General features: G+C 51.4%; 103 protein-coding genes, 2 pseudogenes and 1 riboswitch (2 of these 106 running past the window's edge). Of the genes and pseudogenes, 49 read left to right on the top strand and 56 right to left on the bottom strand.

Translation table 11 applies throughout. The features are described from left to right. The 4 genes in view from lepB to traN are tightly spaced (at most 52 nt apart) and all read left to right on the top strand, a layout consistent with a single transcriptional unit that may run on beyond the window. On the top strand, positions 1-296 hold the 3' portion of the coding sequence (gene lepB / locus ACR64Q_RS08930) for a signal peptidase I (protein WP_313734353.1). It extends 268 nt beyond the left edge of the window; 296 of the gene's 564 nt are visible here — the last part of the coding sequence; its start codon lies beyond the left edge, outside the window; it ends in the stop codon at positions 294-296. Between the two features lie 52 nt (positions 297-348). After that, positions 349-1,479, top strand: a complete 1,131-nt coding sequence (locus ACR64Q_RS08925; protein WP_483823310.1) for a TrbC family F-type conjugative pilus assembly protein — start codon at positions 349-351, stop codon at positions 1,477-1,479. Continuing rightward, on the top strand, positions 1,476-2,507 hold the full coding sequence (locus ACR64Q_RS08920; protein ID WP_313734351.1) for a TraU family protein: 1,032 nt from the start codon (positions 1,476-1,478) through the stop codon (positions 2,505-2,507). The genes ACR64Q_RS08925 and ACR64Q_RS08920 overlap by 4 nt, the downstream gene beginning before the upstream one ends. 4 nt (positions 2,508-2,511) lie before the next feature. Then, positions 2,512-5,289, top strand: coding sequence for a conjugal transfer mating pair stabilization protein TraN (traN, locus tag ACR64Q_RS08915; protein WP_313734350.1), 2,778 nt, complete (start codon positions 2,512-2,514; stop codon positions 5,287-5,289). A gap of 12 nt (positions 5,290-5,301) precedes the next feature. On the opposite strand, the gene ACR64Q_RS08910 is transcribed toward traN, so the two are convergent. Then, positions 5,302-5,574, bottom strand: coding sequence for an HU family DNA-binding protein (locus ACR64Q_RS08910; protein WP_313734349.1), 273 nt, complete (start codon positions 5,572-5,574; stop codon positions 5,302-5,304). 210 nt (positions 5,575-5,784) lie between these two features. On the opposite strand from ACR64Q_RS08910, the gene hsdR reads away from it, so the two are divergent. The 4 genes from hsdR (at position 5,785) to ACR64Q_RS08890 (ending at position 12,441) form a co-directional block, all read left to right on the top strand. After that, the gene (hsdR, locus tag ACR64Q_RS08905) at positions 5,785-8,199 is read left to right on the top strand and encodes an EcoAI/FtnUII family type I restriction enzme subunit R (RefSeq protein ID WP_313734348.1); all 2,415 of its coding nucleotides are present in this window, start codon (positions 5,785-5,787) and stop codon (positions 8,197-8,199) included. A gap of 15 nt (positions 8,200-8,214) precedes the next feature. Continuing rightward, complete coding sequence (locus tag ACR64Q_RS08900; protein ID WP_313734347.1) at positions 8,215-9,996, top strand: class I SAM-dependent DNA methyltransferase; 1,782 nt, start codon at positions 8,215-8,217, stop codon at positions 9,994-9,996. A gap of 118 nt (positions 9,997-10,114) precedes the next feature. Continuing rightward, positions 10,115-11,287, top strand: coding sequence for a PDDEXK nuclease domain-containing protein (locus tag ACR64Q_RS08895; RefSeq protein ID WP_313734346.1), 1,173 nt, complete (start codon positions 10,115-10,117; stop codon positions 11,285-11,287). Continuing rightward, positions 11,284-12,441 carry a restriction endonuclease subunit S gene (locus ACR64Q_RS08890; RefSeq protein ID WP_313734345.1) on the top strand — a complete coding sequence of 386 codons (1,158 nt, stop codon included), beginning with the start codon at positions 11,284-11,286 and terminating at the stop codon, positions 12,439-12,441. The genes ACR64Q_RS08895 and ACR64Q_RS08890 overlap by 4 nt, the downstream gene beginning before the upstream one ends. On the opposite strand, the gene ACR64Q_RS08885 is transcribed toward ACR64Q_RS08890, so the two are convergent. The 6 genes from ACR64Q_RS08885 to ACR64Q_RS08860 all read right to left on the bottom strand — a co-directional run bounded on the left by ACR64Q_RS08885 (position 12,430) and on the right by ACR64Q_RS08860 (position 18,221). Then, positions 12,430-12,894, bottom strand: coding sequence for a Mov34/MPN/PAD-1 family protein (locus tag ACR64Q_RS08885; protein ID WP_313734344.1), 465 nt, complete (start codon positions 12,892-12,894; stop codon positions 12,430-12,432). The two genes, ACR64Q_RS08890 and ACR64Q_RS08885, sit on opposite strands and share 12 nt — an antisense overlap. Next, positions 12,894-14,594 (bottom strand): ThiF family adenylyltransferase, encoded by a 1,701-nt coding sequence (locus tag ACR64Q_RS08880; RefSeq protein WP_313734343.1) that lies wholly within the window; start codon positions 14,592-14,594, stop codon positions 12,894-12,896. The genes ACR64Q_RS08885 and ACR64Q_RS08880 overlap by 1 nt, the downstream gene beginning before the upstream one ends. A gap of 3 nt (positions 14,595-14,597) precedes the next feature. Next, positions 14,598-15,788: a CBASS cGAMP synthase gene (locus tag ACR64Q_RS08875; RefSeq protein WP_313734342.1), complete on the bottom strand. Its 1,191-nt coding sequence runs from the start codon at positions 15,786-15,788 to the stop codon at positions 14,598-14,600. 3 nt (positions 15,789-15,791) lie between these two features. Next, positions 15,792-16,811, bottom strand: a complete 1,020-nt coding sequence (locus ACR64Q_RS08870) for a CBASS cGAMP-activated phospholipase (RefSeq protein WP_483823309.1) — start codon at positions 16,809-16,811, stop codon at positions 15,792-15,794. Between the two features lie 241 nt (positions 16,812-17,052). Then, positions 17,053-17,484, bottom strand: coding sequence for an IS200/IS605 family transposase (gene tnpA, locus ACR64Q_RS08865; protein ID WP_313734340.1), 432 nt, complete (start codon positions 17,482-17,484; stop codon positions 17,053-17,055). 107 nt (positions 17,485-17,591) lie between these two features. Beyond that, entirely contained in the window at positions 17,592-18,221 is a 630-nt protein-coding gene (locus ACR64Q_RS08860; protein WP_313734339.1) for a hypothetical protein, read from the bottom strand. Positions 18,222-18,500: 279 nt separating this feature from the next. On the opposite strand from ACR64Q_RS08860, the gene ssb reads away from it, so the two are divergent. The 11 genes from ssb to ACR64Q_RS08805 all read left to right on the top strand — a co-directional run bounded on the left by ssb (position 18,501) and on the right by ACR64Q_RS08805 (position 28,742). After that, on the top strand, positions 18,501-19,064 hold the full coding sequence (gene ssb / locus ACR64Q_RS08855) for a single-stranded DNA-binding protein (RefSeq protein ID WP_409521165.1): 564 nt from the start codon (positions 18,501-18,503) through the stop codon (positions 19,062-19,064). 143 nt (positions 19,065-19,207) lie between these two features. Next, positions 19,208-20,257, top strand: a complete 1,050-nt coding sequence (bet, locus tag ACR64Q_RS08850) for a phage recombination protein Bet (RefSeq protein ID WP_313734338.1) — start codon at positions 19,208-19,210, stop codon at positions 20,255-20,257. Positions 20,258-20,354: 97 nt separating this feature from the next. Next, positions 20,355-20,690, top strand: coding sequence for a hypothetical protein (locus tag ACR64Q_RS08845; RefSeq protein ID WP_020481810.1), 336 nt, complete (start codon positions 20,355-20,357; stop codon positions 20,688-20,690). Further along, on the top strand, positions 20,687-21,688 hold the full coding sequence (locus tag ACR64Q_RS08840) for a YqaJ viral recombinase family nuclease (protein ID WP_313734337.1): 1,002 nt from the start codon (positions 20,687-20,689) through the stop codon (positions 21,686-21,688). Before ACR64Q_RS08845 ends, ACR64Q_RS08840 begins: the two co-directional genes overlap by 4 nt. 313 nt (positions 21,689-22,001) lie before the next feature. Then, positions 22,002-22,214 carry a hypothetical protein gene (locus tag ACR64Q_RS08835; protein WP_020481812.1) on the top strand — a complete coding sequence of 71 codons (213 nt, stop codon included), beginning with the start codon at positions 22,002-22,004 and terminating at the stop codon, positions 22,212-22,214. Positions 22,215-22,367: 153 nt separating this feature from the next. Beyond that, a complete protein-coding gene (gene tnpA / locus ACR64Q_RS08830) occupies positions 22,368-22,799 on the top strand; it encodes an IS200/IS605 family transposase (protein ID WP_313734340.1) in 432 nt (143 codons plus the stop codon). 182 nt (positions 22,800-22,981) lie between these two features. Then, entirely contained in the window at positions 22,982-23,923 is a 942-nt protein-coding gene (locus tag ACR64Q_RS08825; RefSeq protein WP_313734336.1) for an AAA family ATPase, read from the top strand. A 2-nt stretch (positions 23,924-23,925) separates the two neighbouring features. Further along, positions 23,926-24,693, top strand: a complete 768-nt coding sequence (locus ACR64Q_RS08820) for a hypothetical protein (RefSeq protein WP_313734335.1) — start codon at positions 23,926-23,928, stop codon at positions 24,691-24,693. 83 nt (positions 24,694-24,776) lie between these two features. Beyond that, the gene (locus tag ACR64Q_RS08815) at positions 24,777-25,943 is read left to right on the top strand and encodes a DUF3150 domain-containing protein (RefSeq protein ID WP_313734334.1); all 1,167 of its coding nucleotides are present in this window, start codon (positions 24,777-24,779) and stop codon (positions 25,941-25,943) included. Positions 25,944-26,032: 89 nt separating this feature from the next. After that, positions 26,033-27,853, top strand: coding sequence for a VWA domain-containing protein (locus ACR64Q_RS08810; RefSeq protein WP_313734333.1), 1,821 nt, complete (start codon positions 26,033-26,035; stop codon positions 27,851-27,853). Between the two features lie 355 nt (positions 27,854-28,208). Next, complete coding sequence (locus ACR64Q_RS08805; protein ID WP_313734332.1) at positions 28,209-28,742, top strand: hypothetical protein; 534 nt, start codon at positions 28,209-28,211, stop codon at positions 28,740-28,742. On the opposite strand, the gene ACR64Q_RS08800 is transcribed toward ACR64Q_RS08805, so the two are convergent. Beyond that, positions 28,720-29,097 (bottom strand): hypothetical protein, encoded by a 378-nt coding sequence (locus ACR64Q_RS08800; RefSeq protein WP_483823308.1) that lies wholly within the window; start codon positions 29,095-29,097, stop codon positions 28,720-28,722. The genes ACR64Q_RS08805 and ACR64Q_RS08800 overlap by 23 nt on opposite strands. Before the next feature lie 166 nt (positions 29,098-29,263). Here ACR64Q_RS08800 and ACR64Q_RS08795 point away from each other — a divergent pair, with 166 nt between their 5' ends. From ACR64Q_RS08795 to ACR64Q_RS08770, 6 genes are all read left to right on the top strand, one after another. Further along, entirely contained in the window at positions 29,264-29,926 is a 663-nt protein-coding gene (locus ACR64Q_RS08795; RefSeq protein ID WP_313734330.1) for a hypothetical protein, read from the top strand. 153 nt (positions 29,927-30,079) lie between these two features. Next, complete coding sequence (locus tag ACR64Q_RS08790) at positions 30,080-30,577, top strand: hypothetical protein (protein WP_020481820.1); 498 nt, start codon at positions 30,080-30,082, stop codon at positions 30,575-30,577. A 114-nt stretch (positions 30,578-30,691) separates the two neighbouring features. Continuing rightward, a complete protein-coding gene (locus tag ACR64Q_RS08785; protein ID WP_313734329.1) occupies positions 30,692-32,455 on the top strand; it encodes a DUF4942 domain-containing protein in 1,764 nt (587 codons plus the stop codon). A 142-nt stretch (positions 32,456-32,597) separates the two neighbouring features. Further along, the gene (locus ACR64Q_RS08780) at positions 32,598-33,047 is read left to right on the top strand and encodes an ATP-binding protein (RefSeq protein WP_064029396.1); all 450 of its coding nucleotides are present in this window, start codon (positions 32,598-32,600) and stop codon (positions 33,045-33,047) included. Beyond that, positions 33,044-34,252: a hypothetical protein gene (locus ACR64Q_RS08775; RefSeq protein ID WP_020481824.1), complete on the top strand. Its 1,209-nt coding sequence runs from the start codon at positions 33,044-33,046 to the stop codon at positions 34,250-34,252. Before ACR64Q_RS08780 ends, ACR64Q_RS08775 begins: the two co-directional genes overlap by 4 nt. 247 nt (positions 34,253-34,499) lie before the next feature. Then, positions 34,500-35,669: an IS4 family transposase gene (locus tag ACR64Q_RS08770; protein ID WP_020481825.1), complete on the top strand. Its 1,170-nt coding sequence runs from the start codon at positions 34,500-34,502 to the stop codon at positions 35,667-35,669. 217 nt (positions 35,670-35,886) lie between these two features. Here the strand turns inward: ACR64Q_RS08770 and cysG are convergent, their stop codons facing one another. The 15 genes from cysG to ACR64Q_RS08695 form a co-directional block, all read right to left on the bottom strand. Then, positions 35,887-37,275 carry a siroheme synthase CysG gene (gene cysG / locus ACR64Q_RS08765; protein WP_313734328.1) on the bottom strand — a complete coding sequence of 463 codons (1,389 nt, stop codon included), beginning with the start codon at positions 37,273-37,275 and terminating at the stop codon, positions 35,887-35,889. 17 nt (positions 37,276-37,292) lie between these two features. Then, positions 37,293-37,652, bottom strand: a complete 360-nt coding sequence (locus ACR64Q_RS08760; RefSeq protein WP_020481827.1) for a (2Fe-2S) ferredoxin domain-containing protein — start codon at positions 37,650-37,652, stop codon at positions 37,293-37,295. Further along, positions 37,645-39,006 carry a precorrin-3B C(17)-methyltransferase gene (gene cobJ, locus ACR64Q_RS08755; protein WP_313734326.1) on the bottom strand — a complete coding sequence of 454 codons (1,362 nt, stop codon included), beginning with the start codon at positions 39,004-39,006 and terminating at the stop codon, positions 37,645-37,647. The genes ACR64Q_RS08760 and cobJ overlap by 8 nt, the downstream gene beginning before the upstream one ends. After that, complete coding sequence (locus ACR64Q_RS08750; protein WP_020481829.1) at positions 39,003-39,395, bottom strand: cobalamin biosynthesis protein; 393 nt, start codon at positions 39,393-39,395, stop codon at positions 39,003-39,005. Before ACR64Q_RS08750 ends, cobJ begins: the two co-directional genes overlap by 4 nt. Positions 39,396-39,399: 4 nt before the next feature. Then, complete coding sequence (locus tag ACR64Q_RS08745) at positions 39,400-40,137, bottom strand: cobalamin biosynthesis central domain-containing protein (protein ID WP_020481830.1); 738 nt, start codon at positions 40,135-40,137, stop codon at positions 39,400-39,402. Then, on the bottom strand, positions 40,130-40,906 hold the full coding sequence (cobI, locus tag ACR64Q_RS08740) for a precorrin-2 C(20)-methyltransferase (RefSeq protein ID WP_026146827.1): 777 nt from the start codon (positions 40,904-40,906) through the stop codon (positions 40,130-40,132). The genes ACR64Q_RS08745 and cobI overlap by 8 nt, the downstream gene beginning before the upstream one ends. Continuing rightward, positions 40,896-42,203 carry a bifunctional cobalt-precorrin-7 (C(5))-methyltransferase/cobalt-precorrin-6B (C(15))-methyltransferase gene (locus ACR64Q_RS08735; protein WP_020481832.1) on the bottom strand — a complete coding sequence of 436 codons (1,308 nt, stop codon included), beginning with the start codon at positions 42,201-42,203 and terminating at the stop codon, positions 40,896-40,898. The genes cobI and ACR64Q_RS08735 overlap by 11 nt, the downstream gene beginning before the upstream one ends. A gap of 2 nt (positions 42,204-42,205) precedes the next feature. Continuing rightward, the gene (locus ACR64Q_RS08730) at positions 42,206-43,309 is read right to left on the bottom strand and encodes a cobalt-precorrin-5B (C(1))-methyltransferase (protein WP_101052988.1); all 1,104 of its coding nucleotides are present in this window, start codon (positions 43,307-43,309) and stop codon (positions 42,206-42,208) included. A gap of 4 nt (positions 43,310-43,313) precedes the next feature. Further along, positions 43,314-43,982: a precorrin-8X methylmutase gene (locus tag ACR64Q_RS08725; RefSeq protein WP_313734324.1), complete on the bottom strand. Its 669-nt coding sequence runs from the start codon at positions 43,980-43,982 to the stop codon at positions 43,314-43,316. 6 nt (positions 43,983-43,988) lie between these two features. Further along, entirely contained in the window at positions 43,989-44,810 is an 822-nt protein-coding gene (locus ACR64Q_RS08720) for a sirohydrochlorin chelatase (protein WP_020481835.1), read from the bottom strand. Between the two features lie 2 nt (positions 44,811-44,812). Next, the gene (gene cobM / locus ACR64Q_RS08715) at positions 44,813-45,613 is read right to left on the bottom strand and encodes a precorrin-4 C(11)-methyltransferase (RefSeq protein WP_020481836.1); all 801 of its coding nucleotides are present in this window, start codon (positions 45,611-45,613) and stop codon (positions 44,813-44,815) included. Beyond that, positions 45,610-46,908: a cobyrinic acid a,c-diamide synthase CobB gene (locus tag ACR64Q_RS08710; RefSeq protein WP_020481837.1), complete on the bottom strand. Its 1,299-nt coding sequence runs from the start codon at positions 46,906-46,908 to the stop codon at positions 45,610-45,612. The genes cobM and ACR64Q_RS08710 overlap by 4 nt, the downstream gene beginning before the upstream one ends. Before the next feature lie 2 nt (positions 46,909-46,910). After that, the gene (locus ACR64Q_RS08705; protein ID WP_020481838.1) at positions 46,911-47,558 is read right to left on the bottom strand and encodes a CbtA family protein; all 648 of its coding nucleotides are present in this window, start codon (positions 47,556-47,558) and stop codon (positions 46,911-46,913) included. Between the two features lies 1 nt (position 47,559). After that, on the bottom strand, positions 47,560-47,736 hold the full coding sequence (locus tag ACR64Q_RS08700) for a CbtB domain-containing protein (RefSeq protein WP_081607879.1): 177 nt from the start codon (positions 47,734-47,736) through the stop codon (positions 47,560-47,562). A gap of 88 nt (positions 47,737-47,824) precedes the next feature. Then, positions 47,825-47,954: riboswitch (cobalamin riboswitch) on the bottom strand. An 80-nt stretch (positions 47,955-48,034) separates the two neighbouring features. Then, complete coding sequence (locus ACR64Q_RS08695) at positions 48,035-49,018, bottom strand: hypothetical protein (RefSeq protein WP_020481839.1); 984 nt, start codon at positions 49,016-49,018, stop codon at positions 48,035-48,037. A 101-nt stretch (positions 49,019-49,119) separates the two neighbouring features. On the opposite strand from ACR64Q_RS08695, the gene ACR64Q_RS08690 reads away from it, so the two are divergent. The 5 genes from ACR64Q_RS08690 to ACR64Q_RS08670 are packed head-to-tail and all read left to right on the top strand — an operon-like array spanning position 49,120 to position 51,878. Beyond that, entirely contained in the window at positions 49,120-49,749 is a 630-nt protein-coding gene (locus tag ACR64Q_RS08690; protein ID WP_020481840.1) for a flagellar transcriptional regulator FlhD, read from the top strand. After that, positions 49,730-50,347: a FlhC family transcriptional regulator gene (locus ACR64Q_RS08685; protein WP_483823307.1), complete on the top strand. Its 618-nt coding sequence runs from the start codon at positions 49,730-49,732 to the stop codon at positions 50,345-50,347. The genes ACR64Q_RS08690 and ACR64Q_RS08685 overlap by 20 nt, the downstream gene beginning before the upstream one ends. Before the next feature lie 32 nt (positions 50,348-50,379). Next, positions 50,380-50,973: an STAS-like domain-containing protein gene (locus ACR64Q_RS08680; protein ID WP_020481842.1), complete on the top strand. Its 594-nt coding sequence runs from the start codon at positions 50,380-50,382 to the stop codon at positions 50,971-50,973. A 12-nt stretch (positions 50,974-50,985) separates the two neighbouring features. Further along, entirely contained in the window at positions 50,986-51,453 is a 468-nt protein-coding gene (locus tag ACR64Q_RS08675; protein WP_026600434.1) for a FlhC family transcriptional regulator, read from the top strand. A 59-nt stretch (positions 51,454-51,512) separates the two neighbouring features. After that, positions 51,513-51,878, top strand: a complete 366-nt coding sequence (locus ACR64Q_RS08670; RefSeq protein WP_020481844.1) for a helix-turn-helix transcriptional regulator — start codon at positions 51,513-51,515, stop codon at positions 51,876-51,878. On the opposite strand, the gene ACR64Q_RS08665 is transcribed toward ACR64Q_RS08670, so the two are convergent. Beyond that, positions 51,838-53,127 (bottom strand): tyrosine-type recombinase/integrase, encoded by a 1,290-nt coding sequence (locus tag ACR64Q_RS08665; protein WP_313734321.1) that lies wholly within the window; start codon positions 53,125-53,127, stop codon positions 51,838-51,840. The genes ACR64Q_RS08670 and ACR64Q_RS08665 overlap by 41 nt on opposite strands. A 166-nt stretch (positions 53,128-53,293) precedes the next feature. Between ACR64Q_RS08665 and mutS the strand changes: the two genes are divergently transcribed. From mutS to ACR64Q_RS08645, 4 genes are all read left to right on the top strand, one after another. Further along, complete coding sequence (gene mutS / locus ACR64Q_RS08660) at positions 53,294-55,894, top strand: DNA mismatch repair protein MutS (protein WP_026600432.1); 2,601 nt, start codon at positions 53,294-53,296, stop codon at positions 55,892-55,894. A 152-nt stretch (positions 55,895-56,046) separates the two neighbouring features. Then, positions 56,047-58,308, top strand: coding sequence for a CHASE2 domain-containing protein (locus ACR64Q_RS08655; RefSeq protein ID WP_313734320.1), 2,262 nt, complete (start codon positions 56,047-56,049; stop codon positions 58,306-58,308). A gap of 284 nt (positions 58,309-58,592) precedes the next feature. Then, positions 58,593-59,039: a FecR family protein gene (locus ACR64Q_RS08650; protein ID WP_231499565.1), complete on the top strand. Its 447-nt coding sequence runs from the start codon at positions 58,593-58,595 to the stop codon at positions 59,037-59,039. A gap of 14 nt (positions 59,040-59,053) precedes the next feature. Further along, positions 59,054-59,644: an OmpA family protein gene (locus ACR64Q_RS08645; RefSeq protein ID WP_026600429.1), complete on the top strand. Its 591-nt coding sequence runs from the start codon at positions 59,054-59,056 to the stop codon at positions 59,642-59,644. Between the two features lie 55 nt (positions 59,645-59,699). On the opposite strand, the gene ACR64Q_RS08640 is transcribed toward ACR64Q_RS08645, so the two are convergent. The 9 genes from ACR64Q_RS08640 to rpsB form a co-directional block, all read right to left on the bottom strand. Further along, the gene (locus tag ACR64Q_RS08640) at positions 59,700-60,410 is read right to left on the bottom strand and encodes a DsbC family protein (RefSeq protein ID WP_026600428.1); all 711 of its coding nucleotides are present in this window, start codon (positions 60,408-60,410) and stop codon (positions 59,700-59,702) included. Between the two features lie 63 nt (positions 60,411-60,473). Further along, the gene (gene rseP / locus ACR64Q_RS08635) at positions 60,474-61,838 is read right to left on the bottom strand and encodes an RIP metalloprotease RseP (protein WP_026600427.1); all 1,365 of its coding nucleotides are present in this window, start codon (positions 61,836-61,838) and stop codon (positions 60,474-60,476) included. 3 nt (positions 61,839-61,841) lie between these two features. Further along, a complete protein-coding gene (ispC, locus tag ACR64Q_RS08630; RefSeq protein ID WP_026600426.1) occupies positions 61,842-63,026 on the bottom strand; it encodes a 1-deoxy-D-xylulose-5-phosphate reductoisomerase in 1,185 nt (394 codons plus the stop codon). Continuing rightward, positions 63,023-63,946 (bottom strand): phosphatidate cytidylyltransferase, encoded by a 924-nt coding sequence (locus ACR64Q_RS08625; protein WP_026600425.1) that lies wholly within the window; start codon positions 63,944-63,946, stop codon positions 63,023-63,025. The genes ispC and ACR64Q_RS08625 overlap by 4 nt, the downstream gene beginning before the upstream one ends. 38 nt (positions 63,947-63,984) lie before the next feature. Beyond that, a complete protein-coding gene (locus ACR64Q_RS08620) occupies positions 63,985-64,749 on the bottom strand; it encodes an undecaprenyl pyrophosphate synthase (RefSeq protein WP_020481854.1) in 765 nt (254 codons plus the stop codon). Positions 64,750-64,761: 12 nt separating this feature from the next. Next, positions 64,762-65,319, bottom strand: coding sequence for a ribosome recycling factor (gene frr / locus ACR64Q_RS08615; protein WP_020481855.1), 558 nt, complete (start codon positions 65,317-65,319; stop codon positions 64,762-64,764). A gap of 4 nt (positions 65,320-65,323) precedes the next feature. Next, complete coding sequence (gene pyrH / locus ACR64Q_RS08610; RefSeq protein WP_020481856.1) at positions 65,324-66,043, bottom strand: UMP kinase; 720 nt, start codon at positions 66,041-66,043, stop codon at positions 65,324-65,326. 83 nt (positions 66,044-66,126) lie between these two features. After that, entirely contained in the window at positions 66,127-67,005 is an 879-nt protein-coding gene (gene tsf / locus ACR64Q_RS08605) for a translation elongation factor Ts (RefSeq protein WP_020481857.1), read from the bottom strand. A gap of 122 nt (positions 67,006-67,127) precedes the next feature. Beyond that, positions 67,128-67,871, bottom strand: a complete 744-nt coding sequence (gene rpsB / locus ACR64Q_RS08600) for a 30S ribosomal protein S2 (RefSeq protein WP_020481858.1) — start codon at positions 67,869-67,871, stop codon at positions 67,128-67,130. 281 nt (positions 67,872-68,152) lie between these two features. On the opposite strand from rpsB, the gene map reads away from it, so the two are divergent. Both map and glnD read left to right on the top strand, forming a co-directional pair. Further along, complete coding sequence (map, locus tag ACR64Q_RS08595) at positions 68,153-68,917, top strand: type I methionyl aminopeptidase (protein WP_313734319.1); 765 nt, start codon at positions 68,153-68,155, stop codon at positions 68,915-68,917. Beyond that, complete coding sequence (gene glnD / locus ACR64Q_RS08590; protein WP_313734318.1) at positions 68,914-71,559, top strand: [protein-PII] uridylyltransferase; 2,646 nt, start codon at positions 68,914-68,916, stop codon at positions 71,557-71,559. The genes map and glnD overlap by 4 nt, the downstream gene beginning before the upstream one ends. Before the next feature lie 4 nt (positions 71,560-71,563). Here glnD and ACR64Q_RS08585 read toward each other — a convergent pair whose 3' ends face one another. Then, positions 71,564-72,784 carry an FAD-dependent monooxygenase gene (locus ACR64Q_RS08585; RefSeq protein WP_026600422.1) on the bottom strand — a complete coding sequence of 407 codons (1,221 nt, stop codon included), beginning with the start codon at positions 72,782-72,784 and terminating at the stop codon, positions 71,564-71,566. Positions 72,785-73,036: 252 nt separating this feature from the next. On the opposite strand from ACR64Q_RS08585, the gene ACR64Q_RS08580 reads away from it, so the two are divergent. The 3 genes from ACR64Q_RS08580 to ACR64Q_RS08570 all read left to right on the top strand — a co-directional run bounded on the left by ACR64Q_RS08580 (position 73,037) and on the right by ACR64Q_RS08570 (position 80,918). After that, the gene (locus ACR64Q_RS08580) at positions 73,037-78,520 is read left to right on the top strand and encodes a glutamate synthase-related protein (protein WP_313734317.1); all 5,484 of its coding nucleotides are present in this window, start codon (positions 73,037-73,039) and stop codon (positions 78,518-78,520) included. A gap of 100 nt (positions 78,521-78,620) precedes the next feature. After that, a complete protein-coding gene (locus tag ACR64Q_RS08575; RefSeq protein ID WP_313734316.1) occupies positions 78,621-80,360 on the top strand; it encodes a sulfite reductase subunit alpha in 1,740 nt (579 codons plus the stop codon). 75 nt (positions 80,361-80,435) lie between these two features. Beyond that, the gene (locus ACR64Q_RS08570) at positions 80,436-80,918 is read left to right on the top strand and encodes a metal-dependent hydrolase (protein WP_313734314.1); all 483 of its coding nucleotides are present in this window, start codon (positions 80,436-80,438) and stop codon (positions 80,916-80,918) included. Here the strand turns inward: ACR64Q_RS08570 and ACR64Q_RS08565 are convergent. From ACR64Q_RS08565 to ACR64Q_RS08535, 7 genes and pseudogenes are all read right to left on the bottom strand, one after another. Beyond that, positions 80,908-81,393 (bottom strand): IS5 family transposase, encoded by a 486-nt coding sequence (locus ACR64Q_RS08565; protein WP_409521164.1) that lies wholly within the window; start codon positions 81,391-81,393, stop codon positions 80,908-80,910. The genes ACR64Q_RS08570 and ACR64Q_RS08565 overlap by 11 nt on opposite strands. Positions 81,394-81,416: 23 nt before the next feature. Then, positions 81,417-81,674, bottom strand: a pseudogene (locus ACR64Q_RS08560) (transposase); the annotation flags it as partial. A gap of 207 nt (positions 81,675-81,881) precedes the next feature. Continuing rightward, entirely contained in the window at positions 81,882-82,310 is a 429-nt protein-coding gene (locus tag ACR64Q_RS08555; RefSeq protein WP_313734311.1) for an Hsp20/alpha crystallin family protein, read from the bottom strand. Between the two features lie 123 nt (positions 82,311-82,433). Continuing rightward, complete coding sequence (locus tag ACR64Q_RS08550) at positions 82,434-82,934, bottom strand: TPM domain-containing protein (RefSeq protein WP_313734310.1); 501 nt, start codon at positions 82,932-82,934, stop codon at positions 82,434-82,436. A gap of 3 nt (positions 82,935-82,937) precedes the next feature. After that, on the bottom strand, positions 82,938-83,792 hold the full coding sequence (locus ACR64Q_RS08545; protein ID WP_313734309.1) for a TPM domain-containing protein: 855 nt from the start codon (positions 83,790-83,792) through the stop codon (positions 82,938-82,940). A 7-nt stretch (positions 83,793-83,799) separates the two neighbouring features. After that, positions 83,800-84,348: pseudogene (locus ACR64Q_RS08540) on the bottom strand (LemA family protein). Between the two features lie 131 nt (positions 84,349-84,479). Continuing rightward, positions 84,480-85,082 carry a DUF938 domain-containing protein gene (locus tag ACR64Q_RS08535; protein ID WP_313734308.1) on the bottom strand — a complete coding sequence of 201 codons (603 nt, stop codon included), beginning with the start codon at positions 85,080-85,082 and terminating at the stop codon, positions 84,480-84,482. A gap of 50 nt (positions 85,083-85,132) precedes the next feature. Here ACR64Q_RS08535 and ACR64Q_RS08530 point away from each other — a divergent pair, with 50 nt between their 5' ends. Continuing rightward, positions 85,133-86,269, top strand: a complete 1,137-nt coding sequence (locus ACR64Q_RS08530; protein WP_313734307.1) for a GNAT family N-acetyltransferase — start codon at positions 85,133-85,135, stop codon at positions 86,267-86,269. 13 nt (positions 86,270-86,282) lie between these two features. On the opposite strand, the gene ACR64Q_RS08525 is transcribed toward ACR64Q_RS08530, so the two are convergent. The 4 genes from ACR64Q_RS08525 to ACR64Q_RS08510 form a co-directional block, all read right to left on the bottom strand. Continuing rightward, positions 86,283-86,495: a TraR/DksA C4-type zinc finger protein gene (locus tag ACR64Q_RS08525; protein ID WP_036274010.1), complete on the bottom strand. Its 213-nt coding sequence runs from the start codon at positions 86,493-86,495 to the stop codon at positions 86,283-86,285. Between the two features lie 33 nt (positions 86,496-86,528). After that, positions 86,529-88,148, bottom strand: a complete 1,620-nt coding sequence (locus tag ACR64Q_RS08520; RefSeq protein ID WP_313734306.1) for a putative bifunctional diguanylate cyclase/phosphodiesterase — start codon at positions 88,146-88,148, stop codon at positions 86,529-86,531. Positions 88,149-88,281: 133 nt separating this feature from the next. Further along, positions 88,282-90,378: an excinuclease ABC subunit UvrB gene (gene uvrB, locus ACR64Q_RS08515; protein WP_313734305.1), complete on the bottom strand. Its 2,097-nt coding sequence runs from the start codon at positions 90,376-90,378 to the stop codon at positions 88,282-88,284. Between the two features lie 35 nt (positions 90,379-90,413). Further along, complete coding sequence (locus ACR64Q_RS08510) at positions 90,414-91,637, bottom strand: ABC transporter substrate-binding protein (RefSeq protein ID WP_313734304.1); 1,224 nt, start codon at positions 91,635-91,637, stop codon at positions 90,414-90,416. 138 nt (positions 91,638-91,775) lie between these two features. On the opposite strand from ACR64Q_RS08510, the gene ACR64Q_RS08505 reads away from it, so the two are divergent. The 4 genes from ACR64Q_RS08505 to ACR64Q_RS08490 all read left to right on the top strand — a co-directional run bounded on the left by ACR64Q_RS08505 (position 91,776) and on the right by ACR64Q_RS08490 (position 95,300). Beyond that, positions 91,776-92,165: a PilZ domain-containing protein gene (locus tag ACR64Q_RS08505; RefSeq protein WP_020481875.1), complete on the top strand. Its 390-nt coding sequence runs from the start codon at positions 91,776-91,778 to the stop codon at positions 92,163-92,165. 12 nt (positions 92,166-92,177) lie between these two features. Continuing rightward, positions 92,178-93,005 (top strand): MOSC domain-containing protein, encoded by an 828-nt coding sequence (locus tag ACR64Q_RS08500; RefSeq protein WP_313734303.1) that lies wholly within the window; start codon positions 92,178-92,180, stop codon positions 93,003-93,005. A gap of 759 nt (positions 93,006-93,764) precedes the next feature. Further along, positions 93,765-94,610, top strand: a complete 846-nt coding sequence (locus tag ACR64Q_RS08495; protein WP_483823306.1) for a PEP-CTERM sorting domain-containing protein — start codon at positions 93,765-93,767, stop codon at positions 94,608-94,610. A 27-nt stretch (positions 94,611-94,637) separates the two neighbouring features. Next, positions 94,638-95,300, top strand: coding sequence for a phage tail protein (locus ACR64Q_RS08490; protein ID WP_313734301.1), 663 nt, complete (start codon positions 94,638-94,640; stop codon positions 95,298-95,300). Between the two features lie 234 nt (positions 95,301-95,534). Here the strand turns inward: ACR64Q_RS08490 and ACR64Q_RS08485 are convergent, their stop codons facing one another. From ACR64Q_RS08485 to ACR64Q_RS08455, 7 genes are all read right to left on the bottom strand, one after another. Next, positions 95,535-95,879, bottom strand: coding sequence for an FUN14 domain-containing protein (locus ACR64Q_RS08485; RefSeq protein ID WP_313734300.1), 345 nt, complete (start codon positions 95,877-95,879; stop codon positions 95,535-95,537). Positions 95,880-95,997: 118 nt separating this feature from the next. Next, positions 95,998-96,360, bottom strand: coding sequence for a hypothetical protein (locus tag ACR64Q_RS08480; RefSeq protein WP_313734299.1), 363 nt, complete (start codon positions 96,358-96,360; stop codon positions 95,998-96,000). A 200-nt stretch (positions 96,361-96,560) separates the two neighbouring features. Further along, on the bottom strand, positions 96,561-98,684 hold the full coding sequence (locus ACR64Q_RS08475; protein WP_313734298.1) for a peptidase domain-containing ABC transporter: 2,124 nt from the start codon (positions 98,682-98,684) through the stop codon (positions 96,561-96,563). A 2-nt stretch (positions 98,685-98,686) separates the two neighbouring features. After that, entirely contained in the window at positions 98,687-99,934 is a 1,248-nt protein-coding gene (locus ACR64Q_RS08470; RefSeq protein WP_313734297.1) for an HlyD family secretion protein, read from the bottom strand. A gap of 44 nt (positions 99,935-99,978) precedes the next feature. After that, complete coding sequence (locus ACR64Q_RS08465) at positions 99,979-100,413, bottom strand: nitrogen fixation protein (protein ID WP_313734296.1); 435 nt, start codon at positions 100,411-100,413, stop codon at positions 99,979-99,981. A gap of 7 nt (positions 100,414-100,420) precedes the next feature. Then, positions 100,421-100,711 carry a hypothetical protein gene (locus tag ACR64Q_RS08460; RefSeq protein ID WP_313734294.1) on the bottom strand — a complete coding sequence of 97 codons (291 nt, stop codon included), beginning with the start codon at positions 100,709-100,711 and terminating at the stop codon, positions 100,421-100,423. A 30-nt stretch (positions 100,712-100,741) separates the two neighbouring features. Further along, complete coding sequence (locus ACR64Q_RS08455) at positions 100,742-100,927, bottom strand: hypothetical protein (RefSeq protein WP_313734292.1); 186 nt, start codon at positions 100,925-100,927, stop codon at positions 100,742-100,744. A gap of 698 nt (positions 100,928-101,625) precedes the next feature. Here ACR64Q_RS08455 and ACR64Q_RS08450 point away from each other — a divergent pair. The 5 genes from ACR64Q_RS08450 to ACR64Q_RS08430 all read left to right on the top strand — a co-directional run bounded on the left by ACR64Q_RS08450 (position 101,626) and on the right by ACR64Q_RS08430 (position 112,234). Next, positions 101,626-104,943 carry a bifunctional diguanylate cyclase/phosphodiesterase gene (locus ACR64Q_RS08450; RefSeq protein ID WP_313734291.1) on the top strand — a complete coding sequence of 1,106 codons (3,318 nt, stop codon included), beginning with the start codon at positions 101,626-101,628 and terminating at the stop codon, positions 104,941-104,943. A 224-nt stretch (positions 104,944-105,167) separates the two neighbouring features. Further along, complete coding sequence (locus tag ACR64Q_RS08445) at positions 105,168-105,833, top strand: Crp/Fnr family transcriptional regulator (protein ID WP_205454193.1); 666 nt, start codon at positions 105,168-105,170, stop codon at positions 105,831-105,833. 153 nt (positions 105,834-105,986) lie between these two features. Continuing rightward, positions 105,987-109,403: a TonB-dependent receptor domain-containing protein gene (locus ACR64Q_RS08440; protein ID WP_313734290.1), complete on the top strand. Its 3,417-nt coding sequence runs from the start codon at positions 105,987-105,989 to the stop codon at positions 109,401-109,403. Between the two features lie 48 nt (positions 109,404-109,451). Further along, the gene (locus ACR64Q_RS08435) at positions 109,452-109,973 is read left to right on the top strand and encodes a hypothetical protein (protein ID WP_205454191.1); all 522 of its coding nucleotides are present in this window, start codon (positions 109,452-109,454) and stop codon (positions 109,971-109,973) included. 107 nt (positions 109,974-110,080) lie between these two features. Continuing rightward, complete coding sequence (locus ACR64Q_RS08430) at positions 110,081-112,234, top strand: CHASE2 domain-containing protein (protein WP_313734289.1); 2,154 nt, start codon at positions 110,081-110,083, stop codon at positions 112,232-112,234. Positions 112,235-112,311: 77 nt separating this feature from the next. On the opposite strand, the gene ACR64Q_RS08425 is transcribed toward ACR64Q_RS08430, so the two are convergent. The 4 genes in view from ACR64Q_RS08425 to ACR64Q_RS08410 are tightly spaced (at most 32 nt apart) and all read right to left on the bottom strand, a layout consistent with a single transcriptional unit that may run on beyond the window. After that, positions 112,312-112,902, bottom strand: coding sequence for a PqiC family protein (locus tag ACR64Q_RS08425; protein WP_313734288.1), 591 nt, complete (start codon positions 112,900-112,902; stop codon positions 112,312-112,314). A 32-nt stretch (positions 112,903-112,934) separates the two neighbouring features. Beyond that, positions 112,935-113,927, bottom strand: a complete 993-nt coding sequence (locus ACR64Q_RS08420; protein ID WP_020481891.1) for an MlaD family protein — start codon at positions 113,925-113,927, stop codon at positions 112,935-112,937. After that, entirely contained in the window at positions 113,924-114,715 is a 792-nt protein-coding gene (locus tag ACR64Q_RS08415) for an ABC transporter ATP-binding protein (RefSeq protein WP_313734286.1), read from the bottom strand. The genes ACR64Q_RS08420 and ACR64Q_RS08415 overlap by 4 nt, the downstream gene beginning before the upstream one ends. A 2-nt stretch (positions 114,716-114,717) precedes the next feature. Further along, positions 114,718-115,343: the 3' portion of an MlaE family ABC transporter permease gene (locus ACR64Q_RS08410; RefSeq protein ID WP_313734285.1), read on the bottom strand. It continues 538 nt past the right edge of the window; only the last 626 of its 1,164 coding nucleotides appear in the window; its start codon lies off the right edge, out of view; it ends in the stop codon at positions 114,718-114,720.

Raw genomic sequence — 115,343 nt, 5'->3', positions numbered from 1 at the left:
AACGCATGACACCTTTCTTCAAGGATGGGCAAATCATCGTCAAGATTGCCGCCGGTGTGACCGGTGATCGGATTCAGGTCGACAGTCATCAAACCACCGTCAACGGTACATTGATTATCGAAGGCTTGCCGTTAGCGGAAAAGCTCAAAAAGCCGGCCGCCAGCTTTAAGCACAATGAAACTATCCCGCCGGCAGCCTACTGGATGACCGGGCAAACGCCGAAGAGTTTTGACTCGCGCTATTGGGGCTATGTCTACGACCACCAGGTGATTGGGCGGGCTTATGCGTTGTTTTGATCCACTACATCTTTGGCTTCAATCGGCGCTTTGTTTTCTCTGCTGCTTCAGTGTGCAGACAGTTCAGGCAGAGGAAGCCTGGCTGCAACGTTCTCAGGCCATATTGCACGCCTTGGAAGACCAGGCTCGACCTGAATGGCTGAACGGTCAGACTGAACCGTTGGAGCTGAAGCGCCAGGCGATGCAGGTCTTTGAAACCGCGCAATCGATTAAAAAACCTGCGATATCGACCGGAACTGAAAGAAGCCTTTCGACAAACCAATCGAACAAACCACTCACCATATTATTTGTCTCTTTTTCACTCGGTGATGCGGCGCTAAAAGGCATTTTTGAAGAGGCTTCAGGGCGAGATGATGTGTTACTGGTGTTTCGTGGCTCTAAGCCTGGTCAAAAACTACCGGCGTTGATGACAGACCTCAAGCGTTTACTCAAAGGCATTGATCCTCTGCCGAACATCGTCATTGATCCCACCCGCTTTCAACGCTGGTCGGTAACCTCAGCACCTGACATCGTTGTCGAACAAGACGGTCAATCTCGCTTACATGTTCGAGGTGTCAGTAGTCTGTCCTGGCTGGACCAGCAACTCAAAGCCAGCAAACTGGGCGATTTAGGCACCTTGGGCGATGTCAGCGAGATTGCTGAAATTGATTTACTGGAAGAGATCAAACGCCGGATGGTCGCCATCGACTGGAAACAAAAGCAGCAACAAGCCATCGCTCGATTCTGGGCACAGCAGAAATTCGAAGTGCTGCCTGTGGCTCGGGAAGATCGTGATCGGACTTTGGATCTAACCATCACAGCCCCGCGCGATCTAGCAGCGCCCAACGGTCAGCTGATCATCCGAGCCGGACAAACCGTCAACCCATTGGACAAAATGCCGTTTGGCTTATGTCTGATGGTATTCGATGCCACGGTACCGGCTCAGGTCGAACTGATTCAACGTCAATCCTGCCAGGACAAAAAAGCTCGTGTGCTGTATTTGGCCACCTCCCTACCGCGGCAGGACGGCTGGGATCAATTGAAGAAACTGGAAACTAGGCTTCAGGCCCCGGTGTATTTACTGACGCCGGATGTGCGCAGTCGTTTTCAATTACAGCAGGTACCGGCCATGGTCGAACAAGCCGGCAACCACTTGGTGGTTCATGAACGCAAAGTACCGTCTTTACAGGGAGCGCCATCATGAAGCGATGCGTTTTCCATTGGGTTTTTGGTTTGCTGCTGACATTAACAGCCCCGCTTTATGCCGATACCACAACTACTGCCACTGATCCGTTGTGTGCCGATGCTCAGCTGTGGTCGGGCAAACTCATCACCGATATTTGCTGGAGCTGTCTGTTTCCTATTCGCGCCGCTGGTGCTTCATTGGGGGGTGGCAATGTGCCGAGCATCGCTACCGACCAGAAGTTTTGTTTCTGTACCGATCCCATGGGCATACCGGAATTGGGGATGACCATGGGTTTATGGAATCCAGCCCGTTTGATTGAAATCGTCCGCAATCCCTGGTGCTCGCCGGCATTGGGCGGACATAAGTTCAGTGCCTCGAATGTGCGCTTGATCGCCACCACCGGCAAAGCCGACTTCGATGCCAGTGAAATGTCGTTTTTCAATTACCACTACTTTGCCTTTCCGCTGACCATCATGCTGGATCTGTTCTGGGATGGCCGTTGCAATAGCGACGGCTATCGGGATTTCGATTTGCTGTATGTCTCGGAACTCGACCCGACCTGGAACAGCGATTTGTTGGCATTTTTTACCAGTCCGGAAACGGCGTTGTTTGCCAATCCGGTGGCCATCTCCGCGTGCGTCGCGGATGCTGCGGCGGCCGCCACCGGCAATCCTCTCGATGCCTTGTTCTGGTGTGCCGGCGCCTGGGGGCATATGTATCCCTTATCCGGGATTTCGCCGACCAGTTACGGGACCGATCCCAGGATTACCAGCTTGTTGGCAACGCGCGCCACGGCCTCCTTGCATAGACGCGGGCTGGCCTGGAAAACCTCCGGCAACGATGCTTTGTGCGGCGGCCATATCTACCCCTTTATCCCCAAATCGCAATATCGGCTATCGATGTTTTATCCGGTCGCGGAAACTGAGTCCAATCACGCCATCGGCGAAACTACCTTCAAGTGGGGTGCGGGCCGCACCTATCCAGGGCCGGGTGAAGATCATCTATACATCCTATTTAGGTGGCAAGATTGCTGCGTTGGTTTATGAGGCGATGAGACAATTCTTTGATCCCCAAACATTTGTTACGCAAATCCTGTCAGCGGTGCTGTGCGTCACGCTGGCCTGGACACCGTTTGGTGTGTCCTGGGCCGATGCGATTCAGGCGGCCGGGCGTGATGGCCAACAACTCGGTCAGCAAGTCCTCGATGGTTTTGCGTTTCCGCTCGATACCGGCAACGGCACGCTAACCTTGAATCCGGGGACCGCTCAGGAAAGTGCCATATCGATTGGCACCTTGTTTCCGGATACTAACAGCGCTACGACCACGGCCCAGGAGTTTGCCGATCTCTATGGCAACAACCCCGGCACACTGGCGGCGGGCTTAAACTCGCAGACCGCCTTGAACGGCGAATCCAGCTTCACCGGCGAAGCCTATCGCACTTTGATCGATAATGCCCACCAGTCGCATCCGGATTTACACAACGATGCACTCTGGACTGCCGGCGATCAGGTGTTTGCCAATTTCACGCCCTGGGCGCAGTCGTTTTCGGACTGTACCACCATGACCACGCAAACCGAGACCAGCCATTCGGTCCGTATCCCCGACTATCAGTTGTGTCTGCGCCAACCGACGGTACCGCAAAGTTGTACCGCGACGCATCAAGTCAATGTTGAGACCCTACTCAGCTTTGTCGCCGGTAACGGAGGCATGTCCAGCTGTGGTTCTGGCTGCATGGATTTGTACGTGGGCCGCGTTGGCGATAACTATTGGTCAGCCGGCTGCGGCATATTCAACTGGGAAGTCACATACAACGTCCTGCACCCGGAAGCCATCATCAGTGCCACGCTGGAAGATGTCGAGTTCGATGACCATGCCCGCGTCTATTACGGCGGGAATCTGATCTATACCGGTTCCACCGGCTGGGGTGGCTCATGTGAACTCAGCAATAGCTGGGTCGACCATCCCAATCGCGACGTCACCTATGCCTTCAACAGTACCGGCAACAAAGTCTTCAAACAGGAAACCATGGTTGGTGGTAATGGTGAAGGTTATTCCAGGATTCGACTACGCTACGATTTGTCGAAACTGATCACCCAGGACCAATGGAGCTGGAGTGGTCCGAATTGCCAAAACTTAGCCAATGCGATTACTGACGGCATTTGTCAGGCCGGCAGCCAATTGAGTTGTACGAATGACCCCGCCAATGCTTCAGGCTGTTACGTCGACCCAACTTCGCAGGTGATGGTTTGCGGCACGGATTTGGCCCAAGCCACGGTGGCCAGTTCGACCGGGATTCGCAATAGTTGCATGAACATTCAAGCCTCAGGGCATTGCGATTTGAATCAGTATGGGCAATGTTGGACCGACACCGCCGGCACTCATTGCTTGGAGCCGCCGGCGAACGGGATACCCAACAAGACCTGTGCGTCGTTGGAAACGCAAGGCTGCTCGTTCATCAAAAGCCAATGTACCAGTGTGTTGGCCTCCGGCACCTGCTGGGACAGCGTCGATACTTATGACTGCGGGCAAACGGTGGGCATTCCCGGCATTCAAAGCAACACCCAACAGCAATGTGCCGGGCCGATTCGTTGCATGGGGGAGGACTGCATCAGCGTGAATCGCACCCAGAGCCAGGATTTCAGCAAGGCAGTAGCCTTACTCAACAGCGCTCAGCAAATGGCGATGGACTTGCATTGCGACTACGCCAATGCCGATCTACAGCAAAAGGATCCGACTACCTGTCAGGTATTTCAGGGAAAACCCGCCAGTTGCAAAATGGTCGGCGGCGCCCTCAGTCTGGTCGATTGCTGCGAAACGCCCTCTGGCGCGATGGGGCTAGGCCGTTACATTGATCTGCTGATCGCCACCAGTCAGATGGACAGCGCCGTCATGGCCATGGACAGCACTTCGGCGATTCGAGGTGCCTGGGAAACCATGCGGACACCGTTTACGTTGGCCGGCGATGCCTGGAATAGTTTTCAGGCGGATTTTGCCTCGACCGTGAATGACTTGGTCGGCACCGACATGCTCAGTACCAGCGATATTGCCTCGCAAGGTTTACTGGATTCACTCAAAGGTGAATTAATGAAGTCCGTGGCGGAATGGATCGGCCAGACCTTTGGCGAAGCGGCCGGCAATGCCTTGTTCAGCGCTGGCGGTCAGGCGGCCTTTGATTCGGCGGGCAATTTGACCCCGGCAGCGGAATCGGGTGGCGTCGAGTTGGGCGGCGGCGCGGCCGTGGCTGGCGAACTGCTCAGTACGCTGATGACGGCCTACACCGTGGTGATGATCATCATCATGATTATCCAGATCGTCTATTCCTGTGAGGAACCGGAGTACGAACTGGCCGCCAAGAAACAACTGAAAGTCTGCACGGACCTCGGCACCTATTGCGAGAGCAAGGTGGCTGGCGTGTGTTGGGTGCGCAAGGAAAGTTACTGCTGCTACAACTCGCCGCTAGCGCGCATCCTCAATGAACAAATCAAACCGCAGTTGGGCATGGATTTCGGCACGCCAGAAAGTCCTAGTTGTACCGGCATCAAAGTCGCTGACCTGGACCGCGTGGATTGGACCCAAGTCAATCTGGACGAATGGTTGGCGATTCTGGCGCAGACGGGGCATTTGCCGACCGCCGCCAATGCGGCGTCCATGCTGAATCTGGATCAACTCACCGGTACCGGCAGCCGGCTGAATCCGCAAAAATACGGCGCAGCTTCCAGCGACCGCCAAGACACCTTGACCCGCAACCAAGGCCGCATGACCGATCTGGATGTCCCTACTGTCAAACGGCAGTCGGAACTGGAAGGCTGGGGCATGGGGCCGCAATGAGCGGTCTAAAACTTACTGAACTGCGTCTTTCAGGCCTTTGCCGGCTTTGAAGGATGGCAATTTGGCGGCAGCAATCGTAATAGCAGCACCGGTTTGTGGATTACGGCCAGTACGTTCGGCGCGTTCTTTCACTTCAAAGGTACCAAAGCCTACCAAAGCCACGGAATCACCGGATTTCAACGCGGCTTGAATGGATTGAGTAATGCCATCCAATGCGCGACCGGCGTCGGCTTTAGTTAGATTGGCGTGGCTGGCGATGGCGTCGATGAGGTCGGATTTGTTCATATAGTTATTGCCTTTTTTATGAAGATGGTTGATTTGAAATTTTGTCAGCAATCAAGACTCAATGTTACACAGAGCAATTGTAGCCAGAAAGCTAAATTGCGACTTTCCAGGATAGCGAATACTTATGAATTGAGCCGCTTAGCTGCTAACATTCCACCATTTATTGATACTGCATAATAACCGTTAGGCTTTGGATCAGGATAGAACTGGATGGATAGGGATAACAAACGCGATACGATCATGACCGAGGCCGATACCAGTCGCGAATTTGTTACTCCAAAACTGGTAAATGCCGGCTGGTCAATCTCGCCCCATTCAATCGGCGAACAACGCACATTCACCAATGGCCGAATTTTTGTCACCGGCGGCAAAGTTCGTCGCGGCCAACAGAAACGTGCCGATTATCTGTTGTATTACCGGCGCGATTTTCCGCTGGCGGTCGTTGAGGTTAAAAGCATTGCCTTCCCCGCCGAAACCGGCGTACAACAAGCGCGCGAGTATGCCGAAATTCTTGGACTTAAATTCGCTTATGCCACCAATGGCCGGCACATTATCGAAATCGATTACGCGACAGGTACTGAACGTGTGATTGATCAATACCCAAGTCCTGATGACCTCTGGCACCGCCTAACCGCCTTCTCTTTGCTGTCTGAAACAGCCAGTAACCAATTGCTGGAACCGTTTAATTTGGTGTCGGGCAAGATTCCCCGTTACTACCAGGTCATTGCCATCAACCGTATCATCGAAGCGATTTTACTCGGACAAAAACGCATCCTGACTACCATGGCCACCGGTACCGGCAAAACCTGCGTGGCGTTTCAACTGTGTTGGAAGCTTTGGAATAGCCGCTGGAATAGAACCGGCGAATACCGCCGCCCCAAAATTCTGTTTCTCGCCGACCGCAACATCCTGGTCGATGATCCAATGGCCAAGATGTTTGCCCCGTTCGGCGATGCCCGCTTCAAAATTTCCGGCAACGATGTCAGCCAGGGCCGGGAAATGTATTTCGGCATCTATCAGGCACTGACTAATCCTTATAGCGATGTGTTTCGTCAGTACCGGCCAGATTTTTTCGATTTGATCATCATCGACGAATGTCATCGTGGCTCTAGTCGCAACGACAGTAGCTGGCGAGCGGTGCTGGATTATTTCCAACCGGCAGTCCAAGTCGGTATGACTGCGACTCCGCTCCGGGAAGATTCTCGCGATAGCTACGAGTATTTCGGCAACCCGGTCTACACCTACAGTTTGCGTCAAGGCATCGAAGACGGTTTTCTGGCGCCATATCGGATACATCGCGTGATTACCACCGTCGATGCCGCGGGTTGGCGACCCTCGAAAGACGAACTGGATCGTTTCGGTCGCCCAGTACCGGATGATGAATATCAGACCAAGGATTTTGAACGGGTGATTGCCTTACGCGCAAGAACTCGCGCCATGGCCAAGCATCTCACCGATTTTTTGAAAGGCACTGACCGCTTTGCCAAAACCTTGGTGTTTTGCGTCGATCAGGAACACGCCTCGGAAATGCGCCAGGAACTGCTCAATCTCAATAGCGATTTGGTCAAGCAATACCCTGATTACGTCTGCCGCGTCACCGCCGACGAAGGCGCTATCGGCCTGACCCATCTGGCCCATTTCCAGGATATCGACAAACCCACGCCCGCCATCCTGACCACCTCGCAACTCCTCACCACCGGCGTCGATGCCGAAATGGTCAAGAACGTGGTGTTGGCTCGCGTGGTAGGCTCTCGCTCCGAATTCAAGCAAATCGTCGGCCGTGGCACGCGCCTGAAGGTCGATTACGGCAAGGAATATTTCAACATCATCGATTTCACCGGCACGGCGACGCGGCATTTTGCCGATCCGGACTTTGACGGCGATCCTGCACGTATCGAAGAAGTCACCATCGATGAAGAAGGCGAAATTATCGATACCACGGTCGAGATCATCGACAACGAAGTCCAGGAAACACCGGGTGAATACCAACCTGACGAAGACAATGCCGTAGACGGCGAAGGTGAAATCATCACCGATCCGCCGCCCGAACCGCGTAAATTCTATGTCGATGGTGGCACAGTCGAAGTCATCGGCCATCTAGTCTACGATCTGGATACCGACGGCAAGAAGCTACAAGTCGTGCGTTACACCGAATATTCCGGCCGCGCGGTGCGTTCGATGTATCCCGGCAGCCATGAATTTCAGCGCGACTGGGCCAACCCGGATACCCGTAGCGACTTGCTACGCGAACTCACCGAACGTGGCATCAGCTTCGAAGAACTCGCCGCATCGTCCGACTTGCCGGATGCCGATCCCTTCGATTTGCTTTGCAATCTGGCTTGGAATTCGCCTTTGTTGACCCGCCGGCAATGTGCCGAGCAAGCCCGCAAATCGGCCCAGAATCTATTCAGCCAGCACAGCGAAACGGCCCGCGAAATCCTCGCGCTGATGCTGGATAAATACATCGAGCGCGGCATTAGCCAATTCAACGCCTTATCCGAATTGATGAAAGTTCAGCCGTTCGAACAATACGGCACCCCCACGGAAATCGCCAACCGCCATTTCGGCGGCATTCAGGGCCTGAAAGCGGCTGTGTCGCAATTACAGTCCGCCATCTACCAATAATTATTCATTCTTTGCATGGTCAAACCTAAAAAAACCGTAAATACTCAGCTAACCACCGCACAACAACTGTCCGCATTGATCAAATCGGCGCGCGACATCCTGCGTAAAGACAAAGGCTTAAACGGCGACGTCGACCGCTTGCCGCTGCTCACCTGGGTCATGTTTCTGAAATTCCTCGACGACCTGGAGCTCCTGCATGAACAGGAAGCCGAGCTGGATGGCAAACGCTATCAAGGCATCGTCGAATCGCCTTATCGCTGGCGGGATTGGGCGGCACGGGAAGACGGCGTGACTGGCGAAGAATTATTGTCTTTCATCAACCAGGACGAAACCATCCGCCCCGACGGTCAACGCGGCAAAGGCTTGTTCGCTTATCTGCGCGGCTTGGCCGGCGAAGGCGAAAAAGGCAGTCAGCGCGAAGTCATCGCCAACGTGTTCAAAGGCGTGCAAAACCGCATGGTCAGTGGCTTTTTATTGCGTGACATCATCAACAAGATCAACGGCATTCATTTCAATAGCAGCGAAGAAATTCACACGCTGTCGCATCTGTACGAATCGATGCTGCGGGAAATGCGCGACGCGGCTGGCGATTCCGGCGAATTTTATACCCCGCGCCCGGTAGTTCGTTTCATGGTGCAAGTCACCGACCCCAAACTCGGCGAAACTGTACTCGACCCGGCGAGCGGTACCGGCGGATTTCTGGTGGAGTCCTATGACCATTTGCTAAAACAAGTCATCACACCGGAGGATCGAAGAAAACTCCAGAGGGAAACCTTGTTCGGCCAGGAAGCCAAACCGCTGCCGTATATGCTGGTACAGATGAACTTGCTGCTACACGGACTGGAAGCCCCGCAAATTGCTTACGGCAATACCTTGGAGCGCCGCGTCACTGAAATCGGCCATAGTGAACGCGTCGATGTCATCCTGACCAACCCGCCATTCGGCGGCGAGGAAGAAGCCGGCATCAAAGCCAATTTCCCGGCCAACATGCAGACCGCCGAAACCGCCCTGCTCTTTTTGCAATTTATCATGCGCAAATTGCGTTATGCGGGCTTCGGCGCGGAACGCGGCGGTCGCGCCGCCGTGGTCGTGCCCAACGGCACTTTATTTGGGGATGGCGTTTGCGCCACTATCAAGGAAGAGCTGCTGAAAGAATTCAACCTACACACCATCGTGCGCGTGCCTCAAGGTGTGTTCGCACCCTATACTGACATTCCAGCCAACCTGCTGTTTTTCGAGCGCGGCGGCCCCACCGAAACCATCTGGTATTACGAACAGCCGCTACCGGAAGGTCGCAAGAAATACAGTAAAACCGCACCCTTGCAATTCGAAGAACTGGAACCAGCCTTAAACTGGTGGCACAACCGCGAGGAAACCCCGCAAGCTTGGAAAATCAATTTCGCCGGCAAACGCGCCGATGCCCTTGCCGCCGCCGAACCCCACTGGCAACGTGCCGAAAGCGAACGCACCACCGCACTGGCCCTGGGCAAACAGATTCGCGAACAGGAACAAGCCATCTCCGCCGCCGGCAATGGCGACAAAGCCGCGTTGCAAACCCATCTGCGCGACCTGAAAGCCAAACAACAAGCCCACGATGCCGCCGCCAAAGCCTCGCAAAGCGAAGGCGATGCGCTGTACTGGCCGATTTATAATCTCGATCAAAAGAATCCCCACGCCAAGGCCGGCCTCGAACACGCCGATCCTAAAGATCTGATCGCCAGCATGCGCAGCCACGAATCCGAAGTGATGCGTTTATTGGGCGAGATCGAAACCTTGGTACATGAGGTGGAGCTATGAACATTTCCGAAACACTGTCTCGGAAATCTCAATTCCATGGTTCCCACGTTCCGCGTGGTAACCCAGTCACAGACGCTCCAGCGTCCCGAGTCGAGACTTTAAAACATGAGGTGGAGCTATGAGCGAAACCAACGATTTGCCCATTGCCTACGGCGATATTCATACCGACATCGTCCAACTGCTGGAAAATGCTCGCCGCGCCGCCGCCCGTAGCGTCAATGCCTTAATGACGGCCAGTTATTGGGAGATTGGCCGCCGCATCGTCGAATTCGAACAAGGTGGTGAAGATCGCGCCGCGTATGGCGAAGCGTTGATTCAGCGGTTGGCATTGGATTTAAGCAATCGTTTTGGCCGGGGATTTAGCCGCCAAAACCTCCAGCAAATGCGGGCGTTCTATCTGACCTGGCCGATGGATAAGATTCGCCAGACAGTGTCTGGCATTTCTTCCCAAATTACGCAGACACTGTCTGCACAATCTTCCCCAACACCAATTGTCCAGACAACGTCTGGACAATTACTCACTCTCGCAACCTTGGCCGAAGCCTTCCCGCTGCCCTGGTCGGCTTACGTGCGCTTGCTTTCGGTCAAAAAACCGGAAGCGCGCGGCTTCTACGAAACCGAAGCTCTGCGTTGCGGCTGGACGGTGCGGCAACTGGATCGGCAGATCAACAGCCAATTTTACGAGCGCACGGCATTATCGATAAACAAAGTGGCTATGCTGGAACAAGCTGAACACGCCGAACCGGATGACGCCATCACGCCGGAACAAGCCATCAAGGACCCGTTCGTGCTGGAATTTCTCAACCTGAAAGACCAATACTCGGAATCCGATCTCGAAGACGCGCTGATCCAGCATTTGGCCGATTTTCTGCTGGAACTGGGCGACGACTTTGCCTTTGTCGGTCGCCAGCGCCGTTTGCGGCTCGACGATACCTGGTTTCGCATCGACTTGCTGTTTTTCCATCGTCGCCTGAAATGTCTGGTGGTGATCGACCTCAAGGTCGGCAAGTTCAGCTATGCCGACGCCGGCCAAATGCACCTGTACCTGAATTATGCCCGCGAACATTGGATGAAGCCCGGCGAAAACCCGCCGGTAGGCCTGATACTCTGCGCCGCCAAAGGCGCAGCGGAAGCGCATTACGCCCTGGATAACCTGCCGAACAAGGTACTGGCTGCTGAATATCAAACCGTGTTGCCGAATGAAAAACTGTTGGCGGAGGAATTGGAGCGGTCGCGGATCGAATTGGAGGCGCGGCGGTTGGTCGGCTCGAAAAATGAAGGTGAAGCATGAGTCGGTGGCCAACAGTCGAACTTGGCGAGGTATTACATACCCAAATTGATGCTGTTGAGAGTGCTGAACTGGAAACGGTCAATCTTGCCGGCGTTTACGGCTTCGCAAGAGGCCTATTCAGGCGAGAACCGATTTCCCCACTGGACACAACCTATAAACGCTTTCACCGCTTGAATGCAGGGGATTTTGTTATCAGTTCGCCCAAGGCCTGGGAAGGCGCCATTGCTCGAATTCCAGAGGAGTTTGACGGTTGGTTTTTATCGCCGGTCTTTCCGACTTTTACAGCAAATCCGGATCGCTTGGATACTCGTTATCTCGATTGGTATTGCAAAAGGGAAGCAGTTTGGACACAGCTACAAGGGAAAGCCAAAGGCATGGGCGCGCGACGTGAATCGGTATCGCCAGCCCAATTTTTAAGCCTAAATGTTCCACTGCCTTCAATTGACGAACAACGAACCATCGTTGCCCGCCTGGATCAATTGGCGGAAAAAGTTCGGCAAATCGATCTACATCTGGATGCCATCGACGCAGTTGCCGAGGCACTATTAATCAGCCTACATCATAAATTCGCGGCAGAGCGCATGGTTCGCTTGGGCGACATCATCGAATTATCCGAGGAATCCGAACCCATCAAACCCGATGGCCGATACCCTCAAGTCGGTGTGCGCGGCTTCGGCGGCGGACTGTTCGCCAAGCCAGCATTGGCGGGAACGGAAACGTCATACAGAGCCTTCAATCGCCTCTATGCCGATGCCATCGTTCTGAGCCAGGTCAAAGGCTGGGAAGGCGCGCTGGCCGTCTGTCCACCCGAATTAGCCGGCATGTTCGTCTCGCCGGAGTATCGAACTTTCCGTTGCAAACCCGATCTGGCAAGCCCTGCCTATCTGGGAGAACTGATCAGAACGCCATGGTTTTGGTCATTGCTACAAGCCGCAACCCGAGGCGTTGGTGCCCGCCGAGAACGCACCCGCCCGGAACAGTTTTTGAACATCGAACTGCCCATGCCGGAATTAAATGAACAGCTAAAAATCGTTGAAATTCTGTCCCGTCAAAATGAACTGAAACAACGGCACGCCAAAATCCGAGAAGCCAATCAGGCGCTAATCCCGGCCACGCTGGAGAGGCTGTTTTCTAATGAATTTTTAAAAATCTAAAATATTAGAGGCTTGGAGCAAATTATCTCCTTTGCCAACCCCAAGCCAAATATCTCGATGAGTGCCCACTATTAGAAAGATCATCGGGTTTACTTGCGACTGTATTATTTTTCGCCATTCAGTTTTATCCAATATCGAGGGTGATGGATATTGTTCCGGATGAGTGTGCCATTCACCCAAATAATCCACTGTTTCCCCACTATTTAACCAGCGCTTAGTGGCATATTTCTGATGCAATTGATCTTTACGAAAAAATTGAAACAATGACCTTCTATCATGTAATTGGGGCGCTGTCGCATCGACAATATGTATATGATAATTTCGTCTATACCCTAAAAGGATACCACCAGACTCCGGCTTTTCCGGTGAATTCTGTCGATAACGGTCAAAAATATTAAGAACATTTTCCTCAATCAGAATTTTGGAATCTGGATTAAAAGGATGTTTCCACATTAAGCATTTCGACATGCGACACAACCATCCAGTGGAGAGATATTTTGATTTTTCACTTGGCGGATATTTGCATTTTCAACGGCTCTAGTCCTAAACCGTGGACTCGGATCACCTTTAATCCAATCAATAATACTATCTGTAGCTAATGCGGCTGCACTTATTGAGGCAGATACCGCATAAGGCGTAAAAGCTTGGCACCCGATAAAGCCGCGCTCAGGTTCTGCTTTCAGTATTTTATAGCGCTCTTCTCTATAGTTCTGAGTGTTGGGTAATCTCAAACAATGGAAACACCCATACTTTTCTGAATCAACCCAAAGTGACTGTGTTGCTTCACCATTTCCAACGATCCAGATATGCAGGATTGGAGGAGCTTTAGGTCGCTTAGCTATCTGACTGGCATTTAACATTTCACTAATGGCTTCCTCGCCTGTAGCATCTATCAATAAATCCGAGGCAAAAAGTTTAGAATACTTCGTTATATTTATAGGTTCTGCAAAAATTCGAGATAGCGGAAACTGCTTCAATAGTTCATCACGAAGTGCTACAGCTTTTAACTTAAACAAAGACGAATAACCCAAAACATGACGTCCTAAATTATCTGGCGCGAGCGTATCGGGATCGATCAGTATCAACTTTCCACGACAACCAGTTCCTGCGCCTAAACGAACAAGGGATTGAGCAAGAAAACCACCTATCGCACCACAACCAATTAATACAATACGTTTATCTTTCAAATCAGAAAATGATAGATTCCTATTGTGAACAAAATCAGCGCTTATGTCGGCAATATGAACTCTAAAGATATTTCCGCCGCTACCTCTTCCATGCAGAAACTGTTTGTATAATTTAGGACCACGTTTTCCAGCGGTTTTTTTTGCAGCAAGAAGAGTTATTGTATCTAAATCAAATCCAAAACCAACCCATCCAACTGGGCTGCTTATTGCAAAAGTAATAAGGCTGTATTGTAAATATTCTTGTTCTTTTTCTAGGGTATTTTGAAATCTAACGTATAAATTGTTGTCCCAACTTTTTAACCATTCAAAAAGTTCTTTGACTGTATTTGGCAGTGTATTGTCAGGAATAGTTGGAAATTTCTCAGTGTGCAATATCCAACATTTGCATTTGCTAATTTTAGGCTTAGAAAACCCAAGTGAGCCCGCAATAATTTCAACTTCATTGGCATCATCAGATATGATCGCCTTGCGATTATCATCATCCCCAAGAATGAAGTAATTAGTGGATACTTTCGTTGTATCGATTGTACCTTTTAAGACCAACCAAGGAATACGGCCCTGATCTAAAAGCCAATGAGACAAAAATTCGTTCTGAATATCATGAATACGGTAATCAGAATCTTCAAGTATTTTATTTAATACATCTGTGGCTTGGACCAAACATTGATCAATTGCAGTTGCTGGGTTATAGCGATCTAAAACGATAGAACCCGGCGCGAAATAGCATAAATTTCCCTCTGAACTCAAATGGGGCAGAAGAGCCGGCAAGTGACTTGGATACTCAAGAACCTTAATTATTGGATAAACCAAAAAATCCCAATCACTTATTTCTAAACTTATAGATATTGGCAGCGATGAACAATTAAGAATACCTCTAAAAGTTCGACGTCCATGTCGATGTCCAGTGGAAACAAATCCCTTAGAAGTTAGTAGTCTAAATGCAGCACCAAGCTGGTCATTCGCCATCTCTTAACCAGCTTTTGTTCTGCGAACAACAGGCTGAGATACTCGTTGCGGGGGAGTTGTTCTGACTTCATCGGCACCATTATCGACTTCGACCCAATCATGCTTATAAGGAATACGTTCACCTAATTTATTTTGGAGTTCAGTAATAGCTTGATGTTTCATGTGCCATTCATAGGAACGAGCCATTCGAATTGCTTGAACAAATTGTTTTGCTCGCTGTGCTGCTAGTGTTTTTTCAACATTTGATAATCGATTATTAAAATCTTCTGCACCTTCATCAATACCAAACTCACGAATTTCGCCAAGAATCACATTCGAAAGATGTTCTGCGGAATATTCTAAAACAAGGTCGTCGCGACCTCTATTAGGTTTAAAGGCTTGAGCTATTGCAATCATAATTGAAACTGATGTAGGTCCGCCTCCATCCTTCCAATGATAATCCCTCCAAGCTTTAAGATAGCAGCAAACCCTTCGTAATTGTTCTCCATGCTCTTCTACCCTGTCATTGAACCATCTTGAAACAGCTTCTGGGTCCGAGGCCTTCCACTCCCCAGAACGCGTCGCCATCATAATGTCATCCAAGTCCTCCCAAACTTGCTCCGGAATTTCTCCAAATTCTGCACTTTCGGATAGATAAGCTGAGTCATGAACCATGCTTCGTCCTCTGTTATCTATAGACAGTAGTGCTAAAGATTTCTCCACAATTTCATTAAATTTGTATTCGGGAGCCGCGTATAGCGGAATATCAATATGGGCCCAGTTTGCTACTTGGATACGAATACAAGTCGATTTCCCTGTCTGTAACTCCCAACCTTTAGACTTACAGAGATCGTAAAGCAATCGCTCTACAAGATCGAAATAAAGCTTTGCCATGGCATGCGGAGGTCCATTTTGCTCCCACACCGCCACAGGAAGATAAACACCATAATCCCAATCCATTTCCTGATGAGGAGAATATGCGGGCTGGATACAAGTTTTATAAGACCATGAACCTTGCGTACGAAAGCGAGGTTCTATAGACTTATCCATATTCAATATCTTTCTGGTTGCCTCTTTAATTCTGGGGCGGAGATGGTCACGAATATCATTTTTACAAGAAACCAAGTAATCACGTTGTTCTTTAGATGGTCGAATAACCTCATTGAATACATCTTTCTCATCGGCATAGAAAAACAGCTTATTTAATTTCAGCATGAATTATCCTTTTTCAGAATTGGAATGTTCACCGTAATAAAATACGGGTGTCTTGGGCTTATGCTCCATAAAGCTATTAAATTTAGAGTTGCCAAGACAGATCTTTGCACTTTCGACTGCCGAACCTTGTAATACTTCTTGAGCAGCAATATCAACCTTGTCTAAGGAAACAGCATTCGCACGTTGATCTGTTAAATCTTCATCAATATGCATGTAATGTTCGGGTTTAAGGCGATGCTTCAACATGTAGTCGGTTAAAGACTCCTGAACTGATATTGACAACCCAAACAATTTCTTCGGAGTGTTGGCTGGATTCAACCCACCCCAATCAATTGTGCCGCCATCACGATTTTTTCGTGGATCAACTGTGAACTTTGACGACATTGTCCCTACGGATAAAAGGTGTATATTGTCTAAATCGTATTCAAAAAAATTCTCCGCTTCATGCAACGCTAATATTCCGGGTGCGTTTGCAAATAACCCACCGTCCACATATTGGTTATTATCAAATACATGTCGCGGAAAATACGCGGGAGCAGCACTAGTAGCTAATGCAATATCAGTGATCTTATGTTGGTGGTCAGTTTTGAAGTTTTTATGATGCGGAGTTTTAAATATAACTGGCTTACCGGTCGTGTAGTTGATTGCAGGAATTATTACAGGATGTTTTAATGAGCCTAACATGCTCTCACCAAATAATTTTTCATCGGAAAGCAGGTTTTTTAAAGAATTATTAGAATAAAGTGCTTTAAAAATACCAAAAAACGACCAGCGTTGTGGCTTAAAAATTTTATCTCCGTGCTTGACGAATAAATCCACAATGTCTTTAGCAGGTATTTCCAGTGCGAGTGCGAGTGCCAGAATTCCGCCTACAGAAGTACCAGCAATTAAGTCAAACTTTGTTGCTATTGGCGCTTTTATATCTTCCTCAATATTTGCTATTACCTTTGCCGTATAAAGACCCCGGTACCCTCCACCGGATAACGCAAGTATCTGAAACCGATCTACTATTGACTCGCCCACATCATCCTCCAATGAAAATAATTCAATTGGCAAAGATGGGGATAGGCGACTAAGTTTTCAAGTTCGAGTATTAATTTTGGCTGCTATTTTTTGCTATGTTGTTTTTGCTCACTACTTCGATATCGGTATCACCAGTAAATATCCCCCGGCAAAGCCGGGGGCTTTATGTTGTGAACCGCTCAAAGCGGTAAATAGGGTCGCTAACGCGGCCCTTTAACTTTAGCCGCCAATAGGCGGCGACTCATTGCCAAAGGTTCATTTGTTCGATTCGTTGGTCTTCCTGTTCTTGATGACGGATATACTCCCGTATCATCGTTTCGTCCCGGCCCACTGTCGAAACAAAATACCCCCGCGCCCAAAAATGTTGACCGACAAAATTCCGCTTCTTTTCACCATAAACACGGGCCAAGTGAATCGCACTCTTCCCTTTGATGTAGCCAATCACCTGCGACACCGCATATTTCGGCGGGATCGATATCAGCATATGCACATGATCCGGCATCAAATGGCCTTCCAATATTCGACTTTCTCTCTGACTAGCTAAGCGCCGAAACACTTCACCTAAATGCTTTCGCAACGCCTTATACAAGGTTCGACGGCGGCATTTCGGTATAAACACTACATGATATTTGCACTCCCATTTCGAGTGACTTAAGCTCTCGTTCTCGTCCATCAGGTTCTCCTCTTGCGTTTGCTTGGCGGCTCACGCTCCCGAGTTTCCTGATGGACTCCTCTAAATGTCAAACTCCTGCTGTCTCCCCGGCAGAGCCGGGGGATTTCTCATTTTTGGTTAAGAGCACCCATATCTTCAGGCTCAACCAGCAACCCAGACTCTTCCCGAGCCAACCTAACTTCATCTCCATGCCCCTGTTCATACGCCGCCTGATGCGCATGTCTTTCCATCGTCACAATTTTATTGGCTAGTCGCTGCAACCGCTGCTGCCACTCGAGGCGTGCGGCAATGCAATGTTTGTTGGAGATGACCTGGCATAGCCACAAGGTGTCCATTGCGATCATCAATTGGTCCAGTAAACGAATCAACTCGACGAATTGCGCAATCTGCGGCGAAGCGATTTTCGCCACAAATTCCCTGGGGTGCGTGTACGTGGGCGTTTCGGTGATGCCGTTGTCGGCCTTGAGTTTTTCCAGCCGTAGTTTTTCCTGCTGCAGTTGCTCCGCGCATTCGGCAATCATCTGACTGACAAGGCTTTCGATTTCATCGACGGTTTCTTCCCGGCCGATGATGCGCAGGATCACGTCGATTGCGTACAAGGACACCATCAACCGGTGATAGCTGTTCCGGATGACGCGAATGGCTTGTTCGCTGTTGATCTTAAACGTACGCTCGAAAATCGGCCGACTGATAGCGCGGCTCGGGACTGGTTTAGGCTGTGGAGCTGTTTCGGACATGACTGTTTCCTGATGTGGACGAATGGGCAGTGATCGTAAGCCAGATTTTTTTTAACCTGTCCGCAGCTGATGGCGAATTCGGCGTCAGCTGCAAAAGCTCTTCAAAATAATTCTGCTTCAATACCCTCCAACTGAAATGGTTGGCCATCAGCCTGCCGCTTCACCCCAGACTTTCTCGGCTGGTCTTTCATGGCCGCCTTGATCCGACTTTGGTCGGCGTTCCGTTTTTAAGCGGCGACGGTGGTTTTCCATCGGCGTGTCAGGTGCGTCAAGCCTGATGTGAGTATTAATTGTTTAACCCTGCCGGGCGTATCGATTCCCCCAGGGATTCGAAGCGCCGGCATGCCCATCGCCGCGCCGCTGGGTATTGTTATCGTTGAGTCGGGCGCGGCCGACAGGAGGAATGTCATCATGGCCAATCGCGGCGTGAACAAAGTCATCTTGCTGGGCCGGCTCGGCGCCGATCCGGACGTTCGCTTTATGCCCAATAACGGCGGCAAAGTCGTCGCCATCCGTTTGGCAACCAGCGAAATCTGGAACGATCCCAAAAACGGTAAACAGGAGCGGACCGAGTGGCATCGGGTGGTGTTTTTCAAAAAACTCGCCGATACCGCCGAACAGTATTTGCATAGAGGCAGCCAGATCTACATCGAAGGCCGTTTGCGTACCCAGCAATGGGGCCAAGCGAATGACAAGCGATACCGTACCGAAATCGCCGCCTTTGAATTGCAGATGCTGGATCGCCCTAACGCATCGGCAGCCGCCAACGGTTCGTCATCATCGCCAACGACACCCGAGGATGCCGACTGGGATGATGACTACAGCGATATGCCCATCCATTAAATCCCAGCGCGCCGATTTCTGGCGTTCGTTGGTTTGACGGTTACACCGCCGACCCTTTTCAGGTTTCGGTATTTCAACCCCCTGGGGAACTCCATTCCCCGGCGGGCAATGGCGTTCCCTTTTTTTATTGAAGGATACCCACCATGAGCCAAAACAACCGCAACAATTTACCCAAAACCCGTGACTTGCCGATGCCAGCTGTTGTTCAGCAAAGCTACGGCCTCTCGGAACAGTCCTGGAAAGTACTAACCGAAGTTACCTTCCCGACCGCCAAAACCCCGGAAGCCATTCTGATGGCGCTGGATTATTGCAAGGCCCGCAAGCTCGACATCTTTAAAAAGCCGGTGCATATCGTGCCGATGTGGAGTGCTGCTTTAGGCCGAAATGTCGAAACCGTCTGGCCGTCCATCATGGAAATCCAGACGACCGCGTCTCGGACCGGTGTTTGGGCCGGTATGGATAGGCCCGTCTGGGGTCCCGATGTCACCAAAACCTTTACCGGTCGCTACAAGGACGACAACGAACAATGGCAGGAATCCAGTGTCACCGTGACCTTTCCCGAATGGGTGGCGGTCACCGTGTATCGGATCGTCGGCGGCAAACGTTGCGCTTTTACCGAGGAAGTGTATTGGCTCGAAGCCTATAGCACGGCCGGCGGTAAAAACTCGCAAGTGCCGACCGCCATGTGGATCAAACGTCCCAAGGGGCAATTATCCAAATGCGGCAAAGCAGCGTCACTCAGGGCAGCCTTTCCGGAGGAATGCGGTTATGCGGCCGAGGAAATGGATGGCAAAACGCTCGACGATATCGTCGACGGTAACGTGATCGATGGCGAGGCGACGCATTGGGAAACCGATGATGGTTCTACTGATGATCGGTTTACCGACGCATCCGAGCCTATACCGCACGTGATCGACCTGTCGCAAATCCATCCCAAGGTGCAAAAGGCCGTAGCGGAATTGGTACGTCGTACCAAGGCGGCAGGTGCCTGGAAAGCAGCCTACGACTATGCCCACCAGAAGTTCAAAGGCATCGACCTGACCTTTGCGTTGGCCGAGTTGGACAAGGTATCGCAAGTTGAACCCAAGGCAACACAAGCCCTGGAACAAACCGAAAACACTGGCATGCCACCCTTGTCCGCGAAAGACATGGCGATGAATCAGGCCCGTCAAACCCTGGGTCACGCGGCTTAGAAGCGCTGCAATTCCAATTTCTTTAACCACCCACGAGGGCGTCATGATTCGCCCACCGGGTAGGAGATGACGCTCTTGTTTTTTGTAAGGAGAGGTCATGAAAACAAACGATCAATCATTAAACCGCGTGCCCTGTCATACCGACTGGCAACGTTACGATTCACCCACGGTGTTACGCCGTCACGGCCGTGGTTTTCTGGAACGTCTGTGGCGACCCCAGGCCAACGAACCCAATCCGCAACCCTTGAGCCGACCTGAATTGACGACACTGGCCGAGAGTTTTGGCGGTGTGTGTCTGCCGGCGCAAGACGAACTGCTGTTGCTGTTCGGCGATGGCCATTGGGCCCGGCGTTGCCAGACCCAGTTGCACAAGCTCGGCATCGAGACGGTGCGCTTCGGCTGCCAGGTACAGTTGACCGGATTTTCGCGATGAAGGTCGTCGACGTATCGCAACGTTCCGACGTATGGCGGCATTGGCGATTACAAGGCGTCAGTGCCAGCGAAGCGGCCGTCATCATGAATCGTTCGCCGTACAAAACCCCGTGGCGGCTCTGGGCCGAGAAAATCGGCCTGGTACTGGAAGCCAACTTGGACAACAACCCGTTGATCCGCGCCGGCATCCAGCAAGAGCCCGAGGCTTTACAGCGTTTCGAGGATAAACACGATCTGATGTTGTTGCCGCTGTGCGGCGAGTCGGAAAAGTATCCTTTGATGCGGGCCTCGTTTGACGGCTTGTCCGAAGCGAATGAACCCGTCGAAATCAAATGCCCGCACGAGACCACGTTTTTGGATGTGGTGTTGAATCGGGAAGCATCTGATGCCTATCAACTTTACTGGTGCCAAGTCCAGCAACAATTGCTGGTTTCCGAAGCACAGCGCGGCTTTTTGTTTTTCTACCACCAAGGCCAGGATGTGGAATTCGAGATTCAGCGCGATGAGACTTTTCTCACCCGGCTGGTCGATACCGCGATGGATTTCTGGTCGGCGGTCAAATCGAAAAAGGAACCGAGTAAGGATCCCGAACGCGATTTGTATTTACCCAAGGGTGATGCGGAACAGCAATGGCAACAGCTGGCGGCGAGTTATCGGCAACGGGCGTTGACCATTTTGGACCTCAAAAGCCAACTCAACCAGTTGGATGAGGAGCAGTCGCGCATTGAAGACAGCTTGGTGGCGTTGATGGGCGATTACGTGGCTGCCGAGCATTCCGGGTTGCGTATCAGCCGTTTTCAAAGCCAGGGTGCCATCGATTTCAAGGCGGCACTCCAAGCCTTGCAACCGGATGTTCAGGCTTCGAAGCTCGATGTCTATCGAAAACCGTCGGCCACGCGAGTACGTGTGACCTGCCGGGACGACGACGGTAAACACGCCGAAGTCCCGTTCGATGCACAAGCCTTGAAAGACCTGGCTGGCGTGGACTTTTGGTTTTGATGGTTCGTTTCAAGACATCCTGTAACCCTGGCGGTTGCAGGGTGTCGCTTGATGGACAGGAACATACATTCGGTGCCGGCGTGTCGGTTTTAGGCTGGATTTCAAAAAAGTCCAACCCAAAACCCGCATCGTTCAGGCATTCCCTTCGTGGAATCCCGAATCCGGTTTCGACCGGCGTTCCGTTGTTAAGCGGCATGAGCGTTTGTCTCGTGTGCCAGGTGCGTCAAGCCTGGTGTGTTTATAGTTTGTCCCGTTGGGGTTCATCACCCTCACGGGACTCGGTGACCCCTTTTAATCATTGAAGGAGGTCATTATGAATCACGACTTTTGGAAAACCTTGCACGGCTGGTTGAACGTTGCGCATAGCGACGACATCCAGGCCAAAAAGCGGTTGCTGCTGGAGATGCACCGTCAAATCTCGGACCCCGGTTTGAGAAGCGACATTCACCGCATCCTGCGCTTGATGGATCGGGAGCTGTTGGCCCGTGCCGAATGGGCGATGTACTGCGTCATGCAGTTGCGTTAGCCATTTTCTATCCACCCTGGTTTGCCAGGGTTTTAACCAAAAATGAGAAATCCCCCGGCTCTGCCGGGGAGACAGCAGGAGTTTGACATTTAGAGGAGTCCATCAGGAAACTCGGGAGCGTGAGCCGCCAAGCAAACGCAAGAGGAGAACCTGATGGACGAGAACGAGAGCTTAAGTCACTCGAAATGGGAGTGCAAATATCATGTAGTGTTTATACCGAAATGCCGCCGTCGAACCTTGTATAAGGCGTTGCGAAAGCATTTAGGTGAAGTGTTTCGGCGCTTAGCTAGTCAGAGAGAAAGTCGAATATTGGAAGGCCATTTGATGCCGGATCATGTGCATATGCTGATATCGATCCCGCCGAAATATGCGGTGTCGCAGGTGATTGGCTACATCAAAGGGAAGAGTGCGATTCACTTGGCCCGTGTTTATGGTGAAAAGAAGCGGAATTTTGTCGGTCAACATTTTTGGGCGCGGGGGTATTTTGTTTCGACAGTGGGCCGGGACGAAACGATGATACGGGAGTATATCCGTCATCAAGAACAGGAAGACCAACGAATCGAACAAATGAACCTTTGGCAATGAGTCGCCGCCTATTGGCGGCTAAAGTTAAAGGGCCGCGTTAGCGACCCTATTTACCGCTTTGAGCGGTTCACAACATAAAGCCCCCGGCTTTGCCGGGGGATATTTACTCACCCGTTGGGGCTCATCACCCCTCGGGGCGGTGCGCCCCTTGTTTTCTGAGGCTAGTCCTCGAGGAGCTCACCATGTATCAATCTTATTCCATTGCCGATACCTTCGGCATTCCGGCCCCGGCCTCTATGAAAGTGGAAGGCTTTACACCCGGACAAAACGCCTATGTGCCGACGCAAAAGCCCTATGTGTTTCGTAAGGATCACCTGCGCGATGTGTTGGCGTTTTTAGGTGCCCACAACGGCGACGGCTTATACCTGACGGGGCCCACCGGTTCCGGTAAAACCTCGTTGTTGGAGCAAGTCGCGGCGCGTCTTAATTGGGGCGTGCATTCGGTCACCGGTCACGGCCGACTGGAACTCAACGATCTGCTGGGTCAGTACATGCTGGTCGACGGCGGTGCGATGAAGTGGATTGATGGCCCGTTGACCTTGGCTGTTCGCTTAGGGCATGTGCTGTTGATCAACGAAATCGATGCCATCGACCCGGCAGAGCTAATTGGCTTGAATGAAATTGTTGAAGGGAAACCTCTAACAATTCCGCAGACCGGCGATGTGATCACTCCGCATCCCAAGTTTCGGTTAGTGGCTACTGGCAATAGTGCCGGTAGCGGCGATCAGTCGGGCTTGTACCAAGGCGTGTTACGTCAAAACCTGGCATTTCTGGATAGGTTTCGATTGATGGAAGTCGGTTACCCGGAGCCGGAAGACGAAATGAAACTGTTGGCTGATGTGGTGCCGAGCATGCCGGAAACGGTACGTGAAAGCATGATCAAGGTCGCCAATCAGATCCGCAAGGTATTCATCGGCGGAGCAGATGGCGGCGGCATGTTATCGGTGACCTTATCGACGCGCGGATTAGTGCGTTGGGCATCATTGGTGGCCACCTTCAAAAGTGCACCCAATGCCTTGGCCTATTCGCTGGATCGGGCCTTGACCTTCCGAGCCGAACCCGCCGAACGCGAAGCGATTCATCGCATCGCCAAGGATGTGTTTGGCGATGACTGGCAGGTCTAGTCATGGTAGCCTGGAATCTCTATCGTCATCGTAACAGTGACGGCAGTTCCAAAGACTGGGCAGTCAGGAGTAATCCGGATGGATCGATCACTACGCGTTGGGGCAAAACGGCATCCTGTTTACCAGGCGTCAGCAACCGTAGCGGTGTTCGGCAATTCGACATCGAACGGCAAAAACAGTCCAAGGGCTATGTGTTGGTCGGCGAGGTGAATATTGATGTGAACGGCAATGTGGTGTTTCCGGGTACGACTCCGGCAACTCCATCTCAAATGCCTAAACCTGATGCAAATACCGTGTCTGTGCCAGCACCGCTAGTCGAGTCCCTGTATTGGAACATTGATTGCCATGCAAAGCAGGCGGTTCGAGTGGAGCTGGGTATCGAGGTCAGGCGACTGATCGGCGTTATTCAATCCGTATCGGATCAGCAATCTAAGCCTGAACAGGACTGGGATGGCTGGCAACAGTTAATTGATGCCACCATCAATGCTGATACTTTTGAACTAAGCGGCCAGATTAAATCGGCCCATGGCGTTTTGCCTTGGCTGTTTTTACTGGCGCTCAAAGCAAAAGGCTTCAAAGGCGTGGACATCGATATTGCCACCGAAACCGCCCGAGACCTCTCGGTCGATCTGAAAGCTGAACAAGACGTGCTGGCATTTTTCGGCACCGACCTGGACAGCATTCGTGAAGCCGCTGAAGCCTTGGGACTGCTCAAACCCCGGCTAAATCTGGCATCGGCTATGTCCGACACGGACGACTGCTGGTTTTAACCGGTTTGTTATTTTCATTTAACCCGAAAGGGGCACATCGGCCCCAGCGGGATGGGTGTGCCTCTTATTTTTAGGAGGTTCCCATGTCGCATGAAACGCAAGTGATATTAGATCGCGTGGTATTGGTGAAGGTCGAAGCCAATATCTACGGCGCCCGCAAGAAACTGAAAAAAGAAGACCTGGTGCTGGCCGATGGTAGCAAATTGCCGCCGGAGGATTTAGCCAGCCTAGGGTCCAAACGTTTGCTCGATCCGGATAAGCTGACGGTGTTCAACCGCCTGAAGAAGGAGGCCGAACGCATTTGCTTGCGCGTCGGCACCCGCTTTCTGGGTGGCTTTGCCGTGCCGGTTGAATCGGCCGCCAGTATTACCGCGGAACTTGAGCGTATCGGGCTGGATTTTGCTGCGGCTAAAACCGAGTTTATTGCCGGTTACGATGCGGCGGTGACTGACTGGGTGGTTCGCCATCCGGAATTTGCCGGCATCATCGAGCAAGCGGTGGATTCGGTGGAGTTTGTCTCGACGCGGTTGTCGTTTGATTTTCTGGTGGTCAGCGTCGGGTTACCCGAGAGCTTGCCGCCGGCGGACGTCGCGCGTCTGGACAGCAAAATCGGCTCACTCAGTGAGCAGATGTTCTATGAAATCTCCGTGGAAGCCAATCAACTCATCGAGCAATCGTTGCTGGGCAAGGAGCAAGTGACGCGAAATGCGTTACGGCCGATTCGCCGCATGCGGGATAAACTCGATGGTCTGGGCTTTTTGGATCATCGGGTCGCGCCGGTCGTCAGCACCATTGACGACCTACTGGCGAGAATTCCCAACAAAGGTGCCATTGAAGGCAGCATTTTGCAGGAAATTCTGGCCACGGCGATGCTGTTGTCCGATCCGGATAAAACCCGGCGGCACGGTGAAGGATTGTTAACGGCTCAACCGCCCGTTGTTGATGATGAAGTCATCGAACACGCGGAGACAGAGCCACCAACAGTAGCAACAACTGTCATCGCTGAAACCGTTTCAGACAGCCACGATTTTTCCGATCTGTTTGACGGCATCTTTGACGATGAAATAGAACCTGAATCTGTATCGGAGGACTGGGCGCTTGAGGTCTTGCTGGATAAAAGCCAGACCGACGTTGCTATGGAGGCTGATGAATCCATCCAACCGGATGTTCAATCCGATCGGGTGGCGGTCACCGCGGAAGGCGATGATGACGAGGAAGCGGAGCATTCTGACCAGGACTACTGGTTCTGAATGAGCTAACGCCATTTAACTATTCACCCACTGGGGCAAATTCATGTCCCTCTGGGGCAGTGGTTTGCCCCCAACTTTTGGAGCACACCATGAAAAATAGAACCTTACACAACGCGTTCCCCATCGTCGCAGCCGCCATAGGTAACCGCTTTGGCATTAAAGTCAGCGTCGGTGGCGATCAAGCCTATACCGACGGGAAGTCAATTCAACTGCCGGCCTATGAGGGCGACGATCCGGATTATCAGGATGTCGCCTGGGGCGTGTTGGCGCATGAAGCGGCGCATATTCGTTATTCGGATTTCAGTTTGCGTTATGGCAACTCAGTCTTACGTCGGCGCTTATGCGGCGCGATTGAAGATGTCCGCATCGAACACGAACTGGCCAAGGACTTTCCGGGTACGCGGCTGACGATACGCACGGTGATTGAAAAGATGATTGTCAAAGGCGACTTTGTGGCCAGCAGTATCGATGATCATCCGGCCAATATTCTCTACAGCTTCGTGTTGAAAAGTTTGCGTGCCAGAGTGTTGGGTCAAACGGCCTTATTGCCTTTGGTTGAACAAACTGAAACGGCATTGAAAGCGAAATATCCGAAAGGTGCCGTCACGCGGCTGAAAGGCTTGTTGTCGGAAGTACCGGAAGGTTTGCAATCGGAGTCCGATTGCCTGCACTTGACTGACCGTATCCTGACCATGATTGAGCAGGAGTTCGAGCAACAACGGCAGCGTAATCAGGAACAGTCATCGGCAGATGAGGACACGCCGCCTGAACCGGATGATACAGATCAGACAGCTGTATCAGCAGATTCGGACGGTTCGAACGGCTCGGATTCCGAGGATGATATAGAACACGATCAACGTCTACCTGCCGATAATGACGACGAACAGTTTTCAGAATTCGATGGTAATGATGAATCGAATCCGGAAAATCCTGGCGATGAACCGATAACGCCATCCGACAGTGCTTCATCCAACCTGCAAGATGCTGACGCAGATAACACGGAACTGACCGACCCAATGGGCATCTTGCAAACCTTGTTGTCCGCAGGTGACAGTGACATCGACCAGGACCTGTTCGAATCCCTGAAATCGGCCTTGTCGTTGGCGGCGGAAAACGTGTCGGAACTGCTGATGCCGAGCGGCAACGAGCCACCCATGGACGATCCAGCCGGTGCGTTTTTGCTGCGTAAGGTGCAAGGCGAATCGGGAAAAATCCGCGCCGCTTTGCAAGGCTTGGTGCAATCGCAAACTCTCAACCGCTCGCAACACGCCTGTCGTGGTCGGCGGATGGATGGCAAGCGCTTACACCGCCTGCTGCTCGGTGAAACCAAGGTGTTTCAGCGTAAGCAGGTCAAAGCAGCACCTAATACAGCGATTCATCTGTTACTGGATAAATCCGAAAGCATGGGTTATCAGGTGACTGATAGCCAAGGGCAACCGATTGGATCGCGAATGCCGATTGCGTTGGAAGCCACTTTGGCGCTGGCGTTGGCCTTTGAAGGTATTCCGGGGGTTAATCCTGGCGTCACTGCGTTTCCCGGGCATCAGGATGATTCGGTGTTCCAGTTGCTGGAGCATGGTCAACGGGTGAATGTCCGCGCCGGTGTCTTCTCGCTGGCAGCCACCGGCAGTACGCCGATGACCGAAGCGATTTGGTTTGGTGCTGCGTCGCTATTGCGTTGTCGAGAACCGCGCAAGGTGCTGATGGTCATGACCGATGGTCAACCCAACGATACGCTGAGCACGCTGGATATTTTGCAGCGCTGCCGGGATAGCGGTATCGAAGCGGTGGGCATTGGTTTGGGACTGGATGTCAGTCATCTATTCCCGATTGCCATCACCATTAACGATCTATCAGAGCTGAGAGCACAATTGTTCGAACTCTCGAAAGCGGTGTTGTTGGCGGCTTAAATCTCGGCCAGTCAATTATCCGTAGCCCAATCCTTAGGTCATAACCTAAGCGATTGTGGCTATGGGTAGCTGATTGCAAACGCAGTTTGTCGAATGCACTCACTTCCTGGAGCCCATTCGACAAACAGACATTTCATGCGTTCTTTTCAAAGAATGCTGAATCCGACTTCGGTCGGCGTTCCGTCTTTAGACGGCGAGCACGTTAAGCCGTGATCGTGTCGGGTGCGTTAAGCCCGATGTTAATCGCAGTTTGCCCTGGCAAATTGTCTGCAATTCATCCCACTTCGGGCGACCATCGCCCGACTGGGCTCTGTTCATTCGAAGTGTTTTCTTAAATTTTCAAAGGAGAACTTCAATGAACTTTATTTTCGGCATCATCCTACTGGCTATGTTTATCCTCGCCTTGCGGGTGATTTGGGCAACAGCATTGCAACTGCTGGGCGCATTGAAACATGCGTCTCAAACGTTTCACTGCTATCGTGCAAAGCGCCTAGCTCGAAACCGATTACCGGTGATCTTGCCCCAAATCCGTCATGAAGTGGATTGGTTGGCGATGTCAGATTCGGTGCGTCAGGAAATTCATAGTCGCAATCGTGAAACGAATCGCGAGCTGGATAGCTTGGAACTCCAATATCAAGCCAAACAGAAAACGATCAAACTCTACGAAGCGGATATTGAAATCGCCAAACTAGAGCGGGATTTATTGAAAATCAAACCGACTATCGTCTCGGCGGAAACCGAGGCTAAACCCCGTCGGCGGTCTAAAAAAGTGGGCGATTCAGCCCTGGTGGACGACAAGTCCGCTAAGACTGCCCAACAGGTATTTCAATTGAGGGAAGCGCTGAAAGGTAATGCCAACGCACCGGCTAATCAGCAAGCCCGCCATTGAATACACGTAGCGTGATTCCGGTTCCAGTATTGATGCTGCGAACCGGAATCTCGCGTTGGTTGGATTCATCAGCAAACACCCAGTTACCTTCGGGCAATAACGACAACAGGTCGTTCTGGGTTTCCCGACGTATTTGGCGAATTTTGTTTAGAAACGGCCAGGCTTGTTCAGGATCGTCAACCCGATTGAGCACGTCGGCTTCCAAAGCATCCAATTTTTGGAAAATTTGTTGGCAATGTCGAACGACTTTTAGTGGTTCGTCGACAGGAATAGCCATCGGTTTTTTCGTTGGAATCAGCTCCTCTGTCCGCTTCGGACTGAGAAAATCAAAAATCCGCAAAATATCGTCAATCATGGCTATTTCTCTGCATTTTAATGAGTTTTAGCCACAATATACCGATTTTTACGCGAATTCAACCCCGCTGTATGAGCCAATTTTCAGCTTTGATCAGCGTTTTTAACCCTGCGGGAACCTCATCCTGCCGGGTGGTCGTTCCTGCGATTTTTTGGAGGCAATGACCATGTCATCAACATTAGATAATGGCGTTAGCCATTCGCATTCTGAAATTGAAGGTGTTCGGTATTTGAATCAGTACCGCTGCCCTTACTGCAAAACCGAATGGGCGGATGTATGGGATAGCGGCTGTAACGATCGCTGCCCGGACTGTAACAAGGAGATCGAGCCTTATGAAAGCGCATTGATCGAGGGTGAATCGGTGGAAACCGAATTGCCAGACGAACAACCCGCATTAGCCAATGTCACGGCGGCGACTGTGAATCGGTTCTTCGTAGTCTCCTACGAAATCGACTATGTGCACCGCGTGTCGGTGGGTATCACTGCGGATAGTCCCGATGCGGCACAACAGATTGCCGAACAGGCATTCAATGACGCCACCATTTGGGATGACACCGCCGCCATACCGTTATTGTCGGATGAATACCTTGAGTCGGGCGATGAAAGCTTGGTATGGGAATGCGTGGCCGTTGAACAGCTGCCGGAACCGGATCATTCGGTACGGCAATTGAAGAAAGAACAAGCGGCCATGCGGGTTTGCCGGGGATTGGTTGAAGCCTATCAACAAGGTGAAGCCGGCGGCGGCAGTATCGATTGGGACGATTTGGATCAGTTAATCCCTCTGGCATTGCAAGCCTTGGGAAAAACAGCGCTCGAAATCAAATCCTAAACAAATAGCGCGCGTTGTTCAGACGCGTAATTCGTAAAAGCCTGAGTTAGCCAAGTCATTCGATGCGGCGCTCATTTTTTTCCACCAAAACGGGAATGTCCTATTCCCGCTGGGGATTCGTGATGTTTCCGTTTTTTCATTGAGGACAACATCATGACACAAATCTTTGAACACACATTCGGCACCGGGCATTGCATCCAATATCAGCGTTTGGCCTCCGGCACCTGTTATCACGCCGACACACCGGAATCGGTGGTCGAGCTGTTGGAACAGCTTCGGCATAGCCGGCGCAAAATTCGGCTGTATTACGGCGATCCAACAACCGGTCAGTCCTGGCTCGATGAACATGATGTCATCGGCTGGATTGGCCGCTCGACCGGCACGATCAAAGTGCCGTTGTTGATCGAACCCGGTGATATCGGCGGTCCGGCATTACTGGATCACTGCATAGTCCGTGTCGACAGTCCCCGCCAGGTGCTTTACCAACACGACGACTTTCGGGTTGGCACGGTGGAACTGGTCAGAGGTGAGCTTAACCGCTTGCCCTGGGAAATCTGGATCGACGGCAGCGTGCATGCCCGGTTCAAAGTAAAAACTGAAGCCCGTCAGTACCAGGACTTCATTCAAGGTAAGCGGTTCGCGTTGATCTGACGCGCCGTTTTCATTTTTGACACTCGGTTAAGCCGAGATTTTCACTCTACCCCTGCGGGATGATTCTATCCCAAAGGGGTTGAATCGGTCGCCAGGGGCTCTTTGGAGAATACCATGACAGACCCCTATCAATATTACCCAACGCCAGAAGCACTGAGCCGTAAAGCTTGGGCGTTGTTCAAGAACCAGCAATTCGCGCGGGTATTAGAGCCTTCAGCAGGCGAAGGACACTTGCTTCGTCCAGGGCCATACCAGTACGGTAAACGTTTGCCGATCGATTGCATTGAAATCGATATCCGCAAACACGCGGTTCTGCGCGATGAAGGCTATCCGGTGGTGGGGATGGATTTTCTGCAGTTTCAAAGCGGCAGTGTCTATTCGCACATCATCATGAATCCGCCGTTTTCCGAAGGCGCCAAACACGTGTTGAAGGCTTGGGAGATCTTGTTTGACGGTGAAATCGTCGCCATTCTCAATGCCGAAACTGTGCGCAATCCGTTTTCGAAAGAACGCCAGTTGTTATTACGGTTGATCGAGCAGCACGGCGAGGTCGAGTTTCTGCAAGAAATGTTCGCCGGCGAGGATGCCGAACGCAAAACGCCAGTCGACGTGGCCCTGGTCTGGTTGAAAAAAACTTCGACGTTCGAACAGGACATCCTCGGCAATATTCTGGACGATTTGCGCCAGGATAGGCGGGAGGCCGACGATTTAGTGGGCGAGTTTCAACTGCCACATGAGTTGGCCTTGCCGAATGCCTTCATCGATAACGCGGTGTTGATGTTCAATGCAGCGGTCGAAGCAGCGCGACAGGGCGTGGTCAGTGAAGCCCGTGCCAGCCGCTATCGGTCCATGCTGGGTAAAACGCTCGGCGAACTAAGCGGTGGAGGTATCGGCAGTGAAGACGACTCGTCATCGGATGCGGTGAAGCGGATGCTGTTCAAACGCTATCACGATCTGAAGAATCGGGCCTGGGCCAGCATTTTACGCTCTACGCAGGTGACGTCGCGCTTGTCAACGACGGCGCAGAAACGCTTGGAGTCGGATTTTGAAACGGTCAAGTCCTTGGAATTTACCGTGCCGAATATCTACGGCTTTTTGCAGGGCATCATCGATCAGCAAGGTGAAATTCAACTGAGCATGGTGTGCGATGTGTTTGATTTGATCACCCGCTATTACAGCGATAACGCGGTGTTTTACATGGGCTGGAAATCCAATGATAAACATCGCACGCTGGGCATGCGGATCAAAACCACGCGCTTCATTCTGCCGGGCCATGGCTCGAGTTCTTACCAGAACGGTCTGAATTGGGAGTCGGAACGGCTATTAGCGGATTTCGACAAGGTGTTTGCCTTGCTCGATGGCAAGACCGAAGCGGAAGTGAGTTTGGTGTCGGTGTTTCGGCAGCATTTTCGAGAGCTTCGGAACGGAGAACGGATCGGTGGAAGTTATTTTGACGTTCGCTATTATCCGGGCGTTGGCACCATCCACTTTTTTCCGAAAAGCAAAATCTTGATCGATCGGATGAACCGTTGGGTCGGTCGCCAGCGCCGCTGGTTGCCGCCTGTGGATACGCAAGCCGGACAAGGTTTCTGGCAGCAGTTCGAACAAGCGGAACGCTTCGATAAGGCGTTTCATGCCGAAGTGAAAAAGCAATCCAAACTGGAGGGTCGGAATTACCGTTTCAATCCCTATTGGGCCATCAACCACGGCGGCGCGTCGGAACGGGAACAAGGCCAGCGTCTGTTAACCCAGGCGATGAGCAGCGTGTTGGCCAGCCGAGGCATCGATCCCGACAGCTTGTTGGATAACGATCAAGGCTGTGTCCGACAATTGGACTGGGATGGTCTGCCTGACAGTAATTTGGCCTTAGCTTCATAGCCAGGGCACAAAACCTCAAGCAATACGCTTACATAATCACTGGTCAACCCAGTATCACCCGCCTTGGGGAGATGAACAGTTCTCCCCAAGGGGGTAGTCTGTTTCATGTTCTCGGGGCTTTTTTTATACCCGGATATAACACATGAAAACACAAACTAACGAAGTCGCGATGAAAGTGAACCAAGCCAACTTGGTCAAAAGTCTACGCTTCAGTTTCACCAACAAAACCACGGTGCTCGGCGAGCTCATCCAAAATGCTCGCCGGGCCCATGCCGCCATGGTGGTGATTAACTATTGTTCTGAAACCAAAACGCTACAGGTTTTGGATGATGGCTGCGGCATCGACTCGATTGCAACACTACTGACAGTCGCCGAATCCGGTTGGGATGCAGACGTGGTTGCCCATGACCATCCGTTTGGAATCGGATTTTTATCGGCACTGTTTGCCTGTCGGAAAATCAGCGTCATTAGTAAAAGTGGCTCGATTGACGTCGAAACCGACCACATTTTGGCATTTAAGCCGGTGACGATCACACCAGTCCAAGATTGGAACGGCATCACACTACCTTGCAGGATGTGGATATGGACATGAGGCAAATTACCACGACTCTAAAGCGTTTGGTACTCGGTTTCCCCATTCCAGTGCTGTTCAACGATCAATTACTTGAACGCTCATGCGCGCTGGATTGCGGATTGACCTTTGTGGAAACCGAGATTGGCGCAATCTATCTGCATGGTATGGACCAACCCAATGGGGCGCAATATGAGTTCGATATTTATCTGCAAGGTTTGCCCATTTATTCTTCGCATAGCTACACATCGCATCGCCATATTATTCATCTGGACTCTTCTCGTTTTCACGCCCGCTTGCCGGATCGTGACAAATTGGTGGATGAAGCAGATGTCATCAAACTGGTTAAAGCCGTTCTGGCGCAAACCATCGAACAGCGGCTTATCCAGATGAAAGCCACTCAGTCTGCGGAAGATTTCGTAGGTTTTTATGAAATACTGCGGCATTGGGAGCTGTTGAAGCTACTCAACGATGTGCCAGTAGTACCGCCAGAAGCCTTGCGCGAAATCATTGCTTATCCAGTTTGCGATACCGAAGTTTTTGGTAGCTTTGAGCAGCGACCGGAAAAAGCCATGACTCGTGCAGACATAGCGGCTCGCGGCATCGTCTCGATTGATGATGACATCAAGCAAGACGGCGCAGGGCGTTATTTGTTTGCCTGGGGCCGGGATTATTTGCTTTACCACGGTACGTTGGATAACGGGCATTGGATTCATACATTAATTCGGCATCTCAATGATGAAGAGCTGGTGATTGAAACGGTCAATGAAACCCATCAGGCTCAATTCCAAGGTGATTGGTGTTGGATCGACGTGCGGTTTTGCGAGGCTTACCAAATCCGGCTTGGGCGGGATGTTGTTGAAATCAGGGATCATGCCTGCTACCAAGGGCAGGAAAACGCCGATGACATCATCGTACCCAAAGGCGATTGCTCGGCTCAGGTGTTGCAACAAATGGCCAGCTTCAGAAGCGAATACGAGGAATTTCAGGAATCGACCTTTGAAAGCGATTCTGATGCTTTCGTTGCTTTTGTGGTGGCCAATACCGCCAGCGATCCAGCTAATGCTATGCAACGCTTGTTACCGGATTTTTGCGGCTGTCCTGCGCTGTACGGCAAAACCTTCGTGGTAGAGTTGGATCAGCAAGGCAAACCGGCTTCGGTGATGGCATATCCAGCGGCTAAATCCGTTCAAGCGCAAACACTTGTAGCTGATATAGGTAGCTAAGTCTCTTTTATATACGAGCGCATTATCCAGCCGGATAATGCGCTCGTTTTCATCACCGCAAATGAAATCACGCTAAAGTTCCATTCATGAATAGTGATAAGAAACCACTAGCGTCCGGTTAAAAGAGCCTCTAAAATGCGGTTAGCCTTATGTAGCAAGGGTTTCAAAGGACTAAAAGCTGTCTCCAACTTGAAGGAAAAACCAATCTTCATGCAGTCTGCTGGTTTTTTAACCGGTGGAGAGCGCGATGTACATTGGCAAAACTTTGTTCGCCCAAATCATGGACGTTTTGCCATGGAAAACCTTTCATCGCATCGTGACCCGTTACGATGGCGATTACCGAATCCGAACACTCAGTGGCGCCGAGCAGTTTCGGATTCTGGCTTTCGCGCAACTGACCTATCGGGAAAGTCTGCGTGACATCGAAGCCTGGTTGTCGGCTCAATCCAATAAGCTTTATCACATGGGCATCCGCACTACGGTTTCTCGCTCGACACTGGCCGACGCCAATGCCAACCGTGATTGGCGCATCTATGCCGAATTTGCTCAGCGTTTGATCGCGCAAGCGCGGAAACTCTACGCCAGCGAGGACTTAGGGCTAGACTTGAGCAATACCGTTTATGCACTGGATTCGACCACGATTGATCTGTGTCTGTCCGTGTTTCCCAGGGCCCAGTTTCGCATCACCAAGGCGGCGGTCAAATTGCATACCTTGCTGGATTTGCGCGGCAGTATTCCAAGCTTTATCCCTATCTCGGACGGCAAAATGCATGACGTCAAGGCGCTCGACTTGCTGATACCCGAACCGGGAGCTATTTATGTGATGGATCGCGGCTATGTCGATTTCGCAAGATTGTATGTCTTGCATTTGGCCGGTGCGTTCTTCGTGACGCGAGCCAAATCCAATCTGGATGCCCATCGCATTTATTCAACCCCAACCGACCGTCACCTCGGTATCATCTGCGACCAAACTATCGCACTCGATGGCTTCTATACCCAAAAAGACTATCCACAACACTTGCGCCGTATTCGATTTAAAGACCCGGAAACCGGCAAGACGCGGGTCTTTCTAACCAACAACTTTACCTTACCATCGCTAACGATTTGCACGCTCTATAAAAGCCGATGGCAGGTCGAATTATTCTTCAAATGGATCAAACAACATCTTCGTATAAAGTGTTTCTATGGCACCTCGGAAAATGCCGTCAAATCCCAAATCTGGATCGCCGTCTCGGTTTATGTCCTGATCGCCATCATCAAAAAACAACTCAATCTGGATGCTTCTCTCTACACTTTGTTACAGATTTTTTCGATCACTTTGTTCGGGAAAATCCCCATTCAACAGGCTTTACAGGGCATCGAATACATATCCGATCAAAATGCCCATGCTAAACAATTGAATCTATTCGATTCTTAGCCGGACACTAGTGATGTCTTGGTGGTGATGACGCATTCTATCCTTATCCGAGGGTTGACATCCGAGGCTGAATTTCATCAGTTCTTGAACATAAACTCGCTATCGTCTGTTGATTGGCTCGTTTTTAAGAATCTCATATTGTGCCACAGAACTAATCCTAATGAGACCGTTTACCAAAAAGCCTCAGTTTCGGGTAATGCTAACCTCCGCTTGTGAATTAGTCCGAACGCTGAAACCAGTCCAATTGTTGATGGAGTGTAACTACCGAACCGACAATAATCAGCGTCGGCGGCGTCATCTCGGCCTGTTCCACACGACTGGGCATATCCGCTAGTGTTCCGGTTAAAACCCGCTGGTTTCGGGTTGTGCCTTCCTGAATGACGGCAATGGGGTGATTGGCCGGACAACCGTACTCGATCAGCGATCGGCAGATGATTCCCAATCCAGCCAGTCCCATATAAATCACAATGGTTTGATGGGGACGAGATAATTGCTGCCAGTCGAGATTGATACTGCCGTCATTTAAGTGGCCGGTGACAAATGTGCAGGATTGAGCATGATCGCGATGGGTCAGCGGAATGCCCGCATAGCTGGCACAGCCTGCCGCTGCAGTAATGCCAGGCACAACCTGAAAGCTGATCCCTAGTTGTATAAAGGACTCGATTTCTTCACCCCCACGACCAAAGATAAAAGGATCGCCGCCCTTTAACCGAGCTACCCGTTTGCCGGCCAAAGCTAAATCAATTAACAGTTGATTAATCGACTCCTGCGGTAGGCTATGGTTATCCCTCTGTTTGCCGACATAGATTTTCTCGGCGTCTCGTCGGGCCATATCGAGCACTTCTATAGAAACCAGCCGGTCATAAACAATAACGTCTGCCTGCTGCAGCAGACGCAAGGCTTTAAACGTTAATAAATCGGGGTCGCCAGGACCGGCACCTATTAGATACACTTCACCCTGATTTGCTGTAGGGTCAGCCTGCTGCAGCTGCGACCGCAGCAGTTCTTCCGCTTCGCTCTGCTTGCCTACAAAAACTAATTCAGCCACAGGCCCTTGTAAAATCTTTTGCCAGAAAACTCTACGCAGACTCGGTTGCGGAATGCGTTGTTTGACCAATAATTTGAATTTTTCAGCCAATTGCACCAACAGGCCAAACGATGCCGGAATGGAACTTTCCACCCTGGCGCGCAAAAGTCGCGTTAATACGGGCGATACACCACTTGAGGATATGGCAATAAGTAGGGGCGAACGATCAATAATGGCCGGGAATATAAAGGAGCATAACGCCGGATCATCAACCACATTTACGGGGATTTTTCGCTGATTCGCCAGCTTGGAGACCTCTATATTCGTGGAGCGGCAATTGGTAGCGGAAACCACGAGTCCCATGCCGTCGATATCCTCATGCGTAAACACTTTTTGGCGGATAACGATTTGATTTGACTGTTGCATAGCAGCTACCGCGTTACCAATATCCAAAGCAACGACGACGATGTTCGCTCCAGCTCGGACCAGTAATTCAATTTTTCGCGCCGCAATTTCGCCAGCGCCTACCACCAAACACGTTTGGCCTTTAACTTTTAAGAAAAGAGGAAAATAATCCATAACGCTTTGTTTTACTGCTATGGAACCGAGCAAGTACTTTGATGATAAATCAGCGCTTCGACAGGTCGACCGCCCACCAAATGCTCATCAATGATGCGCTGTAAATTGGTTTCATTGACGTTGTAATACCAGACGCCATCGGGCTGTACACACATGATGGGACCGGATTTGCAGGTGGCAAAACAGTGGGTGCGGGTGCGCTTAACCCTGAGTTCGCCTTTGTCGATGCCGGCCGCTTTGAACTTCTCGCCCAGGGTTTCGAATAAGGCCTGCGCTTCGCCATTTTCGGTGCAGCGGGGGCCGGTACACACCAGCAAGTGGCGTTTGTAGTCACCCATTTTGGGTTTTTCCGGCATGGGGATGGTGTTATCAGTCATGGTGGGTTGGTTCCAGAACAGTTGGGACGCTAAATTGCGCTCGGTCATTGCGGTAGTGTTGTAGGGCTGTGCTGTCGAATCCTGCTTCGTCAGCGACTAACCATAAGTTGAATAAGGCGTCGCCGTGTTGATCGAGTACCTGAATGCCATAGGTTTGATCATCACGGCTGACAAACCAAATCTGCTGCGTTTTGCGCCAGTCGATGTGCAAATGAAAGGCGTCGTTGACGATACTCACCCAGCCGTTTTTGCTTTGCAAATCAGCGGCGTTGATCAACAATTCCGCCACGACACCCGCTTCGCTGCGCACCACGGCGCGTAATTTGCCCCAGCCCTGGAGTGACACAAGTAAACGTTCATGACTGTCTGGGGTTGCACGTTGCGCGCAGAATAAACCGGCTTGATCGCCCGGCGTGGACTGGCTGACGGCGTCGAGAATGTCCGCCAGCGGTTGCGCGAAGTATGCTGCCGCCTGTTGCAATGTCACCTTGGGCGTGTCGCGCAAATATTGCCGCACACAAGCTTTCCAGCCTTCCAATCCCATGCTCAGCGAACGCCCCGCCTGTTCGCCTGCGCGGGTTTCGCCGGTCATGGCGTCATATTTATTGGCATAGCCGCGCGGCGTCACCATCAACCCTGCACGGACGAAGGTGCTGCTGTTGCCAACCAAGACCGTTGTCAACATACCAATATCGCAATCGGCCATCTCCGCCAAGCGAACCATCTGAATGTGTTGCCGAGCACGATAACCGGATTTAACGATGGCAACCGGCGTGTCCGGGCTACGATGACGCAGCAATATAGTTTGCGCTTCGACGATATGCTGCGTGCGGCGACCACTTTTCGGGTTATACAAGGCCACCACGAAATCCCCGCGCGCCGCGCTTTCCAGGCGGCGGGCGATCACCGGCCAAGGCGTCAACAAGTCGGACAGCGAGATCGAACAAAAATCATGGGTCAGCGGCGCCCCGACCAGGGATGCGCAACTCGACAACGCGGTACTACCGGGCACCACTTCCACCTGAATCGGATCATCCGGCGTCCAACCACTGTCCAGCAGCAGTTCATAAGTGGGTCCGGCCATGCCGTAAACGCCGATGTCGCCGGACGACACCATAGCGACGATTTTGCCCTGCTTGGCATGTTCATACGCTTCGATACTACGATCGAGTTCTTCGGTCATGCCTTTTTTGATGACTTCCTTGCCATCGAGCAAGTCTTGCACCAGTTTGATGTAGGTGCTGTAACCAATCACCACGTCGGCTTCCGCAATCGCTTGGCGAGCGCGAGCAGTCATGTGCTCATGCGCGCCGGGGCCGATGCCCACCAGTAAAATTTTGCCTGCTTTTGTCATTTAATTCTCGCTATCGAAACGGTGGCGTTCTTGCCGTCCACACCGCAATATTTATGTTTCTCGACCAGTAAATCCGTCAGCTCGGCATTGGCCGCTTTCAGTGCCGCCGCTTCCGCCACCGCCGGTGTACCCATGTATTTCATGACCACCTCGGATGGATTCGGTACCGGGATGGTGGCCAGAGCCTCAGCCGGATAAAAATACAGCGGCCAATCGTATATCTGGGCTAGTTGTAACAAGGCTGCTTCATCATTTTTTTTGTCGATGCTGGCCAAACCGGCTACCGTAGATACATCGAGCCCGCAACGCCACAAGGCCTGGGCCAAGGCTTGCCGCAAGGTATCCAGGCTGGCATTGCGGTCGCAACCCATGCCAATCATGACTTTCATACGCTTACGCTTGATCCCTGGGCGGCCTATACACCACCAGTCGCTCAGCCAGTTGTTGCCAAACAGTCGGATCGATGGCCCGGTGTGTAACCCATAAAACCGACCGGTATTGTTCGGTATCAACGTCCTCGAAACGCTGGAACAGATGAATATTGGCCGGTAACGGCGATGGCCGCGTCCACCAATTTGAGCTGCCGGCTTCCTGCACGAAGGCAATCGGCAGTTGATTGACCACGTCCGCCGACACACGCGTGATGTTGACCTTAGGGGCTTCCACTTGCCAGCCCAGTTCACGGCCCAAGATATCCACCGGAATGGTTTTGCCCACGTCCGATGCGGTGGTCAGTACCGGCGTGGCATTTAGCAACGCGGCGACTTTTTCGGCATAAGCATTGGCACCGCCGACATGGCCGGATAGCACCGGGATCACGAATTCGGCGGCATCGTCGATCACCAGCACACCGGGATCTACATCCTTGGATTTAAGATGCGGCGCAATCAGCCGTACCACCGCACCCAGCGACACCAGAAAAATAATTTGGTCGTAGGATGCGAACAACTCGCCGAGTTGCGCGCTCAACGCCCCCTGATACACGCAACGCGGATTGGCAAAATCACCCAAATGTTCGGATTGCTTCTCCGACACCACCACCTCCGCTTCGGGGAGTTGTGGTGCCAGGCGAGTGGCAATCCCGGCGCCGTGTTTGGTAATCGCCACCAGGGCGACACGCACTTCATTCATCGATTGAGTCCTTTTTCTTGCGGCAACCGCGCTGCATTTCGCTGCGCTGACGGCCTGGGTTTTTGATGATAAGTAACGACAGATAATTGACCTTTTGCCCCTCGAGGCTGGCGATGTCGTGCACCATGCGTTCTTCCGGCGCCCCGGCTTTTTCCACGAACCAGCCATGAGCCAGCAAATCGCGACGGCGCAGCAAATCGATAATATCGTCCAGCAGCGGTTTGACCTTGAGCAACACCAAGGTATCGAAGTCGCTCAGCATGCGCTCGATCTGCGCGATACCATATCCCGCCGGTACTATGGCGATGGTGTCATCGACATCCGCCAACGGTTCGCCACTGCGCGCCGCAGCGGCATGAAATGACGACACCCCCGGCACTACTTCGACTGTCACTTCCGGCTGTAAGGCACGAACACTGCGTTGCAAATGGCCGAAAGTGGAATAGGTTGATGCATCGCCCTCCACCAGAAACAACACATCCTCGCCGCGTTGTAATATTGCCAACACGGTTTGTGCTGCATCCAGCCAGTAACGGGCCAGAATCTCGGCATCGTGAGTCATCGGAAAATGCAGCTCGCTATGTTCGGCAGGCAGTTCCAGGCCGGCGCGCAAGGCTATGTCCAAGGCATAACTGTCGCTGTTTTTCTTGCGCACCGGATAAGTCCAATGGCCCGGACCGGTCAGTAAATCCCAGGCTCGCCGGGTCATCAGGCCAGGATCGCCTGGGCCAAGGGAAACGCCGTAGAGGGTGCCGAGTTTAGTGTTCATCTTGACCGCAGGTTTTAGGCTGTAAAGGATGGGTGGCCGATACGATCCACACTGGATTTTCGGCCTGCATGCGATGCATGGACAGAATCGGGCTACTACGGGAAGCTTGAATCTGACAAACGTCCCAGCCTGCGCCTAGCTGTTTCAGGGTCTCGACGGCGGTGGACAGGTTTTCCAGCGTGACGAAATTCATCACTAGCCAACCCGCCGGGCGCAAACGCCCTAAACACAAGGCAATCAATTCCGCCAATTCGCCGCCGGAACCGCCGACGAATACCGCATCCGGATCGGGCCAAGTGTCGAGAAATTGCGGAGCCTTGCCATGCACGAAGCTGTAATTGCTGATGCCCCAGGCGGCTTGATTCTGTTCGACATTGGCGATGTCGTCGGCGTTTTTTTCGATGGCAAATACATGCCCGTCCGGACACAAGCGCGCGGCCTCCAGCCCTACCGAGCCGGAGCCGGCACCGATGTCCCAGACAATACTGCTTCTTGTCAGCTGCATGCGGGCTAGCGATACAGCCCTCACTTCGCGTTTAGTGATCAGGCCTTTTTCCGGCTTGCGCTGCTGAAAGCTGTCGTCGCTGACACCAAATAGCACCGGTGCGGGCACAGACGCTTTGCGTTTCAGAATGACGACGTTGGGATCTCGATAGCTGTTTTGGGCCACCTCAGCGATGGTCAGCCAGGCGCTAACGCGCTGTTCCGCTTGCTTTAGGGCTTCGGCAATCGCCATTTCGAACACATCGGCCAAGCCTTCGATTTGCAATAAGCGGGCGATACGCGCCGGGGTGTTGTCCGGGCTGGTCAATATCGCCAGCAAATCGTGTTGGCGGCAGCGCTGAGCCAATTCGTACAAGCCATGCTCCGGCGTGGCCCCGCGCAGCCATTCACCGGCATCCTTACTGTGGATCGAAACGATAGTGGCGGCTTGCCAAGATAATTTCAACTCGGCAAAGGCCAATTGCAGGGTGCTCAGATTGGGCAGGATACTCACACGGCTGGATTCCAGTTTGCCGGCCAGAAACCCGGCGATGCCGTGACACAAGGGGTCACCAGTAGCCAGTACCGCGACCGCTTCATTTTGTGCCAACGCGGCATTGATCCAGTCCGGCACTTGTTTGATTTGCCCGGTTAAGTCGTAGTGTCTGGCTTCAATGATGTCATCAGCCAGCGTTGCCAGCAGACGGCTACCGGCAATGACATGTTTGGCTTCGCGTAATACCTGCAAGGCCTCCTGGCTCAGGCTGGCGACGCCGTTGTCGAGTACGCCGATAAAACTGCACATCGCTTGCATGATCAATTCCTTCCGGCTTCGGCCAGTTTGTTGCCATCGAAATCACACACCAGAACACTGATGTGAAAACGGCCGGGATAACGGTTTTCCAAGGTGGCGATGACTCGGTTAGCCAGTTCGACATGAAATTCGTATTCCAACCCCAACTCGGCCATGCATTCGGAGGCGTAGCGAGCGGTTTCTTGAGCAGCGATGGCGTCGCACACATCGTCCGGCGCACCGATGCTACGGGCAATATCAGCGACCAGTTCAACGTCGACCGGTGCACGACCGGCATGAGTAATGGTCTCGCCCTGGGCCATTTTGGTCAGCTTGCCGACCATGCCGCCGATGATGATGTTTTGAATGCCGCAACGAGCGGCGGCGTCCAGTGCGGGTGTTAGAAAGTCGCCCATTTGCACGAAACAGCTTTCATCCAGCTCGGGCAATTCGCGCATCACGAATTTCTCGGTGCGGCCGCCGGTGGTCAGCACCACGCTAGCCTGCCCCTGATTGGCCGCAACTTCCACGCCTTGCACCACGCTAGCCCGAAACGCCGCCGTGGAATACGGATGCACGATCCCGGTCGTACCTAGAATCGAAATACCGCCGATAATGCCCAAACGATAATTCAGGGTTTTTTTCGCCATCTCTTCGCCGCCCGGCACCGAGATCGTTACCTGTAGACCTCGGGTTTTTAGCGCTTCGGCGGCGATCAGACGGATGTTATCCTCGATATTTTTACGCGGAACCGGATTGATGGCCGGACCGCCGACCGCCAGCCCCAAACCGGGCCGAGTGATCAGGCCTATGCCTGCGCCGCCTTGCAATACGACAGTGTCCGGTTGTTCTATCCACATCACATCCGCCGTCAGCCGAGCGCGATGGGTGCAGTCCGGATCGTCGCCGGCGTCTTTTTCGATGACAGCATGTGCTCGGTCGTTCTGTACGAAGCTTTCTTCGACTTTGAATGCCACGTCTTGCCCATTGGGCAGCACGCAGTCGATAGTGTCCGGCACGCGCCCATTCAGCAAACCCTGCACTGCCGCCCGTGCCGCTGCCGCCGAACAGGCGCCGGTGGTGTAACCCTTGCGGGTACCTTTGGGTTTGCGTTCCGGCATTGCCATGCTATCAGCCGTTTTTCTGCCGGGTTTCCGCCAAGCTCAACAAGGCATGAATCGCCGCGACGACCAAGGTCGAGCCGCCCTTACGTCCACGGGTGATGATCCATGGCACATCGGCTAATTCGGCGAGTAAATCCTTGGATTCCGCTGCAGAGACAAAACCGACTGGCATCCCGACGATCAGTGCCGGCTTGACGCCTTCTTCTTTGATCATCCGCAACACTTCCAACAGCGCGGTCGGTGCGTTGCCAACTGAGACGATACCGCCGGCGATTAAACCCAGGCGCTGCGCTTTACGCATGGCTTGTACCGCGCGGGTACTGTTGACCTGTTTGGCGGCGGCTATGACATCCGCATCGGCGATGAACTGGCGGGCGCTGATGCCAAAATGCGCCAGGCGCGGCTTCGATAAGCCGACGCAAATCATTTCCACGTCGGCAACGATAGGCGCACCATTTAAAATGGCTTGAATACCATCTTCGATTGCATGCGCGGAAAACTCGGTCAGGCCATTGAATTCAAAATCCGCAGTGGCGTGGATCATGCGACGCACCACTTGCCATTGCCCATCGGAATAATGGTGCTCGCCGACTTCGCGGTCGACGATGGCAAAGGAATCGTGTTCGATTTGTTGCCCAGCCTGAGTCAGTTGTTCGGTTTGAATGTTGTGGCTCATGGCTAATCAATGATGGTGGTGATGTTCGGCTTGCTCGCGATACTGACAGCCGTCGCATTCCAGCATTTTCGGCGCGAGCGGGTCCCAGGCTTCGGTAACCCGTTGATCCAGCAATTTAAAAATGGCCGGATCAAAACCAAAATACGTACCGGCACCGAAGACAATCTGCGGATATTGGCTTTGCAAGCGTTCGATTTGTTTGCCGATGCGCTCGATCAGCAAGCCGGTAAACAGGTAATAGGGCAAAATCGCAATCTGCGTCATGCCCAGTCGTACTTGACGTTGCACAGCGGTTTCCAAACGCGGATGGGTAATACCGGTGAAGGCAATGTCGACGAGTTCATGCTCGGTAGCTTCAAACAGCCAACGCCCCAGTTTTGCTAGTTCGCCGTTGGCGACTTTGTCGGAGGAGCCGCGGCCTAAAATGATCACGCCGGTAGTTTTCGGGTCGGGCATGGCCAAAGATTTGAGTGCCGTTTTGAGCTGTTTTTGCAGAATGGCCAGCAAGGTTTCATTGCTTCCTAGATGTGGCGCGTAGATGAATTCGACCGCCGGAAAATTTTCGCGGGCCTCCTCGATATGCTCGGGAATTTCCATCTTCACATGCCCGGCGGCGCTGATGATCAGCGGCACGACTATCACGCGGCTAGATCCTTGCGCGGCGCGGCTCAATCCTTCTTCCAACAGCACCTCGGCGAGTTCGATATAGCACAACTCAATGCGCCAGTCAGGGTGTTGCGCCTGCCATTGTTGTTGAAATTCGCGAATTTCATCATTGCCGGCCTGATTGCGCGAACCGTGGCCGACCAAGAGAACTGTGGTTGTCATGCTTATTCCTTAGGCTGAGGCCGCTCGGCGCGGCGAAAACGATGGGTAAAACCGGCATCATAAAGTTTGGATTTTTTTAACGATGGCCAGTGCCGCGCGCCCAAGGTGGGGCTGATGACGATCATGGCCTGACTGTTGATTTTGGCGGCTCGGCAGCGTTCGCGAATATCAGCCAGGGTGCCGCGAATAATCTGTTGTTCGCTCGGCCAGCTGGCCTTATGAACCACCAATACCGGGGAATCATCAGCCCAGTTGGCGGCTTTTAATTCGCGTTCGATCAAGGGCAACAAGGTGATCGATAAAAACAGGCACAGCGTGGTGTGATGGCTGGCCAGTTCTTGCAAGGATTCACCGTCCGGCATCGGCGTGCGGCCTTCAACACGGGTAAGAATCACGGTCTGCGTGACTTCGGGTAAGGTCAGGCTTTCGACTGCGCAAGCCATCGCAGCAAACGCCGACGAGACGCCCGGCACTACTTCGACGGCAATGTTGGCCGCATCCAGTGGTTGCACCATTTCAATCAATGCACCGTACAAGCCAGGGTCGCCGGTTTGCAGGCGAATGACGGTTTTGCCCGGACCGGCTTGTTCGGTCAGCCAGTTGGTAATCTGCTCCAAAGTCATGTCTTTGGAATCTTTGATCACGCAAGTGCTTGGGGCCCATTGCGTCGCTGCGGCCTGTACCAGAGAGCCTGCGAACAAAATGGCATCCGCTTTGGCAATTAAGTCGCGACCTTTGACAGTGATTAAATCAGGATCACCGGGACCTGCGCCGACAAACCACACTTTAGGTTGAATGCTCATAGAAAAAATCCAGCCGCGACCTGGGGGTTGAACGGAAAGTAGGTGTGCAGATAAGACGCTTGCAACGAACCCAGCTGATAAAAGTTTTCGTTACGGCGACGATTGCGTTGGGGCTTCGATTCGGTGAACGGCTGCAGTGTGGTTTCCAGTTGCGAGTGATGAAAGCTATGCCCGCGAATTTCACCTTGTTCCAACTGCACGCTGTGCATGCCAAGATTGACCAGCCGTTTTTGCATCTGCGCGCTAGCGGGTAGTAATCCTGCCATCGCTGCCGCATTGCCGTCTTTATCGGCCAAACGTTCCAGCAAATATAAAAAACCGCCACATTCGGCGTAAATCGGTTTACCGGCTTGATGATGTTGCTGCAAGGCTTGTTTCATGGCGACATTGTCGGCCAATGTTTGGAGATGTAGTTCCGGGTAACCGCCGGGCAAATAAACACTGTCTGCCTCGGGTAATACGTGGTCTGCGAGCGGCGAGAAAAACGTCAGTTCAGCGCCCATGGCTTGCAAACAATCCAGATTTGCTTGATAGATAAACGAAAATGCGGCATCGCGAGCTACCGCGATACGCTTACCAGTCAGCAATTTCGGCGGCGGATCGGTAGTAATCGGCGCGAAGGTGACCGGCTCCGGCAATCGGCACGGCGCAAGACTGCCGAGCAATTCGGCGGCTCGCGCCAGGCGAAGATCGAGATCGCCGATTTCGTCGGCCTGCAACAAACCCAGATGTCGCGAAGGTAAGCCGACCGCGTCGTCTTTCGCCATCGCCACCAGCAAAGGCATGTTATTCGGCAACGCTTCTTCTAGCAGTTTGGCATGACTAGGACTGCCGACTTTGTTGGCGATGACCCCGGCAAACGGTAAGTTGGCACGGTAATGGGCTAAGCCATAAGCTACTGCGGCAAAAGTTTGTGCCATGCCGCCCGCATCGATGACAACGGCCACAGGCACGTCTAGTGTTTGTGCCAAATCGGCGCTGCTGCTATCGCCGTCGAACAAGCCCATGGCACCTTCAATCAAGATAACGTCAGCGTCGGCGGCGGCGTTATAAAGCATCTCACGGCAATGCGCTTCGCCCATCATCCATAAATCCAGCTGATAAACCGGTTGTCCGCAAGCAAAGCTCAAGATTTGCGGATCGATAAAATCCGGGCCGGTTTTGAACACGCGTACCTTTCGGTTTTGCTGGCGATGGTAATAGGCCAAAGCTGCAGTTATGGTGGTTTTGCCTTGCCCGGAGGCAGGGGCGCTGATCAATATCGCCGGGCAATGGCGTGTTGCGGTAGCATTCATCACTAAAACGTTACTTTACGCAACAATCGGCCCGATATTGCGCCTAAGGTCAGCCAGAAAATAGCGTTGTTGATGGATGTCAACACCACAAAATGCTGTTGTAAGGCTTCGGGCGCTAAAGCCTGAGCAACCTCCGGATGCGGTGCGCCGATCAGATGCGGTAAGGCCAGTAAGCCAGCGCCGCCGATTTGCAGCCAGCGCTGTTTGGTCAAAAACAGACCAAACAAGCCAATCGCGGTAGCGGCGGCCGTAAAAAGCCACCACGCTTGGCGACTATGCAATTCGGCGCTGTCAGTACCCGGCAACTCCGGCGGCAAGCCCAATGATGGCGCGACAAAAAATACCAAATAACCGGCCAAACCCCAGCCGAGTCCGTACAGGTAACCGTGTTGATCCCGCCAGTACAGGGCGACACTGATAAACAAGGCAAAGCCGAAGCCGGTCAGGCCATTGAACAGCAAAGTAAAGCCATTGCGTTGCCAGCCGTCCGTCGGTTGCCAGTCATGCGCATGCTCGGCCGATGGTGTTTCGAATTGCTCGGCGGCCAAAATCAAGGGCAAGGTTTGATAGTGTTGGAGCACGCTGAGTAACAAGCCGCCCAATAGTCCAGCCAGTAGCGACGCCGCAACCAACTTACGAAAATCCGCCATGTTAATGGCAAGGAAAAGCAGCGCTGTGACGTCCGTCGTGGGCGGCGTTATGTAGGTAGTTGTTGGCGTCCTGCAAGAAACCCAAACCTAAAACGACGGTCAGACCCAAAACAATAGCACTCAGGCCAGGCAGGATTTTTGAGGAAGAAAGGGTGGTAGATGCTGCAAGTGTTTTCATGGTTGTCTGTTCCGAATAAGGTGGACGGAATAACAGAGGGAAAGACAAACCAAAAAAAACCGATTTGACAGATCGCCCTCCGCAATACTGTTGACTACAGTTTTAGGCCTGTCTCCGGGCTCGTGACGAATCACCTACCGTTGCGGGGGCAGCGTCGGCATTTAACCGACTTCCAGTTTCACCCGCCAAGAGCGGGAACCTTAAAACCAGCGGCGATTGTATGCCGCAGCTAGTCGTAGGGCAAATGAAATGTATTGAAATAAGAATAAACTGTGCGGCAGCAGTTCCTCTCGACAAGTTATCGATCAACCAGTAATCGCCCGCAACGCGTGATTCGATCGAAACTGAACACATGCTCTCTTGGGCTTTCATAACACCGCCCCACCAACCTGCGCCGATAATCCGGCTCGCCTTTTTCGAGATAAATAGTGGCGCCACAAATGGGACATGCCGCCGAATACCGAACTAACCGAATTACTCTTAAATCTCCGTCTCGAAGCAGTTCGAACTGCGCAGACTGTTCATAAAAATTTGTGAATAGTTCATGGGCTACGACAATTCGATCATCCAACAATAATATCCAAGGCTTGATGATAGTTACCCAGGAACCATAGGGAATCGCGAAAATACTGACCAGTAATGTCAAATCTTGCGTTGTCACGGATCTGGGTAAGGATAACGATAGCCATCCAGCATAAGCAATTAACACCGACAACCCAGCTATGATTGCTAGCCAACCCACTATAACCCAGACATGCCATTGTCTTAATTCAATTTGTCCATGCCGAAATAACCGACTCGCGATCCAACTGGGTTTGACTTCACCTAGTTCAGTCATTTGATAGCTGGCTTGCAAATCGGCTGCATTGTTCCTGCCAAGGACGCCGTCAATCGCTTGGTCTTCTTCCGTTATTTCCGGTATCGGTTCTGCCTTGATATAGAACGTCGTGAGTTGTCCCGGACCGCCCTTTGTGCTTTTACGGTCAGGTTTTGCATAACAAGACAACCCACGTTTACGAGCAAACTCTAAGATTTGCGGCTCTCGGGTTTCGCAATATTTCTTCAACGAACCCGGCCAATCGATCCACTTTTTAGGATCGGAAATTCCTATAGATTCACCGACTGCGGCGACGATTTCATCAGCCGTGAACCGGCGCTTCGACTCTTCGAATTCTGACTTCTTCAACGATTCCTGGGCTAACGCGCGCAATATGCGGTGCCCTTTTTCATCGCTTGGCTCGCTATCCAACCAATCGATCAAGCATTGAATTACCTCGCGCATAAACCACCCCAAACCAGGTAACCAGCAGTAGTTGTCTGGTTAGCGAATAGCCGATTCATAACAATTTCCTCCATAACAAATTCAAGATAAGCAATATAAAAATGATTTTGGAATGCAATTATTCAGGTCAAACACCAATTAAGGCTCTACTTCTTGTAGGCAAAGTCCCTGGTAAGCAGAACGAGATTAGAAGAATTTCAGGATCATTCAATTCATTGGACCCTGCAATTAGCCTGGCGTTATCAAATTGGCCGTCCGTTATTTGCCGAAAAAAGCGTCGCCAGCGCAATAGGACAATTATTTTCAACAAAGCCAAATCATATCTATCGGGGGTTCCGGAGGTTTGTGACCCAAATCAGGTCACTTTGCGACCGGGACATTTCCGCGTTGCCTGCCTAGCATATCGACAACAGTCGTTAATCAACTCAGAGGCGTTTATGTCAACACTGGATGAAGATCTTGCCCGGTTAAATTTCGAATATCTCATGCTAGCCAGGGAATGCGCACGCAGTAATCCTGAAGAAACGGCCTGGCGCTTTGGATTAGATCGGAATGGTATAGACCATCTCGCCGGCACGACACAGGAGCAACTTCGTGAACACGCCGAAAGCAGTCGCGCAGTGATTCAGTTATTGCCGGTTTATGTTCCAAGCAACTTGCCCATGGTCGCCTATGTGGATCTTCTCCAACCGTGTATCACTGGAACTGCGGATGAAACCAATGCCCTTTAAAAGCAGGTCAAATATAGGCGCGGACTTGCTATTGGCCGAAAGGCTAATCCAGCTTGGCGTACGTCCTCCGATTGTCAGCCAACTCTGCCATTTAACCCGAAAGCAAAGCATCGAATTATCTAAAGCGGTACAAGGACAACCGCCCAAACAAGGCATGCTGCCTCATGATCATCAATGGGCCATCCGCTCGGCGTTCAACAACATTCATGCCTCGCTATTTTTAAGCATGATTGAAGACATCAGACACCGACTTTCTACTCCGAACCTGAGTGCAACCTTACTGGTTACGGCCTATGAGATCTACAGCAACGTCGCTTCCAAAATTTTAGCCGATCGGCAATTTATCCAACCACGCTCCAGCCAACATTATCCGTTAGACATCAACCGGGCTTGGTATTTAATTAGCCTGCTCTCGGCGGGTGATTTGGTTTTCATTCTTTGCGGGCGTTGCCGCGCCCGTTACCTAGGCATGATTCACCCTGAAGCCGCATTTAGTCAATGCCCTATCTGCGAGGTGTGGACTGATCGGTCGGGGCGGCGGCGTTGGGTTTCCGCAAAATCAAAAAGTCAATCTTTGAACAAACCAAGCACTCGTTAGAGGCAATCAAGGAGCTACTAAGGAGAAGTCGCATGCATATCGTTGTCGTTACAGCCACCCATTCCCAAATACCCCAGGCAATCCATGGCAAAAATTTCGCGCGACTGGCACGCGAGTGCTTTGCCAATCAGCAATCGCTGACGATTGATTTTAAGGACGTCAAAACCAGCACGCAGGGGTTCTTCCAGGAATTGTATATTCCGCTGGTCGCTGAATTCGGATCCGATTATCTGAAATCGAAACTGAAAATAGTCAATATGGCGGGGCACGTCGACAACATGATGCAGTCAGCATTCAAAAATCTTGAGGCCTACTTTGACAAACTGACAACGATAGATCAACTGGGTTGCGATGAAGAGATCTATGCCATGAATCAGGCATGGCTCATCAAAGCCAGAGAAATCGCACGGGAGAACCCGGTGCTGACTGAATTAATCTTGGGGATTACCGATGAGGCCATGCGCTTGGCTGTTGGGCGTTTATCTTTAGAAGACATTGACTTAATTGCCCGCTCCAACTGGCTATGTTTTACCCCCCGATTTTCGAGTCAGTTTATTCAAAACATCAACAGAGATTCGCCTCCGATGGTGGAAGCCATGCTCGGATTAAGCGGCGCTATTGGCTAAGGGAGGCAGCTAATGCTCAAGAAATATCAACAGCAAACCTTGGCAATTGAACTGCTCAATCTCCATGCGAAAGTCAAAATCGTGCATCAAGCAACGGGAGTACCGATAAAGTTACTGAGGCAGACATACCGTCAATTACATGGCCAATCGCCCAGTCGTGGATCGATCAAGTTTTCAACCCGAGGTTTGACCGGTAGTCGCCGTAAGTATAAAGATGTAACCATCTTCGCCGTGTGTTTTCAGGTTGCCACGGCCAAATCGAAAGAAGGCCAAATCCAGACGCTAATTACTGCCTTTAATGCGTATAAAAAATCATATCCCTTGGGACAACTCGAGTTTTCCGATGCTTGGGTGGTGGCACAGGACATCAAAGATAAACGAGTTCAACTTTCGAAGTGTCCACAATGTCAATCTTGGGTTTTGTTAAAAGCCCGTGAAGATCTCACTGATCGCTGCAGCATCTGCAAAATACATTTATGAGAAGGTTAACCAAAAATATTTGAATCCTGAGTAAGATAAAATGGCAACCAATCCGGTCATTGCTTTATTTAAAACAAGGCCGGATCGAACCAGCGACCTATTTATTGGTAGACAACAAATACATGAGTAACGCCCAGAAACGTCAGTCAGTATTGAGACCCATCATGATTGATCTTGAGGCGGTTTCAGAAGTCACAGGGCTTTCTGAATCTACCATCCAATCATTGATTCGTGCCGATGAGTTCCCTAAGCCTCGTAAAGCATCTGCACGCCGTTCCTGCTGGTTACTACGCGAAATTGAAGAATGGGCTGAGTCGCGTCCTGTTTCCGATTTATTACCCCCCCCTAATACGGCAATAGGCGGACGCAACGGCAAACCTAAATCTAGAAATGTGCCAATGACTCAAGATGCTCTGACAGATTAAAGAGCCATAGGCGTTTTTCATCGTCATATTGATGCCGATTATAAGTTCCTACCACACCGGGTAACATATGACCGAGAATCGTTTCACCTACGGAATCTGGACATCCTAATTTTGCAAGCAAGGTGCGTGAAGTCCGTCGCAAATCATGCGGTGCCCAATGAGTCACCGTTAATCGAGGCCTCACCTGCTCAGGGCGTATCTGACTATAGGGCTGTCTATAAAACACCTGTTCAGTGACGTATTTTTGTTCGATGTGCCCCACTTTATGACGGGATGGAAATAGAAAACCGTCTCCATATAATTTTTTCCGCCGTAACACCACTGCCAAACCCCTACCGAATAAGGGCACCCTTTGATCTGTAGCAGTTTCATGTCGAGCATTTTTCGTTCTAATTTTCGGTATCGTCCACCAAACTTGACCGCCCTCTTCACTAATTTCAGTTCCTGACATGCCGACAATTTCTGAGCCACGAGTTCCGGTCCAAAGATATAACATTAGAACGTCAGTAATTATCGGTGCGAAATTTGGAAGCCAAGCTATCAATTCACCGATTTCGTCTTCAGTGAGTACGCGTTTAACCACGCCGATGTTCTTACCTTCTATGGTCTTTCCTTTTGATCTAATTTTTCCACGTAAAATTAAGCGCCACCAATTTACTGCAGCTTCAGGTAGTCTGCCGGCATCCATTGCATAATCCCATGCTGCTCCTAACTCACATCGTAATTTTCCGGCCTGCACGGGCGATATTGCGGCGTACTTTTGAATCAAATCAAAAGCCATTGCGCGGGTAATTGCAGTGGATGGTAAATCCGCCATATCACCCAGCATCGTGTTAAACATCCTAGTAATTTCAGTAGAACCTTTTTTGGCTCTGTGGCGACAAACATGTCCAGCTAAATATTCATCACACAGCACTCGGACTGTATAAGCGTTTTCAGAATTTGCCGCCTCTTGTTTTATTATTAAAGCTTTTGCCTCTAATTTAGCTTGCTTTGCCTCTAATACAGGATCATTACCAGAATCACGCTGGTTTTTCAAAGCTTCCCAAGCGACAATAGCCACGGGAAATGACATAGATGGCCAATGACCAATTGACACCTGCCTAAGGCGTCCATCAACAGTGCTTCTATACCGATAAAACCAAGTTCTCACTTTTGCCATGGCAGACAAACGCAGTCCTGGGTAATCGTCAAAAGCCATATGCTGTCCTGGCTGCAAAGCTTTAGCGGTGCGGGCATCGAGTTGCATTTTAGTATAGGTTTTTTATGTTGATCGATGACACGAGTATAACTCGAAAAAACCTATACTAAAACCTATACTAAACAGCAAAGTGCAGGGAAGTTTTGAAAAGTGTAGCTGGAGTGAACCCGGCTCACAACATAGAACTATTATCTGTTATTTCATTAACTTACGAATGAATATCCAAACAAAACAAGACAGCAGGCAAGGCAACGAAACACAGCACACCCCGATGATGCAACAATATATGCGCATCAAATCCGGCCAGCCTGACACGCTGCTGTTTTACAGAATGGGCGATTTCTACGAGCTGTTTTTCGATGATGCAAAAAAGGCCGCGCAGTTATTGGATATTACGCTAACCGCTCGCGGCCAATCCGGTGGACAACCAATCCCTATGGCCGGCATTCCTTACCATGCGGCGGAAAACTACATCGCCCGCCTGCTGAAACAAGGCGAATCGATTGCGATATGCGAGCAAATCGGCGACCCGGCCAAATCCAAAGGGCCGGTGGAACGCAAAGTCGTGCGCATCGTCACGCCAGGCACTGTCACCGACGAAGCCTTGTTGGAGGATCGCAAGGACAATCTGCTTGTGTCTCTGGCAGTATTCGACAAGTTGTTCGGACTGGCCTGTCTGGATTTAGGCAGCGGTAAATTTACGCTGCAACAATTGGACAACGAAACCCAGCTGCTTAGCGAAATCGAGCGCTTGAATCCGGCGGAACTGCTGTATAGCGAAGATATTAGACTACCGCCCGCCGTCAAGGAACGCCGCGGCTTATGTAAGCGTCCGCCCTGGCATTTTGACCTTGATAGTTGCCGGCTATTGATTTTGAAGCAGTTCAATAGCCACGACTTGAAAGGTTATGGCTGCGAGCATTTGCCGGCGGCGATTTGCGCGGCGGGTTGTTTGCTGCAATACGTACGCGACACTCAGCAAAGCGCCCTGCCCCATATTCAAGGCATTCGGGTCGAGAACTGCGACGACAGCATCAGTCTGGACGCCGCCAGCCGCCGCAATCTGGAGCTGGACAGCCATCCCAGCGGCCAGATGCAATACACCTTGCTGGGCGTCTTGGATAAGACCGCCACCGCGATGGGCAGCCGTTGCCTGCGGCGCTGGATACACCGGCCCTTGCGGGATCATGCTGTTGTCAATGGTCGCTATGCCTGCGTCGCCAGTCTGTTGGCGAATCAATTATATAAAGACCTACAAGGCAGTCTGCGTCAGGTCGGCGATATAGAACGTATCAGCTCGCGCATTGCGTTGAAATCGGCGCGGCCACGCGATCTACTGGTGCTGCGCCATACATTGGCGACCTTGCCGGCTTTACAAAGTCAGCTGGCCGACAGCGATAACCCGCATCTGGAAAACCTACGCTCGCAACTGCGCGAACAACCGGAATTATTGGCCCTGCTGCAACGCGCCATCATCGATAATCCGCCGGTCTTGATCCGCGACGGCGGCGTGATTGCCCCCGGCTACCACCCGGAGCTGGACGAGCTGCGTAATCTCAGCCAGAACGCCGACCAATTCTTGATCGACATGGAACAGCGCGAGCGAGCCGCTACCGGCATAGCTACACTCAAGGTGAATTACAACCGGGTGCACGGCTATTACATCGAGATTTCCAATGCTCAGGCCGACAAGGTGCCAATGCATTACACCCGCAAGCAAACGCTGAAAGGTGCCGAGCGTTACATCACTCCGGAACTGAAGTCGTTTGAGGACAAAGTGCTCAGTGCCAGAGAAAAATCGCTGTCCTTCGAGAAAGCTTTGTACGATCAATTGCTGGATACGCTGGGCGATGCCCTACTCGATCTACAGCATTGTGCCAACTCGTTGGCCGAACTGGATGTATTGGTAAATTTCGCCGAACGCGCCGAAACCTTAAACTTGTCGCAACCGGTATTGGATCAACAACCCGGCATCGACATCGTTGCCGGTCGACATCTAGTGGTGGAAGCACTCTCCAGCATTCCCTTCGTCGCCAACGACCTGAATTTTTCGACAGAGCGCCGGATGCTGGTCATCACCGGCCCGAACATGGGTGGTAAATCGACTTATATGCGCCAGGCCGCGCTGATCGTGCTGCTGGCGCACATTGGCTGCTACGTGCCTGCGCAATCGCTACGTTGCGGACCGATAGACAAGATATTTACCCGCATCGGCGCCTCCGACGATCTGGCCAGCGGCCGCTCGACTTTTATGGTGGAAATGTCGGAAACCGCGAATATTCTGCATAATGCCACCAGCAACAGCTTGATCCTGATGGATGAGATCGGCCGCGGCACCAGCACTTTCGACGGCTTATCGTTGGCCTGGGCCTGCGCCGATTATCTGGCCCGCCATACCCAGGCGTTCACGCTATTCGCGACCCATTATTTCGAATTAACTACGCTGGCCGAAGAACAAAGCAATATCCACAACATCCATTTGGATGCGATGGAGCACGGCGACAAGATCGTGTTTTTACACGCCGTCAAGGACGGCCCGGCCAGTCAAAGCTACGGTTTGCAAGTGGCGGCGCTGGCCGGAGTGCCGCAGAACGTGATTGCCAACGCCAAAAATAAACTGGCGCAATTGGAAAACACCGCCTACATTGAGCTGCAAAATCATAGCGAAATCAACCAATTCGACTTATTTACCAGCCAGGAATGCCATCCGGCTGTCGTGCTGCTGGAAGAACTCGATCCCGATCATTTGAGTCCTCGGCAAGCATTGGACGCCTTATATCGTTTGAAAGCGCTGCTAAAAGTCAACAAGCGTTGATAGGCAGACATGTTCGCGGCACGCAGCATTGTTCAGACAATTTACCTCGTGCAGCCAGGCAGCTAACAGCGGAAAACCTTGTTTTACATTAACTAATTGCGATTGCAACTAGTATACTTTCCCAAGTATTTCCACTTTGCACAGTAAATTCCATGGCGACACGCCACTTCGAAAAATCATTGATCGTCATTGCGCTGATCGTTCTAACGGTTGGCTTAAGCTATACGGATGCACTGTGGCGCTTTGATCGGTGGATTTATGATGCCCAACTGAAGCTGCTGGCCACGCCGGCTTCAAAAGATATTGTCATTATCGAAGTCGATCAAAAAAGCCTGCAAAAACTAGGGCGCTGGCCCTGGCCCAGAGATATTCACGCTCGCCTGCTGGAGACGCTGGCGTCGGCAAAACCCAAGGCGATTGCGTTGGATTTTATTTTTTCCGAAGCGGATCAGCAACATCCTGAATTGGACGCGCACTTAAGCCGCGCACTAGCGAGTAACAAACAAGTAATACTGCCGGTTATTGTCGAACGCAATGGCAATAACGTAGTGGAAACGCTGCCATTACCTGAATTCGCCAAACACGCTGTGTTGGGGCATGCCAATGTCGATTTGGATAAGGACGGCATCAGTAGAAGCATTTTGTTGCAATTGTCCTTGGGCGACTCGCAGTGGTTGGCGATGCCGCTGACTATTTATTCTTTGAACCATCCGGAAATACTTGCCGATTTACCGGGCTTACGGACCGAAACATCGCCAGAAAGCATACATGGCGATTATCGGGTGTGGTTGCCGTTCTTTGCGCCGGGCAGCGATTTCGTTAGAGTTTCTTATTTGGACGTATTGTCGGGGAAGGTGTCCGGACAATTATTCACCGATAAATACATATTGGTCGGGCTGACCGCCAGCGGCATAGAACGCGACCTGCCGGCACCCTTGGCTGTCGGTGATCGGCCCATGAGCGGGGTGGATTTCGTCGCAGCCGGCTTGGATGGCCTCATAAAGCAAACCCTTTGGCAGCCGTTACCGGGCCATTGGCAATTCCTCTTAAGCCTGGCGATAGCCGGTATCGCCGTCAAGATCAGCACTTGTTTTTCACTGCGCTGGCTGGCACTGGCTGTCTCGATACTATCGATGGCAATTTTACTGTTTTGCTTGGTCTTACTGCATACCAGCCACTATTGGTTTGCACCGTCCGTGGCGTTACTGGTGTTAATAATCAGCTATCCACTACGCAGCTGGCGGCATTTTGAGAAACTGATCCAGTCCTTATTCGCGGAACGCAAACGCGCCTACATCACCTTAAACGCTATCGTCGATGGTGTCATAACCACAGATAATAAAGGCTCAATCGAATACATGAATGCCGCCGCTCTGGATATCATCGGCAGCAAACGCCCCAAGACCGCCAGCCAAAATATCGACGAAATATTTAGCCTGGAAATAGACGGCAAACCGCATCGAATCGCTGAATTGATACAGCAAAGCGTCATCAATCAGGGACCGTTGAAAATCAGCAATACTCGCCTATCCATTTCCGACCACTACGCGATGAACGCCAATCTGACCATCGCCCCTTTGATAGGCAGTCGGGGCGCACTGATGGGCACGGTGTTGACCATCAACGATATTGGCGAACGGGTGCTCATGGCGAAAATGCTGCTGAAAAAAGCCGAAGAACAAACCGTAATGCGAGAATTGATTAACCGGACCGAACAAGTCAGCTTGGCCAAAAGCCAATTTCTGTCGCAAATGAGCCACGAATTGCGCACGCCGCTGAACGCCATTATCGGTTTTGCGCAGCTGATGCAAATGGACGATCCGGAACACCCTTTGGCCGAAACCCACCTGGACTCGGTCAATGAAATACTCAAGGCCGGTCTACACTTACTCGGGCTAATAAACGAGCTTTTGGATCTGGCTAAAATCGAGTCCGGCAAAATCAGCGTGAATATCGGCAGCATCAATTTGGTGGAGCTGATCAACGATTGCCAAACCCTGATCACACCCTTGGTGCAAAATAAAGGCCTGGCGCTAATTGTCGATAATCCCTTACCCGAGAACATTGAGCTACAAGCTGACCCGAAACGCGCCAAACAAATTTTATTGAATTTTCTGTCCAACGCCGTGAAATATAATCGCCCCAACGGTTCCATTAACCTGAGCAGCAGACGGGTAGACGATAATCGGGTAAGAATTTCTATTACCGATACCGGCAAAGGTCTGGCGGAGCAACAACAGCAATTGTTATTCCAATCATTTCAGCGTCTGGGTGCGGATAATACCGACATAGAAGGCACCGGTATAGGATTGGCAATTACCAAACAACTTGCGGAACTGATGAACGGTACTGTCGGCGTTAGCAGCACGCCGGGTGTGGGCAGCACGTTTTGGGTGGAATTACTGATCCGTTAAGCCGCTGAGGTTTTTATCTAATACCGGTAACCGTTCCGTAAGCGCTAGTTTCCGATGTTGGGCGCGCACGACCGGAAGCCAGACAGTGAACCAAATCCCATATAGCCGCCGGGCTCCCGCCTTCGCCGGTGAGACATTATTCAAGAGCAGCGTTAACGAATAGCCCTAAAACAAAAAAGCTCTTGAATCTAACAACAATTAAATGCTGTCTATACTTACACGCTAAATTTCAATACCGCCCACGCGGCTATTGATGTCCAAAAACACCGTTTGTAGAGGCCATTATGAAACGTCTTTTCGCCTGTTGTAGCCTGGGGTTAGCCCTTTGCATGCCGAATGCGGTATCGGCCGATGAAACAGTCATCGGATACATCAAAACCATCAACGATCAAACGACTATTGACGAAAGTAGCGGCCCGATCAAAGCCAGCCTTGGTTCGCCGATTCATGTCGGCAACGTCATTAAAACCGACCAGAACGGCGCTGCCGGGGTAACGCTGAAAGACAATACCATTTTGTCGATCGGCCCGAATACCGAATTCAAAATAGAAGCTTATCAATTCGAACCCCAGCAGGACAAATTGCAATTAAACGCCAGCCTATTAAAAGGCACCCTGCATTATATTTCCGGCGTCATCGCCAAACTCAAGCCGGAAGCGGTAACGGTAAAAACTCCTACCGGCGTGATTGCGGTAAGAGGCACGCGTTTTTTAGTCAAAGTTGAAGAATAAGCCGAGTATTTGCCATGACGACAATTTCCTTACCCAAAATCCTCACATTCGCCGCTGCACTGGGTTTAAGCGGTTGCGCCAAATCTTATTTGGTATTGCTGGAAGATCACGACGGCTCAACCGGAAAAGTGATTTTCAGCGGTGCCAACAGCGAAACCGTGATCGAACAAGCCGGTTTTGGTGCAGCTCTGGACAACTCCAAAACCGTATTCAAAGTCGAACAAGAAAAGATCAATAAAGACTTTGGCAGAGCCTTGGCTTCCGAGCCGGTATTGCCGGAGATATTTTTATTGTATTTTGAGACCGGCGGCACCAAGCTGACCGCCGAATCGGCGGCTTTGATTCCCAAGATCATCGAAACCGCCGGCAAACATCCGGCCGCCGATATTTCAGTGATCGGTCACACCGATACGGTGGGCGATGCGGGCAAAAACGAAAAATTGGCGAATGAGCGCGCCGTTCAGGTAAGCCGTTTGTTCGACCCTAGTAAGCTGGATGTGAAGGAAGTCGCCGTCACATCGCACGGCGAAAAGAATTTGTTGATCAAGACCGGCGATGAAACGTCCGAACCGCGAAACCGTCGGGTAGAAGTGACGATTCGATAATTACCAAACAAATAAAACCGCCGGCGCTGAAACTGGCGGTTTTATTTCCTTATTTTTATTCGCTAGCTAGAACTTTCGCCAATTGCGCAGCGGGTACATAGCCGGGCAAGATATTGCCTTTTTGCGTGACTATCATCGGTGTGCCGTTCATACCAAACGCTTCACCTAAGGCCATATGTTCATCCACAGGGTTTTCGCAGGTTTTTGCATCCAGATGCTCACCTTTCTTCGCGGTGGTTAGCGCTTTATTTTTGTCGGCAGCACACCAGACTGAGACGGCTTTTTTATAGGAATCCGACCCTTTGCCGGCTCTAGGGAAAAACATGTAGCGTATCGTAATACCCTGCGCCATATATTGATCGATTTCCGAGTGCAGCTTGCGGCAATATCCGCAATCGATGTCGGTAAAGATAGACACGACATGTTTGCTGGTTTCCGGTTTGAAAATAATCATTTTTTGTTCGCCGACTTTATCCAGCGAGGCTTTACGCACGTCAGCCAGCTTGGATTCGGTGATATTTTTCTTTGCTTCGGCGTCGAAGAGCTGCCCTTGCAATAAATATTTACCGTCTTCGGATGCATAAAAGATATTGCCACCCATAGACACTTCGTACAGCCCTTTGACTTCCGATGGTTTCACCGAGTCAACCTGCCCCCCCGGCATAAACTCACTCAAGGCTTTTTTAATGGCGGCTTCGTCGGCAAATAATGCTGGGCTAGTCAAAGCCAGTAGCGTCAAAGCCAGAATGTGTGTGATTTTTTTCATGTAATTACCAGGGAAGATTAGAAAGGAATGTGGTTGACCACAACGCTGGTGCTTTGTTCAGCGTTATTGAAATAATCTACCTATATCGAGAAACATCGCCAAGCCCATCAGCAGCATTAATAGCAGCATGCCGGCTTGCTGAAAATACAGTTGCATTCTTTCCGGAAGCGGGCTGCCTTTAATGGCCTCAACCGCGAAAAACAGCAAATGACCGCCGTCCAGCACCGGCACCGGTAGTAAATTCAACACACCCAGACTGACGCTAACCAAACCTAGAAACTTCAGAAATGCAGTAAATCCCATTTCAGCCGATTGACCGGCGTATTGGGCAATGCTGATGGGGCCGCTCAAATTCTCGATTGAAGCGGAACCCACCACCATTTTTCCCATCATTTTTAGAGTCGTCACCGCATAAAACCAAACTCTCTTTCCGGCGACTGGCACTGCATCCAAAGGCGATAAGGCATGTATCACCATCATGGAGTCCAGCAATTCTTTCGGCGCGTCGACACCTGCGCCGATTTTACCGACTGCCTTACCCTCGCCCTGCTGCTCGCTACGCGGCGTGATGCTTAATGGCAATTGCGCGCCGCTGCGCTCCAGCAATAATTTAATTTCGACATCCGGCCGGGCCTGCACATAATCCACCCATTGTTGCCAGTCGGTAATGGCGGTGCCGTCCGCGCTGAGAATTAAATCCCCGCTTTGTAAACCAGCTTGTTTGGCAACCCCATCGTCAAGCAGCTTGCCGATAACCGGCTTTATAGTCGGTACCCAAGGCTTCAAACCCAAACGCTTATGTAGCGTTTCCGGAGTTTGTACATCTTGTTCAGTTAGGTGAATCAAGCGAATTTGTTGACTATCGTCTATCGCTTTAGTCAGCACGCTGATCTCGGTTTTACCGTCAATCGCCAAGGTCAACAAGGTATCCAGGGCTTCTATCCAGGTCGGCGTTGGGGTGTCGTCGATACTGACGATTTCGTCGCCTGTTGCAAAACCGGCTTGCTCGGCCAGAGATCCGGCCTCCACCCCACCGATGACCGGTCTGACCCCGGCTTCGCCGATGACCAACACCAACCAAAATAAAACCACGGCCAGCAGTAAATTGGCGATAGGTCCGGCGGCGACTACGGCGGTTCGGGCCAGCAACGGCTGCCGGTTGAATGCATAGGGCAAATCCTCGGCTTTAACGGCTTCTTCGCGTTCGTCGACCATTTTTACATAGCCGCCCAACGGAATCGCAGCGACGACGAACTGAGTATCGGCGGGGCTTTTTTGCCAGCTAATCAGCGGCTTGCCGAAACCAATGGAAAAACGAATAACTTTGATGCCTACCTTGCGCGCCGCCCAAAAATGGCCGTATTCATGAAACGCCACCAGTACAGCGATGGCGACGATAAAATAAAACAAGGTATGCAAAGTATCCATTAACTAGTGTTTGAGCTCGGCAATCACTGCATTAGCAACGTCCCTGGCCTGCTGGTCGGCTGCTAGGACATGTTCGAGCGTATCGGCGCAATCGGCTTTAAATTTTGCCATGCTCCGCTCTATGATGCGCGCAATATCGGTAAAGCGCACCTGCTCGTTCAAAAAGGCTTCTACAGCAATTTCATTGGCTGCATTCAAAACAGTCGGCATAATGCCACCGGCTTTGATAGCTTCGTAGGCCAATCTCAGACAAGGAAAACGCTGTAAATCGGGCTGTTCGAAATCCATGTGTTTGACTTCGAAAATATTCAGCGGTGCGACTCCGGAATCGAACCGTTCCGGCCAAGCCATCGCGTGCGCGATTGGCGTACGCATGTCGGGGTTGCCCATTTGCGCCAATACCGAGCCATCGACATAATCAACCATGGAATGAATGATGCTCTGCGGATGAATCACCACTTGAATGGCATCGGGGTCCATATTGAACAGCAGACAGGCTTCGATCAACTCCAAGCCTTTGTTCATCATCGTCGCCGAATCTACGGAAATTTTCCGGCCCATATCCCATTTTGGATGTGCCACCGCTTGGTCGGGCGTAACGGTATCCAGATCGGCTATCGGCGTTTGTCGAAACGGACCGCCGGATGCAGTCAATAAAATGCGTCTGGCTTGTTTGGCAGTATGCCCGGTGGTGTAACCGGCCGGCATGCATTGAAATATTGCGTTGTGTTCGCTGTCTATCGGTAGCAGCGTAGCGCCGTTTTCGGCGACCGCTTGCATAAAAATTTGCCCGGACATGACTAAGGCTTCCTTGTTGGCCAGCAATACCGTTTTGCCGGCTTTCGCGGCCGCCAAGGTTGGCAACAAACCTGCTGCGCCAACGATAGCGGCCATTACCGCATCGACATTGTCCAGGGTGGCGACTTGCGTCAAGGCATCTGCGCCGGCCAGTACCTTCATGCCGGCGACCGGCGAACCGGCGATTTTATCTTTAAACGCTTGAGCATTGTCCGGATTGGCGACTACCGCATATTCCGGTCTATGTGCCAGACATTGTTCGAACAAGGCGTCGATATTACCGTTGGCGGTTAATGCCACCACTTTGTATCGATCAGGATGGCGCGCTACGACATCGAGTGTGCTGACGCCAATCGAGCCGGTGGCTCCGAGTATGCAAATACCTTTCATGCGTAAAACACCCTACCAATCAATAAAATGCCAGCATAGAAAAAAGGTGCGGCCGCGATAATACTATCCACCCTATCCAATACGCCGCCGTGGCCAGGCAACAAGTTACCGCTGTCTTTAACACCTTTTTTACGTTTGATCAGACTAAAAAACAAATCACCATAAATCGAAATCAACACGGTCATGACCGACAAAATCAACATATCGGTCCAAACCAATCCATTCAGAAATCTTAATGCTCCAGAGTCAGCCTGTTCCGGCTGAGTTGCGGTAATCCAACCATAGATAGTAAAACCTATACCGCATACAGCAGCAGATATTAAGGCGCCATACATGCCTTGGACCGTTTTACCTGGGCTTATTTCCGGAGCCAGCTTGTCTTTGCCCCAAGTTTTACCGGAAAAGAAGGCGGAAATATCCGCAGCCCAAATCAACAGCAAAAAGTAGATCACCATGCCGGGACCGTAATAAGCCCTTAATTTGCTGAGAAACATCCACGCCGAAAGCAATACCAACCAACCGCTGAACGTCTTGAGCCGCGATTTGAATTCGATATTTATCAACTGGGAACCGGCTTTTCGGATCAAAACCATCATCAACACCCAAAACATCACAGGAGCGATGACAAACCATTCCAATGCATCCGAATAATCCTTGATTTCCGGCCATTCCATCGCTTCGCTTAGCAGTTCCAACAACACTGTCCAGTAAGTAACGCCCAGCATTGGCAAAATCAGAAACGCTACGAAAATTATTTTCCGGGTGACTGTGTTGACATCGGTCAAGGCCATCCATTCAAAGGCGGCTATCAAGGTAATGACTGCGATAAAGAGGGAGAAATAAAGGGCTGGCAATTGCATAACTGCCGTGATGCACACGGCAGCCAGTACTAGCGCGGTTAAGATGCGTTTTAATAACATGTGTTTGATTTTTAATTATTATGGTTATAGAAAAATCCCTAGAGAACTCTGTTATCGATGACTTGTTCGCCAGTGTGTCCGAAGCGCCTTTGCCGGCCTTTGAAGCTACCGATAGCCTTTTCCAACGCTTTCTGATCAAAATCGGGCCAAAGCGCATCAGTAAAATAAAATTCTGTATACGCCAATTGCCATAGCAGAAAATTACTGATGCGTTCTTCGCCGCCCGAACGGATAAACAAATCAGGCTCGGGTAACTCTGCGGTAACCAGATACTGATTGACGAGCTGCTCTGAAATAGCTTGTTCGTCAATCTCGCCCGATTTTACCCCGGCAACGATTTTCCGCAATGCTTGGGTGATGTCCCAACGTCCGCCATAGTTGGCGGCAATCAACAATGTCAATCCGTCGTTTTGTGCTGTTTGCCCTTCGGCAGTGGCGATTTTTTCCCGCAGCTTTTCCGGAAACGCACTTTTATCACCGATGATTTTCAGCCTGATGTTATTTTTATCGAGCTTGTCAACCTCGGATTGCAGCGTGTTCATGAACAGTTCCATCAGCAAACTGACTTCATCCTGCGGCCTGCGCCAGTTTTCGCTGCTAAAAGCGAACAAAGATAGCACTTCGATGTTCTGTTTGGCACAATATTCGACGATCTTCCTGACCGCCTTGACGCCGGCATAATGCCCCATGATCCTGGGCATCAAGCGTTTTTGCGCCCAGCGACCGTTGCCATCCATGATGATGGCAATATGCCGTGGGTTGCCGTTATTTATCGCCGGTTTATCGTTATCAGCAGCAGTCATCTCGCCTCTCGGTTACATGGAAAGCAAGTCGGCTTCTTTTTCTTCAAGATGCTTCTCTACTTCCTTGATGTATTGATCGGTGAGCTTTTGGATCTTTTCTTCGGCCTGACGTGCGTCGTCCTCGGAAATTAGTTTCTCTTTCAACGCGTCCTTGATCGCGGCATTGGCGTCACGGCGAATATTTCGAATCGCTACCCGACCTTGTTCCGCTTCATTTTTGACGATTTTAACCAAATCGCGGCGGCGCTCTTCGGTCAGTGCCGGCAAAGGCAAGCGAATCACCGTGCCTTGTGTAGCAGGGTTTAAACCCAAACCGGAAGACATAATGGCTTTTTCGATAGCCTGGATCATGCTTTTTTCCCAAGGCACGACTTTCAAAGTACGCGCGTCCTCGACGGACACATTAGCAACCTGAGATAAAGGTGATTCATTGCCGTAATAAGTCACACTGATTTGATCCAGCAAACTGGGATGGGCGCGCCCGGTTCTAATTTTGGTAAATGCTTTTTGCAAGGACTCGATGCTTTTCACCATACGTGATGCGGCATCTTGTTGAATATCGCTGATCATTTTGTTAGTTCCTCTCGATTAGGGAGCCTATATCTTCACCGCGCATCAAGCGCATGATCGCTCCCGGCTCAAATACATTCATTACCCGCATAGGCAGATTATTGTCCCGGCACAAGACCAAGGCCGTGGTGTCCATGACATTCAAGCGCTGGTCGATGGCTTCGTCATAGGTCAGACGAGGATAGAATACTGCGTCCGCGACTTTATTCGGGTCCGCCGAATAAACGCCTTTAACTTTCGTCGCTTTAATCATCAACTCGGCATCTATCTCTATGGCGCGTAAACTGGCGGCGGTATCAGTAGTGAAAAACGGATTGCCCGTGCCGGCAGCGAAAATAGCCACTCTACCTTTTTCCAAATGCCTGACGGCCCGGCGACGGATATAGTCTTCGCACACCTGATTGATTTTCAGGGCAGTCATCACCCTAACAGGCTGCCCGAGATACTCCAGCGCATCCTGCATGGCCAAAGCATTAATGACCGTTGCCAGCATGCCCATTTGATCGCCGGTGACCCGATTCAGGCCTTCAGATGCTTTCTCGCCGCCGCGCAAAATATTGCCGCCACCGATGACCAAGCCGACCTGGATACCTGCATCGCACAAGTCTTTCACTTCCTGAGCCAAGCGTTGCACTATATCGGGATCGATACTGCCGCCGCGTTCGCTCGCCAGTGCTTCGCCGCTCAATTTAAGTAAAATTCTCTGACAAATCAATTGACTCATAATCAAATATCCACCGTAAACATGGGTTAAAAGCAACGAACTAATATAAATAAACCCGGCGAACCGGGTTTATTAGGAGGCGTTTAGCCTCTAACTTGTGCCATAACTTCGGCGGCAAAATCTTCTTCTTTTTTCTCGATGCCTTCGCCCACTTCGAAACGAGCAAAACGCACTACAGCGTTGCCTTTAGATGCCAGCAATTTACCAACGGTAACGCTGTCGTCTTTGATGAAAGGCTGACCCAACAACGTGACTTCCGCCAGAAATTTATTGATACGACCGCCGATCATTTTTTCAACGATCTCGGCAGGCTTGCCACTTTCCAGTGCTTGCGCAGCAAAAATTTCTTTTTCCTTGGCAATGACATCGGCCGATACTTGATCATCCGACACATATTCAGGCTTGGCAGCAGCAACATGCATCGCCACGTCTTTACCCAAAGCTGGATCGTTTTTGGTCAATTCGACGATAACGCCGATTTTACTGCCGTGCAGGTAAGCTGCCTGACCACCATCAGTGGTGGTGAATTTAACGAAACGGCGCACAGTAATGTTTTCGCCGATTTTAGCAATCAACGCACGACGAGTATCGTCTACGCTGACGCCAGTGCTCAGTAACATGGCTTGTAACTCTTCGTCGCTATTGACATTCGCATTCAACAAGCTGTTGACGACATCATTAGCAAAACCAATAAAATCATCGCCTTTGGCAACGAAATCGGTTTCGCAGTTAACGTCTACCATAACAACGGTTTTAGCGTCGTCAGAAACTTTAACACCAATAATGCCTTCCGCCGCGATACGGCCGGATTTTTTATCGGCTTTTGCAAGACCGGCTTTACGCATGTTTTCAATGGCCAGTTCCATATCGCCATTGGCTTCAACCAGGGCTTTCTTGCACTCCATCATGCCTGAGCCGGTACGCTCACGCAATTCCTTGACCATCGCCGCACTAATACTCATCATTTTTTCCTCAAATTTTATTAACTAAAAAAACGCCTCACAAAGGAGGCGTTTAAAAGACAGTCTGTTCTGAATACCAGATTCAGCGGCGCTCAACCGCTTTGGCCGAGCGCGTTTAAAACTTACGCTTCCGTTACGACTTCTTCTACAAAATCGTCGGCTTTGGCTGAAGCATCCATACGCAAGGCTTTCGCTTCCAACACGGAGGCTGAAGCGCTTTGGCAATACAAAGTCACTGCGCGGATAGAATCGTCATTACCTGGGATGACATAATCAATTTTTTCGGGCGAGTTATTGGAGTCAACCACGCCAACCACCGGGATGCCTAATTTTTTGGCTTCCATAATGGCATTTTTTTCATAACCTACGTCCAGAACGAAAATAGCGTCGGGTGTGCCGCGCATATCTTTGATACCGCCCAGGCTGCGCTCAAGCTTTTCCAATTCGCGCTCCATGCCCAAAGCTTCTTTTTTGCTGAAACGTTGGTACAAGGTGCCATCGGCTTTCATCGCTTCCAGTTCTTTCAAACGGTTGATGGATTTTTTGATGGTTTTGAAGTTGGTCAACATGCCGCCCAACCAACGATGGTTGACGTAGGGCATGCCACAACGTTTTGCTTCTTCCGCCACGACTTTACGCGCCGCTTTTTTGGTACCAACAAACAGAATGGTACCTTTGTTGGCGGTCATTTGACCAAGATAGTTCATCGCATCGTTAAACAAAGGAAGCGTTTGTTCCAAATCGATGATATGAATTTTGTTACGGGCTCCAAACAAGTAGGAAGCCATTTTCGGGTTCCAGTAACGGGTTTGATGTCCAAAGTGAACACCCGCTTCCAGCATTTGACGCATTGACACTGCTGCCATTTAGTTCTCCTAAAATTGCCGAATAATTCGGCGTTGGGTTACGCCTCCACCCGCCCCGATCAGTGACCGAAAATCTGCAATAGACTTTCAGCACCCCACCGACCGTGTCGACAAGTGTGAGTATTGGTTACATAGTGAACTTGCCTTTATACCATGATTAGAATTTCACAACAACTTCAACTCTGATAGACTCCTGTCGGCGTTTGCCTGCGAAAGCATCTTGATTGGATAGCAAAAACGGGCCCGCACTCGCTTTTATCCCAATAATTAGCCACCTGCCGATGACTATTACCATAAAAACCGCTGAAGAAATCGACAAGATGCGCGTTGCCGGAAAACTGGCCGCAGAAGTACTTGAAATGATCGCCCCCTACGTCGTTGCCGGGATATCCACCGAAGAGCTTGACCAAATTTGCCACAATTACATCGTCGATGTGCAACACGCTATTCCCGCGCCTTTAAATTATCGCGGCTTCCCTAAATCGATTTGCACATCCATCAATCAACAAATTTGCCACGGCATTCCCAGCGAGAAAAAACTGAAGAACGGCGACATCGTCAACATCGATATCACGGTGATTAAAGACGGTTACCACGGCGACACGAGCAAAATGTTTTGCATCGGCGATGTCAGCCCACACGCCAAACGCTTGGTAGATATCACCCGCGAATGCCTGTTTTTGGGGATAGCGGAAGTCAAGCCCGGCGCCCGCCTCGGCGACATAGGCCACGCCATTCAAAAGCACGCCGAAAACAATCGCTATTCCATCGTCAGAGAGTTCTGTGGTCACGGCATAGGCAAAAAGTTTCACGAAGATCCACACGTGATGCATTTCGGCAAACGCGGTGAAGGCGAGATAATCGAACCAGGCATGATTTTTACGATAGAGCCCATGCTCAATCAAGGCAAACGCCATATGAAAATCCTCGCCGACGGCTGGACTGCAGTGACCAAAGACCGTAGTTTGTCCGCACAATGGGAACACACGATTTTGGTGACCGATTCCGGCTACGAGATTTTGACGCTGAGACAGGAAGAGCTGTGAGCCAAGCGCTGTTCACCGAAAACGATTTTCTCAACTGTTTCGCGGGCGACAATCCGGTCGCCAAATTCAAAAATGCGATTAACGAGGAAAATGCGCAGTTAAAAATGCGCTTTAACCCGGACCAGGCGACGGTCGGCCTGCTGACCGAGAAAGCTCGGTTCATCGACAATCTATTGACCGCCTGTTGGCTGCATTTCCTCGACGCAGCCGCCAGCCGCCACAGCCTGATCGCGACCGGCGGGTACGGCAGAGGCGAATTGTTTCCTTACTCGGATATCGATATTTTGGTGTTGCTCGGCGCAGCCAACCCGATAGACTATCAACAGCAAGTATCCGGTTTTTGTAACTTCCTATGGGATATTGGCTTAAAACCAGGACTTAGTACGCGTAGCGTAACAGAGTGCCTGGCTGTTGCCGAGGACGACCAAACCGTATTTACCAACCTGCTGGAAATGCGCCTGATTACCGGCAACTCCGGACTATTTAGCGATTTAAAACACCAGGTAAATTCCGAAACACTCTGGCCATCGGAACAATTTTTTCCAGCCAAAATGGCTGAACAACAAAAGCGTTACAGCAAGTTCCACGACACCGCTTACAACCTGGAACCGAACATCAAGGAAGGTCCGGGCGGACTCCGCGACTTGCAGGTAATCAGCTGGGTATTCAAACGCCATTACAACGCATCGTCTCTCCGAGAGTTAATCAAGTACGGTTTTTTACCGAAATCGGAATACGACAACCTCATTACCGCTCGCGACATCCTCTGGCGCCTGCGCTTTGCACTGCACAATCTGACCAACCGCTGCGAAGACCGCTTGGTGTTCGACTACCAACGCGAGTTAGCCAGCCAGTTCGGCTACATCGATAAGAACGAGCAACCGGATGTCGAGCAATTCATGCAGTTTTACTTCAAAACTGTCGTGGATATCGAGCGTCTGAACGAAATGCTGTTACAACTGCTGAACGAGAGACTGATCAGCAATAAGGAAAGCCTGGCCCCAATCCCTATCACCGCCAATTTTTCCTCGATTGATGGCTATCTGGAAGTCAGCCACAAAGACGTATTTCAAAAACAACCGCTGGCTTTGCTGGAAATTTTTTTAATCTTGCAACAATCGCCCTCTCTGAAGGGAATTCGTGCCAGTACCATCCGTTTGATTCGCAAAAATCTGCACCTGATCAATGCCGATTTCCGCACCAATAAACAGGCCAACCGCCTGTTCATGGATATTCTCAGACAGCCGCGCGGCATTACCAGCCAACTCAAGCGAATGAACCGCTACGGCGTACTCGCCGCCTATTTGCCGGATTTCGCCAATATCGTAGCGCGCATGCAGTACGACCTATTCCACATCTATACCGTAGACGAGCACACTCTGTTTGTTATTCGTAATTTGCGGCGCTTCTCGCTGGCCAAACACAATAAGGAGTTGCCGTTTTGCAATAATATTTTTTTACTGATTTCAAAGCCTGACATTTTGTACATTGCCGCCATGTTTCACGACATAGCTAAAGGCAGGGGCGGGGATCATTCCACGCTAGGCGAAACCATCGCCAACAATTTTTGCCAGCAGCACGAATTATCAAGCCACGACACCAAGTTGATCACTTGGCTGGTTCGTCAGCATTTGCTGATGTCGATGACTGCACAACGCAAGGACATCAGCGACCCGGACGTCATCCACACCTTCGCCCAGGAAGTCGGCAGTATAGAGCGGCTAAATTATTTATATCTGCTAACAGTGGCAGACATTCGCGCCACAAATCCTAGCCTGTGGAATGCCTGGAAAGATGTATTGCTGAAAGATTTGTATATTTCCACCCACCAAGCCTTGCATCGCGGACTACAAAATCCGATGGTCCGATCTGAACGGGTACAGGAAAACAAAAAAGAAGCGCGCGACGAGCTTTTGAAACTGGGCATATCCAAAACCAATATTACACAGTCTTGGCAGCATCTCAGTGACGACTATTTTCTGCGCTATTCTGCGGACGAAATAGCCTGGCACACAATTGCGATCGCGGCCTGCCAGGAAAGCGAACTGCCGCTGGTGCTATTGCGGCCGCAAACCCAGCGCGGCAGCGCGGAGATTTTCGTTTACACCCGTAACGAAGCGCAAATTTTTTCAATTTCGACCGCCACCCTGGACCACCTGGGCTTAACGATTCTGGATGCCAGAATCATTACCACTGCCGATCAGTACGTCTTGAACAGTTTTCAGGTGCTGGAACAATCCGGCGAAGCCATTAACGACTTGTATCGCGAGGTGCACATCTGCACCTCGCTACGCCAAGGTTTGATTGCCAAAAAGGTTAAAGCCTCAAAGAATATCCACAAGCAATCCCGTCAGGCCCGGCACTTTCCGATTGAAACCAGTATCACCTTTCTGGAAGATCCATCGCACAAACACACCGTGATCGAATTAGTTACCACGGATCGCGCCGGTTTGCTGTCTACCATAGGCAAGGCGTTTACGGAGTTGGACATCCAATTGCACGATGCAAAAATCACCACGATAGGCAGTCGCGCGGAAGACATGTTCTACATCAGCGACCAGCAGTCAATGCCTATCACAGACGAGGACAAAAAAGCCCAAATACGCACCACCATGTTGCGATATTTGAGCCTGAAAAGCTAAAGCCTTATCTAGCTAACAAACGTTCGCCGCGAGCTAATTTCGGCAGACGACCTTCCAACCCCATCGCAGCCTTCATCGCTTTGTTGCGGGCGGGAGTGATGCGTTGGGCCAAACCCAGACCAAGATTTCTTAGCAGTTTAATCGGCAAAATGTCGTTACTAAATGACCGATAAAACACATCCATTAAGGTCATCATTTTCAGATTCTCGTTGCGGCGCATCGCTTCGTAACGCTGCAACACCGCCAGATCTGCGATGTCCTTGCCGCGTTTGCGGGCATCGACCAGTATTTCCGCCAGCGCCGCAGCATCCAGCAAGCCGATATTGACGCCCTGGCCGGCCAATGGGTTAATCATGTGCGCTGCATCGCCCACCAGAGCCACACCTCGCTTCACGTAGCTTTGCGCATGCTGCCGCTTCAGTGGGAAACTCGCAACACCCAACACCTGCTTGACCTCGCCCAGACAATCGGGAAAAGCCGCTACCAGCTCATCCCGTAATTGCTCGTAAGACAAGGCTTGTAAACGTCGAACTTCATCGGGGGATTGATACCAAACGATGGAACCGTAATTGCCTGTCAACGGCAAAAAGGCTTGCGGACCGCTGGACACAAAACGCTGCCAGGTGATGTCCTGCTGCGGATAGGCGGTTTCTATGTAAATCACTAGGGCATGCTGGTTATAATCCCAACTGGTCACGCCCAAGCCTACCGCCTGCCTGACTCGCGACTGTCCGCCATCTGCCGCAACCAGCAACTTTGCCTGAAGCACGCGACCGTCCGCTAATACCAACTCCGATTCGCGACCATCGTAATTTATTTTGGTGATGGTTTGCGGCATCAGTAATTCGATATTGTCAAAACTTGGCAGCCTATCCAATAATGCCAGCTGGGTGATGCGATTTTCGACAATATAGCCCAGCTCGGGATAGCGAATGTCATCGCTGTTAAAGGTGGTGTCGCCGGCCGTTTCCCAAACCCGCATGCGCTTAAACGGACAATAGCGCCGTGACGTCACACCTTCCCAAGCGCCAACAGCTTCCAGAATGTTTTTCGAGGCGATACTTAAGGCTGAAACCCTTAAATCATGTGGCTGCTCGCTGGAAAAAGCTTCTGGAACCTGCGCTTCTATCACAGCTACTTTTAACTCGCTGCCGCCCAGGCAACAAGCCACGGCGGCACCCACCATTCCCCCGCCGACGATCACCACATCAAATTGTTCTTTCATATTTCTTCACAAAGTTTTAAAACTAAAGGCCAGACGAGAGAACGACGCCGCCATTGGCTTTACGAAATGACAGAGGCCGCGCAACATGGTAGAATTACAAAGTTTCGCCAACTGAAATTCCGAAGTTAATTAGGGGTTCTCGCCGCATAGGACGACTCTAACACGCAGCAGGCAGAAAAACCATAAACGGCACTATCGGTAAGGAAAATACCGGCTAGCGCATTTAATCAGTAAGAGAGGATCTGGATAGCAATGATTAAAAACGCCCAGAAAATTAACGCAATACACATGCTTTACGACGCTGATCTCTCCCAGGATAGCTGCGGTGTCGGATTTATCACCCGCAAAGACAGCAAACAGACCCACGAGCTCCTAGTCAAGTCACACGAAGCCTTGTGTACGATTCCGCATCGCGGCGGCATGAGCGCGGAAGGCATAGGCGACGGCGCCGGCGTTAATATCGATTTGTCTCTGAAGTTTTTCCGTAAGGTCACAGGGAATGATGACCTGGAACTGGGACAATTCGGCGTAGCCAACTTTTTCTTCCCGGAAGATCACGCCCATTACGATTCTGAAGCACAAAAGCTGGTCGAAGAACAATTTCTGCAATTCGATCTGCCCATTATCAAATGGCGGGAAGTGCCTGTTGACAGCTCGGTGTTAAATGCGGCGGCGTTGCGCGCGCAATTACCGATCAAGCAGGTCATTTTCGGTCGCCCAAAATCCCTTAAAGATGCCAGTCACGAGGCTTTTGAAAGACATATTCAGTCCGCGCTGTTAACGATAGAAGCCAACGGCTTTACTCGCCCGGAACTGAAAGGTTTTTATCCGTTGTCGATGAGTTCCCGCACCCAGGTTTATAAAGGCCGCCTGAACTCGTTTGAAGTCATCCCCTACTTTGTCGACTTGTACGACGCCGACCACGAAATCAGCACACTGTTCTTCCATACCCGTTTTTCCACTAACACCGCGCCGGCGACGATGATGGCCCAGCCGTTTCGTTATATGGCGCATAACGGCGAGTTGAACACCGACAAGAAAAACCGCCTCAGCGAAAACGCCATTGCTCGGCAAAACAACAAACATGTCGTGTTTCCCTGCGGACAATCGGATTCCGGTCGCCTGGATCAAACCCTGACCCGCCGGATCAACGAAGATCAGCTGGATATCGTCACCGCCATTTTGGCAATGATGCCGCCAGCTTGGGAAAACGATACAACCTTATCGGCAGACGTGCGCGCCATGCTGGAATATTTCAGCCTATACGAAGAGAAAAACGACGGCCCGGCGGCGTTAATCTTCAATGACGGCATTCGCGTTGGCGCGCGCTTGGACCGCCTGGGCTTACGGCCATTGCGCTCAGTAGAAACCGCAGAGTACCTGGCGGTGATGTCCGAAGCCGGCCAGATCGATTTCCCACCCGAAAAAGTGCTGAGACGTGGCCGCATCGAGGCTGGCGGCATGCTGTATTTCGACCACAGCACCGGCAAGTCATATAACAGCCATCAAGTGATGGAGCGTTTGGCCAAGGAAAGAGACTATAAAGCGCTGCTGAAACAAAGTTGCATTCATATCAACGAATTGCCCAAAGTAGAGCTTGCGGAACTCAACACCGAGCATGAGCTGAATATCGACCAACGTCACACTGCTTATTCGCTGAACCAGGAAAGTTTTAAGTTTTTGCTGGACCCTATCCTGCAAACCGGCTTGGAAAAAGTCTCGGCGATGGGTTACGGGCTAACGCCGAACGCTTTGAGCGCGTCTGAAGGCGGTATGTCACGTTATTTCAGCCAACGCTTTGCTCAGGTTACCAATCCGCCACTGGACTCTCTGCGTGAAAGCGACGGCATGACCTTGCGCGTAGCCTTGGGTGCCAAACCGACTTTTGCACCGCAGAACAGCAAACAGCTGATGATCGAATCGCCGATCCTGCAACGCACTCAGCTGGAGCAGATTCGCAGACAAAGCCAAGTAAAAACTGCGACTATAGAGGCGCTATACACTCCGAACTTTGAAAATGCCGCGCAAAACGAACTGGCTTTGGAACAAGCTTTGCAAACTGTCTGCAAAGAAGTCGAACAAGCCGCGCGCAGCAATACCGGCATCATCATTCTGAGCGACGCCAATATCAGCAAAACCCAAGCCGCTATCCCTGCGCTGTTGACCATTGCCGCAGCCAATCAGCATTTAGTAAAACATGGCTTGCGCTTTAATAGCTCCTTGATCATGGAAACCGGCCAGGCAGCCAGCCCGCACGACGTGGCCACCATTCTGGGTTTCGGCGCATCCGCCATCTGCCCGCTCAGTGTCCATAACCGGGTAACTACCGAATACGCCGATCCGGCAGCCCAGCAAAAAGCGCTATACAGCTTTCAAAAAGGTGTCGAAAAATCGCTGATGAAAACCATGGGCAAATTCGGCCTGTGTACCGCTGAAAGCTATATCGGCGGCGAGTTTTTCGAATCCAATTACCTGGATACCGACGAACCGAAATTAAAACCGTATTTCCCCAACATCAATGCTTCCGTCGGCGGGGTGCGTTACAGTGACATCGCCGCCAGCGCAACGGAATGGCACCATAAGGCGCTATCCGTAAAAAGCGAAAACGATATTCCGTTTCTAGGCCTATTCAAAGAGCGTAACGAAGGTGCCGGCCACACGTTTGGCAACACGGCGGTGCGCGAATATATCAACATGACCGATGAAGCGATCATGTACATAGCGCCACAACAAGCGCCGGAAGCCAGCGATACGGCGTATTTGGATTTCGGCTATGAGAAACGCACACCGGCGCAAATTGACGCTTTCGGTATTACTCCGGCTTATCGCAGCTTTACCCACAATCTGGCTCAGGAGCGGGCGAACCGCCCAGCTGCTTTGCGCGATGTAATGGAGTTTCCGGCCGATGTCAGCGACGCTAACAGCAAAGCCGATTTTGATCGCCTTTTGGGCAGCCAGGATTTGCACGGTAACAATAATTACCTGATCCGCGGCCTGCACCTTGAGAAAACTAATGGTGTGGTTTTCCATATTCGGTTTACCGAGAACTCAAGCAAAGCGCGTCTGGAACAACTAGCTGAACATCTGAAAGGTCGTTTTGCCGGCAACGATTTCGGATTGACGGTTGAAGACGACAGTTTGAATCTACGAGCTAACGACACCGACAGTCTGATTTACAACTATCTGAGCAACATTCGCCCTACCCGCTCGCCGATAGCGCTGGATCAAGTTCAACCCGCCCATGAAATAACCCCGACATTCGCATCCGGCGCGATGAGTCACGGCGCGCTGCTGGCCGAAGCCCACGAAGCAGTGGCGCAAGGCACCAACATTGCCGGCGGCATGAGCAACTCCGGCGAAGGTGGCGAACATTCCAGCCGCTTTGGCACGATTCGCTCAAGTAAAATCAAACAGTTCGCTTCCGGCCGCTTCGGCGTCTGGGCTGGCTATTTGGCCGATCCGAATCTGGAAGAAATTGAAATCAAGATCGGCCAAGGCGCCAAGCCCGGCGAGGGTGGCCAATTACCGGCACCTAAAGTATCGGTGGAAATTGCTGCGCTGCGTGGCGGCACGCCCAAAGTAGAATTGGTCAGTCCGCCACCGCATCACGATACCTATTCCATCGAAGACTTGGGCCAATTGATCCATGACGCCAAGGCAGCCCGCGTCCGCGTGGTGGTAAAACTGGTTTCCTCGGAAGGCATAGGCACCATCGCAGTTGGTGTTGCGAAAGCTGGCGCCGATGTAATCAACGTAGCGGGCAACACCGGCGGTACCGGCGCGGCGGCTGTTACCAGCTTGAAAAACACCGGCCGCTCACCTGAAATTGGTATCGCCGAAGTCCATCAAGCGTTGGCTGCCAACGGTCTGCGCGATAAAGTCATTTTGCGTTGCAGTGCGGCTCATCAGAACGGTGCCGACGTCGTGAAATCGGCTATTCTCGGCGGCGATTCCTTCGAGTTCGGTACCACCGCGCTGATGATGCTGCGCTGCGTGATGGCGAAAAACTGCAATATCCGCTGCCCGGCCGGTTTGACCACCGCCCACGAAGAATTCAAAGGCGACCCGCGCGTGTTGGCCCAGTTCTTTATGAACCTGGCCCACGAAGTGCGCGAAATCCTGGCTGACTTGGGTTACACCAGTTTGCAGGAAATTCGCGGTAAAACCGAGTTGCTGCATCTGATCGACCATCCGAGCATGGTCGGCCAAATTCACTTGCAAAAACTGCTGGCGGAAGTACCTGTTATCAAAATCGAGAAACCGATTTATCTGGAAAAAGATTTCGCGATCGACGATTTGATCTTCGCGCGCGTCAAATCGGCGTTGTTCGAAAAAGGTCAAAAACAAGTGGTCGTCGAAGGCAACGAGTTCAAGCTGAACAACCGCAACAAAACCGTCGGCGGTCAAACCGCAGTCGATCTGGAACGCTTGTTGACTTATGAACTCAGCCCGGAGCAAGTCGCTAAGTCGAACATCATCTATACCAACCAACACGGTCGCCGTTATTTAGCCGACGATACCATTATCGTCCGCACCCATGGTTCGGCAGGTCAAAGTTACGCCGCGTTCAACAACGACGGCATGCGTATGGAGCACACCGGCACCTGCAACGATGGCGTCGGCAAAACCGCTTGCGGCGGTACCATCGTTATCAAATCTCCCGGCGGCGGCTCCAAGTTGCCTGGCGAGAACGTGTTGATCGGTAACTTTGCACTATTCGGTGCGTCCGGCGGCAAAACCTTTATCAATGGCGAAGCCGGAGACCGTTTTGCAGTACGTAACTCCGGCGCGATGGCTGTCGTCGAAGGCGTCGGTGACTTTGCCTGCGAATACATGATTAACGGCGCGGTATTGAATCTGGGCGGTTTTGGTAAAGGCTTCTGCACCGGAATGTCTGGCGGTAATGCCTACCAATACGACCCTGATAATCGCTTACACGATTTGTATGACGACACCTCGGTATCGATACACAGTTTGACCGATGACACCGATGTAGCAAGTAGTCATGAGCAATTCATTTTGTACATGCTGGAGCAACATGTTGAACATACCGACTCGGAAAAAGCCCAGGCCATTCTGGCTAATTGGACCAACGAGCGTCAGCACTTCAAATTTGCCTTGCCGCTCTGGTTAAACCGCACGCAAACGGCCGAATACCTGAGCAAAGCTTTGGATCGCAAAGCTATGATCGAAGAATTGTCTGTGGCATTTGCACAAAAACAAATCGAGCAAATCAAACAGGCTTACAAAAACGACACACCACTGTTCGACGGTGCTATCCCCGGTTACGGCGAAACCGACACCGATCTCACTTTGAAACTGATCAACAGCTATGCGGTGATCGATAAAGCGCAGCAAATTGCCCGCGATCAACTGAATAAAGCCGGCCAACCTGCAACCGAAGCCTTAGTTGATAAACATGCTTACAAGTTAGTCATGGAACGTCCGCGCAAACTGCAAGACGCGCTGATTAAAAATATCCGCGAAGCTTACAGCCAATACGATGACGGCCAGTTAGCGGCGTTGATGGCGGAAAAACGCCTGAACGACTACAAAACCACGCTGATGCTGCGCGACGTGCAAAGCATTTACTCGATCGGCTCCACGGCCTGGATCATCGAACAGGATAGATTCAATCGTGTCGCTTTGGCCGGCCTGCCGTCCATCGATAAAAATCTGGCGAGCTTGGAAAGCCTGTCTATCGTTAAAGACATGCTGGAAAGCGCGTCCGCCTAAGCCCATGGAGGGTGCCTGCCACGCCCCCTCCACACCGCGATTGGCAAGAACCAAATACAGTGACTGGACAGCCTGACACCTGTCCACAGATGGTAATGAAATGAAAGCACCTTTTATCCCTCAAAACGCTCCTTACAGTGACACCCAACGCGCCTGGCTAGGCGGCTTTTTCGCCGGCATGCACAGCCACATGCTGCATAGCGCCGGCAGCGTCAATCAAGCCGACGCCCGTACCTTGCACATCCTTTATGGCACCCAGACCGGTAACTCCGAGTCTCTAGCCAACGACGCAGCCAACGCGGCTAAAAAGCACGGTTTGCAACCCGTGGTTAAAAGTATGGATGAAATTGAAATCGGCCAATTGCCGCAAATGCAGTACTTGTTGATCATTACCAGCACATATGGCGAAGGCGCGATGCCGGACAACGCGGAAATGCTGTGGGAAGCCGCGAATAGCGATGCGGCTCCGAGCCTGGAAAATGTCAATTATTCGGTATTGGCTTTGGGTGACACCAGCTACGACTTGTTCTGCCAGGCCGGCATAGACTGGGATAACAAATTGGCGGCTCTAGGCGCCAAACGCCTGTTCGACCGCGTCGATTGCGATGTGGATTTCGAAACGCCGGCGGAAAAATGGCTGAGCGAAGTGATTCCGTTGATGGCGGAAGGTGCCAGCACAGTTGCGGTTGTCGATACCGAAACCCAACCTGCCAAATCGGTGTACAACCGCAAAAATCCGTTTCCGGCCAAAATGCGCGTCAACCGCATCGTCACGGCATTGGATTCGTCGAAAGAAACTCGGCATTACGAAATTTCCATTGATGGCTCCGGCCTCAGTTACGAAGCGGGCGATGCCTTGTGCGTAATCCCGACTAACTGCCCGGATCTGGTCGCGCAAATTGTCAAAGCCATCGGTTGCACCGGTGCAGAAGATGAACCGGTCAATGGCGAGCTAATGAAGCTGTCGGATGCTCTGCGTACGCATTTCGAGATTAAATTACCCGGCAAAGAGCTGATTGAAGAAATCGCCAGCCGTTCCGGTGATCAGGAGTTGAACGCTTTACTATTATCCGGCGATAAGGAAAAGCTGGCCGATTATCTGTGGGGCCGCGACATACTCGACCTATTGCTGCAATTCCCCGGGGTAGAGTTTTCCGCCGCCGAATTTTTGCGTTTATTAAAACCGCTACAACATCGCGCCTACTCCATATCCTCCAGTGGCAAGAAACATCCGGACAGCGTGCATTTGACCGTCGCGAGTGTGCGTTACGACGCGCACGGCCGCCAACACAAAGGCGTCTGCTCCACCTATCTGGCCGATTTAGTTAATGAAGAAAGCGATGTGCGGATATTCTTCACTCCCAACAACAACTTCCGCGTGCCGGCCGATGATAGTTTGCCGATGATCATGGTTGGACCAGGCACCGGTATCGCGCCGTTCCGCGCTTTTCTGCAAGAACGCGAATTCCGTAAAGCCCCTGGCAAAAACTGGTTGTTTTTCGGTGATCGCAATGCCTCCACCGATTTCATCTACCGTGACGAAATCGAAGCAATGCAAACCAGCGGCCTGTTGACCAAGCTGGATTTGGCTTTCTCGCGCGACCAAGCGGAAAAAATCTATGTGCAAGACCGCATGAAAGAGCATGGTGCCGAACTTTATGCCTGGTTGGAACAAGGCGGCTACTTCTTCGTCTGCGGCGATGCTTACCGGATGGCGAAAGACGTCGATCAAGCCCTGCACGACGTGATTCGCGAGCACGGCAAAAAAACTCTGATCGAGGCGGTAGAGTACGTTAACCAACTGAAAAAAGATAAACGCTACGTCAGGGACGTTTATTGATCTAACATGATGTGAATGGGTACGTCTGTCGACGTACCCGTAACAGTTCCTCTAATCCCATCCACCTGAGCTTCCATGCCTTTCACACCTTTCCACATGGGGCCCGGCACAGCAATCAAAGCGGTTTGCGGCAAATATTTCAGCTTGACGGTGTTCGGATTTTCCCAGGTGATAATGGATATAGAACCCCTGGTGCGCATGGTCCGCGGGGATAGTGTTTTACATGGTGTGACTCACACCTATCTTGGCGCAATCTGTATTGGCGCGTTTTCTGTATTGGTCGGCAAACCGTTTTGCGCTTCCTTATTACGGTTTTGGAATGCCGGCCTTGAACCAAAATACCTGCGTTGGCTCAGTACCCAAGCCGATATCTCATGGACACCCGCCATTGCTGGTGCCTTTATCGGCACGTTTTCTCATGTGTTGCTAGACAGTGTGATGCATGCAGACATGCAGCCATTTGCCCCCTTCAGTATTAGCAACGCACTGTTGGATTTTATACCGGTGGGTTTTCTGTATCTTATTTGCCTGTTTTTAGATAGTGTCGTCATAAGATAGTCGCCCAAAGAGATATACAGCGGATTTGTACGGCGGCCAAGAATGATGCTGTGTTTTTAGCGTAGCGGGTAGCGATGCCTCGCCAGCGCTTGAGGTGCAAGAATGCGTTTTCCACCAAGTGCCGAAGCCTGTAAAGCTCCCGGTCGTATTCGCGAAGTTGTTTGCGATTTTGACGCGGCGGTATCACAACCGTCATATTGCCCGCTTCGGCTTGGGCGACGATAGCATCGCTGTCGTAACCTTTGTCCGCCAACAGATGTTGAGCATCCAGGCCATCGATCAAGGTTGGAGCCTGTGAACAATCCGCAGTGGTACCTGCTGTAACAAATATTCTGACCGGCATACCATGCGCATCCACGGCCAGATGTATCTTACTATTGAGCCCCCTTTTGTGACCCCCATGTCCTGGTTGCCGCCTTTTGCCCCCGCGGCATGCGGGTGAACCTTGATGTGACTGGCATCGATCATCAGCCATTCATAGTCGGGTTCGGTCACCAGTTGTTCCAGCAACGCTTCCCAGACGCCTTTATCTCGCCAGCGGCAAAAGCGGCGATGGGTGTTTTTCCAATCGCCATAGTCGGGCGGCAAGTCGCGCCACGGCGCACCGGTGCGTAAAATCCAGAAAACGGCATTGATAAACAAGCGGTTATCACAGGCTTTACCGCCCCAGGCACCTTCGCGGCCAGGCAAGCGGGGTTCCAATATTTGCCAAACTCGATCCGATATATCGTGTCGGCGATATGCTGATTTCCCCATCTTTTTCCTTCAAAATTATTGAGATAGCGCAATTATCTCATAATCTTGTGACGACACTATCTAGGCGTCTTCGGGGTTTTTACTATCTTGCTGGTTTGGGCTTGGCGCAAGTGGTCTATCGACGTTTGATCATCGATAGCCCGCATCTAGCCCAACAATGCCACCTACACGGCAGCCGAACTAGATGCGGGAAACCCTAAGTAGGGCTTAATCGATAGTCATCCGTTGTCCGCTTTTTTTCAACTTTTTCGCCAAATTTAGCGTCAATATACCGTTCTCGTAACGGGCCTTGCTGGCCGCTTCGTCGATCTCGGCCGATAGTTGAAAACTGCGCGATACTTCACCGAAATAGCGCTCGCTACGCAGCAATTTATCGTCTTTATTTTCCGAGTCCATCTGGTTAATTTGCGCGCGGATTGCAACCACATTGCCGTCGATATCCACATGGATATTCTCTTTACCGGCACCTGGAATTTCGGCTTGGACGATAAATTCGCCGGGGTTTTCCTTCACATCAACCTTGATCTGGGCTGGCAAACCATCCCCATGCAGCGGCTTGATGTAATAACCGGGATTGACATCGCGAAACAGTTCGTCAAACAGACCGCGACTAACAAATGGGCTTAAGTTACTCATGTCGATTCTCCTCTTTGTTGCATGTAAAAACCTGAATGTCTCTATGCGAATATGGTGTTAGACCACAAAAAATTCAAGAGGAAGACACTTCAAAAACAACGGATAATCGTTGCAAAAAATCACTTAAAGAACTAGCGGTGCGTTAGCTATTTCATTGGGATTTTCATTATCGAACGCCGGAAAATGCTGTTGCAATTGCGTAGTGATATGGGCAATCCCCTCAATCACGCCTGATTCGAATCGACCTGCCCTAAACTGGGCTTCCATCTGTCTGCAAACCCCTGCCCAAACCGCTTCTCCGACTCTGGCATGTATACCGCGATCAGCGACAATCTCAACATCATGATCAGCGAACAGCAAATAAATCAGCACACCGGAGTTATTCTCGGTATCCCAGATTCGGCATTGTGAAAATACCTCAAGCGCGCGTTCTCTCGGCGTAACACCTTGCAATAACTCGCTTATCTCCAACGCACATTCCACGACAAAACGGATTTCGCCCAAGTGCGATGCTTCGCTATCGGCAATCGCCGCTTCAATGGCTTGCAAACTGCGTTTGGGAAACGCCAAGCGCACGCGCCAAGGACCGCTGACAATATGCTTAATAAATCTAATCACTTGCATGGTCTACCATCTCCCCGATGCACCACCGCCGCCAAAACCCCCGCCTCCACCGGAGAATCCGCCGCCCGGCCCGCCGCCAAAGTCGTCATCGTCGTTAAAATTATCGTTTTGTCGGCCTCGAAAAGCGCGCCTGCCATTGCTGAGCGAAACCATAAACGCAAAAAATGCCGCAAGACATGCAACCAGCCAACCTGCATTCAATAGCCAAGCGAGAATGCCGACCACGCTTCCATTGATTATCCCGCCGAGAAAGCTTCCAAACAAAGTCCGCAAAATCCAACCACCAGCCACTGCGAGAAACACCAAGAGTGGTAGTAAGCGTTGCACTCGGCCATCAACAAAGGATGCTTGAGGGGCAGGCAGTGGCACACCATCAAATATTCCAATCAAGCTATCGATGCCGGCATTGATTCCTGCGGCATAGTCGCCCTGCCGAAAATACGGGATCATGATGTCATCGATAATCCGCTTGGCCAACACATCCGGCACCACGCCTTCCAAACCATACCCAACTTCTATACGCGTGGCGCGATCATCCTTGGCCAGCAACATTAGTATGCCGTCGTCGACACCCTTGCGGCCCAGACGCCATTGTTCGACCACACGAATAGCATATTGCGCAATGTCTTCCGGCTGAGTACTGGCCACGATCAATATCGCAATCTGGCTGCCTTTTTGTTGCTCAAAAGCCTGTAAGCGCTGTTCCAGCGTAGTTTTTTGTTGGGCGGACAGGGTGGCGGTCAGATCGGTTACGCGCTGCTCAAGATTCGGCACGGCTTGTTCGGCAATTACAGCCTTCGCAAACAGGCACCACACCAGCAAAACGGCAGCCACAAACCCTGGAAACGCGGCAGACATCCGCACGTTATTTACCAAAATCGACCACCGGTGCGGTGGATATGGCTTTTTCGTTTTCAACCGTAAACGAGGGCTTGGTTTTGTAGCCAAACAGCATCGCGGTCAGATTGCTGGGGAACGAGCGCACCGTGATGTTGTAATCCTTGATCGCGGCGATATAACGATTACGCGCCACGGTGATGCGGTTCTCCGTGCCTTCCAGTTGCGCTTGTAAATCGCGAAAATTGGTGTCGGCTTTTAATTGTGGATAGTTTTACGATACCACCATCAAGCGGGACAAGGCCGAGCTCAATTCACCCTGCGCCGCTTGAAACTTGGCAAACGCCTGTTCATCGTTCACCAATTCCGGTGTTACTTGCATGCTGCCCACTTTGGCGCGCGAGGCCGTCACCGCTTCCAAGACTTCCTTTTCATGGCCGGCGTAAGCTTTTACCGTATTCACCAGATTCGGCACCAAATCCGCGCGGCGTTGATATTGATTCAGCACCTCCGCCCAACCGGCATTGATTTGTTCGTCTTGCGTTTGAAAGGTGTTGTAACCGCAACCGGGCAGCATCAAGGTCACGATTAAAAGATAAATCGTTACTATTTTTTGCATCGTCCACTCCGTGAATAGGGAAATTTTAATTGATGGCAGGAGCATAACACGTAGCTACTTGCGCAACGAAAAGCGTCAGACTAATGTCCTTATGCCAGCATCCGCAAAACCAATAGCCGGTTATTGGCGGGCATGGCATGGTCGGCCTCTAATTTCAAGCCAGTATTTTTGGCCAAGCGCATGATCTCTTCAAAATCCTTTATCCCGCTCGAAGCATCCCGTTCTTTCAACCACAAATCAAATCGAGCATTGCTTTCGCTTGTATACGCGCCGGCGTAATTGAATGGACCGTAGATACACATCGTCGCCTCGGGCCCCAGATAAGCTCCCAGCCGATCAAATAGGAGCCGTACTTCGTCGCTACTCATGATATGCAGGGTATTCGCGGTAAATACCGCATCGATTCGTTCGCATGGCCATAGCGTATCCGCCACATCCAAGCTTAGCGGCGGCAGTAGATTAGCCAGCTGCGCCTCGTCCCGCCATAAATGGATACCCGGCAGATTCTCCGGCCTATCGGTAGGTTGCCATGCCAAATGCGGCAGATTCTCGGCAAAATGGACTGCGTGCTGCCCAGTACCGCTACCTATTTCCCAAACAATGGTCGGTTGGCTAAAGACCGTTTTGATAATGTCTAAAATCGGTGCCTTGTTGTTCTCGCAAGCTTGGGAAAATGGTTTCTGTATCGTCATCAGCAATGGTTTGATGGTATTTTGATGCTTTAACTCTACTGTGATTAAAAATGGAAGTAAAACAAATCGACAGCATGGCGCAAATCGACGCCGCGGATTGGAATCAGCTGTGCGGACTCGACTATCCTTTTTTACGCCATGAATTTTTATCCGCCCTCGAACAAAGCGCGGCGGTTTGCCCGCAAACCGGTTGGGAAGCCACGCATTTACTGGTCATAGACAATCAGAAATTACAGGCAGCGTTACCGCTGTATTCGAAAACCCATTCCTGGGGCGAATACGTATTCGATCAGCAATGGGCCCAAGCTTACCAGCAGCATGGACTGGCCTATTACCCAAAATTAGTCAGCGCCATCCCCTTTACCCCCTGCCAAGGACAGCGACTGCTATTCGCACCGGAAGCCGATCAAACCGCTGTCTGCGCCTTATTGTTCGGTTTTATCCAACAACTTGCCGAGCTACGCGGCGTTTCCTCCTGGCATTGTTTGTTTCCCGAACATTCCCAGCTTGAGCAGCTGAAATCCTTAGGTTTAAGCGTCAGGGAAGGCGTGCAGTTTCAGTGGTTTAATCGCAACTACGCTACGTTTTCGGACTTTTTACAGACCTTGAGCGCCGATAAACGCAAGATGATCAAACGCGAACGGCGCCGGGTAGCCGAGCAAGGTATTCAAATGCAACGCATCGCCGGGCCCGATGTTTCCGACGCCCAATGGCAGGTGTTTTTCCGGTTTTACGCGTTGACCTATCTTAAACGCAGTTCCGAACCTTATCTCAATCCGGCATTTTTTAAGCAAATCGCGCAAACCATGCCCGAACAATTAATGCTGGTTCTGGCGATTAAAGATGATACCTACGTCGGCGCGGCCTTGAGTTTTATCGGTGCGAATACCCTATATGGTCGCTATTGGGGCTGCCAAGCGGAATATAACGCCCTGCATTTCGAAGCCTGCTATTACCAGGGCCTGGACTACTGCATAGAACACGGTTTGGCCCGCTTCGATTCCGGCGCGCAAGGCGAACACAAAATCTCCCGCGGCTTCGAGCCGGTCACCACCTACTCCGCTCATTGGTTAAAGGATGCCGGCTTTGCCAAGGCCGTGGCGCAATTTGTAGACAGGGAAAAACAGGCAATTCAGCATTACAAACAAGATGCGGCGAGTTATCTGCCGTTTAAACGCCTACCTTAACAATCTAACGCCGTCAGCCTTTTTCCAGCTCGGTTTGACAAGACAAACAATATTTACAAGCAATCGCCTGACGCCGCGCTTCCGGAATCGGCTCGCCGCATTCCTCGCAATGCGTGGCGGATTCACCGGTATAAATGGCTTTACGCGTCTCGGCGACAAAAAGCTCGGTCATCTTGTCCATTCTTTCCAAAATCGCATCGGTACCACCCGCCCAGGCCGTGGACATTATTGCTGCTCCTGACTACACATAGTTTTCTGCTTAACGATGGGATTCCACCCATACACCAAAATCCTCGAACGGCATCGGTTTGCTAAACAAGTAACCCTGCGCCAGGTCGCATTGATAACTGCTGAGTTTATCCATGATTTCCTGAGTTTCCACACCTTCGGCGGTGACCTGCAACCCCAGGTTGTGCGCCAAGTTGATGGTGGCTTTGACGATCACCGCATCGTTTTCACTATGCAATAAATCGACAACAAAGGATTTATCGATTTTTAATTCCGTCAACGGCATGCGTTTTAAGTAGGCCAGTGACGAATAGCCGGTGCCAAAGTCGTCAATCGACAATTTGTAGCCCATTTCATTCAGACGCTGAATCACCTCCATTGCCCGCTCCGGATCGGTCATGATAGAGCTCTCGGTAATTTCCAACATCATCCAGCCGGGTTTGATGTTAGCTGCCGCCGCCACACCCGCCATCACATCCGGCAGTTCCGGATCGTGTAAATCCTTGGCGGACAGATTGACTGAAATAATCAAATCCCAGCCGCGCTTGCGCCATTCCGCGCAATGCTTGAATGATTGTTTCAGAACCCATGCGGTCAGATGCTTGATCACCCGGGTTCTTTCCGCCATCGGAATAAATTCATCCGGCGAAATAAAGCCGTGTTTGGGATGCTGCCAACGTACCAAGGCTTCCGCGCCGTAAACGTGCCCTGTTGCCACCGACACTTTGGGCTGATAGTAAATATGTAATTGCTCTTTTTCGATGGCCTGGCGCAGCTCGCTCATTAAGGTCAGGCGGCGCGGACTATGATCATCGTAAGATGGCGCGTAAGTGGTGTAACCTTCGTGCGATTGGCCGGCAACGAACAATGCCACACCGGCTTTTTGTACCAGGGTATCCACATCGTCGCCATGCTCGGGAAAATTAACGATACCGATATTGCTGTGAATCACCAGACTCAGTCGCTCGACTTTAAACGCAGGATCCAGAGCCGCCTGGATATTTTTCGCCAAGGTGAGGCCGGCAATTTCGTTATCCACCGCCGACAACAAGACGCTAAAAATATTGCCGTCTATGCGGGCAACGCTATCGGTGCCCAACACGACGCTTTGTAAACGCGTGGCGATCTGTTTCAAGATCAAGTCACTGCTGTTGCGACCCAGCGTATCGTAAACTTCCTTAAAATTGGCCACTTCCACCAACAGGATCGACAGCATTTTGTTTTGGTTGCCGGCGGCTAAAATCGCTTGTTCCACCCGGTCGTAGAACAACACCCGGTTCGGCAAATCCGTTACCGAATCGTGGGTAGTGGAATAACTGACTTGTTTTTCTAATGATTCGGCGCGAGAACGCAGTTCCTGGGTCTGGTCCAAAATCATCGCCCCGGCTTGATAAGCGATGACCGAGCTGGAATATTGGCCCCAAAATCCAAAAATGAATGGTAGCGCTTCAAGCATCCACAGACCGTAGTTTTCGGTTTGCGCTTTGATGATGCCGTTTAAGGAGATTTCGCCGACGTAGTAATAACTCAACGCCAACAGTGCGCTGACAATGCTGGCAATCGCAATAGCCACGCCTTGATAAGTGGTTTTAGATACCTCGCTTTTCAGCACGCGAACATTTTCGTTCAGTATGTTTTTTGCGGGTATCATCGTTTTTCCAGCTTCTGTTTAATAAATTCGCTATCTTCGTTTAGCTTGCGCAGGCCAAGCTTTACAAGCGATCGGCCTCGACAAAACTTCCTAAATATAGTTAGCCAAAGCGTTAATTACAAACTCTAGCCGATCAAATGACCATTTCCGCCTGAAGCAATTTAATCTGGTCTCTAACACGTGCCGCATCTTCAAATTCCAAGTTTTTCGCATGCTGATACATTTTTTCTTCCAGCTGTTTCAAGGCTTTCGCGGCCTGTTTCGGTGTCATCGCCTTGTAATTGCCGGCAGGTTCTGCGACTTTTGCTCTAGCGTTAGAAATGGAACCACCGGAGCCGGGAATAGCCAACTCCAGAATATCCGTCACCGATTTGAAAATGGTTTTCGGCTCGATATTGTGTTCTTTATTAAACGCTATCTGTTTATTGCGGCGGCGTTCAGTTTCGTCTATAGCCAATTGCATCGAGCGCGTGATTTTATCGCCGTAAAGTATCGCCCTGCCGTTGGCATTCCGCGCCGCCCGGCCTATGGTTTGTACCAGCGACACCAACGAGCGCAGGAAACCTTCCTTATCTGCATCCAAAATCGCCACCAGCGACACTTCCGGAATATCCAAGCCCTCGCGTAATAAGTTAATGCCGACCAATACGTCGAACACGCCCAACCGCAAGTCGCGGATAATCTCCACGCGCTCCACGGTTTCGATATCCGAATGCAGATAACGCACCTTGACGCCATGTTCCATCAAATAATCGGTCAAGTCTTCCGACATGCGCTTGGTTAAGGTGGTGACCAACACGCGTTCCTGGACTGCGGTGCGTTTGGTGATTTCCGACAATAGATCGTCAACCTGGCTGGTCGCCGGGCGTACCTCGACGATGGGATCGACCAGACCGGTGGGGCGCACTACCTGCTCGACCACCGCGCCGGAATGTTCTTTTTCATAAGTGCTTGGTGTCGCCGACACATAAATGCGCTGGCCGCAGATTTGCTCGAATTCCTCGAATCGGAGCGGCCGGTTGTCCAAGGCCGATGGTAAGCGAAAGCCGTATTCCACCAAGGTTTCCTTGCGCGAACGGTCGCCCTTGTACATCGCGCCGATCTGCGGCACTGTGACGTGGCTTTCGTCGATAATTACCAAGGCATCGTTAGGCAGATAATCGAACATGGTCGGCGGCGATTCGCCATCCGCACGATTAGACAAATGCCGGGAGTAATTCTCGATACCGGAGCAATAGCCCACTTCCATGATCATTTCGATGTCGAACAGCGTGCGCTGTTCCAGGCGTTGCGCTTCCACCAATTTGTGATTGTCGCGCAATTGTTCCAAACGTTCGGCCAATTCGATTTTGATTTTCTCTACCGCACTGAGTAATTGGTCGCGCGGCGTGACGTAATGGCTTTTTGGATAGAGCGTGAAACGTGCCAAGCGCTGCGTGACTTCGCCGGTGAGCGGATCAAACATCGACAAGCGCTCGATTTCGTCGTCGAACAACTCAATCCGCAAGGCCTGTTCTTCCGATTCGGCCGGAAACACATCGATCACTTCGCCGCGCACTCGATAAGTGGCGCGGCGCAGTTCGGTATCGTTGCGGGTGTACTGCATCTCAGCCAAACGCCGCAGAATATCGCGTTGCTTGATCATATCGCCGCGCACCAGATGCAAGACCATCTGGAAGTAGGACTCCGGCTCGCCCAAGCCGTAAATCGCCGAAACGGTGGCCACCACGATGGTATCGCGCCGTTCCAGCAAAGCTTTGGTAGCCGACAAGCGCATTTGCTCAATATGCTCGTTAAGTGAGGCGTCCTTGTCGATGAAGGTATCAGAGGCCGGGATATAGGCCTCGGGCTGATAGTAGTCGTAATAGGAAACAAAATACTCGACGCTGTTTTCCGGAAAAAACTCCTTCATTTCGCCGTATAACTGCGCCGCCAGCGTCTTGTTGGGCGCCATGATCATCGCCGGGCGCTGGGTTTGCTGGATCACATTAGCGACGGTAAAAGTCTTGCCCGAGCCGGTCACACCCAATAAGGTTTGATGCAATTCACCGTCGTTGATGCCTTCCACCAGCGCCGCGATGGCGGTGGGCTGGTCGCCGGCCGGTTGATAGCGACTTTGGATCTTGAACGGTTTATGCGCCGGCCCCTTTTTTTGCGGCCGCGCTTCTTCCACACCCAGAATGCCAGTGATCGCCGACTGACTGATTTCCATACGTCGCTTATCGCTCAAATTCTCCACCCTCTGAAATTTGGTTCAACACCGGCTTATTTACAAGCCGTTTCCGGCTGGTCGTATCCCAGGGTATCCAGCTCGGTCTTCGGATGCAAAAATCCTTCGACCGGCGCCACACTGACTAAAGAACGCGGTGCGGCCAATAATACCGGTTGCCGCAGTTGACCGTCCCAAGGACGAAACGACAAGGGCACGCCTTTATAACCCTGCAATGCAAACGCCGTGGAGAACATATATTCCTTGATGGCTTGGGTTTGATTCGATTTACTGCGGACGCTGGCCTCGCCTATCGCCCGCACCGCCAGATAGGCCGCATAATCTTCCTCTTCCATCCAGCGACCGGCCGTGTCCTTGAAGCGATTTTGCAATTGCACCGCGCCCCATTGTTCATGAGTTCTATGCCAAGCGGTGGCGATCAAACCCTGGGTACCGATCACCGGCCGCGGTTTCCAGGTCCGGTAATCCAGATATTCGCCAAACAAGCCCTGTTCGTCGGCCACCACCAACACATCGTAATCATCCACTTGGGTAAAAACCGGCACGTCGGATTGCGCGGTACGGCGGGCGTCGTAATCGTTGGTCCAGGCTTTTTCAGCGACCAGTTTGATACCAAACTTCTTGGCCGCGCGTTTAATGGCTGCGGCGTAGAGTTTGTCTTCCGGCGTGGCGCCTACCACCAAAAACCAGTTTTGCCAGCGTTTTTTCAGCATATATTGCGCCAGCGCATCGGCACGCATGGCCCGGCTGGGTAATATGTGCAAAACCTGATGGCGGCAATCCGTATTACGTAATTCGTCGTCGCTGGTAGCGGCATCGAACAGCAATTTGTTTTTCGCCACCGGCAAGTCGGCGAGCTTGTTTAGTTGGTCAGGCTGCACGTTCAACACCACCAAACCAACATCGTCGCCTAATTGGTTGAAGGCCTGCTGTAAATCGCCGCCAACCGGCACCACAACTTTCTTTAATTCGTAGTGCTGGCCGGTAAATTGCCCGGTGGTATTATTGTCGGCAATCGCCAATTCGGCACCGATCTGGCCTTTGTTCTGGATAAACGGATCAAGATTGGACAAGGCCGCCGGCGCAGCTCTTTCCTGACTGAAATAGCCGATTTTGACTACCTGCTTGGCAGGCTCGGCGGGCTTGGTGACCTGCGGTTTGGCCGGAACGGCTTTCTTGGCAGTCGCGGCAATTGCGCCGCTGCTTGGCAACGCGACAAGCCAACAAAAATAAACTGAAATAAGCGCGATTTTTTTCATAATCCGATACGGAACGACATAAAAGCGTTATTTTAACGGATTCGGTTCGGCCGGGCTCTGTCAATAATCGTCCCGCTCTATTGAATTTTAGTGGTTTAACATCAATACTTAGCCACCTTTACATTCGCCGCGTTTGCCATGTCTGAGCCAGATTTCTCTTTAGATTTTCTCGATCAAGAGGTCACGATTGATAGCTCATGGTCTAACAAGCGTAGTGCGGTTCGCTATCGACGCAACGACATCCGTGCCGCCGTTAAAGTCAAAAGCATCTGGTTTCCACGCTTGTTTCCGGTCGTGTTGCGGGATGTCAGTAGCCGTGGCGCGGCGATATTCAGCGAGAAAAAACTCGGCAAGAATAAGCGCATATTCCTGTATTTACTGTTCGCCGACGGCAAGCGTTTTGATATCTCCGCACTTGTTGTACATTGCGACCGGGAAAACGGCCGTTACGGCATCAAGTTCGACAACATTGAAAAACATTTAGCAGAGCATTTACTGCATACCCAAACCGATCTGCTATTCAGCTAACAGCAAAATAATATGCCGATACTCAGTGAAATTTATATATACCCGGTCAAATCGCTGGCCGGAATTCAAGTAGAACACTGGCCGGTGGACCACAAAGGCTTGCTGTACGACAGAAAATGGATGCTGATAGACAGCGAGAGACAGTTCCTCAGCCAACGCCGTTTACCGAAAATGGCGTTGATTAAAACCCGCATTGCAGATCAACAACTGATTTTGTCGGCACCCAACCAAGCGGATCTAGCGCTGCCATTGCAATCAAACGACGGCGATGACATTGAAGTGGTGGTCTGGCACGACCGTTGTATAGCTAAGACCTGCGGCGATGACGCCGATGCTTGGTTAAGCGATTTTTTACAAACCGATTGCCGGCTGGTTTACCAAACCGATAACGATATTCGCAAGGTCGATCCTAACTATGCGTTGGACAGCGACCAAACGTCTTTTTCCGACGGCTTTCCGTTTTTGATCGTGTCGGAGAATTCCTTAAACGCCCTTAACCAAGCCATGCCGGTGACAATTGACATGATTCGCTTTCGGCCGAACCTGGTCGTCACCGATTGCGATAGCTATGCCGAAGATACTTGGCGACGGCTTAGCATCAACGATATTGGTTTTAGATTGCCCAAACCCTGCTCGCGCTGTTCGGTACCCACCATAGACCCGCTAACCGCCGAAACCGGCAAAGAACCCTTGACGACGCTGAATCGTCTGCGCAAATGGCAAAACAAAGTCTATTTTGGGCAAAACGCCTTGCACGATAACCCCGGCAGCTTGTCAGTCGGCCAGACAGTGCTGATCGACGAAATCGGCGAACCGCAGCCTCCGCTATCCTTAACATAGAAAATCCCATACTTTCACTACTCCCCAGCGATAGCCGGTTCGGCTAAAACGGCATCAATGCGGGTATCCGCGCATTTGGTTGCTGCCAATTTAGATGTTTTTTTACCTGTTTGTTGGAGCTATTTGCCTCGCTAACTGGGGCTTTTGAATTTAACATCAGCCAGCAGATAAAGCCTTCTAATACCTATTTAGTCATTGGTATTTTTAGGCTAAAAAGCCTACTTTCAATTACTAGCTCTATCGAGCGAACCAATAAATCAAACCCCGCCCCTACATAAAAACGATATTTCGTACCTCAAGCGACATATCGTGCCAAATCGCTCCCGCATCAATTGTACACGCTGGTTCTTCCAGCCAAGCATCGCCGTAAAACCCCTTAAAAAACATAAAGATAAATTATTTTCACGCATGAAATTAATAACTGGCACAAGAATTGGCTATTAATTCACGTAATACAATTTTTTGAATAAAACAGAAATAAGTTAGTTAAATTTATTTAGACATTTAGAAAATGGCATTTAGCAGCATGAAAAATTATTTTAATTGACTGCATTTAAATAGTTACTAGACACCTGTATTTTTTCATGCAACAGGTCATTAATATAAATATTTTTTCAGCAAAAAATGCCCATTAATAAATCACTAAATCTAATCAAATATAGAGGTATCAAGATGGAATCAATTAAATTTAAAAAGAGCTTCGGTAGCGATTTTAAGACCCTACCCTCAAACCACGCTAGCCGACTTTGCAATGTCGCATTGGCAGTTACAATGCTACTCGGCGCGCATTCCGGATCGGTGTCGGCCGCGGCTTTTGACAGCAATATTGTGATTCGCGGCTCGGCGGAGTTTGATAGTTCCGGCTCCCCGTCCGATCCTGTAAACGCTACCCAGGCGGGTTCGCTGACCAGCATTATCGCCGGCTCTACCTCCACGACCACACTGGTTGGCTCCACGATCACAGGCCCTGATCCGTTGTCAGGCACCTTAAGCCACATCGGCGACGGCTTTGGCATAAACTTAAGCGCTAGCGGCACTGGCGGCACCGAACCGTCGGGCATCAGCCCCCTGTTTGGCGACTATACCTTTTCGATTGAAAACAAATCGGCTGTGGATAGTTTTGTGGTGAACTTACAATTCCATTACAGCCATCAAGTCGAAGCAATCGATACCCGAGTGCTAAACGATAACGGTGAATTCGCCGAATCACAGATCGCCTTTTTCAAAGCAGATGGCAGCGAATTAGTATTTTCTAAAGTAGTCTCGGACACCCTTTTCGGTAACGAAAAATTCATACCCAGCTCTCCATTTACCGATATTGGTAGCGGCGTAGGCGGCGCGTTGTCAGACGTCGGCACCTTACTCTTGTCATTTCTGCTGAACCCAGGCGATTTAATCAGCTTTGGCGATAGCAATCCGGATCTTTTCGTATATGGCGGCGCCGACTCCGGCAGATTTTCGATAAACGCTTCCAGCCTAATTACAGTCGATTCGGTTACCAAACAAACCAACAACACAGTACCGGAACCGGAAACGCTTTGGCTACTGGCTGTCGGCTTAGTCTCAGTCCTTACCAGCAAACGTCGTCACTTAGCTTTCAATTAATTTCAATTCAACTCAAAGGTATTCGACATGTCAAAATCATTCAACAAACCACTCTTGAAACTGGCCGTGATAGCTATCACCGGATTACCGGTATCTGTCTCGGCTTGCGGCTCCGATCCCTTTCTGGGCGAGATTTGCACATTTAGCTTTAATTTCTGCCCTCGCGGTTACCTCGAAGCCGCCGGACAGACCGTGAGCATTCAGCAAAATACAGCATTATTTTCGTTATTGGGCACGCAGTATGGCGGTGATGGGCGGCAGACTTTCGCATTGCCGGACCTGCGCGGCCGGTCGCCAATAGGCGACGGGCAAGGTCCGGGGCTATCGCCTATCCAGGTGGGAGAAGAAACCGGTTCGGAATTTATCACCATACTCCAAAACCAAATGCCCGCGCACAACCACTCGGCGCAAACCAACGTCACTGTCTCTGCTTCGATTAACGCGGTGAGCACTGCCGGCAACTCCACCAATCCCTCCGGTAAAGTATTGGCGACTTCGGCATCCAGAGATAATCTGTATTCGAACGTAACACCTAATGCATCGCTAGACCCAGGCGCCATCAGCACTTCTGCGTCGGCGACGACCACGGTTGGCATCGCGGGTGCAAACCAGCCCTTATATATCCGTTCGCCTGTTTTGGGCGTGAAATACTGTGTAGCCACACAAGGCATTTTTCCTAGCCGAAATTAAGGGCTGGGATGGTATAAATCTGCTCCGTATGTGCGGATGGTAGCTCCCAAAGCCTAACGTAGTTGCTATTTAGCTAAGCAAGAAGCCCTTCTCCTTCTGGGAGAAGGTGGGATGGGGAGAATCAAAATAAAGCTTTTTACTCATTTATCTCCCTCACCCTACCCCTCTCCCACGGGGAGAGGGGACCATCTGATCTAAATTTAATGGCAGTGACGCAAGAAAATAAAAACCGCTTTACCCAAGTTTAAATCCCACAAAAAAACCGCCCGCGCCACTAACGCCCCGACTGGTAAACACCGCTAGCCGGTCCAGCAAAAAACTACCGGATTCCTTGGCAACCTCAGCGGCTGAGTTAGCCGCATTTTCCAAGGCCATGTTGTTGATGTTGATCAGGTCATAATATTCGGCAACGAACAAAATCGATACAATCGCCCCGCCCACGAACAAAGCCGTACGTAGCATTTTTTTAGCGAAATAGCCGACCGCCATGCCCAGAATAAACGGTGCGCCTAAATTACCCAGTAAGAAAGCTTCGGAAAAAATATCGTCGGCAGCGTGTGTTTCAATGGCGTTATTCATAAAATCCAGTCGTAAAATGTTTAAATATTTTCGACGATTTTATAGCGAATCCGGTTTGGTTAGGGACGAGGATTATTAACAAGGCTCCCCGGATTTTGCATAACAAGCGCAAACACCATTACGGACACACCCAACCCTGAATGCAGGCATCCATGCAGGCTGGCGTTGAGGTAAACAGGCAAAATTTTTCCATCGGAGTCAAGTCCGGGCTGGTGTTCAAATCCGCCGCTATGATATTTAATTGATCCAGACGACCTAAACTTTTTGCCCTGACTCTGCTGTAGTATTCAGTATTCGGCATATTGGCAATACATGCCTTTAACTCGGCGGCGGTCGCGGACGACAGCAAACAAGTGCGTTCATACTGAGTAATCGAAGGCAGTTTACTGAAGATTTTGTTAATGTCCGCAGGCGCGGCAACAGCCGCAGCGCCGATTAAAGTCATTGTCACTGCGGAGACTATCGATTTAAGCATATTCATAACAGCATTCCTCTGATTTAAACAGGCTTGGAAGCAAAACCTGAATTGATTGAATTGGAGACTGCGGAAGCGTTTTCCACAGGATTCCTCTCCTAACCGGAGCTGTCGTAAACGTAAAATGTAGGTTGGGCAGAGCAAAGCCCAACAAGATCAGAATGTTGGGCTTCATTGCATTCAGCCCAACCTACCTTTTATGACATCTAAGCAGCCTGGGATACATAGTGCTTGTCGCTAAGTGCGGCGATGGCCTGCAAATCAATCACCCTATCCACCGAAGCAATGGTCTCCGGACGATGGGCGATGATGATGCGGGTCAGTTTCAGTTGCTGCACCGCGCCGTTCACCAACTTTTCACGTGCCACATCTAAATGACTGGTGGCTTCGTCCAGCACTAAAATTTTGGGGCGTTTGTATAAGGCCCGGGCCAGCAACACCCGTTGTTTCTGCCCGCCGGACAACACGGTGCCCATGTCACCTATCAGCGTGTTGTAGCCCATGGGCATGGTCATCACATCCTGGTGCACAGCCGCCAGTTGCGCGCAGGTTTCGATCCAGGCTTGATCCGGTTCCGGATCGAAGAAGCAGATATTGTCGGCAATCGAGCCGGCGAACAATTGATCTTCCTGCATGACCGCTGCAACCATATTGCGGTATTCGTGACTATCGATACGATTTAAGCGCACGCCGCCGATCAGGATTTCACCGGCGCTAGGCTGTAACAAACCCAGGATCAATTTGGCCAGTGTGGTTTTGCCGTAACCGGAGGGACCGATAATCGCCACCGACTCGCCTTCCGCAAAGTCTAGGTTCAGATTTTTTAGTACCGGCGGCTCGGACGGTGCGTAACTGAAATCTAGATTGCGGATTTGAATGGATGCCGGCAATTGTTCGTGGCGGGCACCACTAAAATGCTCGTCCTCGGCTTCGGCCAGGGCAATATCGGCGACGCGTTCGGTATGCAAACCCAGCATTTTGAATTCGATACCTTTTTCGATGAAGCTACCGACCCTGTGCGTGAATTGATCTTTAAAGGACATGAAGGCAAACAGCATCCCCACCGAAAAACCTCCATCCAGAATGAACAAAGCGCCCAGCCAAATCACCGCGATGTTTTCCACCCCAAACAACAAGCTGTTCAACGCGCGGTAAATGATATTGAGCTTTTGCACACGGATACCGGCGTTGAAATGATCAACCATCAAATTTTGATAGCCGTGCCGACGTTGCAACTGCCGGTTGAATAACTTCACACTCTGCATGCCACGCACCGTCTCCAACAGATTGGTTTGCTGCTTGGCGGCACGCAGGATTTGTTCTTCGCTGGCTGCCCGCAACGGCGAAAACGAAACCAGGCGCAATAGCCCATACAGCAGCGCGGCCAGGCTGACAATGGCCGCCAACTTCCAGCTGTACACCAGCATCATGCCCAAGGTAACCAATGCCATCACGCCGTCGATGATGGCTTCCAGAAAGCTGGTGGTCAGGGTTCTTTGAATCACGTTTAAGGATTCGAAGCGCGAGACGATGTCGCCCAAATGGCGCTTCTCGAAGAAATTCATCGGCAACTGCAATAAATGCCCGAACAGATTGCTCATCATCTGCAAGTTAACCGAAGTACTCAGCACCAATACCACCCAGGAACGCAGTGCGGTAATACCGATCTGGATCAGGGCCAATAGCAAGAACCCCAAACCCAGCACCGTCAATAAATTCGTGTCCTTAGCAACCACCGCGTTATCCACCACCAGTTGCATAAAAAAAGGCGCTACGATTGCAAACACTTCTATGGCCGCAGCCAATAAAATGATTTGCAAGGTAGCGCTGGAGGCACCGTTTAACTGGCCGATGAGGCGGGATAGCTTGATTTGTTGACGTTCGGTTTTTGCGGTAAAGGCTTGGGTGGGCTGCAATTCCAAGGCGATGCCGGTGAAATGTTTGGACACGTCCGTGTAAGGCAAGTGGACGGTGCCTTTGGCCGGATCGTGTATCTTTGCCACGCCGCGCTTGACCTGAGTCAACACCACGAAATGATTAAAATCCCAATGCAAAATAGCCGGCAAGCTAAGTTTGCTCAGTTCGTTCAAATCTACCCGTACCGGGCGCGAACCCAAATGCAATTGGTTGGCGATCTGGATCAGATGATTCAAGGTCGAGCCTTTCAGCGACAGGGAAAACTTCTGCCGCAGGCTGGCTAAATCGACCCGATGCCCATGAAAATTGGCGACCATCGCCAGGCAGGCCAGACCGCATTCGGCCGCTTCGGTTTGCAGAATTAGCGGGGTTTTTCTGCGGCCGGAAAAGTCGAGGATGTGTTGCATAGTCATGGTTAAACCCGTCCTAGAATGCTGTAAAGAGGATCGAATACCCATTCGATCAGGCGGCGATGATCCAGCCAGATGTCCGCGTCCAGCAGCATGCCGGATTGCAGCGGAATGTCCTGGCGATACGCTTGCACCGCTTGTTTATCGATCTCCACCGTGACCCGGTACACCGGCTCTTGCAACGTCACCGGTAAATCGGCTTCTTTGGGGGTAATCAAGGTTTTGGCAATTTCAACGATACGGCCTTGATGACTGCCGAAACGTTGATAGGGAAAGGCTTGATAACGCACCGATACAGTCTGGCCCTGCTCGACAAAACCCACCGCGCTGGACGGCACCAATAATTGGGCTTGCAATTTGGCGCCCAGCGGCAGAATGGACAGCAAGGGGTTGGCAGTCGTGGCGTTTTGCCCCTGCTCCGCCAGGATCGTGGTGACGGTGCCATCGTGCGGCGCGGTAATCACAATGTTGCGGCGCGATTCGGATTCGGTAATGTTTTGCGCCAAAGTCGAAATATTTCGTTCTATGGCCGCCCGTTGGTTTTTGAATTTCATCTGGCTACTGTCCGCTTCCAGCTGTGCGGAGCGGATGTCGCGCTGCAAAGTCATTTGCACCCGCTGCAAGGCTTGCAACTTAGCTTGGTGATCCAGCCATTCGTCTTGTTTTTGCTGTGCTTGCACCGCCGAAACGAATTTCGTGGTCAATAGTTGTTGATAGCGCTGCGAGGTCGCGGCGGCACCGGCCAGGCGCTGTTGCTGGGTGGCTATCTCAGAATTCACTTGTTGCAATTCGCGCTGCATGCCATGCAGTCTATCCAACACGGAACGATACTGAATCTGATCGATTTGCTCTTGTTTCACCAGCTCGGTTTCCAGGCTTTCCCGCCGCTGTTTCAATTGCTCAATCGCCGCCGCCTGGGCTTGCGGGGTTTCCCGCGAACTGATCTCTGTCGATAACACGAACAAAGTGTCGCCCGCTTTAACGGCCTGCCCTTCGCGTACGTGCTTTTCGATCAAGGTGCCGGCCTGCGGCGCATAAACCTTAATCAAACCCATGCTCGGCGACAAATAACCGTTCACATGAGATTTTCGGGTGTATTCGCCCCAAAAGGCAAAGGCGACCAGCAGCAAAGCGCTGCTGACAGCTAAAGCGGTGAGAAAGGCAAACGACAAGGATTCCACGTGAATAACCTCCCCTAAGGGCTTGTCTTTTTTAAAGTCCAAGGCTTGTTGTCGAAATAACTCATGTTTCATAACGCCGTTTCCTTCTCACCATTTTGACATTCTGACCAAACCCCTCAGAGAACACCGTAGTCGGCCGCCCGCCGCATGTCTTCGGTCGGCTTGAGGTTATTGGTCACCACTTGCGGACATCTAAAACATGCCGAGCGGCCTTCCTGTTGCCACCACCGACAATCGGCACGAATCGCGCAAACCGGCAATTGCTCGGTGACTGTCGGCGTAAAACGCACGACTTTTTCCGCCAGCCGGCATTTGGATTCCGCCTCCGCGTAGTGCCCGCATCCACTGCAAGCACAAGGCGCGGAAAAGCGGAATACTTCCGCCGGACTGACAGGGCCAGCCAATTCGAGCAATTGCTCGGTCACCGGTTGCGGGGCACTCAGATAGGCCATTTCCGGCTTATCCGCGGTGCCGGTCATCACGCCGATGACTTGGGCACCTTCCCATTCCGGCTGCGCGCTGGGACATAACACTGGGTTCTCCAAGGTCATGGCCCTATCAACCCAGCTGGGTTGCTCCTTGCAGGCCGCCCAAGCCCCCGGCCAAACCGCCGGCACTTGGGTTGGTAATGACGTTATTCAATCCTCTAAACTGATCAAACCAGGGGCCACCGGCGATAATCCCTTTATTCAGCACCAAGCTTAACGAGGCTCCGCCGCTAACTTGATCCAGTTGTTCCTGATTCAATTCCACACCGGCAGCCTCGCGGGCTTGCAAAGCGCGTTCTATGCCTTGCGCGGCAAAGACGGATAATTCATCGGCAGAAATTCGAGTGGTTTTGTTTGACATGACAGTTCTCCTAAATAATTTAAAAAAGCCTTATCTCACGACGAGATTGGCTACAACGGTTTTGACGTTGAACGCGCCGGGATTGATGACCGGCCAAAATTTGCGCGGAAATTGGCTTAAATCTTGATCCGAGCCAATCAAGCCGCCGGACACCCGATTTAATTCCTCTGCTGGCAAGACTTTCAGGTCTTGATCGAATTTGGATTTATCAGACATTGTCTTTCTCCTTAATAAAGTTATGAGGCTGGCGCACCGCCGGCCCAACGACTGCGATACCGACAAAATTGCTTGCCAGCCGCATCCCCATCTACCGGTTTGAGAACTAGAGCGGGTATTGATACTTTAGGCGTTCGCCACCCAGGAAAGCTGTGACAAATTCCACTGCGAATCCAGGTAGTTTTTCATTCGACGGGCATTCGTGCAGCTATTGCCGCTACGCTAAACGCGATACTTGGCTGGATGTGTATATTGCGAAACTTTTTCACCGACTAAATTTAAAGATCGTCTTCAGCATCTACAATTATTAATACGGGCCTCAAATGACGTTCGCCTTAATGCCACGGTACTGAGTCTATCGAAAGACCAACCAGCTCAGGCTCCGACAAGCTCAGTCCGAACGAGGCACCAGGGATAAATAGGGCTGATTTGAATGGCAATATCTTTAATGCAAATGACGACGTTTATAGAAACTGGTAGGTTTTCATAGCCGAATTGGTCGGCAGCTGCCGCTTAGGCTTATTCCCGGCCACACTACCCGGGCCGCTTGGACCGCATAAGATGGTATTCCCGGCAAAATACAAGATCGTTTAGAACGACATTGCAAGCCGCTTTTGCTTATTTAAATGCTGCGCAGCATACTGCCCGAAATACGCTGACAAGATCAGTTCATAGCTACAGCCATTGACCAAACAACCATGAAAAACACGCCTTCACCCGCGGAACAAACAGTGTTACCTGAGGCCGTTGCGCCCTCATTTACCCGAGTTTTAATTTCCAATATCGTGGGTTTGGTGATGTTGCTTGGTCTGGCGCTTTTAGTAGGAATGACTTGGCAAAGCGTCACCAGCACCGAGGAAACCACCCGGCGCGAAGTGAAAGAAACCCTGGACCGCGCGACCGAACGCCTGCTGACTTTGATCCGGGCGGCAGAGATGACAGCCGAATCCGCTGAACGTGCCGCGATTGCCCCGGAGGTAACGGGCGCCACTTTACAATCGACACTGGAATATTCACTGGCTGCATTCGAACAGCGCCCGGAATTAAGTTACCTGGGCATCTCCCTGGCGGCGTCAGGCGAATACGGAGCGTTGGAACGCACTGCAAATGGCGAGATTTTACTTTGGCTATTCCCGGGCAACCGCACGGAAGGCCCGCTGGCGCGAAAGTTCATATTGACCGAGCAGGGATTCGTGCTCCATCAACAGCTGCACAACCAACACTACGATCCCCGCAGCGACGCGTTCTACGAAGCCGCTTTGCGCAGTCCAAGCGGCGACACCTGGGTTCCGGCTTACCGCTGGGCGGCACCTTTCACAGGCAATGAGCCCTTGTGGGGCTTCAGCTACGGCAAAGTGCTCAAAGATGCCGGCGGTCGTTTGATCGGCGTTCTGGATGCCGACTTCGACATCCCGGCCTTGAATAGCTTTCTACGCGCCATAGGTACGGAATATCACTCCCAGTTTCAGATCCTTGAGCTGGGAGCCGCTCCGCGCCTAATCGGCGATCCGCTGCAAGTAGGCCGGGCACCACTGCCCTTGCCCGCCGAGTTGAACCCTTTGCTGAATTTCGCCGGCGAATTATTCCTAGACCGCATGCTAGTGGAAGGTGAACAACGCTGGGTTGCCGCCCGGCGCATGCCGCTGAAAGGCGGCATGTCTTGGTTGGTCATTACCTCGCGAAAAGTGTCGTATATCGAGGACATGCTACGGCGCCAGTTATATCAGGTGGGCGGTATGGGCGTAGCAATTACCGCGGGACTGGTGCTGGTCTCGATGCGTATGGCCCGGCGTTTCGGCAAACCGCTGGCGGCGCTGGAGCGCCGGGTCGCCGGCATCAGTCATACCGAGCTGGAAGCCCCGGCGGCGGCCACTTTCGCCACGAACGAATTCCGGGAAACCCAAATTCTGGGTGAAGCACTCGACCACATGGCCGTGGCCGTTAAACAACTGTTGGAAGCCAAAGAACAGCAAGCCGCTTCTCTGGCCTTAAAAGGCGCTATTTTCGACTCTACTCACACCGCAATCTTTAGCCTGGATCACCAACTAGCCGTTATAGAATGGAACGCGGCCGCTGAACGTTTGTTTGGCCTGGCGCGTGAATACATTCTTGGAAAAAACATCACCGATGCTGTGTTCGCTCCTGACGGCCGCGCTGATTGGGCCGAGATCCTCAGCACCACGGATTCCGGCGCGTTTCAATTTCTCGGCACCCAAGGCGTGTTCGACGCGGAATTGCGGGTAGCGGCTTTTAGACGCAACGGCTTGGAAGTCCGTACGTTGTTTCTAAACGACATCTCGGAACGACAACGCGCGGATGCCGCGTTGCGGGAAAGCTTAGCCCGCTTCCACGCTGCAACCCGTGCGACAGGAGATGTCGTGTGGGACTGGGACTTCGCCAGCAACGACATCTGGTGGAGCGAGAACTTTCAAATTGTGTTCGGCTACACCGCTGACGAGATTTTGCCTTCATTCGATTTCTGGGCCCGCCGCATTCACCCCGACGACCGCGACCGCGTGGTAGCACACCTTCAAGCCACAGTAGCCGGCAGCGAGAAAACCTGGTCTGAGGAATACCGTTTTCGGCGCAAGGACGGCAGCTATGCCGACTTGTTTGACCGAGGCCAATTGCTCTGTGACGACACGGGGCGCGGCGTGCGGATGATAGGTGCCATCCAGGACATCACCGCGCGTAAACAGGCCGAATTGCAGATTCGCTATCTGGCCACCTACGACGGCCTGACCGGCCTGCCTAACCGCGACCTGATCCAGGACCGCATCGCTCAAGCCATCGCCCACGCGCGCCGCGCCGGTAGCCAGCTGGCACTGTTATATCTGGATTTGGATCGCTTCAAGGTAGTCAACGACGGCTACGGCCATCCATTCGGCGACGCGGTATTGAAGGTCGCCGCCGAACGGCTAGGCAGCCTGATCAGGGACGGCGATACCGTGTCTCGCCTGGGCGGTGACGAATTTCTGATTTTGCTGACTGATCTAAACAAAGATAGCGATGCCTATTTCCTCGCCCAAAAAGTGGTCCAGAATCTTGATAGTCCACTTCTAGTTCAGGGGCGTAATATCCATTTGTCCGTCAGTATTGGCGTCAGCGTGTTCCCGCAGGACGGCGAAACCGCCGAGGCGCTGATCGACAACGCAGACGTAGCGATGTACCGCGCCAAGGACCTAGGCCGCAACACCTGTCAATTCTTCACCCGCGAGATGAGCGAGGAAACCCTGCGCCGTGTCAATATAGAAACGCGCTTGCGGGAAGCGTTGGCGGCAGGACAGTTTCAGCTGGCCTACCAACCCAAGGTCAACCTGAAAAACGGGCAAATTTCCGGCTGCGAAGCCTTACTGCGCTGGCAACATCCCGAGATGGGTGCGGTCTCTCCAGCCCAGTTCATTCCAATCGCCGAAGACTCCGGGCTTATCGTACCCATAGGCGATTGGGTGTTGCGCGCGGCTTGCGCTCAGGCGAAAGCCTGGACAGACGCCGGTTTGCCGCCGGTCTGTGTGGCGGTCAACATATCCGCACGCCAGTTTCTACAGCAGGATGTGATCAGTTGGGTGATGAATACGCTCCAAGCCACCGGGCTGCCGGCCTCTCAACTCGAACTGGAACTGACCGAGAGTTTGATCGCTGAGGATGTCGAGAAGGTCATCGCCACTTTTAGCCAGCTCCGGAGCGCCGGCGTGAAGCTGTCCATAGACGATTTCGGTACCGGCTATTCCAGCCTCAGCTATTTGAAACGATTTCGTGTAGATACCCTAAAAATTGATCAATCCTTCGTCCGCGACATGCTCACCGACCCGGAAGATGCCACTATTGTCTTGGCGGTGATTGCACTTGCGCACAACCTGGCGTTCAAGGTGATAGCCGAAGGCGTCGAAACCGAACCACACTGCCAATTTCTACGCGAACACCACTGCGACGAGATACAAGGCTATTACTTCAGCAAGCCATTACCGGCATCGGAATTCGAGGCCTTGCTGCGTACTGGCAAACACTTGACATAAGCGGCAGACACTTGGCGGGATGGCTTTTGCAAAGTTGACACCCTCCAATGCGTTGAGCGCTATTCCCACTTTCGCCGCAAAAGTGGTATGTCTGTGATTTAATTGGCCGGCAATGTGTGAAATACTTCACTATCATGACGCAAACTTAGTAAGCTAGGCGTCACATACAAACAGACCGTTATCGAAAGCGGCACTCTACTAAATCAAGCGGTTATAGCCTCATCATGCAAGCAGAAGTCATCGCCAGTCTGAGCAACATTCCCTTTCTCGCCGATTTGCCCGAGGAGGCTTTGGAGGCCTTGGCAGCAAGGGCCAAGGTCATTAAATTCCCGAAAAAGGCGATGATTATCGCCGAGGGCGACCAGACCAGCTCTATGTATGTCATTTTGTCCGGCAAGGTGCGGGTGTTCGGCAGTAACGACAAAGACAAGGAAGTAACCTTATTGATTCAGGAAGCCGGCTCGTATTTCGGCGAATTGGCCTTGCTCAGCGACGAACCCCGTTCCGCCGCCGTGGAAGCCCAGGAAAAAACCGTGTGTGCAGTCATTGCCAAAACCGATTTCATCCACTGGTTGAAACTACACCCCGATGCGGCTATTGCCCTACTTAAAGTATTGGCTGAAAAAGTCAGATTCCTGACCGAGAAAGTCAAACAAATGGCCTTGTCGAATGTTTACGAACGTACCATTAAAGTGCTGCAAGATATGGCGGAAAAAGACGGCGACGTGTATGTGATTCATAACCGCCCGACTCAGCAAGAGCTGGCGACGATGGTGGGTTCGTCTCGGGAAATGATTAACAAGGTGATGAAAGAACTAACCAAAGGCGGTTACATCAGCGTCGACGAAAAAACCCTCAGAATCGAAACCACCCCACCAGCCTCATGGTGAGCTGCGTATAGCGATTATCGACAACACATTATCGCTACTGCACATTGGGCCAATTGACAAAAATAAGAAAATCTAGGGCAAAGTTAATTATTACCTTGATCAGTTAGGGTTTCAGACTTTATCATCCGAAAAAAAACATCTTTCGGAGATAAAATGCGCTGCCTTGTGATTTGCTTCATGGTTTTATTTGCGCCAATGTGTTTGGCGGAAACCGATGCGACCGCGACAAGCTGTAGCGTGGAAAAAGCCGCCAAACTGGTTTCGCTGCAAGGCACCTTGTTTTACGACGCCGGCGCCAAGGGACAATGGCAACCAGCACAGTTGGAGCAAAGCCTTTGTGAAGGCAGTCGAATCCGGATTGAGGCGTATAGCCGCGCATCCTTATTGCTACCCAACGGCATCACGCTGCGCCTTGCCGAGGGCACTGTACTCACTTTAAACGGCATCGCCCCCAATCAAACCACATTGGTGGATTTGCTGAAAGGCTTTGTGCATTTCATCAGCCGCACCCCAAAACAGTTACAAATCACCACTCCGATTGCCAACGCCGGCCCGGAAGGCACCGAGTTTGCGTTACGCGCCGACGATGCCAGCGCCGAACTATGGGTTTACGAAGGCGCCGTGCGCTTTTTCAATACCTACGGCGATATTCATCTAAAGGCCGGAGAAGCCGGAAAAACCTTGCTGGGCCAGGCCCCCCGCGCGCAAATCGATCTTAAACCCGCCGACGCGGTGAATTGGGCCTTGTATTACCCGCCACTATTACCCTATTCCGCGTCCGACGCGCCGTTATCCCCTGCTCTAAGCGCCGCGATGCAGAATTATCGGCAAGGCCGGGTCGATTTGGCGCTCACCGCTTTGGACCGGACGCCGCCGGCTGAACGGTCTTCAGCGTTTTTGAAAGCCCGCGCGGCAATCAGGCTCACAGCCGGGCAAAGCCAGTTGGCGATGCAGGATATTCAAGCCTTGCGCTCCAGCAATGCGAATGACGCGGACGCTTTAGCACTGGAAAGTATTCTGGCGCTGACCCAAAATCGCAAAGCCGACGCGCTGAATCTGGCCGAGCGTGCGGTGACGGTAAATCCGCAATCCGCGACCGCGTACTCAGCGCTATCCTACAGCCAACAAGCCGGATTCGAACTGGAAAAAGCCCTGGCTGCGGCGCAGCATGCCAGTCAGCTAGCGCCTAACGACGCAATGACTTGGGCGCGACTGTCCGAACTGCAACTGGCCCTGGGCTTGCGCTCAGAAAGTGCAGAATCGGCAACCAAGGCTTTTATGCTGGACCCCAATTTGGAAAGAACCCAAACCGTGCAGGGCTTTTCGCATTTATTTCGAGTGGATACTGCCCAAGCCATGCGCCATTTCGAATCCGCCATCCAGCTGGACTCTACAGCGCCGCTGCCGAGACTAGGTTTGGGTCTAACGAAAATCCGTAGCGGCGACTTGGAAGCCGGCCGCCGCGACCTGGAAATTGCCGCTATTCTGGACCCGAACAATTCCTTGTTACGCAGCTATCTGGGCAAAGCCTACTACGAAGAAAAACGCCCGGAGCTGGCTGGCGATCAATTTGACTTGGCGAAGCAACACGATCCGAAAGACCCCACGCCCTATTTTTACGATGCACTGCGCAAGCAATCCTTGAATCGCCCAGTCGAAGCAATGCGAGACATGCAACAGGCTATCGAACTGAACGAAAACCGTGGCGTGTACCGCTCGAAATTGCTGCTGGACGAAGACGCCGCGGCCCGCTCCGCCAACCTAGCCCGTGTTTATAACGATCTGGGCTTTGGCCGGGTGGCGTTGAAGGAAGCCTGGAAGTCCTTGGGGCACGATGCCACCGATCCGTCGGCGCATCGTTTTCTCTCGGATGCTTACGTCGGTCAACCGCGCTACCGCGTCGCCCGCGCCAGCGAGCTGTTGCAGGCGCAACTGCTGCAACCGATCAATATCACCCCGGTACAACCGCAATTGACCGGCGAAAATATTGGCATCCTTAACAGTACCGGGCCAGGTAGCCTATCGGTGAACGAATACGATTCCTTGTACACCGGCAACGGCGCGCATATGGTTTTGAACGGCGCCTATGGCAGCCGCAACACTCTCACCGATAACGCCATCGTCTCCGGCGTGTACGATAAACTATCGATGAGTTTTGGGCAATTTCATTATCAAACCGACGGCTTTCGGCAAAACGACGATTACAAACAAGACATCTACAATGCATTTGCCCAGTATGCCATCACCCAGGATTTGAATGTGCAGGTGGAGTTAAAGACCGAGGATGTCCGAAGTGGGGATACGCCTTTTCGGTTGAATGGCACGCAAGCGCTAAACCAGCGAAATTTGATAGAACAAGACACCGTGCGAGTTGGTGGACATTACCGAATCGACAACCATCAAGACTTACTTTTTTCTTCTTTTTATACGACTTACAACAACCAAATCAACGACCGAATATTAACCGTCGCTGGTCCAATTAGCTTCAACCGTTTCACCGACAATATATTAAACATTAAAAGCTACCAAACAGAGCTTCAGTATATTTTTAATCATGAAGATTTCGACATTACCAGTGGTGCCGGTTATATCAATTCCGAAAATGACACCTTATCCAGAAGCCTGGGAAGAAGAAGCACACCACCTTTTTCCGTAACAACCAGTCCATTATTTACCTTTTCTCGACTTACTGAATGGCAAACAGAGTATTTCAATATTTACAGTTATTTGAAATATAAGCTGTCATCTAACTTAAACACTACTTTAGGTCTAAGTTACGACTCTTACGAAGATGCCACATTTAGAAAGTATCAGTTAAATCCTAAAGTCGGCTTTATTTGGACTCCCACGCAAAACCTGACCTTACGCAGTGCTGCCTTCCGCACCATCAAAAGACCGCTAACTAATAATCAAACTATAGAACCCACGCAGGTAGCGGGCTTCAATCAGTTTTATGATGAGAATAATGGTGCTGCCGCATGGCAATATGCAGCTGGTATTGACTACAAACCCACACATAATCTATTTATGGGAGGGGAAATTATTTGGCGTGACAGCCAGCAAACGATTAACAGTATTTCCTCGCAATTTAGCCGGAATGAAGCCACCCACATGGCTTACCTTTATTGGTCGCCTAGCGATTGGCTAACCTTAAAAAGCGAATATCGCTTCGAAAAATTCAAACGCGAATTTACGAATAGCCTAGACCCATCGAACCCGCGTAGTGTCGCCTCGCATCAGGTGCCTTTGTCCATCAACCTGTTTCATAACTCCGGGCTATTTGCCAAGTTATCCGGCACTTTTGTAGATCAGCATGCCACATCGAGTAGGCTTTTAGCTGGCCTTCCCGCCAATGCGCCAAGATTTACAGGTGACAGCGAGAGTTTTTGGGTTTTCGATGCCCTGCTGGGCTATCGTCTTCCCAATAGATTGGGTACGCTAGCGTTGGAAGGCCGTAATCTGTTCGACAATAACTTTGTTTACCAAAGCGTATTCGACGCCAGCGGCCCCCAACTTAGCCCTTTTATCCCTGAGCGGCAATTGTTCGTCAAATTGAGTTTGTTTTATTAATTTGCCGCCTAATTTCGATCAGGTTTTTTTAAAAACAGGAGAAATATAATGAAAAAAAAGCAAGCGGCGACCATTCTATTAATGAGTACTTTAATCATTGCGTGCGATAAAAAAACCGAACATACCCCGCCAGTAAAACAGAGCCCTTCAGTACCGGCACTGCTAAAACAAACAGCGATAATGGCAGAAGGTATTAATTTTAAAACAGGTCAATCTGTTGTAATTGATTCGCTTACAGGCAAGGAAGTCAAACCTTGCACTAAGTCACCGACGCCAGGCAAAGATGGTGCTGCCGGCAAAGATACTCGACAAAGTAATCAAGCAACCGGAGCTAATAACGGAGACTGCCAAAGCCAAATTCTTAGCGTGGACGAAGCCGTAATGAACGCGATGAAAATTACCGGCCCTGTTGACGGCGTGATTTTAAAGAATAATAAAGAAGTTAAAGCCAAGTTTTTTGTGTCAGTAAAAGCCGTATTCGAAGGTTCATACTGCAACACCTTTTACTTAGGCGGCTATCAATATGAAGTCTGCTACACACAGGAAGAAATCGACGCTGCTTTCCAATAAATAAGCATGTCAAGGCTACCCTGCATATGATTGTTGGTGGACTCGCCTATGCAGTCCACCAAATTCAAAATCCTTTTTAAGCGTATCCCACGACTGGCAAACTCCTTATGGCCCGTCCGTTTCGCATAGTCGTAATTACCGTTCTGGGTTTTTTGCTTAGCACGCTGGTAGATTTAGCTTTCAATACGGAAAGCGAACTGGGCTTAGACACCTTATTCAAAATCCGCGGCCCGCAAGGAACACCCGAACAGGTGGTAATTGTCGCGATGGATGAAGCGTCCGAGACTCACTTGGGCGTGGGTCAAGACTTGACCCGCTGGCGCGAGTTTCATGCAAAATTGCTTGACCAATTGAATCGCCAGGGCGCGAGTTTGATCGTGTTCGATCTACAATTTATCGCCGCTAACCCCAGCGTAGACCCCTTGCTAGCTAATGCAATGCGCGCTGCCGGCAAAGTCTTGATCAATGAATGTGTGCAAAAATTTCGCCGAGGTGTCGAGGACTTTTATGGGCGGGAAGAATGTTCGGACCGCAATAAAATGCCCGCCATTTCCCGCGAAGGCGAACCAGCGACAACCTTATCCGAGCAGTTGATAGTCATGCGCAAACTGTCACCAACGCCGGTGATTACTCAGGCGGCGCTAGATAGTGCGCCGTTTTATCTAATAAACGACTCGGAAAACGCCAGCATTCGCGAGTCCTGGACCTTTTACGATGCGCTCGCCGAAGCACCCAGTCTACCAGTCTTGGCCTGGTTTTATTACCAACAAGCAAGCAGCGCAAATCCCGAAGAACAGCCTTTGTCGGCTTGGTTGACAGCGCAGCGCCGAGCGTGCGCAAGGTCACCCAATCTGGACCAACGCGCCAAGCAATTGATCTGCGCAGGCGACAGCCGTTATCTCAATTACTACGGCCCGCCGCGCACGCTGAGAATGGAATCCTACGCCGATGTTTACGAAGGCAAGGTTAAAGACTTACAAGGCAAAGTGATATTCGTCGGCCGCGCCAACCGCCAATTTTCACCTGGCAAATCGGACTTTTTCCCAACCCCTTATTCCGATTCGCGCACCGGCAAAATGGCCGGCGTGGAGATCATGGCCACGCAATTCGCCAACTTGTTGGAAGATAGTTTTATCGAAATACCTGCGCCGGGCTGGCTAATATCGAGCTTATTCGGCTTGCTGATCGCCCTGTTGCTAGTCGGATTTGCCGGCTGGCCCGGCATCGTCCTCAGCTTGGTGTTTGCCTCGACTTACGCCGGCTCGGCTGTCTGGTTGTTCGGCCAGCGCCATTGGTGGCTGCCGGTCGCCGGGCCAATATTAATTCAATTACCGCTGTCGTGGCTGCTGAGCTTGGCGTGGTCGCGCTACGACTTAATGCGCGAACGCGGGCGCATACTTGAATTCGTCAGTAGAGTGTTTCCGCAATGGGTCGGCGTGTTGCCCGCAGCGCCGGGGCAATGGACGGAAGCCGGTATCGCTGGAACTGAAAAAGATGTCAACGGTTTATGTCTAGCCACCGACATCGAGGGCTACACCACTATCGCCGCCCAACACTCGCCACGAGAAATGTGGGAGTTATTGAATACCTATTACCAAGTGTTAGGGCATCCGGTAGTGTCGCATGACGGTGTGATCGCCGACGTCACTGGCGACGCGATGATGGCAGTGTGGTTCGATGCGCCGGTAAGCAACCAGCACCGCGCCGCCTGCTTGGCAGCATTGGAAATGGCCGCGGCGGTGGAATCGTTTAATCTATCCTCCAGTCTGGCACCACTCGCCACCCGCATCGGTTTGCATGAAGGTGAACTCACGCTGGGCAGCCTGGACGCAGGCAGCTCCAGCCATTACCGGGCCATCGGCGATACGGTCAACATCGCGTCGCGAATTCAAGGTGTTAACAAGTATCTGGGCACCCGGATTCTGGCTTCGCACAGCATCGCCGCCGATTTGGATGACATCGTGACCCGACCGGTGGGCACATTCCGGGTAGTGGGCCGCACGGAACCGGTGACGCTGGTGGAAATCGTCGGACTCAAGCACGGCAGCGATGCCCAACCTAACGAAGTACACTGCATCTTTGCCAATGGCCTGGCAGCCTTCCAGCAAGGCCTGTGGCCGGAATCCAACCGCCTATTTCAAGCAGCACTCGCTCTCGACGCTAACGACGGCCCCAGCCGATTTTATCTGCAAAAAGCTTTGCACTATAGTGAAATGCCGCCGTTGGCATGGAATGGGATCGTGGTGTTGGATAGCAAATAAACCGCAGCAGCGATATCTAAAGCGCTTCCGTTACTCCATGGCGCTTCAGCAGAACAATCAGAGTGTCTTAGCCGCTTTCAACGGCGGGGTCTTGAGCCCAGTCCGGCAATTTCATTCGCCAATTCGATACTAAACCTTGTCAAGCAACGGCTTTGCGCAGCGACACTGGCTTCAGCGCCCTTACCTGCCGCTTCGCTGCACTCAAAGCGTTTGCCGATCACCGCTTCATCGGCTTTTTTCAATTGCCATTGCACGGAGAAGCGGCTTTGGCCGCTGGCGGTTTGATGCAACTCGAGAATATCGAAGCTGATTTGGTAATCGATAGCCTGGCGCGGTGCCCATGGATAGCGAACCACTTGTTCTATGCTCAGTTGCTTGGCTAAAGAAAGCCGCAAAACACGGGCAATATTGTCATCCAGACGTTCGGCCCAGCGATTTTGGTCGTCCAGTTGGTACTGATGTTCGCTCAATGCAGTGATTAGCTGCGGCCGGTCCAAATACGCCGGCAAATGAATCGGGCCCAATCCCAACACAGTATCGGCCGGTAACACGGTAGCCGACGGCGCGGCGGTTTCGGCGCTAAGCATGTAAAACTGAATCGGCTGGCTACTGCAAGCGGTCAGTAACAGCACTGAAAGTAGCATTGGCAAATAAATTATGTGTTTCATATTCATCCGGTTAAATCTGCTAAAAACCCAATCTATTTGCCGTATATCAACGACTCTGGCCGCCGCTCCAACGACTCTGTCAAATCCTTCAAGGAACGTGCGGCATTGCGCATTTCCACTAGGGCTTGCCCAAGTTGCGCATCCGGCGCGGCCATGGTTTCCACTGCGGTCAAAGCATTTTGCGAGCCTTCCATCACCTTGGTCGCGGCATTCAGGCTTTGTTCGGCGGCTTTCAACACCGGCAACAACTCTTTGTTAAAGTCTTGCAAAGTGGTGCGGGTCTCGGTCAGGGCGCTATTGGCATTGGTCATTAACGGCCCGATCTGATCGTTTAGCGAACTCATCAGCCGTTGGGTTTCTTGTAGGGATTTAGCCAGGGCCGCCATCGATTTCTTGGTATCGTCCGACTCCAGCAAGCCATGCATCGAATTCAAGGTATCCGCCATATTTTTGGTAATCTCTTCCAAGGGCAATTGCCGCACTCGGTTGAAGATTTCGTCAGCAGTGTTGCGAATTTCATCGACTGTGGTCGGTACGCTGGGCAGTTCCGGCAGATTCTTGTAATCCAGTTTGACCAGATTGATCGGCTTATCGCTATAAAAATTCAAATCCACATACAGCAAGCCGGTCAGCAAACTCTGGGTCTCCAAACGGCCCTTTAAACCGGCATCGATCATACGTTGAGCATCCTGCATACGCTGTTTTTTACTGTGGCCGCCGGATTGCTGGACCGACAAGTCTTGCAGCAAGGCTGGATCGATTTCGATCACCACCGGTTTGAAAATACGGCCGGTCGCGGAGTCCATCACTAAAGAAATTTCGTTGACGTTGCCGATCTGCACGCCTTGTAACTTGACCGGCGCGCCGACGTTCAAACCGTTTAACGCGGAATCGAAAAAAATCACGAAGCGTTTTTTGTCCTTAAAAAAATCACTACCGCCAAAGATCATCACCCCCGCAGTCAGCAGGATCAACGCGCCGACCAAAAACGCGCCGATGGCGAGTGGATTGGCTTGTTTGCTCACGCCGGACTCCTCATGTGTCGATGATTACTATTTTTCTCGGTTTGGTCGCCGCGATTTAAAAATCGAATCACGTTGGGGTGTTTGGATTCATGCAACAATTTTTGCGGCGAGCCACCGTCGATATTGGTGCGGGTTTCCGCATCCAGAAACACCGAATTGTTACCAATCGCGAAAATACTGTCCAGATCGTGGGTCACCACCACGATGGTGGCCGACAACGCGCTACTCAAGCTCAAAATCAGATCGTCAAGTAGTTTGGCGGTGATCGGGTCCAAGCCGGCCGACGGTTCGTCGAAGAACAGAATCTCCGGGTCCAGGGCCATCGCCCGCGCCAAGCCGGCGCGCTTTTGCATGCCGCCGCTGAGCTCGGAGGGATAATAATCTTCAAATCCGGCCAATCCGACCAGTGCGAGCTTATAGGACACGATCTCCCGCACTTTTCTTGGCGGCAATTGAGTGGCTTCGGTGATCGGCAGCGCAACGTTTTCGGCTAAGGTCATGGAACTAAGTAAGGCGCCGCTTTGGAATAATACGCCCGTACGTGCCAAAATTTGTTGGCGGGCTTTGGGGTTGGCTTGCCACAGCCCTTGCTCGCCATAACAAACATCGCCTTTTGCCGGCGATTTCAAGCCTATCATATGCCGCAACAAGGTGGTTTTACCGCAGCCATTACCGCCCATGATGATGAAAACATCGCCGCGATTGATCGTAAAATTCAGATCGCGCTGGATCACGAAATCGCCGTAAGTCATCGTCAAATCTTTTACGGTAATGCAGGCTTCGGCCATCGTCAAATCCCCAGCCGGTTGCAGATGATGGTCATCACCGAGTCGGCCACCACGATAAACACGATGGCCGTCACCACCGCAGAAGTGCCGGCATCGCCGACCGCCGAGGCGCTGCGGCCGCACTGCATACCGCGCATACAACCCGACAGCGCGATCAAAATCCCGAACACCGAACACTTCACAAAGCCGATTATAAAATCCTTCATCTTAACGGCATGGGCAGTGCGGTCCAGATACTCGGTCAACGACACATCGAAAAAATTAACCGTCACAAAGCCGCCGCCGATGATGCCCATCAAGTCGGCGTAAAGACACAAAAGCGGCATGATGATGATCAAGGCCAACATGCGCGGTAACACCAGAAACGCCATCGGATCCAGGTTCATGGTTTTTAATGCGTCGATTTCGCTGTTGACGTGCATCGTGCCGATCTGCGCGGCATAGGCGGCGCCGGTGCGGCCTGACATAATGATTGCGGTCATCAAGCCGCCCATTTCCCGGGTCATGCCCAAACTAACCAGGTTGGCGATGTAAATTTGCGCGCCGAATAAAGACAATTGCACCGCACCGACGAAAGCCAGAATCAAACCCACCAACAAGCTGATCAACGTAACAATCGGCAACGCCG

The sequence above is a fragment of the Methylomonas sp. 2F7 genome (assembly GCF_057126975.1).
This window is presented reverse-complemented; position numbering and strand designations above follow the sequence as displayed.

Excerpts from the sequence above, each read along its gene's own strand:
- ACR64Q_RS08920 (WP_313734351.1), top strand. The coding sequence starts at position 1,476 with ATGAAGCGATGCGTTTTCCATTGGGTTTTTGGTTTGCTGCTGACATTA.
- traN (WP_313734350.1), top strand. The coding sequence starts at position 2,512 with ATGAGACAATTCTTTGATCCCCAAACATTTGTTACGCAAATCCTGTCA.
- ACR64Q_RS08910 (WP_313734349.1), bottom strand. The coding sequence starts at position 5,574 with ATGAACAAATCCGACCTCATCGACGCCATCGCCAGCCACGCCAATCTA.
- hsdR (WP_313734348.1), top strand. The coding sequence starts at position 5,785 with ATGGATAGGGATAACAAACGCGATACGATCATGACCGAGGCCGATACC.
- ACR64Q_RS08900 (WP_313734347.1), top strand. The coding sequence starts at position 8,215 with ATGGTCAAACCTAAAAAAACCGTAAATACTCAGCTAACCACCGCACAA.
- ACR64Q_RS08895 (WP_313734346.1), top strand. The coding sequence starts at position 10,115 with ATGAGCGAAACCAACGATTTGCCCATTGCCTACGGCGATATTCATACC.
- ACR64Q_RS08890 (WP_313734345.1), top strand. The coding sequence starts at position 11,284 with ATGAGTCGGTGGCCAACAGTCGAACTTGGCGAGGTATTACATACCCAA.
- ACR64Q_RS08885 (WP_313734344.1), bottom strand. The coding sequence starts at position 12,894 with ATGTGGAAACATCCTTTTAATCCAGATTCCAAAATTCTGATTGAGGAA.
- ACR64Q_RS08880 (WP_313734343.1), bottom strand. The coding sequence starts at position 14,594 with ATGGCGAATGACCAGCTTGGTGCTGCATTTAGACTACTAACTTCTAAG.
- ACR64Q_RS08875 (WP_313734342.1), bottom strand. The coding sequence starts at position 15,788 with ATGCTGAAATTAAATAAGCTGTTTTTCTATGCCGATGAGAAAGATGTA.
- tnpA (WP_313734340.1), bottom strand. The coding sequence starts at position 17,484 with ATGGACGAGAACGAGAGCTTAAGTCACTCGAAATGGGAGTGCAAATAT.
- ACR64Q_RS08860 (WP_313734339.1), bottom strand. The coding sequence starts at position 18,221 with ATGTCCGAAACAGCTCCACAGCCTAAACCAGTCCCGAGCCGCGCTATC.
- bet (WP_313734338.1), top strand. The coding sequence starts at position 19,208 with ATGAGCCAAAACAACCGCAACAATTTACCCAAAACCCGTGACTTGCCG.
- ACR64Q_RS08845 (WP_020481810.1), top strand. The coding sequence starts at position 20,355 with ATGAAAACAAACGATCAATCATTAAACCGCGTGCCCTGTCATACCGAC.
- ACR64Q_RS08840 (WP_313734337.1), top strand. The coding sequence starts at position 20,687 with ATGAAGGTCGTCGACGTATCGCAACGTTCCGACGTATGGCGGCATTGG.
- ACR64Q_RS08835 (WP_020481812.1), top strand. The coding sequence starts at position 22,002 with ATGAATCACGACTTTTGGAAAACCTTGCACGGCTGGTTGAACGTTGCG.
- tnpA (WP_313734340.1), top strand. The coding sequence starts at position 22,368 with ATGGACGAGAACGAGAGCTTAAGTCACTCGAAATGGGAGTGCAAATAT.
- ACR64Q_RS08825 (WP_313734336.1), top strand. The coding sequence starts at position 22,982 with ATGTATCAATCTTATTCCATTGCCGATACCTTCGGCATTCCGGCCCCG.
- ACR64Q_RS08820 (WP_313734335.1), top strand. The coding sequence starts at position 23,926 with ATGGTAGCCTGGAATCTCTATCGTCATCGTAACAGTGACGGCAGTTCC.
- ACR64Q_RS08815 (WP_313734334.1), top strand. The coding sequence starts at position 24,777 with ATGTCGCATGAAACGCAAGTGATATTAGATCGCGTGGTATTGGTGAAG.
- ACR64Q_RS08810 (WP_313734333.1), top strand. The coding sequence starts at position 26,033 with ATGAAAAATAGAACCTTACACAACGCGTTCCCCATCGTCGCAGCCGCC.
- ACR64Q_RS08805 (WP_313734332.1), top strand. The coding sequence starts at position 28,209 with ATGAACTTTATTTTCGGCATCATCCTACTGGCTATGTTTATCCTCGCC.
- ACR64Q_RS08800 (WP_483823308.1), bottom strand. The coding sequence starts at position 29,097 with ATGATTGACGATATTTTGCGGATTTTTGATTTTCTCAGTCCGAAGCGG.
- ACR64Q_RS08795 (WP_313734330.1), top strand. The coding sequence starts at position 29,264 with ATGTCATCAACATTAGATAATGGCGTTAGCCATTCGCATTCTGAAATT.
- ACR64Q_RS08790 (WP_020481820.1), top strand. The coding sequence starts at position 30,080 with ATGACACAAATCTTTGAACACACATTCGGCACCGGGCATTGCATCCAA.
- ACR64Q_RS08785 (WP_313734329.1), top strand. The coding sequence starts at position 30,692 with ATGACAGACCCCTATCAATATTACCCAACGCCAGAAGCACTGAGCCGT.
- ACR64Q_RS08780 (WP_064029396.1), top strand. The coding sequence starts at position 32,598 with ATGAAAACACAAACTAACGAAGTCGCGATGAAAGTGAACCAAGCCAAC.
- ACR64Q_RS08775 (WP_020481824.1), top strand. The coding sequence starts at position 33,044 with ATGAGGCAAATTACCACGACTCTAAAGCGTTTGGTACTCGGTTTCCCC.
- ACR64Q_RS08770 (WP_020481825.1), top strand. The coding sequence starts at position 34,500 with ATGTACATTGGCAAAACTTTGTTCGCCCAAATCATGGACGTTTTGCCA.
- cysG (WP_313734328.1), bottom strand. The coding sequence starts at position 37,275 with ATGGATTATTTTCCTCTTTTCTTAAAAGTTAAAGGCCAAACGTGTTTG.
- ACR64Q_RS08760 (WP_020481827.1), bottom strand. The coding sequence starts at position 37,652 with ATGACTGATAACACCATCCCCATGCCGGAAAAACCCAAAATGGGTGAC.
- cobJ (WP_313734326.1), bottom strand. The coding sequence starts at position 39,006 with ATGACAAAAGCAGGCAAAATTTTACTGGTGGGCATCGGCCCCGGCGCG.
- ACR64Q_RS08750 (WP_020481829.1), bottom strand. The coding sequence starts at position 39,395 with ATGAAAGTCATGATTGGCATGGGTTGCGACCGCAATGCCAGCCTGGAT.
- ACR64Q_RS08745 (WP_020481830.1), bottom strand. The coding sequence starts at position 40,137 with ATGAATGAAGTGCGTGTCGCCCTGGTGGCGATTACCAAACACGGCGCC.
- cobI (WP_026146827.1), bottom strand. The coding sequence starts at position 40,906 with ATGAACACTAAACTCGGCACCCTCTACGGCGTTTCCCTTGGCCCAGGC.
- ACR64Q_RS08735 (WP_020481832.1), bottom strand. The coding sequence starts at position 42,203 with ATGCAAGCGATGTGCAGTTTTATCGGCGTACTCGACAACGGCGTCGCC.
- ACR64Q_RS08730 (WP_101052988.1), bottom strand. The coding sequence starts at position 43,309 with ATGGCAATGCCGGAACGCAAACCCAAAGGTACCCGCAAGGGTTACACC.
- ACR64Q_RS08725 (WP_313734324.1), bottom strand. The coding sequence starts at position 43,982 with ATGAGCCACAACATTCAAACCGAACAACTGACTCAGGCTGGGCAACAA.
- ACR64Q_RS08720 (WP_020481835.1), bottom strand. The coding sequence starts at position 44,810 with ATGACAACCACAGTTCTCTTGGTCGGCCACGGTTCGCGCAATCAGGCC.
- cobM (WP_020481836.1), bottom strand. The coding sequence starts at position 45,613 with ATGAGCATTCAACCTAAAGTGTGGTTTGTCGGCGCAGGTCCCGGTGAT.
- ACR64Q_RS08710 (WP_020481837.1), bottom strand. The coding sequence starts at position 46,908 with ATGAATGCTACCGCAACACGCCATTGCCCGGCGATATTGATCAGCGCC.
- ACR64Q_RS08705 (WP_020481838.1), bottom strand. The coding sequence starts at position 47,558 with ATGGCGGATTTTCGTAAGTTGGTTGCGGCGTCGCTACTGGCTGGACTA.
- ACR64Q_RS08700 (WP_081607879.1), bottom strand. The coding sequence starts at position 47,736 with ATGAAAACACTTGCAGCATCTACCACCCTTTCTTCCTCAAAAATCCTG.
- ACR64Q_RS08695 (WP_020481839.1), bottom strand. The coding sequence starts at position 49,018 with ATGCGCGAGGTAATTCAATGCTTGATCGATTGGTTGGATAGCGAGCCA.
- ACR64Q_RS08690 (WP_020481840.1), top strand. The coding sequence starts at position 49,120 with ATGATTTTGGAATGCAATTATTCAGGTCAAACACCAATTAAGGCTCTA.
- ACR64Q_RS08685 (WP_483823307.1), top strand. The coding sequence starts at position 49,730 with ATGAAACCAATGCCCTTTAAAAGCAGGTCAAATATAGGCGCGGACTTG.
- ACR64Q_RS08680 (WP_020481842.1), top strand. The coding sequence starts at position 50,380 with ATGCATATCGTTGTCGTTACAGCCACCCATTCCCAAATACCCCAGGCA.
- ACR64Q_RS08675 (WP_026600434.1), top strand. The coding sequence starts at position 50,986 with ATGCTCAAGAAATATCAACAGCAAACCTTGGCAATTGAACTGCTCAAT.
- ACR64Q_RS08665 (WP_313734321.1), bottom strand. The coding sequence starts at position 53,127 with ATGCAACTCGATGCCCGCACCGCTAAAGCTTTGCAGCCAGGACAGCAT.
- mutS (WP_026600432.1), top strand. The coding sequence starts at position 53,294 with ATGAATATCCAAACAAAACAAGACAGCAGGCAAGGCAACGAAACACAG.
- ACR64Q_RS08655 (WP_313734320.1), top strand. The coding sequence starts at position 56,047 with ATGGCGACACGCCACTTCGAAAAATCATTGATCGTCATTGCGCTGATC.
- ACR64Q_RS08650 (WP_231499565.1), top strand. The coding sequence starts at position 58,593 with ATGAAACGTCTTTTCGCCTGTTGTAGCCTGGGGTTAGCCCTTTGCATG.
- ACR64Q_RS08645 (WP_026600429.1), top strand. The coding sequence starts at position 59,054 with ATGACGACAATTTCCTTACCCAAAATCCTCACATTCGCCGCTGCACTG.
- ACR64Q_RS08640 (WP_026600428.1), bottom strand. The coding sequence starts at position 60,410 with ATGAAAAAAATCACACACATTCTGGCTTTGACGCTACTGGCTTTGACT.
- rseP (WP_026600427.1), bottom strand. The coding sequence starts at position 61,838 with ATGGATACTTTGCATACCTTGTTTTATTTTATCGTCGCCATCGCTGTA.
- ispC (WP_026600426.1), bottom strand. The coding sequence starts at position 63,026 with ATGAAAGGTATTTGCATACTCGGAGCCACCGGCTCGATTGGCGTCAGC.
- ACR64Q_RS08625 (WP_026600425.1), bottom strand. The coding sequence starts at position 63,946 with ATGTTATTAAAACGCATCTTAACCGCGCTAGTACTGGCTGCCGTGTGC.
- ACR64Q_RS08620 (WP_020481854.1), bottom strand. The coding sequence starts at position 64,749 with ATGACTGCTGCTGATAACGATAAACCGGCGATAAATAACGGCAACCCA.
- frr (WP_020481855.1), bottom strand. The coding sequence starts at position 65,319 with ATGATCAGCGATATTCAACAAGATGCCGCATCACGTATGGTGAAAAGC.
- pyrH (WP_020481856.1), bottom strand. The coding sequence starts at position 66,043 with ATGAGTCAATTGATTTGTCAGAGAATTTTACTTAAATTGAGCGGCGAA.
- tsf (WP_020481857.1), bottom strand. The coding sequence starts at position 67,005 with ATGAGTATTAGTGCGGCGATGGTCAAGGAATTGCGTGAGCGTACCGGC.
- rpsB (WP_020481858.1), bottom strand. The coding sequence starts at position 67,871 with ATGGCAGCAGTGTCAATGCGTCAAATGCTGGAAGCGGGTGTTCACTTT.
- map (WP_313734319.1), top strand. The coding sequence starts at position 68,153 with ATGACTATTACCATAAAAACCGCTGAAGAAATCGACAAGATGCGCGTT.
- ACR64Q_RS08585 (WP_026600422.1), bottom strand. The coding sequence starts at position 72,784 with ATGAAAGAACAATTTGATGTGGTGATCGTCGGCGGGGGAATGGTGGGT.
- ACR64Q_RS08580 (WP_313734317.1), top strand. The coding sequence starts at position 73,037 with ATGATTAAAAACGCCCAGAAAATTAACGCAATACACATGCTTTACGAC.
- ACR64Q_RS08575 (WP_313734316.1), top strand. The coding sequence starts at position 78,621 with ATGAAAGCACCTTTTATCCCTCAAAACGCTCCTTACAGTGACACCCAA.
- ACR64Q_RS08570 (WP_313734314.1), top strand. The coding sequence starts at position 80,436 with ATGCCTTTCACACCTTTCCACATGGGGCCCGGCACAGCAATCAAAGCG.
- ACR64Q_RS08565 (WP_409521164.1), bottom strand. The coding sequence starts at position 81,393 with ATGGCTGATGATCGATGCCAGTCACATCAAGGTTCACCCGCATGCCGC.
- ACR64Q_RS08555 (WP_313734311.1), bottom strand. The coding sequence starts at position 82,310 with ATGAGTAACTTAAGCCCATTTGTTAGTCGCGGTCTGTTTGACGAACTG.
- ACR64Q_RS08550 (WP_313734310.1), bottom strand. The coding sequence starts at position 82,934 with ATGCAAGTGATTAGATTTATTAAGCATATTGTCAGCGGTCCTTGGCGC.
- ACR64Q_RS08545 (WP_313734309.1), bottom strand. The coding sequence starts at position 83,792 with ATGTCTGCCGCGTTTCCAGGGTTTGTGGCTGCCGTTTTGCTGGTGTGG.
- ACR64Q_RS08535 (WP_313734308.1), bottom strand. The coding sequence starts at position 85,082 with ATGACGATACAGAAACCATTTTCCCAAGCTTGCGAGAACAACAAGGCA.
- ACR64Q_RS08530 (WP_313734307.1), top strand. The coding sequence starts at position 85,133 with ATGGAAGTAAAACAAATCGACAGCATGGCGCAAATCGACGCCGCGGAT.
- ACR64Q_RS08525 (WP_036274010.1), bottom strand. The coding sequence starts at position 86,495 with ATGTCCACGGCCTGGGCGGGTGGTACCGATGCGATTTTGGAAAGAATG.
- ACR64Q_RS08520 (WP_313734306.1), bottom strand. The coding sequence starts at position 88,148 with ATGATACCCGCAAAAAACATACTGAACGAAAATGTTCGCGTGCTGAAA.
- ACR64Q_RS08510 (WP_313734304.1), bottom strand. The coding sequence starts at position 91,637 with ATGAAAAAAATCGCGCTTATTTCAGTTTATTTTTGTTGGCTTGTCGCG.
- ACR64Q_RS08505 (WP_020481875.1), top strand. The coding sequence starts at position 91,776 with ATGTCTGAGCCAGATTTCTCTTTAGATTTTCTCGATCAAGAGGTCACG.
- ACR64Q_RS08500 (WP_313734303.1), top strand. The coding sequence starts at position 92,178 with ATGCCGATACTCAGTGAAATTTATATATACCCGGTCAAATCGCTGGCC.
- ACR64Q_RS08490 (WP_313734301.1), top strand. The coding sequence starts at position 94,638 with ATGTCAAAATCATTCAACAAACCACTCTTGAAACTGGCCGTGATAGCT.
- ACR64Q_RS08485 (WP_313734300.1), bottom strand. The coding sequence starts at position 95,879 with ATGAATAACGCCATTGAAACACACGCTGCCGACGATATTTTTTCCGAA.
- ACR64Q_RS08480 (WP_313734299.1), bottom strand. The coding sequence starts at position 96,360 with ATGAATATGCTTAAATCGATAGTCTCCGCAGTGACAATGACTTTAATC.
- ACR64Q_RS08475 (WP_313734298.1), bottom strand. The coding sequence starts at position 98,684 with ATGACTATGCAACACATCCTCGACTTTTCCGGCCGCAGAAAAACCCCG.
- ACR64Q_RS08470 (WP_313734297.1), bottom strand. The coding sequence starts at position 99,934 with ATGAAACATGAGTTATTTCGACAACAAGCCTTGGACTTTAAAAAAGAC.
- ACR64Q_RS08465 (WP_313734296.1), bottom strand. The coding sequence starts at position 100,413 with ATGACCTTGGAGAACCCAGTGTTATGTCCCAGCGCGCAGCCGGAATGG.
- ACR64Q_RS08460 (WP_313734294.1), bottom strand. The coding sequence starts at position 100,711 with ATGTCAAACAAAACCACTCGAATTTCTGCCGATGAATTATCCGTCTTT.
- ACR64Q_RS08455 (WP_313734292.1), bottom strand. The coding sequence starts at position 100,927 with ATGTCTGATAAATCCAAATTCGATCAAGACCTGAAAGTCTTGCCAGCA.
- ACR64Q_RS08450 (WP_313734291.1), top strand. The coding sequence starts at position 101,626 with ATGAAAAACACGCCTTCACCCGCGGAACAAACAGTGTTACCTGAGGCC.
- ACR64Q_RS08445 (WP_205454193.1), top strand. The coding sequence starts at position 105,168 with ATGCAAGCAGAAGTCATCGCCAGTCTGAGCAACATTCCCTTTCTCGCC.
- ACR64Q_RS08440 (WP_313734290.1), top strand. The coding sequence starts at position 105,987 with ATGCGCTGCCTTGTGATTTGCTTCATGGTTTTATTTGCGCCAATGTGT.
- ACR64Q_RS08435 (WP_205454191.1), top strand. The coding sequence starts at position 109,452 with ATGAAAAAAAAGCAAGCGGCGACCATTCTATTAATGAGTACTTTAATC.
- ACR64Q_RS08430 (WP_313734289.1), top strand. The coding sequence starts at position 110,081 with ATGGCCCGTCCGTTTCGCATAGTCGTAATTACCGTTCTGGGTTTTTTG.
- ACR64Q_RS08425 (WP_313734288.1), bottom strand. The coding sequence starts at position 112,902 with ATGAAACACATAATTTATTTGCCAATGCTACTTTCAGTGCTGTTACTG.
- ACR64Q_RS08415 (WP_313734286.1), bottom strand. The coding sequence starts at position 114,715 with ATGGCCGAAGCCTGCATTACCGTAAAAGATTTGACGATGACTTACGGC.